The sequence below is a fragment of the Pedobacter heparinus genome, assembly GCF_032678725.1.
GTDB classification, from domain to species: Bacteria; Bacteroidota; Bacteroidia; order Sphingobacteriales; family Sphingobacteriaceae; genus Pedobacter; species Pedobacter heparinus_A.
Genome location: NZ_JAVTSC010000013.1, coordinates 57,672 through 173,014 on the forward strand (window position 1 = coordinate 57,672; position 115,343 = coordinate 173,014).

At 43.9% G+C, this 115,343-nt stretch carries 95 protein-coding genes and 1 tRNA gene (2 of these 96 cut by a window edge); 42 read left to right on the forward strand and 54 right to left on the reverse strand.

Annotation, left to right across the window (positions count from 1 at the left end):
* Positions 1-185, forward strand: the 3' portion of a protein-coding gene (locus tag R2Q85_RS18605) for a hypothetical protein (protein ID WP_316813294.1). The gene continues 229 nt to the left of window position 1, outside the view; the window shows 185 of its 414 coding nt (coding positions 230-414); the start codon falls outside the window, past its left edge; its stop codon occupies positions 183-185.
* A 19-nt stretch (positions 186-204) separates the two neighbouring features.
* Here the strand turns inward: R2Q85_RS18605 and R2Q85_RS18610 are convergent, their stop codons facing one another.
* On the reverse strand, positions 205-720 hold the full coding sequence (locus tag R2Q85_RS18610) for a DUF421 domain-containing protein (protein WP_316813295.1): 516 nt from the start codon (positions 718-720) through the stop codon (positions 205-207).
* A 120-nt stretch (positions 721-840) separates the two neighbouring features.
* On the opposite strand from R2Q85_RS18610, the gene R2Q85_RS18615 reads away from it, so the two are divergent.
* The 14 genes from R2Q85_RS18615 to R2Q85_RS18680 all read left to right on the forward strand — a co-directional run bounded on the left by R2Q85_RS18615 (position 841) and on the right by R2Q85_RS18680 (position 12,502).
* On the forward strand, positions 841-2,226 hold the full coding sequence (locus tag R2Q85_RS18615) for a polysaccharide lyase 6 family protein (protein WP_316813296.1): 1,386 nt from the start codon (positions 841-843) through the stop codon (positions 2,224-2,226).
* Between the two features lie 80 nt (positions 2,227-2,306).
* Positions 2,307-2,966 (forward strand): heme exporter protein CcmB, encoded by a 660-nt coding sequence (locus R2Q85_RS18620; RefSeq protein WP_316813297.1) that lies wholly within the window; start codon positions 2,307-2,309, stop codon positions 2,964-2,966.
* An 88-nt stretch (positions 2,967-3,054) separates the two neighbouring features.
* Positions 3,055-3,714 carry a cytochrome c biogenesis protein CcsA gene (ccsA, locus tag R2Q85_RS18625; protein ID WP_316813298.1) on the forward strand — a complete coding sequence of 220 codons (660 nt, stop codon included), beginning with the start codon at positions 3,055-3,057 and terminating at the stop codon, positions 3,712-3,714.
* Between the two features lies 1 nt (position 3,715).
* Positions 3,716-3,934: a CcmD family protein gene (locus R2Q85_RS18630; protein ID WP_316813299.1), complete on the forward strand. Its 219-nt coding sequence runs from the start codon at positions 3,716-3,718 to the stop codon at positions 3,932-3,934.
* A gap of 148 nt (positions 3,935-4,082) precedes the next feature.
* On the forward strand, positions 4,083-5,504 hold the full coding sequence (locus R2Q85_RS18635; RefSeq protein WP_316813300.1) for a Glu/Leu/Phe/Val dehydrogenase: 1,422 nt from the start codon (positions 4,083-4,085) through the stop codon (positions 5,502-5,504).
* A gap of 131 nt (positions 5,505-5,635) precedes the next feature.
* Positions 5,636-6,247, forward strand: coding sequence for a peptide-methionine (S)-S-oxide reductase (locus R2Q85_RS18640; RefSeq protein WP_316813301.1), 612 nt, complete (start codon positions 5,636-5,638; stop codon positions 6,245-6,247).
* Between the two features lie 233 nt (positions 6,248-6,480).
* Positions 6,481-6,891, forward strand: coding sequence for a cytochrome c maturation protein CcmE (locus tag R2Q85_RS18645; RefSeq protein ID WP_316813302.1), 411 nt, complete (start codon positions 6,481-6,483; stop codon positions 6,889-6,891).
* Between the two features lie 5 nt (positions 6,892-6,896).
* Positions 6,897-9,362, forward strand: a complete 2,466-nt coding sequence (locus R2Q85_RS18650; RefSeq protein ID WP_316813303.1) for a heme lyase CcmF/NrfE family subunit — start codon at positions 6,897-6,899, stop codon at positions 9,360-9,362.
* Between the two features lie 39 nt (positions 9,363-9,401).
* Complete coding sequence (locus tag R2Q85_RS18655; RefSeq protein ID WP_316813304.1) at positions 9,402-10,160, forward strand: Rossmann-like and DUF2520 domain-containing protein; 759 nt, start codon at positions 9,402-9,404, stop codon at positions 10,158-10,160.
* Positions 10,161-10,202: 42 nt separating this feature from the next.
* The gene (locus tag R2Q85_RS18660) at positions 10,203-10,535 is read left to right on the forward strand and encodes a 2Fe-2S iron-sulfur cluster-binding protein (protein WP_316813305.1); all 333 of its coding nucleotides are present in this window, start codon (positions 10,203-10,205) and stop codon (positions 10,533-10,535) included.
* Between the two features lie 26 nt (positions 10,536-10,561).
* A complete protein-coding gene (gene iscX, locus R2Q85_RS18665) occupies positions 10,562-10,804 on the forward strand; it encodes a Fe-S cluster assembly protein IscX (protein ID WP_015809018.1) in 243 nt (80 codons plus the stop codon).
* A gap of 2 nt (positions 10,805-10,806) precedes the next feature.
* The gene (locus R2Q85_RS18670) at positions 10,807-11,334 is read left to right on the forward strand and encodes an HAD-IIIA family hydrolase (RefSeq protein WP_316813306.1); all 528 of its coding nucleotides are present in this window, start codon (positions 10,807-10,809) and stop codon (positions 11,332-11,334) included.
* A gap of 110 nt (positions 11,335-11,444) precedes the next feature.
* Positions 11,445-11,852: a hypothetical protein gene (locus R2Q85_RS18675; RefSeq protein WP_316813307.1), complete on the forward strand. Its 408-nt coding sequence runs from the start codon at positions 11,445-11,447 to the stop codon at positions 11,850-11,852.
* 80 nt (positions 11,853-11,932) lie between these two features.
* On the forward strand, positions 11,933-12,502 hold the full coding sequence (locus R2Q85_RS18680) for a Maf family nucleotide pyrophosphatase (protein ID WP_316813308.1): 570 nt from the start codon (positions 11,933-11,935) through the stop codon (positions 12,500-12,502).
* Here the strand turns inward: R2Q85_RS18680 and R2Q85_RS18685 are convergent.
* The 8 genes from R2Q85_RS18685 to R2Q85_RS18720 all read right to left on the reverse strand — a co-directional run bounded on the left by R2Q85_RS18685 (position 12,488) and on the right by R2Q85_RS18720 (position 20,101).
* Complete coding sequence (locus tag R2Q85_RS18685) at positions 12,488-13,405, reverse strand: exopolyphosphatase (protein WP_316813309.1); 918 nt, start codon at positions 13,403-13,405, stop codon at positions 12,488-12,490. The genes R2Q85_RS18680 and R2Q85_RS18685 overlap by 15 nt on opposite strands.
* A 39-nt stretch (positions 13,406-13,444) precedes the next feature.
* Positions 13,445-14,182, reverse strand: a complete 738-nt coding sequence (locus R2Q85_RS18690; RefSeq protein WP_316813310.1) for a DUF72 domain-containing protein — start codon at positions 14,180-14,182, stop codon at positions 13,445-13,447.
* A 95-nt stretch (positions 14,183-14,277) separates the two neighbouring features.
* Entirely contained in the window at positions 14,278-15,438 is a 1,161-nt protein-coding gene (gene dnaJ / locus R2Q85_RS18695; protein ID WP_316813311.1) for a molecular chaperone DnaJ, read from the reverse strand.
* Between the two features lie 7 nt (positions 15,439-15,445).
* A complete protein-coding gene (locus R2Q85_RS18700) occupies positions 15,446-16,018 on the reverse strand; it encodes a nucleotide exchange factor GrpE (protein ID WP_410478900.1) in 573 nt (190 codons plus the stop codon).
* Between the two features lie 170 nt (positions 16,019-16,188).
* Positions 16,189-16,872, reverse strand: a complete 684-nt coding sequence (locus R2Q85_RS18705; RefSeq protein ID WP_316813313.1) for a cell division ATP-binding protein FtsE — start codon at positions 16,870-16,872, stop codon at positions 16,189-16,191.
* A 2-nt stretch (positions 16,873-16,874) separates the two neighbouring features.
* Positions 16,875-17,078 (reverse strand): fructose-6-phosphate aldolase, encoded by a 204-nt coding sequence (locus tag R2Q85_RS18710; RefSeq protein ID WP_316813314.1) that lies wholly within the window; start codon positions 17,076-17,078, stop codon positions 16,875-16,877.
* Between the two features lie 47 nt (positions 17,079-17,125).
* A complete protein-coding gene (locus tag R2Q85_RS18715) occupies positions 17,126-19,009 on the reverse strand; it encodes a gliding motility-associated C-terminal domain-containing protein (RefSeq protein ID WP_316813315.1) in 1,884 nt (627 codons plus the stop codon).
* Between the two features lie 72 nt (positions 19,010-19,081).
* Positions 19,082-20,101: an acyl-CoA reductase gene (locus R2Q85_RS18720; RefSeq protein ID WP_316813316.1), complete on the reverse strand. Its 1,020-nt coding sequence runs from the start codon at positions 20,099-20,101 to the stop codon at positions 19,082-19,084.
* A gap of 77 nt (positions 20,102-20,178) precedes the next feature.
* Here R2Q85_RS18720 and R2Q85_RS18725 point away from each other — a divergent pair, with 77 nt between their 5' ends.
* Positions 20,179-20,529, forward strand: coding sequence for a 4Fe-4S dicluster domain-containing protein (locus R2Q85_RS18725; RefSeq protein WP_316813317.1), 351 nt, complete (start codon positions 20,179-20,181; stop codon positions 20,527-20,529).
* 50 nt (positions 20,530-20,579) lie between these two features.
* Here the strand turns inward: R2Q85_RS18725 and R2Q85_RS18730 are convergent, their stop codons facing one another.
* Complete coding sequence (locus R2Q85_RS18730) at positions 20,580-21,035, reverse strand: universal stress protein (protein WP_316813318.1); 456 nt, start codon at positions 21,033-21,035, stop codon at positions 20,580-20,582.
* Positions 21,036-21,141: 106 nt separating this feature from the next.
* On the opposite strand from R2Q85_RS18730, the gene R2Q85_RS18735 reads away from it, so the two are divergent.
* Together R2Q85_RS18735 and R2Q85_RS18740 are read left to right on the forward strand one after the other, a co-directional pair.
* Positions 21,142-21,924, forward strand: a complete 783-nt coding sequence (locus tag R2Q85_RS18735) for a C40 family peptidase (RefSeq protein ID WP_316813319.1) — start codon at positions 21,142-21,144, stop codon at positions 21,922-21,924.
* Between the two features lie 60 nt (positions 21,925-21,984).
* Positions 21,985-27,891: a carboxypeptidase regulatory-like domain-containing protein gene (locus R2Q85_RS18740; protein WP_316813320.1), complete on the forward strand. Its 5,907-nt coding sequence runs from the start codon at positions 21,985-21,987 to the stop codon at positions 27,889-27,891.
* A gap of 73 nt (positions 27,892-27,964) precedes the next feature.
* Here the strand turns inward: R2Q85_RS18740 and R2Q85_RS18745 are convergent, their stop codons facing one another.
* From R2Q85_RS18745 to hisG, 11 genes are all read right to left on the reverse strand, one after another.
* Positions 27,965-29,959 (reverse strand): SusD/RagB family nutrient-binding outer membrane lipoprotein, encoded by a 1,995-nt coding sequence (locus R2Q85_RS18745; RefSeq protein ID WP_316813321.1) that lies wholly within the window; start codon positions 29,957-29,959, stop codon positions 27,965-27,967.
* Positions 29,960-29,969: 10 nt separating this feature from the next.
* Entirely contained in the window at positions 29,970-33,122 is a 3,153-nt protein-coding gene (locus R2Q85_RS18750) for a SusC/RagA family TonB-linked outer membrane protein (protein ID WP_316813322.1), read from the reverse strand.
* A 263-nt stretch (positions 33,123-33,385) separates the two neighbouring features.
* Positions 33,386-34,285 carry a WD40 repeat domain-containing protein gene (locus R2Q85_RS18755; RefSeq protein WP_316813323.1) on the reverse strand — a complete coding sequence of 300 codons (900 nt, stop codon included), beginning with the start codon at positions 34,283-34,285 and terminating at the stop codon, positions 33,386-33,388.
* A gap of 10 nt (positions 34,286-34,295) precedes the next feature.
* On the reverse strand, positions 34,296-34,886 hold the full coding sequence (gene hisIE / locus R2Q85_RS18760) for a bifunctional phosphoribosyl-AMP cyclohydrolase/phosphoribosyl-ATP diphosphatase HisIE (RefSeq protein WP_316813324.1): 591 nt from the start codon (positions 34,884-34,886) through the stop codon (positions 34,296-34,298).
* Complete coding sequence (gene hisF, locus R2Q85_RS18765) at positions 34,883-35,638, reverse strand: imidazole glycerol phosphate synthase subunit HisF (RefSeq protein ID WP_316813325.1); 756 nt, start codon at positions 35,636-35,638, stop codon at positions 34,883-34,885. Before hisF ends, hisIE begins: the two co-directional genes overlap by 4 nt.
* A gap of 4 nt (positions 35,639-35,642) precedes the next feature.
* Positions 35,643-36,392: a 1-(5-phosphoribosyl)-5-[(5-phosphoribosylamino)methylideneamino]imidazole-4-carboxamide isomerase gene (gene hisA / locus R2Q85_RS18770; protein ID WP_316813326.1), complete on the reverse strand. Its 750-nt coding sequence runs from the start codon at positions 36,390-36,392 to the stop codon at positions 35,643-35,645.
* Between the two features lies 1 nt (position 36,393).
* A complete protein-coding gene (gene hisH, locus R2Q85_RS18775; RefSeq protein WP_316813327.1) occupies positions 36,394-36,987 on the reverse strand; it encodes an imidazole glycerol phosphate synthase subunit HisH in 594 nt (197 codons plus the stop codon).
* A complete protein-coding gene (hisB, locus tag R2Q85_RS18780; protein ID WP_316813328.1) occupies positions 36,987-38,120 on the reverse strand; it encodes a bifunctional histidinol-phosphatase/imidazoleglycerol-phosphate dehydratase HisB in 1,134 nt (377 codons plus the stop codon). The genes hisH and hisB overlap by 1 nt, the downstream gene beginning before the upstream one ends.
* 46 nt (positions 38,121-38,166) lie before the next feature.
* Positions 38,167-39,225, reverse strand: a complete 1,059-nt coding sequence (gene hisC / locus R2Q85_RS18785) for a histidinol-phosphate transaminase (RefSeq protein ID WP_316813329.1) — start codon at positions 39,223-39,225, stop codon at positions 38,167-38,169.
* A 128-nt stretch (positions 39,226-39,353) separates the two neighbouring features.
* Complete coding sequence (hisD, locus tag R2Q85_RS18790; protein WP_316813330.1) at positions 39,354-40,646, reverse strand: histidinol dehydrogenase; 1,293 nt, start codon at positions 40,644-40,646, stop codon at positions 39,354-39,356.
* Between the two features lie 68 nt (positions 40,647-40,714).
* Complete coding sequence (gene hisG, locus R2Q85_RS18795; protein WP_316813331.1) at positions 40,715-41,566, reverse strand: ATP phosphoribosyltransferase; 852 nt, start codon at positions 41,564-41,566, stop codon at positions 40,715-40,717.
* A gap of 496 nt (positions 41,567-42,062) precedes the next feature.
* Between hisG and R2Q85_RS18800 the strand changes: the two genes are divergently transcribed.
* Positions 42,063-43,418 (forward strand): polysaccharide lyase 6 family protein, encoded by a 1,356-nt coding sequence (locus tag R2Q85_RS18800; RefSeq protein WP_316813332.1) that lies wholly within the window; start codon positions 42,063-42,065, stop codon positions 43,416-43,418.
* A gap of 15 nt (positions 43,419-43,433) precedes the next feature.
* On the opposite strand, the gene R2Q85_RS18805 is transcribed toward R2Q85_RS18800, so the two are convergent.
* The 10 genes from R2Q85_RS18805 to R2Q85_RS18850 all read right to left on the reverse strand — a co-directional run bounded on the left by R2Q85_RS18805 (position 43,434) and on the right by R2Q85_RS18850 (position 58,171).
* The gene (locus R2Q85_RS18805) at positions 43,434-45,749 is read right to left on the reverse strand and encodes a polysaccharide lyase 6 family protein (RefSeq protein ID WP_316813333.1); all 2,316 of its coding nucleotides are present in this window, start codon (positions 45,747-45,749) and stop codon (positions 43,434-43,436) included.
* A gap of 6 nt (positions 45,750-45,755) precedes the next feature.
* Positions 45,756-47,036: a hypothetical protein gene (locus R2Q85_RS18810; RefSeq protein ID WP_316813334.1), complete on the reverse strand. Its 1,281-nt coding sequence runs from the start codon at positions 47,034-47,036 to the stop codon at positions 45,756-45,758.
* Positions 47,037-47,054: 18 nt separating this feature from the next.
* Entirely contained in the window at positions 47,055-48,656 is a 1,602-nt protein-coding gene (locus R2Q85_RS18815) for a RagB/SusD family nutrient uptake outer membrane protein (RefSeq protein ID WP_316813335.1), read from the reverse strand.
* A gap of 3 nt (positions 48,657-48,659) precedes the next feature.
* Entirely contained in the window at positions 48,660-51,863 is a 3,204-nt protein-coding gene (locus tag R2Q85_RS18820; RefSeq protein ID WP_316813336.1) for a TonB-dependent receptor, read from the reverse strand.
* Positions 51,864-51,947: 84 nt separating this feature from the next.
* Positions 51,948-52,700: a 3-oxoacyl-ACP reductase family protein gene (locus R2Q85_RS18825; RefSeq protein WP_316813337.1), complete on the reverse strand. Its 753-nt coding sequence runs from the start codon at positions 52,698-52,700 to the stop codon at positions 51,948-51,950.
* A 10-nt stretch (positions 52,701-52,710) separates the two neighbouring features.
* Positions 52,711-53,997, reverse strand: coding sequence for an MFS transporter (locus R2Q85_RS18830; protein WP_316813338.1), 1,287 nt, complete (start codon positions 53,995-53,997; stop codon positions 52,711-52,713).
* A gap of 18 nt (positions 53,998-54,015) precedes the next feature.
* Complete coding sequence (locus R2Q85_RS18835) at positions 54,016-54,897, reverse strand: alpha/beta hydrolase (protein WP_316813339.1); 882 nt, start codon at positions 54,895-54,897, stop codon at positions 54,016-54,018.
* A gap of 23 nt (positions 54,898-54,920) precedes the next feature.
* A complete protein-coding gene (locus R2Q85_RS18840) occupies positions 54,921-55,256 on the reverse strand; it encodes a cupin domain-containing protein (protein WP_316813340.1) in 336 nt (111 codons plus the stop codon).
* A gap of 6 nt (positions 55,257-55,262) precedes the next feature.
* Entirely contained in the window at positions 55,263-57,398 is a 2,136-nt protein-coding gene (locus R2Q85_RS18845) for a heparinase II/III family protein (RefSeq protein ID WP_316813341.1), read from the reverse strand.
* Positions 57,399-57,430: 32 nt separating this feature from the next.
* Positions 57,431-58,171 carry a FadR/GntR family transcriptional regulator gene (locus tag R2Q85_RS18850; RefSeq protein WP_316813342.1) on the reverse strand — a complete coding sequence of 247 codons (741 nt, stop codon included), beginning with the start codon at positions 58,169-58,171 and terminating at the stop codon, positions 57,431-57,433.
* Between the two features lie 134 nt (positions 58,172-58,305).
* Here R2Q85_RS18850 and R2Q85_RS18855 point away from each other — a divergent pair, with 134 nt between their 5' ends.
* The 8 genes from R2Q85_RS18855 to R2Q85_RS18890 all read left to right on the forward strand — a co-directional run bounded on the left by R2Q85_RS18855 (position 58,306) and on the right by R2Q85_RS18890 (position 66,887).
* Positions 58,306-58,860 carry a hypothetical protein gene (locus R2Q85_RS18855; RefSeq protein WP_316813343.1) on the forward strand — a complete coding sequence of 185 codons (555 nt, stop codon included), beginning with the start codon at positions 58,306-58,308 and terminating at the stop codon, positions 58,858-58,860.
* Between the two features lie 410 nt (positions 58,861-59,270).
* On the forward strand, positions 59,271-59,915 hold the full coding sequence (locus R2Q85_RS18860) for a DUF6266 family protein (protein ID WP_316813344.1): 645 nt from the start codon (positions 59,271-59,273) through the stop codon (positions 59,913-59,915).
* 18 nt (positions 59,916-59,933) lie between these two features.
* On the forward strand, positions 59,934-60,572 hold the full coding sequence (locus R2Q85_RS18865; protein WP_316813345.1) for a DUF6266 family protein: 639 nt from the start codon (positions 59,934-59,936) through the stop codon (positions 60,570-60,572).
* Between the two features lie 183 nt (positions 60,573-60,755).
* Positions 60,756-62,333 (forward strand): L,D-transpeptidase family protein, encoded by a 1,578-nt coding sequence (locus tag R2Q85_RS18870; RefSeq protein ID WP_316813346.1) that lies wholly within the window; start codon positions 60,756-60,758, stop codon positions 62,331-62,333.
* A gap of 20 nt (positions 62,334-62,353) precedes the next feature.
* Positions 62,354-64,393: a BatA domain-containing protein gene (locus tag R2Q85_RS18875; RefSeq protein ID WP_316813347.1), complete on the forward strand. Its 2,040-nt coding sequence runs from the start codon at positions 62,354-62,356 to the stop codon at positions 64,391-64,393.
* 26 nt (positions 64,394-64,419) lie between these two features.
* Positions 64,420-65,679: a dihydroorotase gene (locus R2Q85_RS18880; protein WP_316813348.1), complete on the forward strand. Its 1,260-nt coding sequence runs from the start codon at positions 64,420-64,422 to the stop codon at positions 65,677-65,679.
* The gene (locus R2Q85_RS18885) at positions 65,672-66,343 is read left to right on the forward strand and encodes a hypothetical protein (protein ID WP_316813349.1); all 672 of its coding nucleotides are present in this window, start codon (positions 65,672-65,674) and stop codon (positions 66,341-66,343) included. Before R2Q85_RS18880 ends, R2Q85_RS18885 begins: the two co-directional genes overlap by 8 nt.
* A gap of 4 nt (positions 66,344-66,347) precedes the next feature.
* On the forward strand, positions 66,348-66,887 hold the full coding sequence (locus R2Q85_RS18890; RefSeq protein ID WP_316813350.1) for a DUF4199 domain-containing protein: 540 nt from the start codon (positions 66,348-66,350) through the stop codon (positions 66,885-66,887).
* Here R2Q85_RS18890 and R2Q85_RS18895 read toward each other — a convergent pair.
* Together R2Q85_RS18895 and R2Q85_RS18900 are read right to left on the reverse strand one after the other, a co-directional pair.
* Positions 66,884-69,007, reverse strand: a complete 2,124-nt coding sequence (locus R2Q85_RS18895) for an ATP-binding protein (RefSeq protein ID WP_316813351.1) — start codon at positions 69,005-69,007, stop codon at positions 66,884-66,886. The two genes, R2Q85_RS18890 and R2Q85_RS18895, sit on opposite strands and share 4 nt — an antisense overlap.
* 58 nt (positions 69,008-69,065) lie before the next feature.
* Complete coding sequence (locus R2Q85_RS18900; protein ID WP_316813352.1) at positions 69,066-69,302, reverse strand: hypothetical protein; 237 nt, start codon at positions 69,300-69,302, stop codon at positions 69,066-69,068.
* Positions 69,303-69,438: 136 nt separating this feature from the next.
* Between R2Q85_RS18900 and R2Q85_RS18905 the strand changes: the two genes are divergently transcribed.
* The 11 genes from R2Q85_RS18905 (at position 69,439) to R2Q85_RS18955 (ending at position 83,985) form a co-directional block, all read left to right on the forward strand.
* Complete coding sequence (locus R2Q85_RS18905; protein ID WP_316813353.1) at positions 69,439-70,392, forward strand: glycosyltransferase family 2 protein; 954 nt, start codon at positions 69,439-69,441, stop codon at positions 70,390-70,392.
* Between the two features lie 3 nt (positions 70,393-70,395).
* On the forward strand, positions 70,396-71,364 hold the full coding sequence (locus R2Q85_RS18910) for a glycosyltransferase (protein WP_316813354.1): 969 nt from the start codon (positions 70,396-70,398) through the stop codon (positions 71,362-71,364).
* Positions 71,361-72,146, forward strand: a complete 786-nt coding sequence (locus R2Q85_RS18915) for a hypothetical protein (RefSeq protein ID WP_316813355.1) — start codon at positions 71,361-71,363, stop codon at positions 72,144-72,146. The genes R2Q85_RS18910 and R2Q85_RS18915 overlap by 4 nt, the downstream gene beginning before the upstream one ends.
* An 8-nt stretch (positions 72,147-72,154) precedes the next feature.
* Positions 72,155-73,654 (forward strand): GH3 auxin-responsive promoter family protein, encoded by a 1,500-nt coding sequence (locus R2Q85_RS18920; RefSeq protein ID WP_316813356.1) that lies wholly within the window; start codon positions 72,155-72,157, stop codon positions 73,652-73,654.
* Complete coding sequence (locus R2Q85_RS18925; protein WP_316813357.1) at positions 73,651-74,802, forward strand: 1-deoxy-D-xylulose-5-phosphate reductoisomerase; 1,152 nt, start codon at positions 73,651-73,653, stop codon at positions 74,800-74,802. Before R2Q85_RS18920 ends, R2Q85_RS18925 begins: the two co-directional genes overlap by 4 nt.
* Before the next feature lie 36 nt (positions 74,803-74,838).
* On the forward strand, positions 74,839-76,173 hold the full coding sequence (rseP, locus tag R2Q85_RS18930) for an RIP metalloprotease RseP (RefSeq protein WP_316813358.1): 1,335 nt from the start codon (positions 74,839-74,841) through the stop codon (positions 76,171-76,173).
* Positions 76,174-76,177: 4 nt separating this feature from the next.
* The gene (hscB, locus tag R2Q85_RS18935) at positions 76,178-76,720 is read left to right on the forward strand and encodes a Fe-S protein assembly co-chaperone HscB (RefSeq protein WP_316813359.1); all 543 of its coding nucleotides are present in this window, start codon (positions 76,178-76,180) and stop codon (positions 76,718-76,720) included.
* A gap of 105 nt (positions 76,721-76,825) precedes the next feature.
* Positions 76,826-77,401, forward strand: coding sequence for an RNA polymerase sigma factor (locus R2Q85_RS18940; protein WP_316813360.1), 576 nt, complete (start codon positions 76,826-76,828; stop codon positions 77,399-77,401).
* A gap of 153 nt (positions 77,402-77,554) precedes the next feature.
* Complete coding sequence (locus R2Q85_RS18945; RefSeq protein WP_316813361.1) at positions 77,555-78,700, forward strand: FecR family protein; 1,146 nt, start codon at positions 77,555-77,557, stop codon at positions 78,698-78,700.
* Between the two features lie 177 nt (positions 78,701-78,877).
* Entirely contained in the window at positions 78,878-82,237 is a 3,360-nt protein-coding gene (locus tag R2Q85_RS18950; RefSeq protein ID WP_316813362.1) for a TonB-dependent receptor, read from the forward strand.
* Between the two features lie 11 nt (positions 82,238-82,248).
* A complete protein-coding gene (locus tag R2Q85_RS18955; RefSeq protein WP_316813363.1) occupies positions 82,249-83,985 on the forward strand; it encodes a RagB/SusD family nutrient uptake outer membrane protein in 1,737 nt (578 codons plus the stop codon).
* 47 nt (positions 83,986-84,032) lie between these two features.
* Here the strand turns inward: R2Q85_RS18955 and msrA are convergent, their stop codons facing one another.
* The 8 genes from msrA to R2Q85_RS18995 form a co-directional block, all read right to left on the reverse strand.
* Positions 84,033-84,521 (reverse strand): peptide-methionine (S)-S-oxide reductase MsrA, encoded by a 489-nt coding sequence (msrA, locus tag R2Q85_RS18960; protein ID WP_316813364.1) that lies wholly within the window; start codon positions 84,519-84,521, stop codon positions 84,033-84,035.
* Positions 84,522-84,545: 24 nt separating this feature from the next.
* Positions 84,546-86,756: an alpha-N-acetylglucosaminidase gene (locus R2Q85_RS18965; protein ID WP_316813365.1), complete on the reverse strand. Its 2,211-nt coding sequence runs from the start codon at positions 86,754-86,756 to the stop codon at positions 84,546-84,548.
* Position 86,757: 1 nt separating this feature from the next.
* A complete protein-coding gene (locus R2Q85_RS18970) occupies positions 86,758-87,564 on the reverse strand; it encodes an endonuclease/exonuclease/phosphatase family protein (RefSeq protein ID WP_316813366.1) in 807 nt (268 codons plus the stop codon).
* A 75-nt stretch (positions 87,565-87,639) separates the two neighbouring features.
* Positions 87,640-89,217: a DUF5689 domain-containing protein gene (locus tag R2Q85_RS18975; protein WP_316813367.1), complete on the reverse strand. Its 1,578-nt coding sequence runs from the start codon at positions 89,215-89,217 to the stop codon at positions 87,640-87,642.
* A 37-nt stretch (positions 89,218-89,254) separates the two neighbouring features.
* Positions 89,255-90,811: a SusD/RagB family nutrient-binding outer membrane lipoprotein gene (locus R2Q85_RS18980; protein WP_316813368.1), complete on the reverse strand. Its 1,557-nt coding sequence runs from the start codon at positions 90,809-90,811 to the stop codon at positions 89,255-89,257.
* A 7-nt stretch (positions 90,812-90,818) separates the two neighbouring features.
* Complete coding sequence (locus tag R2Q85_RS18985) at positions 90,819-94,328, reverse strand: SusC/RagA family TonB-linked outer membrane protein (protein ID WP_316813369.1); 3,510 nt, start codon at positions 94,326-94,328, stop codon at positions 90,819-90,821.
* A 217-nt stretch (positions 94,329-94,545) separates the two neighbouring features.
* The gene (locus R2Q85_RS18990) at positions 94,546-95,721 is read right to left on the reverse strand and encodes a FecR family protein (protein WP_316813370.1); all 1,176 of its coding nucleotides are present in this window, start codon (positions 95,719-95,721) and stop codon (positions 94,546-94,548) included.
* Positions 95,722-95,830: 109 nt separating this feature from the next.
* Positions 95,831-96,439, reverse strand: coding sequence for an RNA polymerase sigma-70 factor (locus tag R2Q85_RS18995; RefSeq protein ID WP_316813371.1), 609 nt, complete (start codon positions 96,437-96,439; stop codon positions 95,831-95,833).
* A 168-nt stretch (positions 96,440-96,607) separates the two neighbouring features.
* Between R2Q85_RS18995 and R2Q85_RS19000 the strand changes: the two genes are divergently transcribed.
* On the forward strand, positions 96,608-96,973 hold the full coding sequence (locus tag R2Q85_RS19000) for a VOC family protein (RefSeq protein WP_316813372.1): 366 nt from the start codon (positions 96,608-96,610) through the stop codon (positions 96,971-96,973).
* Positions 96,974-97,025: 52 nt separating this feature from the next.
* On the forward strand, positions 97,026-97,916 hold the full coding sequence (locus R2Q85_RS19005; RefSeq protein ID WP_316813373.1) for a dienelactone hydrolase family protein: 891 nt from the start codon (positions 97,026-97,028) through the stop codon (positions 97,914-97,916).
* On the opposite strand, the gene R2Q85_RS19010 is transcribed toward R2Q85_RS19005, so the two are convergent.
* The 5 genes from R2Q85_RS19010 to R2Q85_RS19030 all read right to left on the reverse strand — a co-directional run bounded on the left by R2Q85_RS19010 (position 97,897) and on the right by R2Q85_RS19030 (position 106,658).
* Complete coding sequence (locus tag R2Q85_RS19010; RefSeq protein WP_316813374.1) at positions 97,897-99,498, reverse strand: glycoside hydrolase family 28 protein; 1,602 nt, start codon at positions 99,496-99,498, stop codon at positions 97,897-97,899. The two genes, R2Q85_RS19005 and R2Q85_RS19010, sit on opposite strands and share 20 nt — an antisense overlap.
* Positions 99,499-99,600: 102 nt before the next feature.
* The gene (locus R2Q85_RS19015) at positions 99,601-100,755 is read right to left on the reverse strand and encodes a heparin lyase I family protein (RefSeq protein WP_316813375.1); all 1,155 of its coding nucleotides are present in this window, start codon (positions 100,753-100,755) and stop codon (positions 99,601-99,603) included.
* 123 nt (positions 100,756-100,878) lie between these two features.
* Positions 100,879-102,159: a HAMP domain-containing sensor histidine kinase gene (locus R2Q85_RS19020; RefSeq protein ID WP_316813376.1), complete on the reverse strand. Its 1,281-nt coding sequence runs from the start codon at positions 102,157-102,159 to the stop codon at positions 100,879-100,881.
* 88 nt (positions 102,160-102,247) lie between these two features.
* Entirely contained in the window at positions 102,248-103,852 is a 1,605-nt protein-coding gene (locus tag R2Q85_RS19025) for a PQQ-dependent sugar dehydrogenase (RefSeq protein WP_316813377.1), read from the reverse strand.
* The gene (locus R2Q85_RS19030; RefSeq protein ID WP_316813378.1) at positions 103,833-106,658 is read right to left on the reverse strand and encodes a hypothetical protein; all 2,826 of its coding nucleotides are present in this window, start codon (positions 106,656-106,658) and stop codon (positions 103,833-103,835) included. Before R2Q85_RS19030 ends, R2Q85_RS19025 begins: the two co-directional genes overlap by 20 nt.
* A 504-nt stretch (positions 106,659-107,162) precedes the next feature.
* On the opposite strand from R2Q85_RS19030, the gene metA reads away from it, so the two are divergent.
* Complete coding sequence (metA, locus tag R2Q85_RS19035; RefSeq protein WP_316813379.1) at positions 107,163-108,107, forward strand: homoserine O-acetyltransferase/O-succinyltransferase family protein; 945 nt, start codon at positions 107,163-107,165, stop codon at positions 108,105-108,107.
* A 52-nt stretch (positions 108,108-108,159) separates the two neighbouring features.
* On the opposite strand, the gene R2Q85_RS19040 is transcribed toward metA, so the two are convergent.
* Together R2Q85_RS19040 and R2Q85_RS19045 are read right to left on the reverse strand one after the other, a co-directional pair.
* A tRNA-Leu gene (locus tag R2Q85_RS19040) sits at positions 108,160-108,239 on the reverse strand.
* A gap of 60 nt (positions 108,240-108,299) precedes the next feature.
* Positions 108,300-108,584: a DUF3817 domain-containing protein gene (locus R2Q85_RS19045; RefSeq protein ID WP_316813380.1), complete on the reverse strand. Its 285-nt coding sequence runs from the start codon at positions 108,582-108,584 to the stop codon at positions 108,300-108,302.
* Positions 108,585-108,736: 152 nt separating this feature from the next.
* Between R2Q85_RS19045 and R2Q85_RS19050 the strand changes: the two genes are divergently transcribed.
* A complete protein-coding gene (locus R2Q85_RS19050; RefSeq protein WP_316813381.1) occupies positions 108,737-109,963 on the forward strand; it encodes a carboxypeptidase-like regulatory domain-containing protein in 1,227 nt (408 codons plus the stop codon).
* A 4-nt stretch (positions 109,964-109,967) separates the two neighbouring features.
* Here the strand turns inward: R2Q85_RS19050 and R2Q85_RS19055 are convergent, their stop codons facing one another.
* The 6 genes from R2Q85_RS19055 to R2Q85_RS19080 form a co-directional block, all read right to left on the reverse strand.
* Complete coding sequence (locus R2Q85_RS19055; protein ID WP_316813382.1) at positions 109,968-111,068, reverse strand: acyltransferase; 1,101 nt, start codon at positions 111,066-111,068, stop codon at positions 109,968-109,970.
* 110 nt (positions 111,069-111,178) lie between these two features.
* Complete coding sequence (locus R2Q85_RS19060) at positions 111,179-112,243, reverse strand: acyltransferase (protein WP_316813383.1); 1,065 nt, start codon at positions 112,241-112,243, stop codon at positions 111,179-111,181.
* Positions 112,244-112,252: 9 nt separating this feature from the next.
* Positions 112,253-112,516: a hypothetical protein gene (locus R2Q85_RS19065; RefSeq protein WP_316813384.1), complete on the reverse strand. Its 264-nt coding sequence runs from the start codon at positions 112,514-112,516 to the stop codon at positions 112,253-112,255.
* 20 nt (positions 112,517-112,536) lie between these two features.
* A complete protein-coding gene (locus R2Q85_RS19070) occupies positions 112,537-113,196 on the reverse strand; it encodes an HAD family phosphatase (protein WP_316813385.1) in 660 nt (219 codons plus the stop codon).
* 20 nt (positions 113,197-113,216) lie between these two features.
* The gene (locus R2Q85_RS19075; RefSeq protein WP_316813386.1) at positions 113,217-114,440 is read right to left on the reverse strand and encodes a sterol desaturase family protein; all 1,224 of its coding nucleotides are present in this window, start codon (positions 114,438-114,440) and stop codon (positions 113,217-113,219) included.
* Positions 114,441-114,802: 362 nt separating this feature from the next.
* A protein-coding gene (locus R2Q85_RS19080) for a phytanoyl-CoA dioxygenase family protein (RefSeq protein WP_316813387.1) crosses the window boundary here: on the reverse strand, positions 114,803-115,343 show its 3' portion. 266 nt of this gene lie beyond the right edge of the window; the window shows 541 of its 807 coding nt (coding positions 267-807); the start codon falls outside the window, past its right edge; the stop codon is at positions 114,803-114,805.

Below are 115,343 nucleotides of genomic sequence, written 5' to 3' on the forward strand. Positions count from 1 at the left end.
CAGGGGTGTATTTTAAAGCGCATGATTCCTTCGGCTTTTTACACTTTAAGAAGGCGGTGAACTTTGCTGCCGGCCTGGTTAAATACAAGTGGGGCTGGTTTGTGATCCTTGCCGGGGCATTTATCCTGATTACGGTTAGAAAGCCAAAAGCGGTAATTGTCCAGGAGGGAAATATGATTGCCTAAAAGGCTTAACGGATCTTTATCAGTTCAGGTCGCCCAGCGATTTGTGTTTCCTTTTGCGTTTGTACTGGCTTTGTTTAAGCTTGTCGTCCCCGCTTATAATGCTGATATTTCCATCTGCCTCCATAATGGCAAGCTTAACATCTTTATATTTTTCTATTCCGTGTTCGCGGATGGCCTCACGCAATTCTTCGTTCGTGATACCCAATTTGCTGAGCATGGCAAAGTCCAGGTTTCCGTTGTGTATCAGTATCTCAGGTTTTTCGCTGAGCAGGTTCCGGAACCAGGTGCTTTTGAACATGACTTTTTTAAGGATATAGTTCAGCGTAAATAACACCGCTGCGGCTACAAGCCCGCCCAATAAGCTGGTATTGCTGCCCACCATGGCATTTTGAACGGCATTGCTGATCAGCAAAATTAATACCACATCGGTCGTGTTTAATTGCGAAAGTTCTTTCTTTCCCGTTAAACGGATGGCGATCAGCATAAACGCATATACCGCCAGGCTTCTTAGAATAATGTCGAGATATGCATTCATGTTGACCCTGATAGTTTGGATTGTTGATCTGCCATTATCATACAATAATAGGAATATTTAGCTGACAATAATTAAATAAAGAACCACTAACTTCATCAAATATTATTAGCTTATTTTTAAATGATGAATCGAACCTTTACTTTTTTCTTATGTCTGCTCACAATTGCTGTTACAACAGGTTTCGCAGGTACCATTAAGGTCTCTTCCCTCCCGGAATTGCAGGCTGCAATAGATAAGGCGGTCGCCGGGGATGTAATTATTCTCAAAAACGGGCGGTATATCAGTACGGATGACATTATAATTAAAAAAAACGGCAGGGCTGCAAAACCCATTGTGATTGCGGCTGAGACCATTGGCGGGGCGGAAATTACCGGTACCGGGGGGATAAAAATCCTGGCACCTGCTACTTACATCATCATCCGTGGTTTTAAGTTTACCCATTTGTCCGGCAAAGCCGAAAGCAGCGAAGGTTCCAGTTTTTGCCAGTGGACCAGGAATCTTTTTGAAACTACAGGCGAAGGAAACTACCTGACTGTGTTTGGTAGTGACCATCAGATTGACCACAATACCTTCCAGAATAAGAAAGCTTTAGGCAAGTTTATCGGGGTAAGGGGTACAGGCAAGCAGATTGCCGAACGTTTATGGATACACCAGAATTACTTTCATAATTTTTCAAAACAGAGTGGCAATGGTGCTGAGGCCGTACAATTTGGCTTGAGCGGGTTTAGCCTTTCGTCCAGCAACAGCATTTTTGAATACAACCTATTCGAAAACTGTGAAGGAGAGAACGAGCTTTTATCGGTTAAATCATCGGCTGTAACTGTGCGCTACAATACCATACGCGATTGTAAGGCCCAGCTTACCCTGCGCCATGGCAACTTCAATAAGGTATATGGCAACTATTTTATCAATACACCCGGCATCCGGATCTTTGGCGACGACCACATTATTTACAGCAATTATTTTGAAAACTGCAATTCGGCAATTAATATTGGCAATGGAGGGGCAGAGGTGGCTGATGGTGCGCCACTAACCTCACACGATCGTCCGGACAGGGTTATCATCGCATTCAATACCCTGGTGAACAACAAGAGTAACATTACCTTAAATCCCAGAACCCCGATAGGCCTGGGTGCAATAGACATCACCATTGCGAATAACCTGATACAGGGTGGTGAGGATGCTGCTTTAATCAGGGGGCCTTTTGTCCATCCCAAATGGGAGGGCAACGTAATTTATGAGGTTAAAGGGGCTGGAGACATCCCAGAAGGGGCTTATAAAAATATCAACCCTAAACTTCAGCGCAATGCATCAGGCACTTATCACCTTACTGCGGACAGTCCTGTATTAAATGCTACAGGCAGTTATCCGGCGGTTACTACAGATATGGATGGGCAGGAGGCCAGAAAACCGTTGCAGGTAGGGGCCGACCAACCTTCAAAAGCACTGGTTAAAGCCAGGATTTTAACACCAGCTATGGTTGGACATACCACAGACCTGAAATAGCAAAGAGGATTACCAAAAAACGGGAGCAGGAATAACAATTCCTGCTTTTTTGTTTTGATTTAAATTATCTTTGCACTTGCATGAATTTACTAAGCCAGGTAAAACATTTGATAAAAAAAGAACTGCTGTTGGAATGGCGTTCTAAATACGCATTGAACGGAGTGCTGTTGTATGTCGTATCTACGGTATTTGTCTGCTTTCTTTCTTTTGTAAGTATAGATAAAATCACCTGGAATGCACTCTTCTGGATCATCATGCTCTTTGCCTCTATCAATGCAGTGTCGAAAAGTTTTTTGCAGGAAAGCAGGGGCAGACAGTTGTATATCTATACCATTGCAAGCCCTATCGCCCTTATCATTTCCAAAACGATCTATAACGTTTTGCTCATGCTGCTGCTTACGGTAATTGCACTATGTTTTTATATGCTGGTGTTTACCTATGTGCCGGAAGATCTGCCGATGTATTTTCTGGCCGCCATTTTAGGTAGTTTAAGCTTCTCCACTATTTTTACCATGGTATCGGCTATAGCCTCCAAAGCCGGAAATGGGGGAATGCTGATGGCTATCCTTAGTTTTCCAGTGATTATTCCCGTACTGATAGTGCTGATCAGACTGACCAAAAATGCAATTGACGGCCTGGACAGGAGTGTAAGCTGGGATGAAGTTGGGATACTGCTGTGCATCAATGTCCTGGTGGCTGCTGTGAGCTTGTTACTGTTCCCTTATTTGTGGCGGGATTAATTGTGGGAACCTGCTTTTGTCCATTTACATGTTTATGATGAAAATATAGCTGTCAGTTATTACCTTTGTCGGAATTTAAACATACACGATGTACAAGAACTGGTGGAAAATTTTAGGCGCTTTGTTGGTGATTTACTCAACTGTAGCTGGATTTTTATCCAGTGTGCCTGAACTGCCCATTCTGCACGAAAGCATCAGGAACCTTTATTTTCACGTGCCCATGTGGTTTGGAATGATCGTTATGTTTAGTGTGTCTGTTTTTCATAGCATTAAATTTCTGGGCAATAACAAGTATGACCATGACCTTAAAGCCGTGGAAAGCATCAATGTTGGCGTGGTATATGGTGTTCTGGGTATCGTAACCGGCGCAATATGGGCCAGATTTACCTGGGGACAAGCCTGGAGTTTTGATGTAAAACAAAACTTTGCGGCAATTGCCTTACTGCTTTACTTTGCTTACCTGGTATTGCGCAATGCGATTGATGAGGAACAGAAAAGAGCAAAGATTTCGGCCATTTATAACATATTTGCCTTCCCGATCATGGTCGTGCTGCTTTTTGTGCTGCCACGTTTAGCAGATTCCCTGCATCCCGGAAACGGTGGTAATCCTGGTTTTAATGCTTATGACCTGGACAGCCGGATGCGTGCTGTTTTTTATCCTGCCTGCCTGGGCTGGATATTGATCGGTTACTGGATCTATACCATTTTGTACAGGGTACGTTCATTAGAAAAAAACAATACACTATAATATGAAGAAGATTTTTACTACTTTTTTAATGTTGATGCTTACACTTCAATTGTTTGCACAAAATGGCAGTTCTTCGCTTTCTGAAAGTGTATATGCTTCGGGCAAAATCTATGTGGTGGTCGCTTGTGTGTTGTTAATTTTGATCGGCCTGCTTTTATTTCTATTCTCCATAGAAAAAAGATTAAAAAAATTAGAGCGGAAATCTGCTGTCAAAAACTAATTTTAAATCATTTAATCCCTGTTTTTGCTGATAAAATGATGTAGTGTGCCGGATACACTAAGTCATTAGCCATTTGTATTAATCGTTTTTTTTAGTGCAATTTTGCAGTATAACTTAGAACTTATTTCAAATTCATAAAAAACAAATAATGGCTAATACAGCAAATGAGACAAATTTCTTTGCAGATGTCTGCAAGAATTTTGACAGTGCTGCGCAATTTACCGCGCATCCGGAAGGTTTACTCAGTCAGATTAAAGCTTGTAACAGTGTGTACCGTTTCCAGTTCCCTATCCGCAGGGGCAATGGATTCGAGGTTATTGATGCCTGGCGGGTAGAGCACTCCCAGCACATGAACCCGACAAAAGGGGGGATCCGTTACAGCGACATGGTAAATGAGGACGAGGTGATGGCGCTGGCTGCTTTGATGACTTACAAATGTGCGATTGTGAACGTTCCGTTTGGCGGTGCAAAAGGGGGGATATGCATCAACCCTAAAAACTATACGATAGGTGAGCTGGAGAACATTACCCGTCGTTATACCACAGAATTGATTAAAAAGAATTTTATTGGCCCTGGTATTGATGTCCCTGCCCCTGATTACGGATCTGGTGAACGGGAGATGAGCTGGATTGCCGATACGTATATGACCATGAATCCGGGTCAGCTGGATGCTTTGGGCTGCGTTACCGGTAAACCAATTGCTTTACACGGCATCCGCGGACGTAAAGAGGCTACCGGCCGTGGCGTTGCCTATGCGGTACGTGAATGTGTTAGTATAGCAGAAGATATGGCCAAAATTGGCCTTAAAGCCGGTTTAGGGGATAAAAGAGTAATTGTACAGGGTTTGGGTAATGTGGGCTACCATTCGGCCAAGTTCCTGGCCGAGTTTGGTGCTACCATAGTAGGCCTTTGCGAGTTTGAAGGAGCCATTTACAACGAAAATGGTTTAAATATTGATGAGGTATTTGCACACCGTAAATTAACCGGCTCTATTTTAGGCTTTCCTGCTGCGGTAGAGTTTAAAAATTCTATGGAAGGTTTAGAACAGGCCTGTGATATTTTGGTCCCGGCTGCCCTGGAAAACCAGATTACTGTAGAGAACATCAGAAATATCAAAGCGAAGATCATCGCTGAAGGTGCCAACGGACCATGTACGCCGGATGCAGAAGAAATCTTTACAGAAATGGGTGGCATTATCATTCCTGATATGTACTGCAATGCCGGCGGGGTTACCGTTTCTTATTTTGAATGGTTGAAAAACCTTTCACACGTAGCTTTTGGCCGTATGGAAAACCGCTATGCTGAAAATTCAAACCGGAACCTGATCAATACCCTGGAAAGCCTGACCGGTAAAAGCATCCCGGCTGAACATCGTTTAATGATTGTTAAAGGGGCATCTGAACTGGAGCTCGTAAATTCTGGACTGGAAGATACGATGATCCATTCTTACCACGAGATCAGGGAAACCTTATTGAGCAAGACAGGCATTAAAACCCTGAGGACTGCCGCTTTTGTAGGCTCAATTGATAAGATCGCAGTATCTTATATGAACCTGGGCGTTTGGCCATAGCATTATAAAACATGTATAAAACTGCCCGGGATTTATTTCCGGGCTTTTTTTTGTCAGGTTTTTGTGATGTTCAGGACGAATGGACATCGTTGGCTCCTGCTTTTCGTATATTGTTGTGATATCAACTGTGCATGAGAAGAAAATTGATGCTATTTTGGTTTGTCCTGCTGCTTATGGCTTGTAGTGAAGGACAAAAACTGCAATATAAAAATGGTTTGGCAGTAATCCCCGAAGCCCGGCCTGGAGAAAGGGTAGCTACTTATGCCGGGGGATGCTTTTGGTCTATGCAGGAATGTATGATAGAGCTGAAAGGTGTACGTCAGGCAATCAGTGGTTATGCCGAACATGCTGAAGCTGTACAGGTGTATTATGATCCGGAAGTGATCAGTTTTGAGCAGCTTACGTCCGCGTTTTTTCATGCCCATGATCCGACACAGGTAGACCGTCAGGGACCAGATATTGGTTCTAATTATCGTTCCATTGCTTTTTTCCGCTCTCCGGAAGAATACCGCAGCATCACAAAGCAGATGAAATCAATAGCGGCTTCGGGCAGGTATAGTAACCCGGTTGCTACAGAAGTCTTGCCTTATCAAAGCATTTCGGGGGCAGAGATGGAGCACCAGGATTATTATAAAAACAACTCCTGGGATACCTATATCCGGAAGGTTTCAAAGCCCAAAGTGATGAAATTAAGGAAGGAATTACCACTCCTGATTAAAAAAGAATATTTAAATCGAAAATAAATCTGCTTTTTGTCAGAGAACTATCAATAAACTGTCATCAAACCGTTTTGGATGTGCACAAAGGGTTTTAGGTACTTATATTTTTTATCTTTGTGGTGTTCTTTTAAAAAATTATTGAAGCCATGAGACCGTCATGATTTGACAGCCTCATCACCATTTAAGAAAATATAAAAGCGATGAGACCATCATGATTTGATAGCCTCATCACCACTGAAAGAAAAATATAAAAAGCGATGAGAAAAAGTGCAATTATTGGTTTAATAACTATTGCGTTATGTGTAGGTTTCTTAGTTAGCCTCAGCGCAGATACCAATACCTATTCTACCTTTACAGAAGCATCAAAAGATCCGAGGGAATTCCATGTAATGGGATACTGGGAAAAGGAAAAAGGAATGCATTACGATGCACTTAAAGATGCCAACCGCTTTGAATTTTTTATGAAAGACCAGAATGGTAAGGTCAATAAAGTGGTCTATGCCGGAACCAAGCCGCAGGACTTTGAACGTTCAGAAAAATTAGTATTGATCGGTAAAATGAACGAAAATACTTTTTATGCCTCCAAAATATTGATGAAATGCCCATCTAAGTATAATAATGACCTGGTTGAGGTTAAGCAGGACGGTACAGTAGAAAAATACAAATAATTTTAATGGATATACAATTTATTGGAGAGAACCTCCTTCCCGGTAAGATCGGTCAGTTTTTCATTGTGCTGGCATTTGCCGCTTCGCTGCTCTCCACCATATCGTATTTCTTTGCAACCCGAAACAAAGATATCGGGGACCGATCCTGGACAAAAATAGGCCGCATAGCTTTCTTGCTCAACTGGGGCAGTATAGTGGGTATTGGGGTCACTTTGTTTTTTCTGATATTAAATCATTATAACGAATATTATTACGTTTATTCCCATTCTTCCAAAGAACTTCCTGTTTATTATATTGTATCTGCTTTCTGGGAAGGACAGGAGGGTAGTTTCTGGCTTTGGGCATTCTGGCAATCGCTGCTGGGTGCGGTACTGATCTGGAAAGCAAAATCCTGGGAAAATGGGGTAATGACCGTAGTCGCTTTCTCACAGGTGTTTTTAACATCCATGTTGTTGGGTGTGGAAATTTTTGGTGAGCGTATCGGCAGTTCTCCTTTTATCCTGTTAAGGGATGCCCTGAACTTAAAGGAAATGGCGCCTATCTTTGCCGATCCGGAGAACTATAAAAACTACCTTAAATTTATTACTGATGGCAGGGGCTTAAACCCGCTGCTGCAAAATTACTGGATGGTGATCCATCCGCCAACCTTATTTCTGGGCTTTGCGAGTATGGTGGTTCCTTTTGCCTACGCCATTGCAGGCCTTTGGGAAAAACGCTATAAGGAATGGGTGAAACCTGCCATGCCATGGGCATTGTTTGCCGTCATGATATTAGGAACGGGGATCATTATGGGCTCTTTCTGGGCTTATGAAGCCTTGAACTTTGGTGGTTTCTGGGCATGGGACCCGGTAGAGAATGCCTCTATTATTCCATGGCTTACACTGATCGCCGGTGTGCATGTGATGATTGCCTTTAAGAATACAGGACATGCTTTTTTTACCGCTATTGTGCTCATCGTTATCAGTTTTGTACTGGTACTTTATGCTTCTTTCTTAACCAGGAGCGGGGTTTTGGGTGAAACTTCCGTGCACTCCTTTACCGACCTGGGAATGTTCTGGCACCTGATCTTATATAATGTGGTGTTCCTTAGTATTCCGGTTGCACTGCTGATATTGCGCTGGAAAGAACTTCCGATTACCAATAAGGACGAGGAGACTTATTCGAGGGAATTCTGGATGTTTATTGGGGCCCTGGTCATTACTGTCGCGTGTATCCAGGTGATCTTCTCTACTTCTGTGCCCGTATTTAACCAGGCCTTTGGAACTAAGTTTGCCCCGCCGATTGATGCCATTAAGTACTATAACCAATGGCAGGCTCCTTTTGCCATCCTGGTCACCATGATATCCGGTTTCTCACAGTTCATGAAATACAAAAGAACAGATACCAGAAAGTTCTACAGCAGCTTAATTGCTTCCCTGGTATTTTCTATTGTCATTACGGCTGCTTTTGTATACATCACCAATGTGTACCACAACCTGATGTACATCCTGCTTACCTTCAGCTGCATATTTGCCGTATTATCCAATTCCAGGATACTGGGCCAGGCTATTGGCGGTAAACGTAAGCTCGTTGGGGCTGCCGTAGCTCATATTGGTTTTGCCTTATTGCTGCTGGGCGCACTTGTTGCTGCGGCTACCAATAAACCGATGTCACTGAACGCAAGTAATTTTATCCCTGTTAAGGATTTTGAAAAGGTAGAAAAGCCAGGCGAAAACATCGTTTTGTATAAAAATGAACCTAAAAAGATGGGCCGGTACACCGTTACTTATACCAGCGATACCACAGTGGCACCAAATACTTTTTATCAGCTCAATTTTAAAGTAATTGATGAAAAAACCGGAAAGATTAAGGAAGATTTTGATTTGAACCCACACGTTCAGGTGAACGAAAAAATGGGTTTAATTGCTTCTCCCGATACCAAGCATTACTTCACATTTGACATTTATACCCACATCACCAGTGCCCCTGATAAAAAGGAAAGCCATGAAGATCACGAAGGGCATAGGGAGGAAGAAAATTATAAGGCGCCGAGAATTGTAAATGTTGCTGCCGGGGATACCCTGCACACCAGCAGTGGTATCATTACCGTCGGGGCTTTAAACAATCAGCCTAAGGCAAAAAGCCTGGTGCTTGCCCCTGGTGATTTAGCCGTTGGTTTACCCCTGGAGATCGATTTGAATGGTAAAATTTACAAAACAGAACCTATTTTCCTGATCAAAGGAAACAATACTTTCGATTTTGCACGTAACATAGACGAGCTGGGCTTAAGACTGCGGTTTACCAAAGTTTTGCCAGAGCAAAAGAAAGTGGAGCTGCAGGTTTATGAAAAACCACAGCAGGCTAAAGACTGGGTGGTATTTAAATCTATCGAATTCCCTTACATCAATCTGTACTGGGTAGGAACAATTGTAATGGTTATTGGATTCTTAATTTCTATATTTAGAAGACAAAAAGAAGTTGGAACAGTGTAGATTGTTCTGAAAATCCTAAACCATTAAATAGCTATTCTGATGAAGATTGTTTGTATAGGTTCTGGTAATGTAGCCACACATATGGCTAATGCCTTTAAAGAAAACGAAGCTGATGTGATCCAGGTATGGAGTAAGGATCCTGCAAATGCAGCGACCCTGGCCTTTGAAACGGGTGCCCAGGCCATTTCGGATCTGAAAGATATAGACCTGAACGCTGATTTGTACCTGATTGCCGTAAAGGATGATGCGATTGCAAAAATCGCCAGGTTTTTAAAGGAGGTGAACGGTCTGGTGGTACATACTTCAGGGGCTACTGAGATGGAGGTGCTTTCTGGAATTAAAAACTATGGGGTGTTTTATCCATTACAGACTTTTTCTAAGGCAGAACCTATAGATTTTATCCACGTACCCTTATGTCTGGAAGCCAATACAGAAGAAAATATGAGCCTGTTACAGCTGGCAGCGATGAAACTCAGCCCCTTGATTTATGAGGTAAACACCGGGAAACGCAAGGTATTACATTTGGCAGGTGTTTTTGCCTGTAATTTTGTAAACCACATGTACAGGCTGAGCCAGCAGATTGTAGAAAAGCAAGGGCTGGATTTTGAGATACTGAGACCGCTGATCATGGAAACTGCAGTAAAGGCACAAAACGCCTTACCGGAAGATGTACAGACGGGGCCGGCCATAAGGAACGATAAACAAACGATACTAAAACACGAAGGCTTGCTGCAAAAATCGCCCCATTTGCAGGAAATCTATAGAATTTTAAGCAATAGCATTAAAAAAACACGATAATCTTATAATTACGGTTTTTGGTGCTTATTTTTGAAGCAGATTATGAGTATTTTTAAATTAAAGATAAATTTTGAAGAGCAGGGAAAAGAAACAGTTGAATTGCCGATTGCCGGAGGGGAATCCGTTTTAGATGTTTGCCTGGATCATGGCATAGAACTGCAGCACAATTGTGGTGGTGTATGTGGTTGCAGCACCTGTCATGTATATGTAACTAAGGGAATGGACGATATTCAGGAAATTTCGGACAAAGAGGAAGATTTTATCGACCGTGCTGTCCGTCCGAGGATCAGTTCCCGTCTGGGCTGCCAGTGTGTGGTGATCAGCGGTGATATTGAAGTGACCATTCCTGATCAGTCTGAATTTTTAGGCCATTAATAGTAAAAGATTAAATAAGAGATAACATGCAAGATAAATTTGCCCTGCCAATTTACTGGAACGACCATGAGGATATTGCTCAGGAGTTATATGAGAAGTTTGGTGATGATTTTAACGAAGCCAAAATATACCGCATCAGGTTTACCGAATTGTTAGACTGGGTACTGTCGCTGCCTAACTTTAAAGGTACGCGTGAAGAAAGTAACGAAGGACACCTGGAGCAGATCCAGTCTGCCTGGGTTTACGAGTGGAGAGATAATCAGAAATAGCGATGTTTTTGGAACAGTTAAAGCTGATTACCACTTTTATCTTTGATGTTGATGGCGTGTTGACCAATGGTGACATCATCGCGTCTGATTCGGGCGAGTTTTTACGGACCTTTAACATCAAAGATGGTTATGCGCTTCAGCTGGCCGTTAAACGAGGATACCGGGTTTGTATCATCTCAGGAGGTACCGGTGCTGCCATGCAAAAACGCTTTGAGGGCCTGGGCATACCTGATATTTTTTTAGGGGTTACAGATAAGGTTGCAGTGTACCATAACCTGCTGGCCAGGCACAGCATCAAGGCTCCTGAAATCCTGTATATGGGAGATGACATCCCTGATCTTAAAATTATGCAGCTGGTAGGTTTGGCAACCTGCCCTTCGGACGCTGTTCCGGAAATTAAGGCCATATCCCAATATATTTCTCCTTATACGGGCGGTAAAACCGCTGTACGGGATATCATAGAAAAAGTACTTAGGGTACAATCCAGGTGGTTTGACGAAAATCCGTCCGCTGCCGATTCCGGCAAATAAATTAATTTTGATTTGCAACAATTATGTTACATCTCAAGGTTAAACCTATTGTATGGTAATGATCTCTAATCACAGAGTTTACCATAACTCATAACCATAAAAATATAAACATGAAAAAATTATTGATGATTTGCGGACTGTTATTTAGTGTAGTAACGTTTGCACAAGCCCAGCAAGGTGGCGGCGACCGTAAAATGCCATCACCGGAAGAAAGAGCACAGCGAAGTGCAGAACAGCTGACCAAGAAATTAAGTTTAACTGAGGATCAGAAAACAAAAGTTACAGCCATCTTTTTAGAGCAGGCAATTGCGATGAAAAAGGTGCGTGAAGAAAGCAAAGGTGACAGAGAGGGCATGATGGCCAAGATGAAAACAGCAAATGATGAAAATGATGTAAAAATCAATGCATTGTTAAACGATGATCAGAAAAAAGCTTTTGCAGAATGGAAAGCAGAGCGTGCTGAAAACATGAAGAAAAGAATGGGCGGTAAAGGCCCTGCTGCTGGTGGCGCCCAATAATTTAAAAAAATACCTAAATAATAAAAGCGGCCTTGTGTCGCTTTTGTTATTTTAGCAGCAGATTAAAGTACTGTCTAAATATGTATCAGCAAAAACACCCACTTATCCTTGCTTCGAAATCCCCGCGCAGGCAGGACCTGATGAACGCGATGAACCTTAATTTTAAAGTGATGCTAAAAGATGTTGACGAAAGTTACCCGGATCAACTTTTGCCTGCAGAAATTGCCGTTTATATCGCCGAAAAGAAAGCCGCTGCCTTTGCCGCAGACAGTCTGGACAGCCTTGTGATCACTGCTGATACCATTGTGGCCCTGAACAGCGAAATACTGGGGAAGCCCGAAGATGAGGCACATGCAGCAGCTATGCTGACTAAACTTTCAGGAGGCAGCCACCAGGTATATACCGGCGTAAGCTTAAGTTATGCCGGTAAGATCCTATCTTTTTGCGACAAGACCGAGGTGTTTTTTAATGTACTTACACCTGCACAGATCAGCTATTACATTGAGCACTATCAGCCTTTGGACAAAGCCGGGGCTTATGGGATACAGGATTGGATAGGTCTGGTCGCCGTAGAAAAACTGATCGGTTCTTATACCAATGTAATGGGACTGCCCACAGAAAAGCTATATAAGGCCTTAGCTGATTTCTGATGGGCTAAGGCTGTGCAATACACCCATTTTTAAATCGTAAGTAGACAGCGAGAGTCGCTGGATGCCGCTGGCCTCCAGTACATAATCCGTTAAGATTGCAGCAATGACGATCATGTCTACCCTTAATTTGATCAAACCTGGCATATTTGCTCTTTCCTGGTGCCTTGAAGCGATCAGGACCTTAGCCAGGTGCTGATAGGCCGGGATATTCATGGGGGCATAACTGGTCTCATTTAAGTTCAGCTGCTGGTCGATCATTCCCGCAAAGGTTTCAAATGCTCCTGCCGATCCGATCAGCTGCTTAGGCTGGTAAATACTGCAGGCTTTCTTTAAGCCGCTAAGCTCCTTGTCTAAATGGGCGATTATAGCCGACTTGTCCATTTCATTGATAGGATCTGAATGGAAATGGGCCTGCATTAAACGTGCAGCACCAATGTCATAGCTTTTTTTCCAGAGCAACTCATCAGGATTTCCGATAATAAACTCGGTACTTCCCCCGCCGATGTCCATGATCAGGGCATTTTCGTTAATTGCACCGCTTGCTTTTACACCGTTAAAGATGTAGGCTGCTTCTTCATCTCCTGTAATCACTTCAATATCAATACCCGCATAAGATTTAGCCGCCTTTACAAAATTGGCCCCATTGACTGCACTGCGGATGGCAGAAGTGGCTATGGCTTTTACCACATCCACATCATGTTTTTCTATTTCCTGATAAAAACTTTCCAGCGCTAAAAGTCCGCGTTCATAAGCTTCGGGAATGATGATGTTTTCGTTAATCCTGCCCTCGCCCAGTTTTACGGGGATATTGGTCTTGTAAATGATCTGGATTCCATTGGGCTTTATTTTAGCGATGATCAGATGGAAGGTATTGGTGCCAAGGTCGATAACAGCTGCAGTCATGGAGTTTTTTTCGTTTTAGATGGTCAAAACCAGAATTTGTTACGTGTTCCGGATGTTATTCAGGTAATTTTTAAGCTGGCCGGCATTTATTAATGCAGATGTACCCCAGGTATTGTTAAAATATACAAAAGAAGGCTTATTTATTTTTAATAATGCTGCTGCAAAAGATTTGATCTCTGCAAGACTATACAAAGACTTAAATAAAATGGGTTTACCATGAAAACGGTAATAAATAATGGAGTTATTGTCGGTAATTTCGTCGGGAAGCGCAGCAGGGTGGCTTACTCCGCTAAAAGTGATGTTATTTCTCTGCAGGGCTTCCATTACATCCGCCCGCCACCAGCTGATGTGCCTGAATTCTGCAACATTGTTAAAGCTAGGCTGCAGACCTTCTAAAATGCCCTGTAAGTTGGATTCAGTATACATAAAGCTGGGGGGCATCTGGAACAATATACAGCCTAGCTTTTCTTTCAGGCCTTCACTGGCTACCTGGTAAAAATCGTTAATAAGCTCACGTGCATTTTTAAATCTGCTGTAATGGGTGATGGTACGGGGTGCTTTAATGCTGAAAAGAAAATCAGCGCCACTGGTGTCGTACCAGGCAGCGAAACTTTTTAAAGTAGGCTGTCTGTAAAATGATGAATTGATCTCTATGGTGTTGAAATGCTGACAATAGAATTCAAACCATCGCCTTTGTGGCAGGCCTGGGGGATAAAAGATTTCCTTCCATTCCTTATAATAGAAACCTGAACAGCCGATTCTTAAACTATGATCCATCAGATGACTCTTTATGGGGATAAACAAGGATCTGCGCTTAAAGTTTGGCCCATAAAAAAAGCCGCTGTGTAGCGGCCTTTCATAAGTGTTATTTATTATTCAAAATATTCTTTCATTTTTTCAAAGAAGCTTTTATCGTTTTTGCCCGGCTGGGGCTTAAAGTTTGGAGATTCTCTCAATCGTTCCAACATGGCCCTTTCTTCAGCACTTAAAGCCTTGGGTGTCCAGATATTCACGTGAATGATCTCGTCCCCACGGTGGTAGGAGTTGATCTCAGGAATACCTTTTCCTTTTAAGCGCAGCAGTTTTCCACTTTGGGTACCTGGTTCAATTTTAATCTTTGCCTTGCCATCAATGGTAGGTACCTCGGCACTATAGCCCAATGCAGCATCTATGATAGATACATGCAGATCATAGACCACATTATTGCCTTCGCGTTTCAGGGTTTCATGAGGGATCTCCTCAATCAATATGATCAGATCGCCCGGAATACCACCATTAGGGGCTGCATTTCCTTTTCCGCTCATGCTCAGTTGCATGCCGTCGCTTACACCTGCAGGGATATTGATGGTAATGGTTTCTTCCCCTCTTACCACACCTTCACCATGGCAGGAACCACATTTTGCTGTGATCTGCGATCCGCTGCCGTTACAGGTAGGGCATGTAGAAGTGGTTTGCATTTGCCCCAGGATGGTATTGGTAACCCTGCGTACCGCACCACTTCCGCCACAGGTTTTACAGGTGCTTACCGATGAACGGTCTTTAGCGCCCGTACCGTCGCAGGTTTTACAAACGATCTGCTTGTTAACTTTTATTTTTTTCTCGGTGCCATTGGCAATTTCTTCAAGCGTAAGTTTTACTTTGATGCGCAGGTTACTGCCTTTAGCTACACGACGGCCGCCACGCGATTGCTGGCCACCGAAGAAACTTTCGAAGGGGCTGCCGCCACCGCCACCAAAAATATCTCCAAACTGGCTGAATATGTCTTCCATGTTCATTCCGCCACCACCATAGCCACCACCTGATGCACCACCTACACCTGCATGACCATAATGGTCGTAACGTTGTTTCTTTTCAGGGTTACTCAGTATTTCATAAGCCTCAGCGGCTTCTTTGAATTTATCTTCAGCAGCCTTATCATTCGGGTTTTTATCCGGGTGATACTTAATGGCCAGTTTACGGTAAGCCTTTTTAATCTCGTCAGCAGATGTGTTTCTGGATACGCCAAGCACATCATAATAATCTCTCTTGCTCATAAAAATATTAACTACCTACTACTACTTTGGCAAAGCGGATCACTTTGTCGTTTAAGGTATATCCTTTTTCTAATTCATCCATTACTTTTCCCTTCATGTCCTCGTCTGGCGCAGGTATTTTAGTAATTGCTTCGTGATAGTCTGTATCAAAAACGGCATTGATGCTTTCTATATCTTTCAGTCCTTTCTGACTCAGAATACTTTTCAACTTGCTGTGTACCAGTTTGAGCCCTTCTCTGATAGAATTGATATCTACAGCAGTTTCCATTGCTTTATCGGCACGGTCAAAATCGTCCAGTACAGGCAAAAGGGAAACGATGACATCTTTACCGGCTGTTTGCAGCAATTCTATGCGTTCTTTTTGTGTACGGCGTTTATAATTGTCAAATTCTGCAAATAAGCGCAGGTATTTGTCGTTTAAGGCTGCATTTTCCTGTTGCAGTTTTTCTTCTGCAGAAATTTCAGCTGTATTTTCGTCAGTAGCGTCGGCTGCTGTTTCAGTGCCTTCGTTTTGCGCCTCCTCTGTGTTGTTTATCAATAGATCTTCAGCGTTAGCAGCTGCAGGGTCTTGATTTTGCATAGTTGTATCTTGATTATCGTGTTTTTTCTTCTTGCTAAACATTGTATAGTAGAATTTTGGTTATAAACTCAAAAGCTTTGCCAATGAGAAATTATCAGTCATGCTGTCAGTTTTAAAAAGAAAAGAAGCACAGAATGGCTGATTAAGAAAAATTTTGTCAGCAAACGGACTTAAACGATCTGCGCATCTTCATGAACAATGCCACTTTCGCATTTGATGATACGGGAAGGAAAGGTCCGGATGATGTGGTAATCATGTGTGGCCATTAAAACCGCAGTTCCGCTCTGACTGATCTGTTTCAGCAGCATGACAATTTCTTCTGAAGTATCGGGGTCAAGGTTTCCTGTAGGTTCATCGGCCAGGATGATCTCCGGGTTGTTGAGCAAGGCCCGGGCAATCACCACCCGCTGCTGCTCCCCGCCGGAAAGTTCATGGGGCATTTTTTTGATCTTTGAGCGCAGGCCAACTTTTTCCAGTACATCTTTAATCCGCTCAATGATCAGGTTTTTGTCCGTCCATCCCGTTGCTTTAAGCACAAATTCCAGGTTCTTTTCTACAGTCCTGTCGGTCAGCAATTGAAAGTCCTGGAACACAATGCCCAGTTTTCTCCGTAAAAAGGGAACTTCTTTGTTGCCTAGTTTCTTTAAATCAAAACCTGCAATCTGTCCATCACCATTGCCAATGTGAAGATCGCCGTAAATGATCTTAAGCAGGCTGCTTTTTCCGGAACCAGTTTGCCCGATTAAAAAAACAAACTCCCCCTTGTCAATATTTAAATTAACGTTCGACAAAACGAGATGCTTTTGCTGAAATACATCTACATTCTTTAAATTTATAACTGTGCTTCCTGTCATGTTCAGATATCTAATTTAGCAATTTGTCCAAAAGGCAAATCATTTACAAAATTCATAATGTAAGGCAATCGATCAGTCAGACCCAGTTTCTCCAGGGATTTGTCTGGCCGGTCTACCCTGAAATATGCCAGTAAGGTAAATTTATCATCCCTCAATTGTACATAATCCGGAATCTTGGCAATGCCTTTTACTTTAATAACATACATCGCTCAAAAATAGTATTTCAAAATGAGATTTAAGACATCCGATCCATTTATCTGATCAGCATTACTGATCCGGTAAGGGGTTTTAGTTCCGGATTCAGCTGAATGATATAATAATAAACCCCTGCAGGCAGGTCCTCATTTCTGTATTTACCGTTCCAGGATTTCAACCCGCCCGAACTTTCAAAAAGGAGCCTTCCATAGCGGTTCATTATTTTTACATTGGAACCGGCATAGGTATCAATTGAGTTAAGGTTCCAGAGGTCGTTCCTGCCATCGCCGTTAGGGCTGAAGGCATTCGGAACAATTACCGTTTTGTACACTTTTACAAATACCTGATCAGAGGCACTGCTGCAGCCCAGTTTTGAAATTGCATTCAGGGTATAGGTGATGTCCCTGCTTGGCGAGGCTACCGGGTTGAGCAGGTAAGGATCATTCAGGCCTTCGGCTGGCGACCAGAAAAAATCAACATGATCACCAACCGCGCCATCTAAAACGATTTGCTGACCTTCCAGGATCTTTTTATCCCCGCCTGCAAATGCAGTAGCGTTTTCATTTACGATAACACTGACCGTGGCACTCGATTCGCAGCTTCCGTTAGACACCGTAACCGTATAGGTCGTACTCAGTTCAGGGCTGGCCATAGGATTGGCAACGTTTATAGCAGATAAGCCTGTAGCTGGCGACCATTTGTAAGTGCTCCCGCCAGCGGCGTTTAATTGTACCGTTGTACCCCTGCATATAGGGTTAACGGGCGCAACGGCAGCAATAGGACGCGGTATGACATGGATTATGGTATGGCCTTCCACCACACAATTTGCGGCAGAAGTTATGGTTACTGTATAAAGGCCCTGCATCTGGGCGCTGGCATTGTCGATGACTGGCGATTGTTCGGCAGAATGGTAATTGTCCGGTCCTGTCCATGCATAGGTTGCCCCGGGTATCCCGGATAAGTTTAACGCAATCTGATCGCCAACACAAAATGTAGCAGCAGCTGGTAAAACAGGTACTGGTAATGGATTTACAAGAACTGTAATGGGTAAAGATAAGGTCCGGCAGGCAGCCGTGCCGAAATTCGCTGGCTCAGCGGCAGCCAGGCGATATTGGTAGCTTCCGGCTACGGCCTGAACAAATTTAACGTTAAGCGTAGTACCGGTTTCATTTGGGATGTCATTCCATCCACTTGCCGTATTTATTTGCCATTGGTATTGAAGCGTAGTCGATCCGGTTACCTCCACCTTAAAATTGTAGTCTTTGCTTTCACCTGCACATAGGTTTTGTGTAGTCAGGTTCGTATTGTCCACCGATGGGGTTAGTTTAGGACCGCATGCCCTGAAAGTGATGTCATCCAAAGCGATGTCGTTGCCGGTTCCGCCCGGTCCGTTGTTGGTGATCCTGATTTTTACCCGGTTTACATTTCCGGTAGTATGAAATAAAAAACCATACTGCTTCCAGTCACTGGCACTCCCTTCCGGGATGTCACCGGTATTATATGGAGCTGCTAAAGGCAGATTGTTAAGCGTGAGGATGGAAAAGGTAAGGTTTGGCTTTTTACCACTGTAAGTAAGCAGGTTAATCACCCATGCTGCAAACTCATAGGTTGTGTTCGGGCAAAGGTCTACAGGAACTTCAGCTTCATAAAATACACCCGGAATATCATTTGCATTCACAATCATCAGGTAACCATCAGGATCATTCGGAGTATGGTTACTGATCTGGTGCCAGCTTCCCACGTGCATACCGGCCGTGGTTTTTGTAATGGTGTAGCTTCCGTCGCTGGGTGTGCCGGAACCGTTAAAATTGTAGGTGGTGCTGTTTGTCAGAGCGGGGCCAAAGTTTGGGGCTCCCCGGCCAAAATCGTTATTCACTACCGGATCCCCTAAGGAGCCGGTGCAGGTCTGGGAGCTGGCACTATCGATGATGAAAAATAACACCGGTAGCAGGTAAAGGAAAATTCTGGCCTTAGGTTTCAATATTGCTTAAAAAGCTCAAGTTAAGGTATTTAATCAGATTTTATTCAGGAAAGCTATAGTGTTCACATTATCGGCATAGTCCCAGAGCCTGGGCGTTTGGCTCTGTCCAAATTTTAATACCGGTATATCCAGCTCCAGGGGTACATTACTCACTATGCATTGAATCTCTTCCGCTTTGTCTTTTAACGTTTTTTCTACCTGTTCCACATTGGCATAGCTTTCATAATATAAAACCGACAGGGGCGAAGAGAGACTTTCTCCTTCTGTCAGCAACAAAAAGCCATTGTCGTAATGGTGTTTCAGGTTAACCAGGTAAATGGATTTATTGTAATCGTAATTGTTATTGTATTTGAAATGGTTGATGATGTCCTTAAAGGGCGCTATGGGTTCAAAAAAGTGTTTAATATCATATCCCTCAGGGATATAGAGTTTCGATACATTTCTGCAGCCCAAACCAAAATAATCAAAAATATCATGTCCCAGCTGCGCCAGTTCTTCCCTGCTTTCCTTTCCATTGATCACCGCTACACTGTTTCTGTTCTTCCTGATGATATTGGGGCCTTTGCCAAAATAGTATTCAAAATATCTTGAAGTATTGTTGCTGCCGGTTGCAATCACTGCATCAAATTCCTTTAGCCGTTCTACATAAACAATACGTGCTGCCAGCAGGGGTTCAATTTCCAGCAGGCGTTTCAACAACGCGGGCAATAGCTTGTCATCCGCAGAAGATAGTTTAATTAAAGCCGTATTACCTGTTGCCAGTACTGAAATTACATCATGAAAACCAACCAGAGGGATATTGCCGGCCAGAATCAGTCCTACTTTTTTAGGGCTGCTGCTCAGCTCGATGTCCTTGAACCAGGTTTCCAGATCCTCGGGGTTCAGCATTTTATGTAAGGCTGTTAATGCCCTTTCTACCTCAGCTGCGGTAAACCATGCATTGCTGTTTGAAGCTGATAAGACCAGGTTTTTGAAGTCCTGATCAGGATCAATCATAAAATCACTAAGTTTTTTTAATGCAATAATTAGTTTTTCGCTATTAAGGATTGGCATATTCCAGTAATTTTTAAAGTTTATGTGTTATATTTGCTGCTGCAAAGTTAAACTTAGCAATAGATATAGACGAAGACATGGCTATTAAAATAACAGACGAATGCATTAACTGCGGAGCATGTGAGCCTGAATGCCCAAATAATGCAATTTATGATGCAGGCACAGCCTGGAGATTTTCTGATGGTACCAATTTAAATGGTATTATTGATTTTGGAGGTAAGGAAATGGATGCAGAAGCTGCTCAGGAAGCAGTATCTGATGAAGTTTACTATATCGTTTCCGATAAATGTACAGAATGTAAAGGCTTTCATGATGAGCCTCAATGCGCAGCGGTATGTCCGGTAGATTGTTGTGTTGATGATGAAGATGTACGCGAAACAGAAGATCAGCTTCTGGCTAAGAAAGCCTGGTTACACCAGGAAGGATAGTCTGAATTAAATAAAACAACAAAAAAGGCGCTGTTAAGCGCCTTTTTTGTTTATACTTTTTCTTCATACTTATTAGGCACAATCAAAACCGGGCAGGCCGATTTCCTGGCTACATGTTCTGCCACACTGCCCATCAGGAAATGGTAAATGCCAGTGCGGCCATAGGTTCCGATCACGATCAGGTCCGAACCCCATTCGTCAGACTGTTTGATGATGCCATGCGCGGCACTGTCTACCACACTGAGGTAAGTAGTTGGAATGCCATGGCTGAATTTAGACTCTATTTCCTTCAATAATATATGGCTGTTTTCTTCACTATTGTCATAGGCCTCCAAAAAAACGGGCGCAAGTGTCAGGTCCGGGTTGATATTGGCAGGTATGGGTTCTATAATATTGACCAATGCAACTTCTGCCCCAAAGGTTTTTGCCACTTCATAACCTGTCTTGGCAGCCTTTTCAGAACAGGTACTGTTGTCGACAGCAATTAAAATCTTTTTGAGGTTCATGATATTTAGATTAAAGGTTAAATTACAGTAGACAAACAAAATCTCTACGCTAAAAATAACAAAATTACCCGGTAAAAGTTTAATTTTATGGCATTGATTTTTAAGTATGGAACAACAATACGGGATTTGCAAGGTAGCTGTGGCACCTATAAGAACGGAACAATCTGATCAGTCTGAGATTTCCTCACAGTTGTTATTTGGTGATCATGTAGAAATACTGGAGCAAACTGACCGCTGGCTCTTTGTCAGAAATGCCTATGACGGCTATGAAGGCTGGATGGATTTTAAACAGCTGAGCAGTTTAAGCTCGGAGCAATACGCCGCACATCATCACTACCATACGATGGCTCCGGCACAAGCTTTAAACGTTATCACTGCAGCAGATGGCAGTAATTACTACCTCTCGCCAGGCAGTAAACTTCCGGCTTATGCAGCTGGTTTCTGTTACCTCGGAACAGATCAGTTCCAGGTTTCCTTTACGCCTCATCAGCCGGACCCTGTACCTTCAGCAGCCAATATCACTGCCACAGCACTGTTTTTTAAAAATGTGCCTTACCAATGGGGGGGGCGGACGCTGTTCGGGATAGACTGCTCTGGTTTTGTGCAGACGGTATTTAAATTAAATGGGATTCCCTTAAAAAGGGATGCCTGGCAGCAGGCAGAGGAGGGTACTACGGTTGATTTTTTACCGGAAGTACAGGCTGGTGATCTTGCTTTTTTTGACAACGATAAAGGACGGATCATACATGTAGGCCTCATGCTGAATGCAAATGAAATCATACATGCATCGGGCAGGGTAAAAATAGATACCATGGATGGGGAAGGCATATTCAGTACCGAACTGGGCAGGTATTCGCACAAGCTCAGGATTATTAAGCGATTTATTTAAAATTGTATAGATTTATGGAATCGACAAATTGTTGCATCCATATAAGATAAATACAATTTTATGAAGCATCTTTTACGCTCAATCCTGGCTGTTGCACTGGCTTTAAACTTTGGTTATGCACAGAAAAAGCTCAGCAGCAGCCAACAATCTGGTTCTTATACCTTTATTTACAAGCTGACAGATCAGGAAGCCTTTAATGTGGCTTACAGAACAAAAAGCGTCATCAATGACAGCTTTTTCCATACCCTAGTCGATTCGTTTTACAATGCAGGCAATAAACCCTATGCCAGGAAGCTGCCCTTTGGCAATTATTTATATGTAAGGGCGGTAAAAAATGAACTTCAGTACCGGCTTAACCCCGAAAATAATGTAAACCTTCAGTTCATCAACAACAGGAAAGACTTTCAGTTTACTGTTACCGATCTGAAAGGAAAGCCCGTAACCGATGCTGTGGTAAAAGCAGGCAAGCATAAAACCATAAGATACGATAAGCAGGCTGGTCTGTACAGTGCAGGATCGGCTGCAAAACACCCGATAATTACGGTTAAATATCAGGGGCTAAGCAATTATTTTACTTATGAAGAAGAAGAAAAGCACCGGCCCTACCGCACAGGTTTTTTTAAAAAGTTATTTAAGCCAAAGCGTTATGGCAGCAGTTACAGCAAAGCCAAAAAACCGAAATATACAGGATATATGGTATTTAACAAGCCCATGTACAAACCATTGGATACCGTTAAATTTAAGGCGTACCTGCTGGACAATAAAGGCGGGGCCATCCATAACAAAGCGTTAAGGGTAGCCCTCTATAAAGATTACAAAGGGGAGGGAACCTTGCTGACTACCCTGAACCCTTACCGGGATGGCGGATATGTATACAGTTTTGTACTGGCCGACAGTTTGCAGCTTACTCTAGATAAAAATTACCGCATCGTTTTAAAAGAACAGCATGGAAAGGAATGGAAAGAAATTTACCAGGGCAATTTCCGCTATGAAGATTATGAACTGAAGTCAGTTAATTTTACGGTTCGGAGCGATAAAGAAATCCACAGTCCGGGAAGCCCGGTCAGCCTGTTCCTAAAAGCCAGTGATGAAAATGAACTGGCCGTTCCCGATGGCAGGGTAGAAGTGGTCCTGAACACCAGTAATGCTTCAGATTTTTACGGCCAAAAGGTTTTTGTAAAAGATACCCTATGGAAAACCAATCTTGTGCTCGATCCCATGGGGGAGACTAAACTGGTCATACCCGACAGTATTTTCCCAAAAGCAGACCTGAACTTTACTGCTTATTTTACCTTTTTAAACAGCAACAATGAACGCCGGACGGCCAGTAAATCCCTAAAATACCAGGTTAAGGACCGTAGCATCAGACACGTATTCAAAAAAGACAGCCTGTACCTCGACTACGTGGTAAAAGGGAAATCTACCCCGCGAAAGGCCCTGATTACGATGGATTATCCTTATGGCGGGGATACAGATACCCTACAGGTGATGTTTCCTGCAGCCATTAAAATGAATTACCGGGGCAGTGATTATGAGATCAGCATGGCTGACGGATACCGGGAAACGATATACCTGGAAGATTTAAAGCCTGCAATCAGTGTGACGGCCGTACAAAGTAAAGATTCTTTACGGGTACAGGTAAGCAATGAACATAAAGTGCCCTTCTGGTACAGCATCTTTTCTGACCATCGTGTATCTTTAAAAGGCTATGCCACCCGCTTAGATACCATTATCAAACACAGCTCGGCAAAGGCTGTCCACGTTAAACTGAACTATATCTGGGACGAAGAAGAACAAAGCACAGAAACCAGTGCTTTTTACCGGCCCAATATTTTAAATGTCCGGCTTTTGGCGCCGGAAGTGGTTTATCCGGGCCAGACGGTAAATATGCAGGTTAAGGTAACCGATGTGAACAATATACCTGTTGCGGCCACAGATGTTACGGCCTATGCCTATACTTCCAGGTTTAAGAACGGTTACGGTGCTAACCTGCCTTACTTTGGAAAACGCTTTTTTGCCCGCAAGCTAAACCGGGAATTTGAAGCTGAAGACCTGAGTACATCCGGGGCGCTGCGGCTGAACTGGGAAAAATGGAGCCGCGAACTGAAACTGGATACCATAGCATATTATAAATTTAGCCAGACCAGGGATCTATATGTGATCAAAGAACAAGGAAAGGATACCAGCAGTGCTGTTTTCGCACCCTTTGTGGTTAAAGATGGGGCCATCGAACCAGTGCATATCCTGTACATTGACGATCAGCCCGTCTATTTTAGCCAGGCAGATCAGTTGCAGCGCTATGCTTTCGCTGTCAGGCCGGGCAGACACGACATTCGCATGCGCACAACCGGATACACCGTTCATCTGGACGATTTTGAACTGCCAAAAGGTAAAAAGACCATCTTAAGCGTGGCCGCCGATGTGCACAATTCGAAAGCCGATGTAAGCATTTCGCCTCATGTAATGACCAATGATGAAGCTATGTTGTTGAACAAATATATGCTCCGCATAACGGATAATTTTAAGGGCGAGAAAACCACGCTAACTGCCGGAAGTACCGAACACTTGTTAAATTTCCAGGATACCACGGCTGCTGTTGCTGCACAGCAACGCTTGATGGAGTACTATGCAAAACCGGCAAATAATAGCAGTGGCTTACTGGCCGGCCCTTTTTCAGAAAACCTGCTCGAGTTTAAATCGGGTGCCCTGCGCCAAAATTTTATTAAAGAACCGGGGTACACCTATACCTTTTTGCCGGGCCTGCTGAAACAAAAGTCCTATCCAGGATACTACGCTTTTAAGACCAGTTTAAATGCCGCTGCAGGAGCAACGGATTACAAACAATATCCTTTAAAAAAGGGAGAAACAGACAGCATCTGGAATGCTTATCTCGATCTCCGGAGCAGGACAACCGCATTGTTTAATAACGGCTATGGTGGTCGTAAAAACTTTGGCCGGCTGGTGATGAAGCTGGATACCAGTATGTCCAATCAATTGCCCTATTTAAAAAACATCATCATCTATAAATACGATGAACCCGATTTTTTACAAGTTTATCCTGGCAATACAAGCCAGTTTAATGCATTGGAGCAAGGCCGGTACCGGATCATTTATTTATTTAAGGATAACCGGTACTTTGTTGCGGAACAGGTAGAGATTAAAACCGGAGGGATCAATTCCTTTGAATGGAAAGGGATGAAGATCCTTGGCTCCGATCAGCTGAGTAAAAAATTAGACCAGCAGGTGAAATCGGTAAATATAGGCCGGAACAGCAGCAATCCTGCAAATGTGCAGCAGGAGATTCTGGAAGGTCTTAATGAGCGGTATTTTGACAAAGCTATACTGACGGGTAAAATGAGCGGAAGGGTGATTGATGCCGGCTCTAAACAGGCTATACCAGCTGCCGTGGTAAAAATAAAAGGAGCCAGTTACAGCACCCTTACTGATGCCGAAGGCCGTTTTAGCATTAAGGTTCCGAAAAGGGGGAAATTGCTGGTCTCCAGTATAGGTTATGAAACCCGGGAGATTTCTGCTGCTGATGCTTATATCGGTGACATTCCGCTTGATGCAGCCAGCTCTGCGCTGGAAGAAGTGGTGGTAGTAGGCTATGGGACACAGAAAAAACAGAATTTAACCGGAGCAATTTATGCCCTTCGTGAAGATATTACGGGCAGCCTGGCTGGCAGGGTTGCGGGTGTTGCTGTTTCCGGTGGGCAAAGGGAACTGATGATCAGGGGTACAAACTCTATGTCAGCAGCCCAGAAGCCGCTCATTCTGGTAGATGGCTTGCCATTTGACGGGGATGTGAGCAGTCTTGATCCCGCTGACATCGAGGCTATGAATGTATTAAAGGATGCTTCTGCCACCGCTATTTATGGGGCCAGGGCAGCAAATGGCGTGATCATCATCAAAACCAAAGCTGGTCTTGCCCGGGCAAATCCTGCCGGAGCGCTGGTACAGCAGGAGCAAACCATGCGCCGTAACTTTTCTGATTATGCCATCTGGCAGCCCCAGTTGTTCACCGGTGCAGACGGCACCGCTGCATTTAGTGTTAAATTTCCGGACGACATCACCAGCTGGACCACCAAATTACTGGCTATAAATGGCCGTAAACAGGGAGGCGTTGCTGAAACCAGCATCAGGTCTTTTAAAGTGTTGAGTGCCAATTTTGTATCGCCAGCTTTTGCCTTGCAGGGCGACAGTATAAGGGTAATCGGTAAATTGATGAATTATAGCAACACAGCAGAAACTGTAAACAGGAAGCTCAGCTATAACGGAAATGAACTGCTAAACAGCAAAGTCAATTTTAAAAACGCAAAAATTGATACCGTCGCCATAGTAGCCATGGGTGCCGGCTTGAAAGTACATCCAGACCAGCTGAATGTGCTGGATAGCCTTAATTTTGAATATACCATGAAACAGGACAATGGATATTTTGATGGGGAAATCAGAAAAATACCTTTGTTCCAGACCGGTGTTACCGAAACCAAAGGTTTCTTCCATGCGCTAAGCCGGGATACTTCCATCACCTATACATTTGATCCTGCCCTGGGCAAGGTTACCCTAAGGGCAGAAGCCTCCCTGTTCCCGACCCTGCTCGATGAGCTGGAAAAACTGCGTAAATATGAATACCTGTGTAACGAACAGCTGGCCTCTAAATTGAAAGCCCTCCTGCTCGAAAAATCCGTGAGAAAATACCTTGGCGAAGAATTCAAAGAAGAAAAGAACATCAGGTACCTGCTTAAAAAGCTCCAAGACAATAAACGCCCCGAAGGAACCTGGGGCTGGTGGCAAAACAGCAGTGAAGAACTCTGGATCAGTCTGCATGTTGTAGAAAGCCTGTTGGATGCACAGCAGCAAGGATATGCAGTGGTACTGGATAAAAACAAACTTTACCGCTACCTGCTGGATAAAATGGCCGGTTCAGCAGATTTTGACCAGATCTACGGCATAAAGCTGCTCCACCTGTTGAACGAAAAACACTACCTGAACGATTGGATCACCGCCATAGAAAAAAACCGCGCCCTGGAGGAAGCCAGAAACGCAAGAGAAAGAAAAGCCAACTCCAGCATTCCGGCACTACCTGAACAGCCGCTGTTCGAAAAACTGCAGTTGATGCAATTGAAACAGCAGGCAGGCATGGCAGTGGATGTGAAATGGCTCCTCAGCAAAAAAAATGAGACCATGTTTGGCAACAGCTATTGGGGAACGGAGGGCCGGCACTTTTGGGACAACAGCATCCAGAATACCCTGCTGGCCTACCAGATCCTGAAAACCAATGGCCAGTACAAAGATGAGCTGGACCGCATTCAGCGTTACTTTCTGGAGCAGAGAAGGGATGGGCAATGGCGCAATACCTACGAGTCTTCCCTGATCCTGGAAACCATTTTGCCTGGTTTAATGGTTGCTCCGGGTAAAAAACCGGCCCCGGCATCGCTTAGCCTTAACCAGGCCGAATCCATCACTGTTTTTCCATTTAACCGGACACTGGCGCCCGAAAAATTAACCATCAGCAAGAAAGGTGATGCACCGGTTTATTTCACGGCCTTCCAGCAGTTCAACAATCCAAAGCCTGAAAAAGTAAGTAAAGACTTTACCGTAAAATCCTGGTTTGATCAGCAGGGAACCGAAGTTAAACAGCTGAAAGCGGGAACCCTGGCCAATCTGCAGGTAGAAGTAGAGGTACGTGCCGATGCAGATTATGTGATGATCGAGATCCCCATCCCGGCAGGCTGTTCTTATGAGCAAAAGCTGCAAAGCTTCTGGGGTGTAGAAACACACCGGGAATATTTTAAACACAAAACCGCCATCTTTTGTACCAAACTTAAAAAAGGAAAATATCGTTTTTCCGTACAGCTGATGCCGAGGTATTCTGGTAACTACAGTTTAAACCCGGCTAAGGCCGAGATGATGTATTTCCCGGTATTTTTTGGCAGGGAAGGCATGAAAGGGATAAAAGTTTTGTAAATAGGAAAAGCAAGCATGGCTTGTTTTGTTTCGAATCCGAAACAAAACAAGCCATGCTTAACCAGAACTGATGTTACTTCAAATAATTTTGATACTCTGCATCTGTGGCACAATCCCACCAGATAGGCATAGACCAGATATTTGGATCACCGGCATGAGGATTTAAAGCAAGTGTATTTATAGAATTGTACTGTATTTCATATACCGGAGGTAATGCCCAACGGCGCATCCAATATCTTGGATCAGTTTTACCAGCACCGGTTAATTGAGCGTTACCCGTAAATAAGGGCCCCCTGTCATAACCAGGATAAACAACCCCAAAAGATCCTACATTCCCTGCGCTAAAATTAAAACGACGCATATCGTTCCAGTTTTCAATGCTGCATCCCATTGCGACATATTTTTGTAGCATAATGTCCTGCATGGTTAAAGCACCTCCGCTCTGAGCAACTGCATTACTTGAAAGATAGGTAGAAATGTCATTTGTGTTCATTGGTTTCATGTCCGGATTGGTTGTACCATAGGTACTTTGCCAGTCGCTCAATTTTGCCTGCATCATATTCAGATGCGCCTCTATTCCTTTTTTATAGGCTGTATAGGCATTGCCGGTTTCGCCTTTTCGCATATATACCTCAGCTTGTATAAAGCACATTTCATGGTAGGTTAAAATCTCAAAATCAGAAACCGGATGAATTTGGTATGAACCGGTAGAGCCAACTACACCAGCATCAAATGCGTCCTTATTAACATACCAGTTCACATCTGTTTGAGATTGTGCTACTATACCTGATGTGGCAATGGAGTTACTGCGTAAGCTTACATAAACCGTATCGCCGGCATATACATAATTAGTACTGTTGACAAACATCGAACCAATCGGATAAGTAACGGTTACATCATTTCCGCTAACAGTATAAGTTTTTCCTTTAGCAGCTAAAGAAGCAATAAAATTGGCCCTGTCAGCTGCGATTGAAATGGTATACTTTATCGGTGTATTTGCTGTAGCGTAAGTTGGCGTTACAATAGAAGTAGGGCTACCTGCTTTCAGCAGTCTTGCTGCAGAGCCATAAGAATCTACACCTATAGAACGGCTCCAGGTATAAGAGGCTACTTTTTTATTGGCATCCAGTTTAACATTAGACATGGAAGCAGGTACGATTTTAGTCATCCGGGGATCTATTGCATTTGAACCACGCATATTTGTTAACAAATTGTAATAGAACTGAGAAATACGCTGATTGTTACCATAACCTGCATAATTAAAGTTTCCGTTTGTTACTATAGGATCGCCAATTAAATAATCAGTTACCGTGCTGTTATTAAGACCCTGTTCTACTACATTATCAGCAATGGATTGTGGCCCTTTTGATAAACAGTAGAGAATGGAATCCGCATTATATAAATCCGATTTTTTTGACAGCTTAAGCATGTAACGGGCTTTCAATCCCCAGCATAATTTTATCCATTTGGCCGCATCACCTTTGTTAATCATGTCACCGGCTGCAAGCGCAGTTGCCCCTGTTTCCTGTGCTTTACCGAACAGGCCGATGGCTTCGTTCAATTTTGCCATACATCCATAATAAATGGTTTTGCCGTCATCAGGTTTAGGGCTTGGATTTCCTGTTGCTGCCTCGGTATACGGCATTTCGCCATATAGGTCGAGCATTTGCATATAACCCATTGCATGGAAAACATTGGCCGCAGCCATATAATGATAAGCGCCCTGTTTTTTAGCGGTATTGTACATATCCTCTACGTTCGAAGATGTGGCCACAAACCATGTTTGATAGGGAGTGGTGGAATTAGCATTGGAACATTGCCATGTAGTAGAAAACGTATTTTGAGTAGCTGCAATGGCATAATAAACACCAGCCTGGCAGGCTGTACGGAAATTAGTAACCCCTGCCGAGTACATATAAAAGTGCTGAATCCAGGGTAACCTGTTTTCAACCTTTACGGTAAGGTTGTTTGGGTTATCAGGATCTACGTTAACATCCAGCCATTTTTTACAGGAAGTTACCCCGGTCACGAGTATGCACGCGAGTATAATATATTTTAATTTTTTCATGATTTTTTAATTAAAGACTAACATTTAATCCGAAGGTAAAGGTTCTGACTGCAGGTACGCCAAGGTAATCTATTCCTGTAGAGCCTGAACCACCCGTTCCTCCAGCTGCGCTTACTTCAGGATCCATTCCTTTATAGTTAGTCAGGGTAAGAAGATTGGTACCCACTATTGTAGCCGACAGACCCTTAATGAATTTTGCCTTTTGGACGATATCCTTAAAGTCGTATGTTAAGGATAAGGAGCGTAATTTTAACCAGTTCACCGAGGTAATAAAGTTATAGGAATTGGCTGCGTAATTATCCCAATATCGCTGAATCATAGCTGTACCTGCAACAGTAGTAGTGCCGAAGGTATAATTTTTACCAGCTTCATAGGTTTGTTCAAAATCAGCTCCGGTAACGCTGTTCACACCGGTTACGGTAACCGATTGCCTGTCGTTTAATAAAGTTCTTTTGCTTAACCCATTTGCAACCAATGCATATTCGGTACCATTATACACATCACCGCCTTTACGAATATCGATCAGGAAGGAAAGCGAAAGCTTTTTGTATCGTAACGTGTTATTAAAACCACCAATAAAGTCTGGCTCACGGTTCCCTACAACCGGGTTGGTCGTATTTAATTTATAAACTCCGGTTGTTGGGTCAACCTGGTAACGTCCATTTGGAATTTCTGCTTTATTTGCGTCCAGTTCACGCAGATATGGCTGACCAGTCATTCCAAGGAAGAAACCGCCATTAGGAACAGATGCCGCTTTTACTGTTCCAAACTGGGCATCTGTTGGATAAAAGTAGGCTATTCCTGGAATAAAGTCGCCTAATCTGCCTTTATTGTAGGAAAAGTTAAGCATTACATCCCATGAGAAATCCTTTTGTGCTATAGGTTTGCCGGTAAGTGCTATTTCCATACCCTTGTTAATTACAGTACCGCTGTTGAGCGTGCTGAAAATAAATCCGCCGGATTGGGCCAGACGTGGTGCCCCAATTTGATTTTTTGTCTGGCTATGATAGTAGGTGTAATCTAAGCCAATACGCCCTTTCAGAAATTTGAACTCTCCACCAATTTCCCAGGAATCTTGAAGCTCAGGCTTTAAAGATGGGTTACCTGCAGCCCATTGATTGCCAACACCGATATAAGAACCAATGGTGATGGGCGGATTTGTATAGGTAGCGGTGGCATAGGGACTGGTATCTTTACCCACTGCTGCCCAGCTTGCCCTGATTTTTCCAAAAGAAAGGATATCGCTTTCCGGTAACAGCTCACTAAAGATAAATGACCCGCTCACTGAAGGATAATAATAAGAATAGTTATCTATAGACAATGTAGATGCCCAGTCATTGCGTCCGGTTACCGTTAAATAAGCAATGCTCTTATAAGAGATCCCTGCTTCTCCATAAAGGCCTACTAAACGCTTTCTGCCGGTGGCATCTGTAAAAAATTTATTGGTAGTAGCAATGTTGTTTAAACTGATGGTACCAGGGGTTGCAAAATTATATCCCCAATGGTTCTGACCTAATGTTTCCGTACTTTCGGTAGTACCACCGAACATGACGTGGGCCTCAAAGTCACCGAATGTTTTATGAAAATTGGTCATCAGGGTAGTGGTCAAGAAAGTATAGTTAACCATATTCTTGCTTAAACGGCCATTCTGATATAATTCAGCAACAGCCGAACCCGGAGCAATGTAGGTATAATCATCGGTGGTATATTGATCATAACCTAAACGGGCGGTAACATCCCACCAGCTGGCTACTTTATAATTACCACTAACACCCCCGGTAAAACGTTTGGTTTTGGATGTTAACTTATCTTGATTAATGATCCAGTAAGGATTATCCCTATCATCTTTCAAACTAAGCGTTTTCTGATAAGGACGATTTTGAGTTCCGTCTGGATTCAGATAATTTTTTATATCAAATACGGTTGGCCAACCGTATAGGGCCTGCATACTTCCTACCCCACTTCCGTATAAACCAGCAGTTGTTAAGGTCCTGTCCATATCAGCGATAGAATAAGCAACATTCGCACTTACGGTTAACTTGCCATATTTCTGCTCGCCATTAAAACGGAAAGTTGTTTTATCGTAATCTGTATTAGGAACGATACCTGACTGATTAAAATTAGATGCTGATAAATAGAATGAACCGTTTTTTGAACCGCCGGAAACATTAATATTGTTATCATATATCGCACCATTTTTAAAGAATGTCCCGATATTATCGTATGTTGGGGTAGCTGAGGTAATCGGTAGTCCCCATGATGAATAAGCGTTCAGGTCATTGAAAACACCATTAATTGCATAAGAACCCGGGCCAAACTGGGTTTGAACCTCAGGTAACTTGTTCGCTTGTGAAGTACTGAATCTGCTGCTGAAATTTACCTGGGTAACGCCTTCAACTCCCTTTTTCGTTGTGATGATCACCGCCCCATCAGCAGCCCTGGAACCATACAAAGCAGCAGCAGCAGCACCCTTTAAAACTGATAGACTTTCAATATCTTCCGGGTTAATATCCATAACTCGGTTAGAGTAGGTAGTATTGCTACGTGTTAAACCATCTGTTCCTGAATTACCGGTTACCGTAGTTGAGTTGTCATAAATAATACCATCCACAACAAATAGTGGTTGATTCGGACGACCCTCTGAAGTAGAAGTACCTCCACGGATGGTGATAGATGCTCCTGCACCTGCCGAACCGCTAAATTGGGTAACATTTACGCCCGGAACCTTACCGGCCAGGGAATTTATAACGTTGGTATTTTTATTTTTCATCAGTTCCTCTGCATTTAGCTCGGTAACCGAATAGCCTAAGGCTTTTCGTTCTTTTTTAATACCCAGCGCTGTTACCACCACTTCGCCCAGTGATTCTGCGCTTTCTTTAAGCAATACCGTCAAATTGATGTTGTCGCCCGGAGTAACATCCTGCGTGACATACCCGATATAGGTAAAACGCAGCTGATCACCTGGGGCAACCGAAATGCTGAATTTTCCAGTGGCATCAGTTTGCGTGTGGAGGTCTTTCCCCTTAACACTGACAGATACTCCAGGGAGCGGAGATTTGTCCGTGTCTAGCAATACCCTGCCGGAAATGGTCTTTTGCTGTGCCTTAACTAAGCTGGTTAGCGAAAACATGCAAATGACGAAAAAAAGTAGTGTTTTTTTCATTTGATTGGGATTTAGTTTAGAAAATATATATAAAAGAGCAAATAATTATCCACTGGAACCTTTTTTATTCCTATAACAGCTGCGTGATCAGTATTTTGTAAAAAACACCCGGTTCAGCAGGCTGATTATCAGTTTTTATGCGATGTTGGTTATAAGATTGAAATTACCACATCCAATCCGTTATTGCAAGTATTTGCAGGTATTTATTTGAACCTGCATAAATACGCAATTGGTATGTGGTTGTTGTTTAGTAAGTTACTGTATCATGCGTTAAATTCCCAAACCATTACCTGCCGGTCATCGCCGGTTGAGATCAGGTAACGGCCATCGCCGCTCCATATAAGCTTGTTGATCGAATGAAAATGACCAGGTGTGTTCTTCTCCAGGCTTAAGATCTTATACAGTTTAAAGTTCCGGCTATCCCAGAGCTTGATGCTCTTGTCCTGGCTACAGGTAGCGAAAAATGGTTCGGTAGGATGGAAGGCTATGGAGTAAATGCCAAACATATGTGCAGGAATGCTATTGCTGATGGTGTAATCCGGTAAAGTCCATACCTTTAACTGTGCGTCCCTGCTGCCCGAGATCAGGTAGCTGGAACCGGGATCATATTGCAGGGAAGTGACTGGTAAACTATGATCTTTCAATTCCGTGATCAGCGTGTAATCTTCTGAATTGTATATTCTGATGATTCCATCTTTACACCCTAGTGCCACCTCTTTTTCATCATTGCTAACTGCAATCACGCGCACCGTATTTTGTATCACCGGAAAGTGATACAGTAAAGAGAAGTCCTTTAATGACCATACGGCAACCATTCCGTCCTCTCCGGTGCTGATCAGTTCATTTTTATACGCAATTATTTTTACGTCAAATACAGCCTTCTGGTGGTAGCTCAAGGTGCTCAGTATTTTCTCCTGCATGACGTCAAATACCAGGATCAGGCCACTTCTTTGTGCTACAAACAAAAGATTATCGTGGCGCTGCATGGCGTATACCGAACTTTGTACCGGCAGTAATACTTTTACGAAGGCCATCGTGGCCAGCGACCATTCTACCACGCCCTTATCATTCCCCGCACTATAAAATGTAGCCGCTTTGGCCGCATTGGCTAATGCATAAATTGGGTTTTGATGCCCGCTAAGGGTGTGCAGATGCGTGATCATAAATTTTATACTATTTCTTATGCCTGCCTTCCAGGTTTAAACCGATATCCGCAAGGGTCTTTCCTTTTTCCCTCAACAATACCAGCAAGTGGAAGATCAGGTCAGAACTTTCATTCACAAAATCAACATCTGTCTCATTTAATGCCGCAATTACGGTTTCCACACCCTCTTCGCCCACTTTTTGCGCTATTTTATTTAATCCTTTTGCACGCAGCTTGTTTACATATGATTCCTCAGCAGGATTATCGTAGCGATCCGCAATGATCTGCTCCAGTTCAAAAATAAAGTTCTGATTGTAGCCGGTTTTAAAGCAGCTGCGCGAACCCGTATGGCAGGTAGGGCCAACAGGGCTGGCTTTGATCAATATCGTATCGTTGTCGCAATCGATATGCGTTTCCTTTACAAAAAGGAAGTTGCCACTTTCCTCGCCCTTGGTCCAGAGCCTGTTTTTACTGCGCGAAAAGAACGTTACTTTTCCTTCTGCCTGTGTTTTGTCCCAGGCTTCCTGGTTCATATAACCCAGCATCAACACTTCCAGGGTCTGTACATCCTGTATAATAACAGGAACCAAACCCTGTGTTTTTTCGAAATCTATAGTCATAACCTTACCGGTATGTTTTGTTTTTTTAATTCTTCTTTTAAAACCGGAATAGGGATCTCCCCGAAGTGAAAAACCGAAGCCGCCAATGCTGCATCTACACCCGTTTGTAAAAATACTTCCGTAAAATGTTCCATTTTGCCTGCACCACCCGAGGCAATTACAGGAATGTTGATGGAACGGGCAACTTTATCCAGCAACAGGCAATCAAAGCCGTTCTTGGTGCCATCATGGTCCATGGAGGTCAGTAAGATCTCACCGGCGCCTAAACCCTCCGCACTAAGGATCCAGTCTTCGGTTTCCAGTTCTGTAATTAACCTGCCGCCGTTTAAATGTACCATATTGCGGCCATTTACCAGTTTGGTATCTACTGCAACCACTACAAACTGCACCCCAAAAGCCTTAGCCAGTTCTTCAATCAGCTGGGGGTTCCGCACTGCTGCCGAGTTGATGCTGATCTTGTCTGCACCCGCATTCAGTAAAGCTTCCGCATCAGCAACCGTAGTAATGCCGCCGCCAATGGTAAAAGGAATATTTAGCTGCCGGGCAACGGCCTTCACCATATCTATGGTAGTACCCCTGCGCTCATGTGTTGCGGTGATGTCTAAGAAAACCAGTTCATCGGCACCTTGCCGGGCATATTGCCAGGCCAGTTCTACCGGATCGCCGGCATCCTTTAAATCTACAAAATTTACGCCTTTAACTGTCCGCCCATCCTTTACGTCCAGGCAGGGAATGATCCGTTTACTTAACATCAGCTTACAGGGAAGTCATTTGCTTTAAATTCCACTCCTTGATCTGGTCTATCGTGATCCTGTTTTCGTAAATGGCCTTTCCAACCACAACCGAACGGATGTCATATTTATCCAGCTCCTCAATGTCTTTCATAGAACTTACCCCGCCAGAAGCGATCAGCTTAATAAAAGGGGAATGCTCCAGCAGTTTTTTATACAGCTCTACAGCCGCTCCGCCCAGTTTGCCATCCTTGTTGATGTCCGTACACAGGAACCTGAAAAAGCCCAGTTGCAGGCATTTGTCCACGTAATCCATCAATTTAATCGGCGAGCTTTCCATCCAGCCTGAATATTTGATCACCTCGTCCAGTACATCGATGGCAATCACAATGCGGTTGGCATAATCGTATTTCTTGCCTACTTCGGTACTCAGTTCCTGTAAAAAGTCAGGATTGGTAATGGCCTGCGTGCCTACAATTACCCGGTGGATACCCGCGTCCAGCAGGTCGGTAACCTGTTTAATGGTACGGATCCCGCCGCCATACTGCACCCGCATGTCTGTCTTTTTGATCACTTCAAACAAAGCTTTCTGGTTGCTGAAATCTCCTTTAGCCCCATTTAAGTCAATGATATGTATAAATTCTGTACCATTAGAGCGGTAGGTCTCTATCATTTCAGCGATGGAAACGTCGTATACGGTTTTCTGGTTGTAATCGCCTTCTGTTAAGCGGACTACCTTTCCATCTAAAATATCAATTGCAGGAATAATATACATTTTACTGTTTTAAGTTTGAAAAATTCTTTAATAAACGCTCTCCGGCGGCACCAGATTTCTCCGGGTGAAATTGTACGCCGTAGAAATTGTCTTTTTGCACCGCTGCAGAAAAGGGCATCCCGTAATTTGCAGTTGCGATGTCAAAAGTAGCGTTATATTCAATAAAGTACGAATGCACAAAATAAAATTGTGTACCCTCTTCAACACCTTCAAAGAGCAAATTGTTTTTCGGGCTGATGTTATTCCATCCCATATGCGGGATCTTAATCCCTTGATCCTTATTGAATAACCTCGTTTTTACAGGTACGATGTCCATTAAAACGGCATCACCTTCTTCAGAATGTTCGGTTAACAACTGCATGCCCACACAAATGCCCAGTACCGGCTTTTTTAAAGCCTTAATAGGCCTTACCAGGCCGGTCTGCTCCAGCTTTTTCATCGCAGCACCGGCATGCCCAACCCCGGGGATGATGATGTGGGTATATTTATCCAGATCGGCCTCCGTGTTCACCATGCCATAAGGCAGGGCCAGCCTGTCCAATGCCGATGTCAGCGAAAAGATATTACCAGCCCCATAATTTACAATTCCAATCATTACAATACCCCTTTAGTACTCGGTAAGACTAACTTATCCGGATCCCGTTTAATCGCTACTTTAATCGCTTTGGCAAAAGCCTTAAATATAGCTTCAATTTTATGATGTTCGTTGTCCCCTTCCGCTTTTATATTTAAATTGCACCTGGCGGCATCGCTAAAAGATTTAAAGAAGTGGTAGAACATTTCCGTTGGCATATCACCCACTTTTTCGCGTTTAAATTCCGCATCCCACACGATCCATGCCCGGCCACCAAAATCAATAGCTGCCTGTGCCAGGCAATCGTCCATAGGCAAACAAAAGCCATAGCGTTCCAGGCCAAGCTTATTGCCAATGGCCTTTGCGAAAGCCTCCCCTAAGGCAATACCTGTATCCTCAATGGTATGGTGCTCGTCAATATGCAGGTCGCCATCGGTTTTAATGCGCAGGTCAATACTGCCGTGGCGGGCAATCTGGTCCAGCATATGGTCAAAAAAGTTCAGGCCCGTATGGATCTCAGCCTTTCCGGTGCCATCCAGGTCAATGTCAATACTGATCTTGGTTTCATTCGTATTGCGCTCATGGTGTACCATCCGGCTGCCTGCCCTTAAAAAGGTGTAGATATCCACCCAGTCCTGGGTCTGCAGGGCAATCACCTCAGCCAGCGTATCCGCTTTCTCCAATACCTCATTCGCCCCAAGCAGGTCATTGTTGCGCAGCCAGATGGCTTTTGCACCCAGGTTTTTAGCCAGGATCACATCATTGATGCGGTCTCCGATCACAAATGAATTTGCGAGGTCATAGCCCTCCGCTAAAAAATGCTGCAATAAACCTGTATTTGGTTTCCGGGTAGGCGCATTTTCATGGGCAAAGGTTTTGTCAATGATCACTTCATTAAAAACAACACCTTCATTTTCAAAAGTTTTCATAATGAAGTTGTGCACCGGCCAGAAGTTTTCCTCAGGATGCGAAGCTGTGCCCAATCCGTCCTGGTTGGTCACCATGACCAAATCATAATCCAGCTCCTTAGCTATCTTCGATAAATAATAAAGCGATCTGGGATAAAACTCCAGCTTGGCAAAGGAATCGATCTGTTCATCCTCCGGTTCGGTGATCAGGGTGCCGTCCCTGTCTATAAATAATACTTTCTTCATTATTTTGTGATTGTCCCCATCATTCCAAAATTACGGGTGTTCAAATTTAAAGCGTTTTAAGCGTTTCTAACAATGTTTTATTTTCGTCGGGCGTTCCTATCGTGATCCGGAGACAGCCTTCGCAGAGTGTAACCTTAGAGCGGTCCCTGATGATGATCCCGTTTTCTACCAATGCGTTATAGGTGTTCAACGCATCATCTACTTCGATTAGTATGAAATTTGCGTCCGAAGGATGTACTTTTTTAACCATGGGCAGGGCAGCCAGTGCATTGCCCAGGCTTTCCCTTTCAGCAACAGTTGCTTTGATCCATTCGTTTACCTGCTCAATGTTCTTCAGTGCATCCAGGGCAATGTCCTGTGTGGCCTGGTTAATGTTGTAAGGTGGCTTTACTTTATTCAGCACATCAATTACCGGGCGGGTAGCAAAAGCCATTCCCAAACGCAGCGCAGCCAATCCCCAGGCTTTAGAGAAAGTTTGCAGTACCACCAGGTTCGGGTATTCGGTTAGCTCTTTGATAAAAGTACGCTGTTTGGCATAATTGATATAAGCTTCGTCAATCACCACCAATCCGTTAAAATTGGCCAGTACGGTCTCGATATCGGTACGAACGATCGAGTTTCCGGTAGGGTTATTTGGCGAGCAGATGAAAATCAGTTTGGTGTATTCATCAATGGCTTCGGCAATGCCTTCCAGGTCCAGCTGAAAGCTGGGCAGCAGGTTCACTTTGCGTACTTCAACATTATTGATGCCCGCTGAAACCTCGTACATACCATAAGTTGGCGGAAGGATGACCACATTGTCCTGTCCCGGCTCGCAAAAAGCCCTGAACAAGAGGTCTATGGCTTCATCGCTGCCATTCCCTAAAAATGTGTTTTCAATAGGCACCCCTTTAATTTTGCTGATGGCATCTTTCAGGTCCAGCTGCAATGGATCAGGATACCGGTTATAATTCTTTGCCGGGGCTGTATCTGTACTGCGCGGAGAGCCATAACTGTTCTCATTGGCATCCAGAAATATACTGGCCTGGCCTTTATATTCGTCCCTGGCGGTAGAGTAGGGGCGAAGGTTTCTGATGTTTTCTCTTTGTAATTTATTAATATCCATTTTATTCAGATTTGCCGTCATCTCGAACGAAGAGAGAGATCTTTAGAACTAAGCTAAACAAGAGATCTCTCTCTTCGTTCGAGATGACGGGTGTATTAAACTTATTTCAATCTAATACCAATACAATTTCAATTTAATGATTTTAAACGAATGCTTACTGCATTTTTGTGGGCGTCCAGCCCTTCAGCAGCGGCAAGCACTTCAACCGTATTTCCTATATGCTGCAAACCCTGCGGCGTGATGTGCTGAAAGGTGATCTTCTTCATAAACGAATCCATCGATACGCCCGAATACGCCCTGGCGTAACCGCTGGTAGGCAGGGTATGGTTGGTTCCGGAAGCATAATCGCCGGCACTTTCCGGTGTTAAATTTCCTAAAAATACCGATCCTGCATTGCTGATCAGCGGGATCAGCCGCTCAAAGCTATCCGTAGCAAGGATGAGGTGTTCCGGTGCATACACATTGCTGAATTTCATCCCTTCTTCCAGGTCTTCCACCAGCACGGCATAAGAGTTTTCAATGGCCTTTGCTGCAAATGCTGCCCTGGGAAGTACCTGCAGCTGCAGCGCCAGTTGCTCCATGACCTCATCTATAGTTTTACTTGAGGTGGCAACCAAAATGGTCTGAGAATCAATTCCATGCTCTGCCTGAGCTAAAAGATCTGAAGCGATGTATGACGGAATGGCAGTCTCATCAGCAAGCACCAGCACCTCAGATGGGCCTGCCGGCATGTCTATTGCCGTCATGGTATTTCCCTGTATCAGTTGCTTGGCCTGGGTTACATACCTGTTGCCTGGTCCAAACACCTTGTCTACCTTCGGTACACTTGCTGTTCCGTAAGCCATGGCTGCTACAGCCTGGGCACCACCCACCAGGTAAATCCTTTCTATACCCAGCAATGTGGCCACATAGGCCAGGTAACAATTGGCTTTGCCATCTTTTTGCGGCGGAGAGCAAACCACAATCTCTTTACAGCCCGCCAGTACGGCCGGAATACCAAGCATCAGGAAGGTGCTGGGTAAAACTGCAGTTCCACCAGGGATATACAGACCAACCCGTTCAATAGCCCTGGTTTCGCGCCAGCAGGTCACTCCCGGCATGGTTTCTACCTTGTCCTCCCGCTGCAGTTGCGAAGCGTGGAAGGTTTTGATGTTCCGGTAAGCGGTATCAATGGCAGCTTTCGCCTCAGCAGGAATGGTAGCCGCAATGGTGTTGATCTCCTGCTGATCCATAAAAAGCTGCTCCAGCCGGATCTGATCAAAAGAAAGCGCATAATCAAACAAGGCCTTATCACCCTCCGTCTTTACCCTTGCCACGATGGATTTTACGCTTTCCTGTATGCTTACATCGTCTTCCAGCTGTCGCAAACAGATTTCTTCAACTTCTTGTTTAGTTAAATCTTTATAACTGTAGGTTTTCAATGTTTTATGATTTAGTATTAACTAATAGTTAATGGTAAAACAGACGTTTTTTTGTTAAAAATCAGGACTTAAGCAATGATCTTCTCAATGGGCATCACTACAATCCCTTCGGCCCCGGCGGCTTTCAGACTGTTGATCTTTTCCCAGAAATCATATTCCGCAATTACCGAATGCACCGCTACCCAGTCTTCATCAAACAGTGGCACAACCGTCGGGCTCTTTACACCCGGCAGCAGGTCTACTATTTTTTGGAGGTTACTTTTTGCCACGTTCAATACCACGTATTTGGTTTCTTTCGCACGCAATACTGACTTAATTCTTTGCAGCAGTTCCTGAACTTCAGGCAGCAGTTCTGATCCGGCTTTACCGATCAGTACCGCTTCAGATTTCATCACTTCCGAGAAAGGTTTCAGCCCATTGCTTTTCAATGTTCCGCCGGTAGAAACGATATCGCAGATCGCATCGCTCAGCCCCAGGCCCGGACCAATCTCCACCGAACCGGAAATGGTGCGCACTTCCGCATCAACATGATTGTCTTTCAGGTATTTTTCCAGGATCACCGGATAGGAGGTGGCAATCGCTTTGCCAGCCAGCTGGGCAATTTCTGTGATCGGGCTTTCATTGGGAATGGCAATTTTAAGGGTACATTTACCAAAGCCCAGTTTTTGCAGGTAAGTCACCTGTGCCCCGGCCTCAACGATTACGTTTTCACCAACAATGCCCAGGTCGGCAATTCCATCCTGTACATATTCAGGAATGTCATCATCTCTCAAAAAAAGGATCTCTAAAGGGAAATTGGTAACTGTTGAAATTAAGGAGCTTTTGTAGTTCTCGAAAGATAAACCACAATTTTTAAGGATCTCTACTGATTTTTCGTTTAATCTACCCGATTTCTGGATAGCTATTTTAAGTGTTTTCACGCTTTGCTTTTAGAATTATTGAATTGAACAGGAAAATAAGGTCGGAAACAAGTTTTGAAGTACAAAACATTACATATACATCGCCAATTGGCGATGGTGCAAATGTAAGTGATGGTTCAAAATTAAGTTCATAATCTTATTAAAGTCCTTTTATCAATAACGGCTAGCATCTTGATGGTGCTGCAAAGATAAGTATTGAGTTGGCAATTACAAAATTAAAAAATAACCGTTCTCTTCTGCGGCTGCATAATTTTAGTTTTTTCTTAGGAAAAAACTAAAAAGACGCTATGCCGCTTCAGAGAAGGTAATTTTTAAGTTAACTTACAATACACCCTGCTTGACAGAAAAATTACCTTCTCTGAAGCGGCATAGCACCTTTTGGCTCCCTTCAGAGCCAAATTGTGCAGCCGCAGAAGAGAACGGTTATTTTTGATTTGGTTAACCAATTTATTGGTGCTATATTTGGTTAACCAATTTAAACCTTATTGTCTGCGTCATGATGATCCTATTCCCTTCTTCAAAAAAGTTAACACTTTGCAGCATGCTTTTCCTGCTGTTTCTGGGCAATGCCTGTTCTGCCAAAAAAACTTTGGAATATCCGGTACCGGATGTGCGTACAAGCATTTATAAAATTAAAAATGCAGATGAACTGAATGCGCTGAAACTGCTGCCAGGCGATACCGTAATGTTGCGTACCGGCGAATGGAAAAGCCAGCTGCTACACTTTAAAGGCCGGGGAAGCGCCGGAAAACCCATTGTATTAATGGCCGAACAAGCCGGAAAGGTCATTCTTAAGGGCAACAGTAACCTTAAAATAGATGGCGACTGGCTATTGGTAGATGGTCTTTCTTTTAAAGACGGTTATTCTTTAAAGGATGATGTGATCCTGTTTACCAAAACCGCAACCAACTGCCGCTTAACCAATACCAGCATTGAAAACTATAACCCGGTAAATAAAGACACGGATTATAAATGGATCTCTTTGTACGGGACGCGTAACCGGGTTGATCATTGTGCACTAACCGGTAAAACCCATTCCGGCACTACGCTGGTGGTCTGGCTTAGTGATCAGCCCAACCATCATGAAATAGACCACAACTATTTTGGCCCCCGTCCGCCACTGGGCGTAAATGGGGGAGAGACCATCAGGATCGGAACCAGTACCTGGTCTATGTCCGATTCGTATACCACAGTCAGCCACAATATTTTCGACAAATGTGACGGGGAGGTAGAAATCATCTCCATCAAATCCGGCCACAATACCATTAACCATAACCTGTTTTATGAATGCGAAGGCACAGTTACCTTCAGACATGGCAACAACAATGAAGTAAGTTATAATTATTTCATGGGCAACGATAAAAACAATACCGGCGGGATCAGGATAATCGGGGAAAACCAGAAAGTGCAGCACAACCATTTGCAGTCATTGGCGGGCCGGACCTTAAGGGCGGCAATTACCGTAATGAACGGCGTTGAAAAACCCGAACTGCACGAATATTTCCAGGTAAAAAATGCATTGATCAGCGGTAATATCATTACGCAATGCCGCGAGGCTTTTGTATTCGGGGCCGGGAAAGATGAAAAGAATACCGTAGTGCCGGATGGAGTTACCCTGGCCAGCAACTATGTGACCAACCCGGGGAGCCTGCTGATCCTAAAAGACCAGCCCCTCCACCTTAAGCTGGAAAATAACCAGGTGGCCGGAGCAGCGCCTTTACCAGGCTTTGTTAAAATGGATGCTGAACTGGTAAAAGCATATGGGATATGGCAGCTCAAAACGGAGCAGAAAAAACCTTTCTGGCTGGAAACAGCGATAGGGCCAGCCTGGCAGCCAGCCCCGGTCTTTTAAAGCACTGGTCTATCCTTATTGGCTTATACCAACAGGCAATTGATCATTTGCAAGCGGGGCATTGCCCAGCCATTTGAAATTCAGCCTTTCCGGGCTCGCATAAACTGGTTTTACCTGGTAAATATGTGCGCCTGCAGCTTTATTGTAAAAAGATTCGATCTTACCCGATGCATAAAAATTACAATAATCCACCAGGATATCATCCCATCTGTATTCCTGGAAAAGAATGGCCCTTCCACCTTGTCCGCTATAAGAAAAACTGCTGTTGGTTACCGAGGCCTGCTGTGCGCCAATCAGCCTGACCACCGTTCCCTGCTCCCGGTTTTCCACTTCATTAAAAGTGCAGTGGTCAATGCTTACAAATGGGCCCAATGTGCTCTCGTCATTCCCTCCGCGATAAATGTTGATGGCGGTACTCAGCAGGTTGGTAAAGGTACAGTTCCTAACTACCGTATATTCTGCATTGTACATCCCTTTATCGTCTTTTTCTGCGGCCAGGTCCAGTCCCGAACCCGACATGTGGTGAAAGATGGAATTGGTCACCACCAGGCTATCCGCAAAGCTGCCTTTTGAAGCCTTAAACCCGCTGTTGCTGCTTTCATTAAAGTCATAAAATTCACAATTGTCTATGTTTAAACGATAAGGCCGGTTCATCGCCTGGTCCGTCGAGCGGATGCCCGCATCAACAGCCGCAAAACTTTCATAAGAACCTTTAAAAGCGATACCGCTGATGAATAAGTCTCCGCCATTTGCTATCGTAATAAAAGCAGGTAATGACTGATCAGCGGCATTGACCAATACCGGCCTGCGCTTCAGGTTCCTGGCCGCCATCAGCACCAGTGGTTTGCTGATCCTGAGCTCTTCCTTTAGCTTATAATAACCGCTTTCCGAGAAAACCAAGGTGTCTAAAGGAAGTGCAGCAGCAATAATGCCGGCAATTTCCCCGCTCTGGGCTATCCCTACACTAAACCGTTTAGGCAGGCGCAGCGGCAATACAGGGCCTGGTCTGTACCATGCCGCACCTGCAGATTCTTTCCCGATCAGGGGCAGCTTTTTCAGGTCCGCGCCATAGCACACATCGTAAGGAAGCTCAAACCCTTTAATTTTAAGGGTTTTTACCTTCGTCTTTTGAAAACCCTCAGGTACCCTTCCGCTAAAACTTTCTCCCAGTCCGTTAGCGGCAAACACAATTCCCTTGTCGTTATTGGCATCCGTATACACCTGGTCATTCCGGGTTAAGACCAGGTTGTTTTTAAAGGAAACATTTTCGGGGGCCAGGGTACGTTCTGCATCTTTGCCCGCACCAAACAAAATACTTTCACTATAGCAGAAAGTGTTGTGGCTGATCTCAGCGTCCTTTACCTGGTAATACCTGTTGATCAGCGAATTCGGTACCCCATTTAAAACCGAAAGCGCAGACCTGAAATTGTTGCCCCGCAACTGCCAGAAAACATTGTTGATGACTTTCTGCCTGGGATTGATCACGCGTACCCCCCCGGTGAAGGGTTTGTTGTTGCCGATAAAAAAGTTGCCCTCCACGACATTTCCAGATCCATGCCTCAGTACCAGGCCACCCTCACATTCAAAAAAAGTATTGAAACTGACCTGGTTTTCTCCTGATTTAATGGAAACGATCTCCACTTCGCCATTACAGCGCTCAAAATAATTGTACCTGATCTTTGTGCCTGATGCGGTCAGTGAATACCTGGAAACCCCGATCCGGATGGTTTCACCGCCATTGGAACCGAAACGCTGACGGCCTTTGAAATAATTGCTGTCTATGCTGTGGTTGTTCTGTCGGCTCCGCTCATCATCAAGTTCTGCAATGATGACCGGCCCGGAATTCAGTTTGTTCACAAATGTGGAGTGATCAATCCTGTTGTTTTTTCCATACAAGGTGATCCAGGTATCGCTCCTGAACCTTTCCGGATGACTGTAATCTTCAATCACAATGCCGCTCAGCCTGCAATGATTGGCCAGCTTGTCCTTACTGATCCGGAAAGAGAGTACCTCGCGCTTAGGGCTATAGCCATTTTTAAAATGAAAGCCTTTCAGCAGCAGATATTCGCCGGCCAGCTGAAGGTAAGACTGCCCGCTGAAAACCACACCCCCGGGCGTTTGCGGCATAATGGTAACCGGTGCCAGGGCTGTTCCTTTTCCCTCCAGCTGTATGGCCGCATTGTTCCATTCCCTGTCTTTTAAATAGACCACATCGCCCGGCTTTGCTTTGGCTACTGCTGCTTTCAAAGCTTCAGGACTATCCACAATTACCTGCCTGGCCATGCCCTGCAGACTGAACAAGAACAACAAAGAGAAAAAGAGTTTTTTCATGACCAGTTATTTAGCTACAAGGATGTCAAATTTCATGGTGGATACTGCGGCAGAACTGCCAATGCTAACCGCTTTAGCCCTTAACAGCTGGTTGGTAAATGTGCCGTCAGCTTCAGGCACCCTGATCCATACCAGGTAAGCATTGGTTAAATTAAAAGCATTCGCAGCAGGCGCGGCAGCATCATATTTCACTGTACTGCTGGCTGGGGCCAGGATGCTTCCAAAGAAAGCATCTTCCAGGTCGGTAATGCTGTTGTTGTTAAAAGCGGTATAGATCCGGTCAGCATCGGCAGTGCCAGGAATCAGTGTCCTGAATTTTGTGGCCTTAAGGTCTGCCGCATCCGGTTCCCATATCAAAGTATTGCATTTGTAGTTTTTCGCAATGGAAGCAGTATTGGCAGGGCTATAAATGGTAAATACAAAAGTGCTGGAGCAATAAGTCACAAAATCCAGGCTTTTCTCTTGTCCGCTGATGCTGCAGGTCCCGGTTATTCCCCCTGTTTCCCCAAAGAAGAAGCTGCTGGCAGAAGGTGCTGCTGCGGTTCCGTTGGCCATCATCAGCAGGTCTTTGTACAGCGTGAATTTTTTTAAGGGGATATTGATCGTAGCCGCTGCTTTCAAATCAAATTTATCCGTAACCACCACCTTTAAATTGCCGGCGTTTTTACGGTAGGTATACACATAGTTCAGGTTATAGGTCTTGTCATTATTGGGCAGGTCTATCTTGTTCACCAAAACAAAGCTGCCCTGGTAATCGTCAAAAATTTCAATCAACTTCAGGCCATTCTCCGAGCTGGCCTTTCCTGTAATGGTAATTTTATCGGTTGCATCAGGCAGCAGGCTCACCGGAACATCTTCCAGTTTGGGCAGTGGCGGGGTAAAGGCCGTCAGTTTGATAAAGCCTTCAAATGAAGTATTGTCTAAATGCTTTACCATTACCCTGATGCCGCTAACCTGGGTTAACTTTGCCGATGCATAACTGGCCGGAGGGATACTGAATTTGTAATTGCTGCTGCTGCCCTCAGCCGGTTTGCCGATATAGATCAGCGAATCTGTCGTATTGCTCCTTACCAGATAGCAATAAATGAGTTTTATACCCGCGGGGGAATTCAGTTCTCCATTCAGTTCAGCTTCCGGGCTGAGCTGTTTTGTGGCCGTATTGTAACTGAACTCCTTAGTGCTGAAGCTGTCAGGACTGGAGGTAGCAACTTTGTCCTTTTTACAGCTTTGCAGAAAAACTGCCGCAAGCATCAGGACAAGTATACCAAGGTTGTTTATAGCTTTCATATCCAATTTTTTTGAGGGTTAATAACCCGGATTTTGAACAATTTTAATCTGGTCGTTTGCATCCAGCTCACGCTGCGGAATGGGCAGCAGCAGTTTTTCAGGGGTTAAATTGGCCTGCAGCTCTGCCAAAGTAAAAGCTGGCCTGTAAGCTTTGTAATGCGAATCAAACTCCAGTGCGAAATGGTTTTTAATCACCGCAACCGCTTGTCCGGTCCGTACCAGGTCAAAAAAGCGCTGGTTTTCAAAAGCAAATTCAAGCCTTCTTTCATTCAGTAAAGCCGTTAAAAACTGGGCCGGTGTATGGATGGCATTGGCACTCCCATCTGTGAGGTATTTGTAAAAGCCAGCATTGAAGTCGCCACTTGTATCATCTGTAGCTCCGGCCCTGGCCCTTACCTCATTGATCAGGTTCACACTTGCAGGTCCAAATCCCAGGGCTTCAGCTTTCATCAGCAGCACATCAGAGAAGCGGAGTACCGGAAAGTCATTTTCCGCATCGAATTTAACCAGTACCGGTGAAATGAATTTTTTAACATAGAGTTTAGCCGAATATTTGGCCATGGTCACTGCTTTTCTGGCATCAACCGGCCCTGTAGCAGGTGTTTTATAAGTTACATCCAGCTCATTGGTAGGGAAATTGTAGCCGCTGCCATCCCCGTTTACAATGGCGCTGCCACTAGAAGTAGGGGCAAAGTTGTTGGCCATTAAATTGCCAAGGCCAAGGCCGCCGGCTTTAAATCTTACCGCAAACAGGATTTCCTTATTCATCTCATTGTTGATGGAAAACACATCAGCGAATGCACTCAGCATGCCATGACCACTGTTGCTGATCACATCCTCCAGTAAAGGCAAAGCACTTGCTGCGCGGTTGGTGCTCAGGTAAACTTTGGCCAGTAAGGCTTTGGCAGCCCATGAGCTGGCACGGCCGGCATCAGGATTGGTTGCGGCAGCATAAGGAGCCTGCGAAAGCAGGTCTTTCGCCGCCAGCAGATCTGCAGTGATCAGCTGATAACATTCCGCTACCGGTGTCCTGGTAATTTTCTTGGATTGCTCCGGATCAACCGGTTCTGTGATCAGGAACACATCGCCATATAACCTGACCAGGTTAAAGTAGTGATAAGCACGCAGGAACAAGGCTTCTCCGGCCAGCTGGTTTTTCTGCTGTACACTCATCTGTGCAGTTCCTTCGCCAACAGTAGTTTGTCCGCCGGCATAGCTCACCCCAAGGCTTTTCAATACATAATTGATCGAACGCAGGTTTTTGTAAGTAACCAGCCAGTACTGATATACCTTGTCATGAGCCGAGTTTAAAGTGAACATATCCAGTTCATTGAACTCAAAATTAATGGCTGCCGAGCTGTTGGCTACACCTTGCTTGGAATTGTCCGTACGCAGGTCGGTCAGCATCCACTCAAATTCCAGGGGCTTTTGCAAACCGTTGTAACTCCCGGTAAGCGCAGCTTTGGTCTCTTCGTAATTTCTGTAAAAAGCATTTACCCCGATATTGGAAATGGGATCAATGTCAATAATTTTATTACAGGCACTTGCACCTATAAGAAGCATGATCCCTGCAGTGAGGTATTTAAAGCTTTTCATCTGATCATTTTTTAAGTATCTCATGATTTAAAAATTAAGATCTATACCAAACGTATAGGTACGGGCGATTGGAAATGCCCCCCGCTGATAGCCATCAATAAGCGGAGAGGAATACTGCGATGAGGTGGTCCTGGCCTCCGGATTGATGCCGCGGTAAGAGCCGCCCATCAGGTACACCACATTATCTGCTGAGGTATAAACCCTGAGCCCTTTTACCCCAATCTTTTTGGTGAATTTTGCTGGCAGCGTATAACCCAGGATCACGTTCCTGATGGCGGCGTAAGAACCGTCTTCAATTACATAGTCCGTCAGCAGCCAGTTTTCCCCATTGGTATAATAAGGCGTTTTTCCGTCACCGGGATGAGCAGCACTGATCCACCTGTTCTGGTTAAAATTCTCATTGTACCTTCTGGATTCATTGTAATTGGCATCGCCATTGATCACTTTTACCCCCTGCACCCCCTGTATCAGGATGTTCAGGTCAAAGCCCCTGTATTTAAAGGCATTGTTGATGCCCCAGGTAAAATCCGGAAAAGGCGTGCCCAGTGTGGTACGGTCATTCACATCAATTTTATTGTCCCCGTTTACATCCACAAACTTCAAACCGCCTGGTGCAAAGTATTTGGCAAGGGTAGAGGTCTGTCCATTGGCTTTTGCCTCGTCAATCTGCGCCTGAGAAGTCCATACCCCATTGGTTTTATAGCCAAAGAACTGTATGGCAGGCTGGCCTACAATGGCCGCGTAAATTTCATTGCGTTCCCCGTAATTGTACTGGAAAGGTTCCCCGCCCAGTTCCAGCAAACGGTTCCTGTTGGCCGAAAAGTTTAAGGCAGTGGTCCACTGGAACTTGTCATTTTTTAGGTTATTGGAGGTGAATTCTATTTCTATGCCCTGGTTTTTAACCCGGCCGGAGTTGTCAAAATATTCGAACGAACCACTAAAGGACTGGGTTGATCTTTTGTACAACAGCTTTTCCGTATTTGAATTGTAGTATTCTAAGGTTAAGCCAAACCTGTCCTTCATAAAGCCCAGGTCAATGCCGGTATTGAATTCAAAGGTGCGTTCCCAGGTGATGTTGGGGTTGGCCAGTACATCGCCATTTGGGGCAAGCCCCAGGTTCACATCGCCCGTTCCGCTTCCAAAAGCATAATTTCCCGGGTACAGTAAATTTTGAAAAGCAAAACTTTCGATCTTATTGTTTCCGGTAGCGCCATAACTGGCCCTTATTTTCATATTGCTCAGCCAGCTCAGGTTTTTCATGAACTCTTCTTTTGTAACTCCCCAGCCGGCAGAAACCGCAGGGAAAGACCCGTATTTTTGTCCTTTTGCGAAATAAGAACTTCCGTCCATCCTGTAGCTCAGGGCCAGGAGGTACTTGTTCTTGTAATCATAGGTCAAACGGCCCAGGTAAGAGATGAGGCCGATACGGTCCTTTAAGGTCCTGGTCAGCGCCTGGTCAATCTGGCTGGCCTGGTTCAGGGTTTCAAATTCATCAGTCGGGAAATTCCTGCCCACGATATTCGATTCTTTGATCATCGTTTGCTGCGTTGTAAAACCCAGTAAACCTGTAAAATTGTGGTTGCCCTTGGTCAGGTTGTAGTTTAATGTATTTTCGAACAGCAGATCCAGGTAGTTTTTGGTGTATATGGTCGCTTCGTTCACATCTCCGTCCTTCCTTGCACTGGATTTGGTGAACGTATTGTTTTCCTGCTGGGAAAAATAGCCCCCAACAGAACTCTTGAAGATCAGGTTTGGTAAAAACTTAATGCTAATGTCCCCACTGCCGAGCATTCTGTAAGTCTGCTGGTCACGGGTTTCCCTCGCCGCAATAGAAAGCGGGGTATTGTTGCTGGTGGCAAATGGTTCCACCGGCCCGGTGCTGCTCCAGAAAGTGCCATCGGGCATGGTACCCGAATATTGCAGGCCGTTAAAATGACGGGCCTGCACAAAATCTCCGGGAAGGATACCTGACCATTGCGCATTCTGGTGAACATAAGCGGCAGTAAAGTCATTGTGATAAACCGGCAGGAAAGAGCCAAATCTGAAATAATCGGTAAAATTAACCGCCGGCCGTTGTGTTTTAATGTAAGAAGGATTAAAGTTGATGCTGAAATCAACCTTTTTACCCAATGCCCCGTCTACCTTTGCTTTCACATTCAGGCGCTCGTTGTCACTGTATTTTAAGATGGCCTGATCTTTCTGCCCACTTGCAGAAATGTAATATTTTAACTCCTTTTTACCGCCCGAAATACCCAGCTGGATATTGGCAATGGAGGCCTCCTGCAAAGCTTCCTGCTGCCAGTCCGTAGGCAGCCCGCTGATCTGGTCCTCGATGATGTAAGCCGCCCTTTCGGGGCCGGTGATCAGGTTTTTGCCATTGGCCGGTACGGTTGGGTCATTTTCCCTTAAGGCCGCCTCGGCAAACAGCATTTTGGTATAATCGGTAATGCTCATGATCGGGTTCAGCGCATAGGGTTTTTTAAAGCCATAGTAAGATTTAACCGAATATTTTGGTTTGTCCGAGATGCCACTTTTTGTGGTGATCAGGATAACACCGTTGGCAGCCCTTGAACCATATATCGCACCCGATGCGGCATCTTTTAATACCTCTATGGATTCGACATCCTGGGGATTAACAAAAGACAGCCCGTCAGGTACCGGATAACCATCAACCACCACCAATGGCTGGGAGTTGGCACTGATGGAACTGAATCCACGGATCCGGACTATAGGATCTGCGCCAACCTCAGAACTTACGTTCTGAATGGTAACCCCGGCAATTTTCCCGATGAGGGCATTGTCCAGCCTCGAGGTTGGGATCTCATCCAGGTTGTCATTCTTTAACTTGCTTACAGCGCCGGTTACTGATGATTTTTTCTGCGTTCCGTAACCAATTACAATCAGTTCGTTCATCGTGTTCGGACTTTCCTGTAAGGTGATGGTGATCGTTGCAGCGCCTTTTACGGCGTAAGCCTGGGCCTGGTAACCCAGGTAATTGAATAAAAGCAGCTTGCCGATCTCGGCATTGATGCTAAATTCCCCTTTGTTATTGGTTACGGTTCCCTGTTTGGAATCTTTAATGGTAACAGAAGCACCTGGCAATGTTTCCCCGGCCGGGGATTTCACCAGGCCCTGTATTTTTACCCTGCTTTGTGAGAAGCCCGGGCTGGAAAATAGAAAACAGGAAAATACAAGGAGGAATATACCCCGTAAGTAAACTTTCGAATTCATATTTATGTTGATTTATATTTGGTTTAGGTTTAGCGGGTGCTTATTTATGCGGTCAGCAGTGTTTAAGCACCCGCTGGATAGGGGTTATGAAAAGTTTAAACCACCATTGATGTCTATATTGGTACCGGTAATGTAACTGGCCTGATCTGAGGCCAGGTATACCACCAGGTCTGCAACTTCCGATGCGGTACCTTCCCGTTTTAACAAAGTCGCATTGGCTACATTAACCCTTACTTCGGGTTTGCTGAAAGTGTCATGGAAAGTAGTCGCAATCATGCCCGGTAATACGGCATTTACACGGATATTTTTAGGCCCCAGTTCTTTGGCCAGTGACCTGGTATAGGTCATGATCCCGCCTTTAGCCGTTGCATAAGCGCTTGCACCCGGACCGCCGCCATCCCTGCCTGCCAGTGAAGACAGGTTAACAATCGCAGCACCAGATTTCATATAGGGGATGCTTGCCTTGCTCACCAGGTATACACTCTTCAGGTTCAGGTCCATTACCGCATCCCAGAATTCTTCGTCCAGTTCTAAGGTTGGTTTTCTGGCTACCATACCGCCCGCAACATTCACAAGGATGTTGATCTCTTCGCCAAAGGCCGCCCTGGTCTGGTCGATCAGCTGCAGCACTTCAGCTGATTTGGTCACATCCGCTTTAACGATGATCGCTTCGCCGCCCTGATCTGTAATCAGTTTCAGGGTTTCTTCTGCATTCGCGATATTGCCATGATAATTGATCACAACTTTAGCACCTTCCTGTGCAAGCTGACAAGAAACAGCTCTACCGATATCCCTGGACCCGCCAGTTACAATTGCGACTTTATTTTTTAAACGCATATTCTATTTTTTATTGATGAATTAATTTTTTAGAGGTGATGTATCTGATGCATACCCAGGTGATCGGAACCAGTACTGCGGCCAGCACGAAAAAGGATACGTAACTTGTTTGCGTAATGATGGGGACTGCCCAGGTAGTCAACAGCGTCCCGGCTACAGCAGCAGTACCGCCCATTCCGGCAACTGTGCCCACATTTTTGCCATTAAAATAATCGCTGGGCAGTGTCTGGATGTTCCCGATTAAAAACTGAAACCCAAATAAAGTACAGCCAATCAGTACCATGGCCAGGCCCGGGTTGTCTTTAAGGCTATCCAGCCGGTAAACTATGGCCAGCAGTGAAACCAGCATCAGCACACAGCCCAGGGCAATGGCATTTTTACGGGCTTTAACTGCAGTTATTCCGCGTTTAACCTGCCGGGATGAATAATAGCCCCCGGCCAGGCTCCCTATAGCAGCAAACAGATATGGCAGCCAGGTAAAGGCACCGATCTGTTTGATGTCGAACAGGAACTGCTCTTTTAAAAATGTGGGTAGCCAGGTCACAAATAACCACCATACCGGGTCAATAAAGAACCTGCCCATGATAATGCCCCAGGTGTTCCTGAATTTCAGCAGCTCCCTCCAGCTCAGTACCGGTGCTGTTTCCACAGTGCTGCTGCCCTCCGGATCAGTATCCAGGATGTAGTTGCGTTCTTTCTCTGTCAGCCAGGGGTGTTTTTCAGGGGCCGCCTTATTGATGATCAGCCATGGGATCACCCAGATCAGGCCAAGTACAGCAATCAGGACAAAGGTCAGTTTCCAGCCAAAAGCAATATACAGCAAGGCAATTACGGGCGCAGAAATTACCGATCCTAAAGATGCCCCGGCCCCAAAAATACCCTGTGCTATGGCCCTTTCCTTTGCAGGGAACCATTCCGCATTACTCTTGGTAGCACCAGGCCAGTTGCCTGCCTCGGAAAATCCCAGCATAAACCTGAAAATATTAAAGGACATCAGCGAACGGGCAAAAGCATGCAGGGCAATAGATACACTCCATCCGATGATGGAAAGGGTCATGCCCAGTCTGGTGCCCACCGCATCCATCAGTTTTCCGGTAAAAGTCTGGCCCAGGGCATAGGCAATCATAAAAAAGGTGGTAATCAGTGCCAGCGCATTTTTATTGTCCGCATCTGCAATTCCGAATTCCTTATAAATGTAGGGCCACATGATGTTAATGGCACTCCGGTCAATGTAATTGATCACTGTTGCAAAAGCAATCAATGCAATAATGTACCATCTTAATCCTTTTACTTTCATCTCTTCTTTATGATCCGTTTATAGCCCCAGGCTTTTTAAAAATTCCATGATCTTTGCATTTACCCTGCTGTTCTCTTCAGCGGGAAACTTTCCGTGCAAACCTCCTTTAACCGTAATGAATTCATTTTTTACGCCCAGTTCATCCAGCTTTGCTTTCAGGGCTACAGATTGCTCATAAGGCACAATTGGGTCGGCATCCCCGTGTACAATGAATACAGGCGGGCTGCTTTTCTTAACCTGGTACAAGGGCGATACAGACCTGGCAAAATCCTGGTCCTTTGCTTTAGCTCCCAGCCAGCTGGTGGCAGATTTGCTCGTTTTTAGTTTACCGTATCCCCAGTCCCATACATCGGTAATCCCATATTTGTCAATAATGGCGGCAACTTTAATGTTTGCTGTACCCTTACAATTGGTATCAAAAACAGGGTTGTTTTCCAGCAAGCCGCCCATTAAGGCCAGGTGCCCGCCTGCAGAGCCACCCATGATGACAATTTTGTTGACGTCGATATTTAGCTTTTTGGCATTGCTGATCAGGTAGATCAGCGCACAGCGCGTATCTTCAACCGCTGCAGGTGCAGTGGCAACACCGGTTAAGCGGTAAGCAATGTTGGCCACCGCATAGCCTCTTTTAAAGAATCCGCTGAAACCCGTCTGCGATTCCTTATTTCCTTTGTTCCATCCTCCGCCGTGAATGTTGATCACCACCGGAGCAGGAGCGCTTTTAACAGGTGGGAGGTAAAGGTCCATCTTTCCTTCCCAGTCGTTCACTTTGGTATAAACTACATTCAGCTGTTCCGTAAAACCCGCCGGGTAGGTCACTTTTTTTACTGCAGCACTGTCCTGGGCATGCAAGGCATGAAAAGCGAAAAACAGTGCACAAAATAAGATCATTTTCTTCATCTGATATCGGTTTAAGGTTAATGCTATAAGAAATCTTCCCGGTGCGGAGCGAATACATCAATAAGAACCCCAGGTTCTATGCATACACAGCCATGCCATACATGCGGAGGGGCGTAAAAGCCATCGCCTTTTTTGATGATTTTTTTTTCCTCCCCGATGCTCATCTCAAATACCCCGCTTTCCACATAGGTAACCTGCGAATGGCGATGTTCATGCAGCACACCTATGGCCTCGGCCTCAAACTTTGCTTTGACCAGCATAATGTGATCATCATATCCATATATCTTCCGTTTAATCCCATTTCCCAGGTCTTGCCATTGTATTTCTGTATCTATTTGAAATAAGTTGTGCTGTAACATCACGTATTAATTAAGTTTTATAAAATTTTCTTTCTGCTGATAATTGATCTGCCAGGTGTACAGTTTGCCCTTAACTTTAAAGGAAACCCTAACCTGGTCTTTGCTGCTGCCGAGGATCTTCAGGTCGCTCACTTTACTGCTGGCCCCGGTTGTGGTTTCGCTCACCGGATTGGTACGGCCATGGGTTTCGGTCACATTAAAGAAAACCTGGTTGGCAGATCTGGCCGATGAAAGCATAAAGGCCTTGCTCTCTACCAGGCTCATATCAGGATCATTGGCCCCGAGCAGCAGCATTTTTAAATTAACAGCAGTATCGGTAGCAAAATGAACTGTGTAAAAACGCTTGTTGTTTAAAATACTCAGGTAGCCTGATTTTTCTTTTACCGGCTGATCTGCGTTTAACCAGATGTGCTCATATCCGTATTTTTCACCCAATGGTTTTAACTCATTCCTAAAGGCATTTATCTTTGGCGAGGCATCCACAATATGTCCTTTGTACCAGAAAGGCAGGTCATATTGGTGTGGCTTTGCGGCCAGTACCTGGAACACATCTATCAGCAGGGGCTTAGCCAGTTCTGCTACTTTAAGCAAAGCCGATGTCCGGATCATCTGTACCTCCGGATAAGCATTTTTTTCTATGGCGCTAACTACCTGCAGGTTTTTATCGCTTTTAAAGTATAGTATTTCCGGATGACTTTGCTGGGCCAGTTCGGCATTTGCCTTATAATTGGAAGTCTGGTCTACCACCAGGGTATTGTGGGCGATGGTTTGTTTGGCCCAGGTTTTATTTTCAGGGAGGTAGTCACCACCTTTTTTTGATTCAATATTGATGAACCTAGCCGATCCGTAATCAGGAAAAATCTCCACCCCGTTGTCGTAATACAGTAAGTTCAGGCGGTCAAAATGCCCGTGTCCCATTCCTTGGGAAGCCGCTTTCAACAGCAGTACCTGCTGGTCATCATTGTTCCCATACCTCAATATGCCCAGGCCCCCTTCTGTACCCGAAGCGCCGTCTTTGATCAACTGCGACTGGTAGGAAAATGGTTTGGCTTTACCCGCCTGAAGATCTGCTGCCACCTTTAGCCCGGCATCGGAAACGATCACTTCTGCCTGTCTTTGGGCTACATCCAGCAATTCTGCTGCAGGTTTAATGTCCGCATAGGCAATGTCAACCCCGTACACCAGTTCCGGTGTTTCGTAGGTTTTTCCTTTTACGGCATCATTGACCGGGAAAAATGTGCCATCTGTATAGGTCAGTTGTAAAGTTGTATTTATGGCTTTGGCCAGTAACTGGTTGCGGTATTCAAAAATCTTAAGTTCCGGCTGGAAGTTATGGATGGCTTTGGCAAAGAGGATAAAGGGAAGTAAGGCATACCTTTGATAATAAGGACCTTCGGTATAATAGCCATCGGGCGAGAACAACTGGTCAACCTGGGCGAGGTAGCCGGTCTTGCCATCTTTGGCAGAACCCTTTATCGCCATTTCTACATATTCCGGCTTGTTCAGTACATAACCGGTCATCCCCACGGCTGCAATATCCCAGGTGCCGTGATTGTGGATCTTATCAAAGGTCTCTTTACAGTCCACAGTAAAGAATTTGAGCATGGGCTCAAATAAACCTGAATTTATAGTGGCGCGGTTCTTCGCAGAAATGGCCTCATAAACCATATCATAGCCCTGTATGGTATACACCTGCCATACAAAATCATTTAAGCTTTGCCAGAAAATCCTGCCAGCCTGGTGGTTTTCTTTTCTTTTGGGATGCAGGGGCCATTTGCCGTAATCCGCTGCATACTTTAAGAGTATGTTTTCTACATAAGCCGCGTATTTTTTATCGGCGGAGAGCTGATAGGCAATGCCGCAGTTCAGTATATTGCTGTAATTTTTTTTATGCTGCTCGTGTGTAGCCCCCCCGCCTGCATCTTTCGGTTCAGGCACAAGGATGGGCTCTGCCAATGCTTTATCGGCATCTGCTTTTACCTTCTTGTAAGACGCCTTTAATAAAGGATAAGTCTGCACTCCCTTTCTTACTGCCCCGATATTTTTTTTCGTGAGCATGATGCCGGGATGTTCCTGAGCCGAAGCGGACAGGTAAAACATCAGGCAATATATGGCCATTACCAACTTTTTTAAGTAGTTCATATGCATTTAAAAAGAAATGGGAATTTTAGTCCTTAGTTTTTGTCATTAATGATGTGTTGTGCGGAAAATCCGGCTTTGCTAATTTGAAACATGTCATTCAGGTGGGTGGCTACCGCATTTTCTGCTGCATCTATATCCTGGTTCTCTATAGCTGTAAGTATATTTCTATGCTCAGCTATGGCCAGCTTTCCGCGGTTATCCCCACATATCTTGTTTTCTACAATGCTTTTGATCAGATCGGGGATGAGAATAAGGATCATCGACTCGATCACAGAGTTTTTGGATGCCCTGGCAATAGCAATGTGAAACAGCATGTCTTCCTCAACGGCATCCTGGTTGTTATTGGTCTTGTTTTCATAATCGATCAGCGCCTCTTTTAAGTTAACCAGGTCCTGCGCCGTTCTTCTTTCTGCAGCCAGTTTTACAGCATCCAGTTCCAGGTAGTACCTCGCTTCTAAAAGGGCATTGAAATCCTCTTTGTTGAATTTGATGATATCGGTGATGATGTTGTCCAGTACCTTAATGCTCAAACCTGAAACATAGGTTCCGCTTTGCGGATTGGTTCTGAGTAAACCGTAGAATTCTAATTTTAAAATGGCTTCCCGCACATAACTGCGCCCAACCCCAAATTTCTCTGCCAGTATCCTTTCAGCGGGCAGCCTGTCGCCGGGCTGCAATTGTCCGCTTGTAATGAGTTGTTTGAGTTGCCCGATGATCTTGTCAACCGGAGATTCCACTTCAATAGATTTAATGGTTTCTATAAATGATTTCATAACGTATATTTGGTCTACCAATTATTGGTTAACCAAATATAGGTAATAAAATAAGCATTCCAAATTTTTACTCATTTTTTGATGTTGCCTGTTGGCGAAATGTATTATACAAAGTATTTGTTAGTTTTGCAGTCATGAAAAAAAACCTACTATTATCCCTGACCCTCATCTTGTTAATGGCAGCAACATCCTGCAACAAGATTAAAGAAGCAACAGAGCGTGACATCAATATTACGCCGGATGCTGTGGAATTTACCATGCCAAAAATTATTTCTACCACAGAACTTAAGGTAGTTGATGTAGCTGCACCTATTGATATAGATGCAATGATTAAAGCTAAGGCCGACCAGTTTGGTGTTAAAAACCTTAGAAATGTAAGGATAACTTCATTAAAACTGGACATCATCAGCGGCATGGATGATGCAAATAACTTTGCAAATATTGAATCCCTGAGTGCAAAGATTGAGGCTACAGGACAAGCCGCACTGACCATTGCTTCGGTTGCCAATAATCCTGATGTAAAGGCAGGCACATTGGTGATCCCGGTTACGGCGGGTTCAACTGAGCTGAAAAGCTATTTAACTGCTGGAAATTTTAAATATACACTTTCATTTAAGGCCAGAAGAGTAACGGATAAAGAATTGCGCATTCGTGCTACAGCCACCTATCAGCTTACAGTAGGTTTGTAAAGAAAACTTTTTTATTTAAGCTTTAAAACGGGCATCCAATCATTTGGCTGCCCTTTTCTTTTGCGCTGACCTTTGCTGGCCTACATGGGCAAGGCCTTTTTACATCATTATTAATGAATATATAATAAATACATAGTGAATACATAATGAAAACATAATGAAAACATAATTATAATACCGTTAAGTTACCTTTATAATACCCTTGGAATACCGTTGGAATACCATATGTGGTATTCCAACGGTATTCCAAGGGTAGTTCAATGGTATTTTAATTATGTTTTCATATCATCTTCATTTAATTATCATATTATTGTCATTAATAAATTTTATAATCTGATGCATCATTTATGATGCTATCTTTGCATCGCTTATTATTAAGACAATTAAAGAAGCTAACCAGATTTTAAATTATGGCCATTACAGAAAACGGTCCCGGGGGTAACCATAGGGGCAGAATAGGAAATGTGGTGTACTACATGCTGAACGGTAAAAACGTATCCCGTGGCATTGGACGCAACATTAAACCGCCTACTGAATTGCAGCTGCAATACAGGATGGGAACCAAAATGTCCAGCATCCTGCTCAAGCGTTTAAAGGAATTTCTCGACATCGGCTTTGGCCTGTTGGCCATCAAAGCAAAGGACAACGCTTACAATGAAGCCGTCAAGGCAAATAAAAAGAACATCATTACCGGCACTTATCCCAATCTGGAATTTGCTTACGATCAGTTGCTGCTCAGCAAAGGGGAGCTAAAACCTGCCCAAAACTGTATCGTGCTGCCAACAGCGGATGGGTTGCAGTACAGCTGGGACACTGATCCGGAAATGGCCTGGCCGGAAGCTACTGACCAGGTGATGATGCTGGCCTACTTTCCAGAGAAGGACAAAGTTTTTACCAACCTTTTTGGCAACAGCAGGTTATCGGGGCTTGATGTGCTGGAAATTCCGCCAAGCCTGCAGGGCGAATACATGGAAACTTACGTCTCTTTTATTGCCGCCAACAGAAAACAAGTGGCGGACAGCACTTATACCGGGCATTTCAACCTGGAACCTTAACCATTAAATTTTTAAGTCATGGGTATACAACAATCGGGGATATTCGGTCCTTTCCGCAATAAAGTAGGACCAGCAGTTGGCCGCCACCACATGGGGCAGGACCTGCTGACTGCGCTCCCGCATCCCGTTAAACGGAAAGCTACAGCGAAGCAGGCGGAAGCGCGGTTGAAATTTGGCCTGCTCAATAATTTTTTAAAAAAGATAGCGCCACTGGTAAATGTTGGGTTTAAAACCTTTGTTAAACAAAATACGCCTGTAAATGAAGCTTTTTCCTACAATTATGACCGTGCTTTTGTAAAGCAGGGCGAGGAATGGCTGATCAACTATCCGGAAATAATCTACAGCAGGGGCGATGTGCTTAGCCCTGAAGGGGTGCAGGTAACATCTGCTGAGGGGAAAATTACCTTTAGCTGGCTGCCCCAGAAACAATCGGCTTATTGCCAGTTCACAGATCAGGCCAGTTTCCTGGTCTATAATCCGGCAAAGAAAATGAGGATGATTTTGAAGGTTGCTGTAAAGCGGAACGCACTGAGCTTTGTAATGGAAATGCCTGTTGATTTTCCAGGTGATGCGGTGCATTGTTACATGAGCTTTGCCTCGGCGAATGGAAAAATGCAGGGTGATAGTTTGTATGTTGGAGCGGTAGAGGTGGTGTAAAAAAAAGGTTTTGCACCCAGTTGAGGGAAAAAATTACCTTCTCAGAGAAGACATAGCACCTTTCCCGATTCTTCATCGGGAATTGTGCCGTCTTCGAAGAGAACGGTTATTTTTTATGGCACTTCTTTTGTTCAACCCTTCTTATACATTTAAATTAAGCTATTTTTGTACAATACTGCCATTTTGAAGAAACTCTTATTCCTGATTGTTCCCTTTTGTTTGATGCTGCATGCCTGCAGCTGGTTTAAAGATACCCCCGAAATTGGGGTTAAACTGGCCGAACATTTCGACAATAAGCTGTATAAGAAATTTGATACTGCCGAGTACAATGTCATTTTTAAAAGACACCTGGATTCGCTGCAGGGAAGTTTCTCCAATCCAAATACAGTTAAAGCCTTTTACAAAAGTAATAACGATGAGCCCAGGCTGGTCACTAAATATTTTGTCAGCGGTGCGCTGGATACCCTTAAAAATTACATCAGCAGGAGTGAGTTACACGGTTTGAACCCTGAGGTTTTCCGGTATAAAAAGCTGAAAATGCTGCTGGATGAATTGTCGGCTAATAAATTTAAGTCTATTGCTGAAGTTTACCCGGTAGTGGCTGATCTTGAACTGAACACAGCAGAAAGCCTGATCAGGTATAACAACACCATTTATTATGGGGCCTTAAATCCGCGGAAACTGCTGTCCAGGTATTATGTGCCGGTAAAGCGGCCAGATAGCAGCAGTATGATTGCGGTACTGGCTACCGATAACCTGGAGAAATTGCTGCTGGATATACAGCCGGCATCAGAAAGTTACAAAGCCCTGCAGCGTGCCATGCTCAGTTATGAGCAACAGGGAAAAAAAGAGGAACCGGCTTTAAAAACCCTGCTGGTAAATATGGAAAGACTGAGGTGGAAATTGCCCGATCTTGGAGCAGAATATGTGGAAGTAAACATTCCTGATTTTACCTTAACCTGGTTTAACGGACAGGATACGTTAAGCCATATGAAGGTTTGTGTAGGCGGCGCGCGCGAAAAGGATTATGCAGAAAAAATAAAACTGTACCTGAAATCGGGAAACCTGGATGATAAGCCTAAAAACCATGAAACCCCTATTTTATATAGCAAACTGAATTCTATACAGGTAAACCCGATATGGAACATCCCGGTGAGCATTGCCAGGAGCGAAATTTACTGGCAGGCAGTACGGGATCCTTATTATCTATCCAATAACAACATCCGGGTATATTATAAAGGAAAGCTGGTTGGCGATCCGGATACGATACAATGGAACAAATACCCGCGTGAAAAACTGCCTTTTCAGTTTAAACAAGGCTCGGGAGATGGGAATGCCCTGGGTAAATTCAAATTCATTTTTGACAACGGATCGAGCATTTACCTGCACGATACCAATAATAAAAGTGCTTTTGCCCGGAGCAACCGGGCCATCAGCCATGGCTGTGTAAGGGTAGAGCGGCCTTTGGAATTTGCCGAAAAGCTGGTTAAAGATAAATACCAGTATGACCAGCTGAGGATGGAAGTGAACCTGCCGCCAATTGATCCCACCAAAATGGAAGTGTACCGGAAAAAACTGGCAAAAAAAGCAGATACGCTGAACATTTTTCAGTTGAAACCGAAATGGTTTGGCACCAAAAAACAGGTGCCACTGATCATCAATTACGTAACAGCATGGCCGCAAAGTGGCAGCATCCAATTCAGACCGGATGTTTATGGCCTGGATGAAACTTTGTATATTGCTATGAAGAAATTCATGTAAATTGCTAACTTTGTTTTTTAATGAATTTCCTATATCCAGGTTTTCTTTTTGCCCTGCTGGCAGTAGCGATTCCTATTGTCATTCACTTATTCAATTTCAGGAAATTTAAAAAGGTTTATTTCAGTAATGTTGCTTTTCTTACTGCGATACAGGAGCAAAATTCTTCCAGGGAAAAGCTGAAGCATTTGCTGATACTGGGCAGCAGGATTTTAGCGGTCGTTTTTTTGGTACTAGCCTTTGCCAGACCTTTTATCCCGGTTTCGGGAGCAAATAAGCAAATTTCCGGACCTAATCTGGTTCATATTTATATCGACAATTCTTACAGCATGGAAAGCCTGAACAAGGAAGGAAGCCTGCTGGACGAAGCCAAACGAAAAGCGAAAGAAATTGCCGGTGCTTATGGGATGACCGACCAGTTTAAACTGCTGACCAATGATTTTGAGGGTAAGCACCAGCGGGCGGTAAACCGGGAAGAACTGATCAGCATGCTGGATGACATCAAAATATCGGCAAGGAACAGGTCTTTGCAGCAGGTGATCAACCGGCTGGAAACACCTGTTTCTGCCAATAAAAATGAAGTGGCTTATCTGCTGTCTGATTTTCAAAAAGGCTTTGCAGGTACCCGGCAGCTGCAAACAAATCCTGCACTGGGTTTCTCTTTTATAAAATTAAATGCCAACAGTCTGCCCAATATTGGGGTAGATAGTGTTTGGAGCTTATTGCCTGTACATTTACCCAATCAGACTGAGCAGTTTGTGGTACAGCTGCACAATTATGGGGATGAGGATGCGGAGGATGTACCTGTAAAACTAAGGATCAATAATCAGCAAAAGGCCATCAGTACGGTTAAAATTGCGGCTGGCAAGACACTTAATGATACGCTTTCTTTTAGTGGAATGGCGGCAGGATGGCAAAAAGGGATATTGAGCATCAAAGATTTTCCACTTACTTTTGATGATGAACTGAGTTTTACCTTTAAGGTGGCGCCCGACCTGAAGGTGTTGAGCATCAGCGGCAACCCCGCAGAAAAGGCCATAAAATCAGTTTTTGCTACAGATGCGTATTTCAAGCTGACCGAAATGCCGGAGTCTAACATCAGGTATGCTGATTTTCCGGAATACGGTCTGATTGTCCTGGACGGTTTAAAGGAGCCATCTTCGGGATTGGCACAACAGCTGAAAGGGTATGTAGCGCATGGCGGATCGGTAGTGATATTTCCAGACCTGGAAACCAGCGCTGCGGTTTACAACCCCTTTTTAACGGGCTTATCGCTTCCTGCTATTGCTGCCTTGAATGTCGGGCCTGCCATTGCAGGTACCATAGCGCCTGGAAATTCCTTATTTAAGGAGGTGTTTGATGAGCTTGCGCCCAATATAGACCTGCCGGTGGTAAACCGCTACCTGAGTTATGCCGGGCAAAATTCCGGCAATAAAGAAGACATCCTGAAATTGCCTTTAAATAAATTCCTGATGGCAAAATTCCAGCTGGGGCCAGGTAAAGTGTATTTAGCGGCGTCTTCATTAAACAGTAAGGACGGCAATCTGGCCAGGCACCCGGTATTTGTACCGATGATGTTTAAAATGGCTTTTTCGGGCAGCAGGGAGCAACCGTTTTATTATACCCTGGGGAAAAGCGAAGTGCTGGAAAATGACAGGATAAACCTTGCGGCCAACCAGTCCTTAATTTTGGTTTCAGATGGCTTTGAAGTAATCCCGGAGCTCAGGCAGACAGCTGGAAAAACACTGTTGTATGTGGCCGACCAAATAAAAAAACCGGGTTTTTATAACCTGAAACTGGCTGATTCTACTTTATCGGTAATGGCTTTTAACGATGACAGATCAGAATCGGACATGCATTATGCTACAGAAAATGATTTAAAAGCTTTGTTTAACCGGAAGGACATGGCATTCTATAATGCTAAAAAAGATGCGTTGTCTATGCACATCGCGCTAAAAAATAACCCTATTGAGTTATGGAAACTTTGCCTAATTTTGGCTGTTGTTTTCTTAGCTATTGAAATATTACTGATCAGATTTTTTAATCCTACAAAACCATCATGAGTTTACCATCAAAAACAGCAAACAACATGAATTTTCTACTAACCGGCGTAACCGTTGCCGATCCCAACAGTAAATTTAACCGGCAGACAGTTGATGTGCGTGTAGAACAGGGTAAGATTATTGCAATTGGCCAGAAACTAGCGAACAAAGGAGAGGAAGCAATTGATGGAAAGGGATGCTTGCTTTCGCCAGGTTTTTTTGACCTGAACTGTGCCATCGGCGATCCGGGTTTTGAAACCAAAGAAGACATTGGCACGGCCACAGCAGCGGCTATGGCCGGAGGCTTTACCGGTCTGGCGGTTTTGCCGCACAGCAGTCCGGTAGTGCAGTCTAAAGCAGAGGTGGCCTATATTGTAAATAAAGCAAAAAACAACCTGGTAGATGTACTGCCGGTAGGGGCAATCAGTCAGAACCTGGAAGGAAAAGAGCTTGCGGAGCTTTACGATATGAAAAGGGCAGGTGCAGTGGCATTTTCTGATGGCACTAAACCGATCACGGACGATGGTTTCATGAGCCGGGCCTTACAATATGCCAAAGGTTTTGAAGGCTTGCTGATGGTGTATCCTGAAAATAAATCGATAGCGGGCAAATCGCAGATCAATGAGAGCAGGAACAGTGTGCTGCTGGGCATGAAGGGTGTACCTGGTTTGGCCGAAGAGCTGCACATCAGCAGGGATATATTTCTGGCAGCTTACCACGATGCGCCGGTACACATCAGCAATATTTCTACTGCCGGATCGGTGGCGCTGATCAAAAAGGCTAAAAAGGACGGACTGAAGATTAGCTGTGATGTAGCGGCACACCAGCTGGTATTTACGGAAGAGTTACTGGCTGATTTTGACAGCAATTATAAGGTAAAACCTCCCTTGCGCGGCAAAGCGGATGTAAAAGCTTTGCTGACGGGTTTAAAGGAGGGGACCATAGACGCGGTAAGCTCACAGCACCGTCCGCATGAAATTGAGTTTAAGGATGTGGAATTTGAAATTGCTGCTTATGGCATTATTGCGCTGCAAACGGTATTGCCACTCCTGCTGAAAGCCGGGCTGGATGCAGAACAGATTGCTGTTAAATTGTCGGTAAACCCGCGCAAGTTGCTGGGCCTTGCTGTTCCGGTGATCGAGGAAGGGGCGGATGCTAATTTTACGGTATACAACCCTGCTGAGGAATGGCTGTACAATGCAGACAGCAATTTTTCCAAATCGGCCAACTCTCCATTAATGAATCAGAAATTAACCGGTAAAGTAAAACTGGTATATAATAACAAACAATTACAAGTGTATGGATAATCATGTAAAAACAGCGCTGATCGCGTCGCTGGATAAGTTTGGCGCCGCTTCAGGAAAAGATTCGATACAGCTGGAAGATCGCCTGATCGAGGTGTTTAGCAAAGACCTGGGGTTTTTGGAAAAGGTGGAAGAGTTTGATGAGGCTTTCGATGAGCATCCTGCTTTTGAAGAGTTGAGGGAAGTATTCTTTGACCTGCTGATGATCAATTTCTTTGCCAGTGATGTGAAAAAACTGGAAGAGGATTACCTGGATTCGGAAGAATGGGCGGATATTGAAGAGGATACGATTGACAGGGGTACGGAACTGCTGAACCTGCTCTTGTATATTAACGAATGTCATGACGAAAAGATCAACCCGGAACTGGATGATTTTCTGAAAGAGTTTTTACTGGTAGAGGAGGATGAGTTCCAGGATGAATTCCACATTTATGAAGACCTGATCAGCAACCAGCAACTGGTAGAGAGCAGTGTGGAAGACATTTGCAGCCATGTGGGTATGATGGAGCTGTCGGAGGAAATGGAAGATTTATTTGTACCTTTTATGGTGTTCTTCCATCAGCCAAGGGCGAACGACAAGATCATCAAAGATCTGGAAACGTACAGTGCCAACAAGGAATTTGATGTAGCAGTATATACTTTGATTGCTGCGTTTAATGTAAACTAAGGGGATGGAAATAGAGGAACAAAAACAAGAAGCTTTAAAAACACCCAATGCACTGGCTTTTAAAAGTGCATTGGCCTATGCCATTTATTTTCTGATACTGATCTATATTTTTAAAGCGGCGGGCATTGACCAGAACAACCCGGACAGCTCTGCGATAGATAAGCTGGTTTATTCTGTAGCTTCTTATCTGCCGTTTATCCTGGCGGTTGTATATGTGCAAACCAATTATAAAAAGGAACTGGGTGGGTATATTTCTTTTAAAGCTGCATTTTCTGCAGGTTTTAAGGTTGCTGCTTATGCAGGTTTGTTTATCGCGCTGGTGCTGATGCTGTATTATAAGGTATTAGATCCTGCTGCTTATGAGCGGCTGATAGACAGTGCCCGCGCGGCGGCTGAAGGTGATCCGCAAAAATTAAAAGGGGTGGAAATGATGCAATCGTACATGATATTTTTTATTGGGTTCGGGGCAGCGATCACTTATACGATAATGGGACTAATCACCAGTTTGATTGGTGCGGCGATCCTTAAAAAAGAGGCAGTTTAATCCGGCTTTTTGCCGAGTACTTTAACCAGGGCTGCAATCAATTCCGATTCTATAAATGGTTTGCCTACCCATCCGGAAAAACCTTGTTTTAAAAGGGTCTTTTCTTCCGGAGGTTCGGAGTTTCCGCTGATGATGATGACCGGTATCTGGTTTAGGGGCTTTTTTAAGGCGCGTATGGCCGATAAAAGCTGATGACCGTCCATTTCCGGCATTTGCAGGTCTGTCAGTACAAGCCTGATCTGCTCCCGGCTGATGATTTCCAGGGCTTCCCTGCCATTGGCGGCCTGATGAAACCGGACATTCCATTTGGCTGTCATTACTTTAAGGAACATTAAATTGAGCTCATTGTCGTCAACAGCGAGGATGCTGGCCCCGTTGAGGAGGGATGCTGCGTCCTGCTTTTCCTGAGCAGCCTCCTGATCTTTTTTATAGGGGATAAAGAAGCTGAATGTTGTTCCGCTACCCGGAATGCTTTTTACGCTGATTTTTCCGGCCTGCATTTCTACCAGCTGTTTACAGATAAATAAACCCAGACCGGTACCTACCTGTCCTTTAGCAGAACTGGTCTGATAATATTTGGAAAACAGGTTTACCTGCTGTTCTGCAGAGATGCCTTCTCCCGTATCGGTTACATCAACCTGCAGCATCGTGGTTTCTCCGGTAAGGAGTTCGGCATTTAAGGTAATTCCGCCCTTAACGGTGTACTTGATGGCGTTACTGAGCAGGTTGACCAGTATTTGTTTCAGCCTGAAGTTATCCCCCAGGACCAGGGCGTCTTTGCTGCCTTTAAAATGATATTGGAAGCTGAGCTGTTTTTTGGCTGCACTGTAACTCATGCCCTCCATGACCTGGTTGATGGTATGATCAGGATTGAAGGGCTCGGTTTCTATCTTCAGTTCGCTGTTTTCCATTTTGCCGGCATCGAGTGTGTCATTCAGGGTACGCAGGAGCATATCAGAAGAACTTTTTATGGATTCCAGCATTTCCGTCTGCCGCTCGGACAGGTTGGTTTTTCCAAAAATGTACAGGAAACCTTTTATGGCGGTAAGCGGATTGCGGATCTCGTGGCTCATGTTGAGCAGCAGGTCCATTTTTTGCCGTGCTATTTTTACTGCCCTTTCGTTTTCTCCGCGCAGCAGGCTTTCCGCTTTGTTGAGCTGTATGATGAATACAATGAGAAGTATGGCAAAGAGGATGACCAGGCATAAAGCCGTAAAATAGAATTTGTTGAGCAGGGAGGTGGTTTCCTGGTAATTTTTAAGGGCCATCGCCTTCAGCTCATTGGTAAAATTATAATTGATCGCTTTCAGGTCGTTTACAATGCGCTCCAGTTCATTGCTGATCTGGGTGTTTACGATGATCAGTTCGCGCTGCATGTTGAGCAGGTTGAGGTAATGGTCGTGAAGCTGTCTCAGCTTTTTTCCGTTTTCTGTTTGCTGTACGGTGATGACTTTATGTAGTGTGTTTTCAGAGACATTGACCTGGTTGTTGTGTATGATTTCCAGTGTTTTCCCGTTACCCGCGTTTTTATTGGCAATGGCATCTCTGATCCGGCTAAACAAACCCTTTTTTTCTGCTGGGATGACCTTTCTTATCGTATCGGTGTTAGCATTTACCTTTTTTTCCAGGGTTTTAAGCGGCTTGCCCGCAACAGCTGTTTCTTTACTTACCTGGGTGTTGAATTCGGCATAGACGGTAAGCAGGGAATCGAAATTGCTTTTGGTCAGGAGCAGGCGGTCAGATAATTTTACTTTGTTCCGGTACCATTCTTTTACCCGTGCGGATTGGATCCTATTGAGGCCGTTAGTATCTGTCTTTGCTTTAAGCAGGGTATCTATCTTAAGAAACACCAGATTTAATTTTAACTTGTAACCGGAGCTGCGGGAGCCATTGGTATCGGCCAGGGATTCCTGAAAATCATCTTCGGCCTGACGGAGCAGTACCAGTACCTGGTCGGGGTTTACTGTAGAATGGACCTGGCTGGCCAGTTTTGTGGTGGCAGCAAGTTCAGTGGTAATTTTATGGCGTACAAAAAGTGCGGCTACAGCAAGAACTATGCATATGGTAAGTAGTGCCAGGAGGATTTTCCTGGCCAGGAGTCTGGTATAGGTAGGCTTCATTTACAGGCCAAAAGTACGAAAAATAAGCAGATGTGGCAATTAAGGTATAACAGAACAGCTAGGCCAGCTGTTCATGAAGCATAATGCGGTCTTTAATGGCGTCCAGTAATGGAAGTTCAAGTTTACAATCCAGGCTTTGCCGGTAATGGTGCTGGTCTTCTAGGTCTATTTCAATGGTCGCCATGCGTTCCTGCTGCTCATTAAAGATCTGGTAATGCGCATCATCTAACACTGTGATGTTGAAAAAATGTCCGGAACCATGGTTGTCGGCCACTTCTATGCTGAACTGTTCCATAATAACTGAATATGATATTATTTTTTAACAAACTGAATAACAGATTGTTCGGTTTTCCTGTAAATTTTTTTGGCCGTTATATAAAAGGCATGAACAATTTCGATAAGTTTGCAAATTGTTTTAGCGTTATAAGCACATGGATATTTCTATAGTAATCCCATTGTATAATGAAGATGAATCTCTTCCTGAATTAACGACCTGGATAGCTAAGGTAATGCGGGAGCATGGCTTCTCTTATGAAATTCTTTTTGTAGATGATGGGAGTACGGATGGTTCATGGGCGGTGATTGAGGAGCTGAAAAAAGAATTCGATGCGGTTAAAGCAATAAAATTTAGACGGAACTATGGCAAATCGGCTGCTTTAAATGTGGCTTTTGCTGCTGCGGAAGGCGAGGTCATCATTACCATGGACGCCGATCTGCAGGATAGCCCGGATGAAATACCGGAACTTTTCCGCAGGATAAAAGAAGAAAAATTTGACCTGATATCGGGCTGGAAAAAGAAACGCTACGATCCGGTTACGAAAACCATCCCTACTAAATTGTTCAATGCGGCTACACGCAGGATGTCGGGCATACAGCTCAACGATTTTAACTGTGGTTTAAAGGCTTACCGCAAAGATGTCGTCAAGACCATCGAAGTTTATGGAGAGATGCACCGTTATATCCCGGTGATCGCCAAATGGGCCGGATTTAAAAATATTGGCGAGCAGGTAGTGGAACACAGGGCGAGGAAATACGGGGTGACCAAATTTGGATTGAGCCGTTTTATCAATGGCTTTCTGGATCTGCTGTCTATCTTTTTTGTAGGTAAGTTTGGCAAACGTCCGATGCACTTTTTTGGTTCGCTGGGGGTATTGAGCTTTTTGATCGGAACGTTTATGGCCATCTGGCTGATTGCGGTAAAGTTATACCACATTTCGATGAATACGCCTTATAAGCGGGATGTGACCGACCAGCCTTTGTTCTATATTGCTTTGGTGGCCATCATCGTAGGTTCGCAGTTGTTCCTGACCGGATTTGTTGCAGAACTGGTTACACGTGCTGCACCGGAACGCAACCATTACCTGATTGAAAAGGAGATTTTGTAAGCCATGTTTTTTTCCATCATTATTCCCCTTTATAACCGTCCGCAGGAAATTGACGAATTGTTGCTTACGCTGACCCGTCAAACTTATACCCAGTTTGAGGTTTTGGTGATTGAAGATGGTTCTGTACTGGATGCAAAGGCCATTGTGGCCAAATATGCCGATAGACTGGACGTAAAATATTTTTTTAAGCCCAACGAAGGGCAGGGCTTTAGCCGTAATTATGGGTTTGAAAGGGCAAAGGGTGATTTTTTTGTGGTTTTTGATTCGGATTGCCTGATCCCTGAAGATTACCTGGAGGTGGTGCGGGATTATTTATACGAGCATCAGCTGGATGCTTATGGCGGGCCTGATGCTGCCCATGAAAGTTTTACACCTGTTCAAAAAGCAATCAGCTATGCCATGACTTCGCCTTTTACCACAGGGGGGATCCGCGGAAATAAAAAGCATATTGGCCGGTTCCATCCCCGCAGTTTCAATATGGGCGTATCACGTGAGGTGTGGGAAAGGGTAGGTGGCTTTATTTTGACCCGTTTGGGAGAGGACATTGAATACAGCATCCGGATTCATGAAAATGGCTTTAAAACGGGGTTGATACCCGGCGCTAAGGTTTACCATAAAAGACGGACCAGTTTTGCGCAGTTTTATAAGCAGCTCCATTTTTTTGGCCGCGCCAGGATAAATATTTATAAACATTTTCCGTCCGAGCTTAAGCTGGTGCATTTTTTTCCGGCTGTTTTTACCTGTGGGGTGGGATTTACCCTGCTGATGAATATATTTTATTGGCCTTTGGCGTATTTGTGTAACTTTATACTGTTAATTTATCTGATGTTGATATTTTTTCATTCCTGGCAGGTCAATCAGTCGTTAAAGGTGGCATTTTTGAGTATTATTGCTGCGTTTATACAACTGACAGCCTATGGCTTAGGGTTTATACAGGATTTTATTAAAAGAGTAGTATTCAGACAACAATGATTGAGTTTTTAAAGGAAAGTACATTTACTGTAAATGAAACGATAGGCAAAGCATGGGCAGTAACCAAAAGGAATTACTTTTCTATTGCAACGCTTTGCTTTTTGATGTTCATTACCTCCAATGCATCGGGTTTAATGGCATTTTTTCTGAAGGATGTGAACAAGGGCTTAAGTGTGCTCATGGCTTTCTTTTTTGTGATGTTCTATTTCACCATCAATCTTTCTCTTTTTAAATATATATTTCATCTGCTGGATGATGAGTTCAATGTGAGTATTGTCAATACGATTCCGACAAGGAGACAGATCATTCGTTTCCTGGTGGCCATGTTGTACTTTATGCTGTGTATCATCGGTGTTTATTCGATCGTGATCCTGATTGCCTTTCCTTTTATATATACCGGGATCAAAATGGAGATCATCACCAATATTGCGATATCCGTTGGGATCATTGCCATATTCATCACCTGGATCAGGATATCTTTTTTTCCCTTTTTTATCATTGATAAGAACCTGCCGCCTTTTCTTTCTATTAAATTTAGCCTGGCAACGACCAAAGGAAACTTTACCAAAATTCTGCTGCTCTTATTGGTGCTGGGTGGTTTTCATGTGCTGTACTTGTTTTTCAGTTACCTGAAATGGCCGGTTATTGCTTTTTTTATTAATGTGCTGAGCTCCTTTATTATTGTTCCTTTGTCCAGTGTGGCCCTCACCATAGCCTACCGGAAAATGATGAGCGAGTATAAGGGTGAAGGTGAACCGGATATCATTCATAATATAGTTTAATACGTATTATGGGATTAAAAGCGGCATTAAGCAAACCATTTGCTGCCTTTGTAGTAAAGGGTATCGAGAAATGGAAAAAAAATGCAGTGAAGGCGCAGCAGGATACGCTCCTTAATATTGTTGCTGCTGCAAAGAACACTGCTTTTGGAAAAGACCATAAATTTGCCGGGATAAAGAATTATGCGGACTTTAAAAAACAGGTTCCTATACGGGATTATGAAGAACTGAGGCCGTATATTGACCGGGTTGTTGCCGGAGAAAAAGATGTCATGTGGAGGGGTAAACCCCAATATTTTGCCAAAACATCCGGTACCACATCGGGTATTAAATACATTCCCATTTCGAAGGAGTCTATGCCGGAGCACATCAAAGCAGCGCGCAATGCCCTGTTAACCTATGTGCATGAAACGGGGAAGGTACGGTTCATTGACGGCAAGATGATCTTTTTACAGGGCAGCCCGGTGATGACAAAAAAGAACGGGATCAATGTAGGACGTTTGTCTGGCATTGTGGCGAACCTGGTTCCTGCTTATCTACAAAAAAACCGTTTGCCCGCTTACCAGACCAATTGCATCGAAGACTGGGAAGAAAAAGTGGATGCGATCGTAGCGGAAACGATCAGCGAGGATATGACCTTGATTTCGGGTATTCCGCCCTGGGTGCAGATGTATTTTGACCGGCTTCAGCAGCGTTCCGGCGGTAAAAAGATCAAAGACATTTTCCCGAATTTTGAACTGTTTGTTTACGGGGGGGTAAATTTTGAACCTTACCGGGCCAGGATTGAAACGAGTATAGGCCGTAAGATTGATTCGATTGAGACTTATCCTGCATCGGAAGGCTTTATTGCTTACCAGGACAGGCAGGGGGATAAGGGTTTGCTGCTGCTGGCAGATGCGGGCATGTTTTATGAGTTTATTCCTGCTGATGAGTTTTATAATGATCACCCCAGCCGTTTGAGTTTGGCTGAGGTAGTACTGGATACCAATTATGTGCTGGTTTTGAATACCAATGCGGGGCTTTGGGGCTATGTGATTGGGGATACCATTAAGTTTGTTTCTAAAGATCCTTACAAAATTGTGGTAACGGGACGGATCAAACATTTTATATCGGCCTTTGGGGAACATGTGATCGGGGAGGAAGTAGAGCATGCCTTGCTTTCTGTTGCCAATGAAGAGGGGGTTGGCATTACTGAATTTACGGTTGCCCCGCAGGTAAGTCCGCCTGCCGGCGAACTGCCCTATCACGAATGGTTTGTAGAATTTGCTAACTTGCCCGAAGACATGGCAGCCTTTAGTAAAAAGGTGGATGAAGCATTACAAAAGAAGAATATTTACTATTTTGACTTGATTGAAGGGAAAATATTGCAACCTTTGGTCATCCGTTCTTTACAAAAAGATGCGTTTGTAAGCTATATGAGGACACAAGGGAAGTTGGGTGGACAAAATAAGGTTCCCCGCCTGGCCAATGACAGGAAGATTGCGGATGATTTAACTAGTTTTATAAATTGAAAAATATATCCATTTTAGGGGCTACAGGTTCTGTTGGTACCCAGGCTTTAGCGGTAGTAGCGAGTAATCCGGACCTGTACCGGGTGCTGGCACTAACGGCGCAGTCTAATGCTGAACTGCTGATTGAACAGGCCTTGATGTTCAAGCCTGTACTGGTGGTCATTACCGATGAGCGTAAATATCGGGAAGTGCAAACTGCGCTCCTGGGCACGGGTATAAAAGTTTTGGCCGGAGCAGCTGCTTTGTGTGAAGCTGCGGTTTTGGAAGGCGTGGACATGGTGCTTACTGCGCTTGTTGGCTCGGTTGGCTTAAGGCCAACTATTGAGGCCATAAGAGCCGGTAAAGACATCGGTTTAGCCAATAAGGAAACACTGGTGGTTGCCGGCGACCTGATTACACGGCTGGCCACAGAAAAAGGGGTAAAGATTGTTCCGGTTGATTCGGAGCATTCTGCCATTTTTCAATGCCTGGTAGGTGAAAGTGGGAATGCAATTGAAAAAATATACCTTACCGCTTCTGGCGGACCATTCAGGGGCAAGGACCCTGCTTTTTTGAAAGGAGTGACTAAAGTGGAGGCGCTGAAACATCCCAATTGGGTAATGGGGGCCAAGATTACGATTGATTCGGCTTCTTTGATGAATAAGGGCCTGGAAGTGATAGAGGCCAAATGGTTGTTTGGGCTGGAGGCAGACCAGATTGACGTGATCGTACATCCGCAATCTATTGTACATTCATTGGTTCAGTTTAATGATGGCTCGATGAAAGCACAGATGGGTTTACCCGATATGAAACTGCCCATTCACTATGCTTTGGCTTATCCGGACAGAATAAGCAGTGATTTTAAGCGTTTCAACTTTGTGGATTATCCGGAACTGAACTTTTACCAGGCAGATGCCAAGACTTTCAGAAACCTTGGCCTGGCTTATGCTGCCCTGCGCAAAGGAGGCAATATGCCGTGTATTATCAATGCAGCCAATGAAGTGGTGGTAGACGCGTTTTTACAGGACAGGATTGGATTTTTGCAAATGAGCGATGTGATAGAGGAATGTATGGGCAGTATTGACTTTATTGAAAGCCCGAGCCTGAATAATTATTTAGAAACGGATGAGTATACGCGTATATTAGCAGACCAATTGGTAACAAAATAGAATTTTTACATCTAAATAGAACATTAAAATAAAAATATGAGTGGATTGATTATGGCGGCCCAGTTACTTCTGGGATTATCAATATTGGTAATTTTACATGAGTTGGGACATTTTTTGGCGGCACGTGCCTTTGGGATTAAAGTAGAGAAATTTTACCTGTTCTTTGATGCCTGGGGCGTGAAGCTGTTTAGCTTTAAAAAAGGCGATTGTGAATATGGCATAGGCTGGCTGCCCCTGGGTGGTTATGTGAAGATAGCAGGGATGATTGACGAATCTATGGATACCGAGCAGATGAAACAGCCTGCCCAGCCCTGGGAATTCAGGTCTAAACCAGCCTGGCAGCGTTTGATTGTGATGCTTGGTGGTGTTTTTGTAAATATTGTGGTGGGTATTTTCATTTTCTGGATGCTGACCTTTAAATATGGAGAAACTTATATTGCCAATAGTTCTGTGCTGAGCGGGATAAATCCTGGCAGCATTGGCAGGGAGATTGGCCTGCAAAAAGGGGATAGGGTAATTGCAGTGAACGGGAATAAGGTGATCCGCTTTGAGGAGCTGATGAGCTCTAAAGTTTTACTGGGCAATACCAACCTGACAGTGGTGCGTGGTGATAAAACAATTGACATTAAAGTGCCCGATAATATATTAAACAAAGTTTCTGATCTGGGAATTGAGGAATTTATCAGCCGTAAGCCTTTGCTTAGCCCAACTATTGATAGTGTGCCCCCGGGCCTGCCTGCAGCTAAAGCTGGTTTAAAGGTTGGTGACCGGATTGTTTCGGTACATAGTAAACCGGTAAAATATGATGAGGATGTTAAAGCTGAACTGACCAGGTTTAAAGGCAAAACTGTTGATTTTAAAGTGAACAGGGCCGGACAATTACTGGATATCAATGTAGCCCTGGATACTGCAGGAAAGATGGGTGTTTTATTTAACGCCAATGAAATCAAGGAAGAAACCATCAAATATGGTTTTTTTGCGGCATTGCCTGTTGGGGCAAACCAGGCCTGGAAAACATTTAGTGACAATGCCAAGGGCATATGGAAAGTGCTTACGGGCAAGATTAAGGCCAATAAGGCCTTTTCCGGCCCGGTTGAAATTGCCCGTAAGGTTTATGGCGGAGAATGGATCTGGGCAAGGTTTTGGGCTTCTACAGGATTTATTTCCATTGCGCTTGCATTTATGAACTTATTGCCTATTCCCGCACTGGATGGTGGCCATGTGGTATTCCTGATCATTGAAATGATCAAAGGAAAACCACTGGGAGACAAATTTATGGAACGTGCACAGATTGTGGGTTTTGTAATGCTGTTGTCGCTGATGGTATTTGTACTCGGGAATGACATCTTTAAGGCATTCTTCAGGCATTAAAGGAATGATTGATTATTTCGGCTTTTATGGCTTGCCGCTCAGTTTTAACCCTGACCCGGCGCTGATCAAACAGCAGTTCTATGCCTGGAGTAAAAAATACCATCCGGATTTTTATATCAATGAAAGCGCGGAGAAACAGGCGGAGGTGCTGGAACTAAGTACCCTGAACAACAAGGCCTACCAGGTATTGAGTGATCCGCAAAAGCGGTTGCATTATATCCTGGAACTAAAAGGGCTTTTGAAAGAAGGAGAGCACTATGTATTGCCGCAAAGCTTTTTAATGGAGATGATGGACGTAAATGAGCGGCTGATGGACCTGCAGTTTGATCCCGACCCGGTACAGCTCAGGGCTTTAAAAGAAGAAGTTGCGGGGATTGAAAAGAAAATAGCTGATGATATTTTAAAGCAGACCGGTAGTTTTGAAGTACTGGATACTGCTGCACAGGAACAGGTTCTTCTGGTTATCAAAGACTTGTATTACCGCAATAAATATTTAATCCGCATCAGGGAAAGCATCCATAAAGCAGGGCGCGATAAGCAGGCTTAAATTTCAAATGCTATTTTTTTTGTAAAAATTCTGATAGATTAAAAACTTAATGTTATATTTATTCCTACGATACGGTAACGTACCCAAGTTACCAAAAGGAATGATATGACCAGCCTTGACGATAAAAAAATACTGGAAGATTTAAATGCCGGAAACTACCAGGCCTTTACGTTGCTGTATGAAAAATATTGGGAAACGCTTTTCCTTTATGTTCAGCGCATTATCCATAATGAAAGTGAAGCCAAGGACATTATCCAGGATACTTTTTTAACGATCTGGAACCTTAAAGGGAAGTTGGGGCATGTCCATTCCTTTAAAGCTTATGCATTAACCATTGCAGGTCGTAAGGCCCTTCGTTATATCCGGGCCCATGTTCAGGAAACAGCATTGACAGAAAGTTTTATCGCTTTTCTAAAAGATGCTGAACCAAATGCCTTAGACCAGCTGATCAAAAATGAGCTGGCCCGGTTTGTGGAACAGGAAATTGATAAACTGCCGGAAAGAATGCGGGAAACCTATAAGAAAAGCAGGGATGAAGGCTTGTCTAACCGGGAAATTGCGGCTATAATGGAGGTGAGCGATCAGACCGTTAAAAAACAGCTCAACTATTCTTTGCGGCATTTGCGGCTGAGCCTTTCTAAGTTCCATGCTTTGCTGGCCATTTATTTCTTATTACACTAAGCAATTGATATGCTTTTTCGTGCTGGATTCCTATTCTGAAGCCTTTTTTATATTTTTTTAAAAAAGCTATACCCCCAAACTCCATTAAATGACTCTTTAGTAAAGAGATCGGTGATGTGACGGATCTGAAAGATTTTGCATTAAAAACAGGATATGAATAAAGAGAGCATAAATGCGCTCGTAGAGAAGTATTTGAACGGCACAAGCAGCGAAGAAGAAACTGTTTGGGTGGAAAAATGGCTTGATGAACGCTCCAAAAAAAGTGGATGGGACTGGAGGGATGAAAGACATCAAAAAGAAGTACAAAAAGAGATCTTTAAAAGGATAGATGATGAGCTCAGTGGTTTTCGGCCCCTTAAGCGAAACCGCTTCCTACCGGTTTACTTGCTGACTGCCGCAGCTGTATTGCTGATTGGCCTGGTGGTGGGTCTTTGGTTTTTACCGGGGCAGAAAGCAAATCAGGAACTGTCGTATGCGACTGGTAAACCCGTAAAACCGGGAACGAAGGCGGCTACTTTACAACTGGGAAACGGGGAGGTCATTTACCTGGATGATAAAGCAACTGGTGTATTGAATCATTCGGACGATGTACGCATTAGTAAAATGGCGGGTGGCATCATTCAATACAATGCGCTGAAAAGCATTTCTTCGGATAAGATAGTTGAAAATACATTGTCTATTCCAAGGGGCGGACAATACCAGATTACACTTTCGGATGGGACCAATGTTTGGTTAAACTCAGAAACAAAGCTAATTTATCCAAACCGGTTTACAGGTAAGGAAAGAAGGGTGAAGGTTGTTGGTGAAGCGTATTTTGATGTTGCAAAAAATGTGGACCATCCATTTATTGTAGGAATTGAGGGGATGGATATCCGGGTTACGGGTACAGAATTTAATGTTTCTGCTTATAAAGTATTTGAAACTGCAACTACTTTAATTGAGGGTAGCGTAGAGATCCATAGCCAGCGTAAATTGAAGATGAAACTCAGCCCTGGCCAGCAGGCGTACCAGATGGCGGGCAAACCGGAAATTGGAAAACGGTTGGTGGATGTAAACACGGTTATCTCCTGGAAAAAAGGTTATTTCTCTTTCGATTATCTAAGTCTGGAGGAAGTGATGAATGAAATTTCCCGTTGGTATGATATCGATTATAAGATTGTCGGGAAAGCTACGAAGCAGGAAAAACTGGGTGGTACCTTTTCCAGGGAAAAGAGCATAGATGAGTTGTTGACTTATATAGAACAATTGGTTGATGTGAAAATTGTAAGAAAAGAAAGGAGCGTTACGATTATGTATTAGAAGCTTACTAAAAAACAAAAGCCTTTTGTGTTGCAGCACAGCAGGCTTCTGAAAATGTTCAGAGAACATTTTTCGGCTTAATAAACGTCGTTATTCATTTTTTTAAACCATATACAAATGTATGAAAATTTTAGGGTAAGCGCCCCAGCTTTTTGGAAGCGCTATTTAAAACAGCTTATGATGTTAAAGCTAATGTTATTGATGAGTTTGGTTTTTGCGTTTTCCGCAAATGCGAGCCCCGCATTGGCCCAGCGGGCAAGCATCCATGTAGTGCAGAAGCCACTCAAAGAAGTGTTCAGATTGCTGAAGGAGCAAACGGATGTAGACTTTTTGTTTACGGAAAGCCAGCTGAGAAATACCAGACCTGTAAGTATAAATGTGAAACAAGAGCAGCTGAAAGCTATTCTGGAACTCTGCTTTGAAGGGCAGGGCTTAAGTTATTCGCTGAATGGCAATACGGTGATCGTAAAAAAGGAGAACAAGGTTCCTGTCCTGGTCAATGTGCAGCAGCGTACGGTTACAGGTATCGTGACAGATGAGAAGGGAACATCGATACCAGGTGTAAACATTGAAGTAAAGGGTACCAACAAACGTGCAGTAACCGGCAGTGACGGAAAGTATTCCATAACTATAGATCAGGACAACGCAGTGCTTGTTTTCAGCTTTATGGGTATGACCAGCCAGGAAGTAAAAGTGGCTGGCGGTAACGTGATCAATGTGGAGCTGAAGGCAGCGGCTTCGGATTTGAGCGAAGTGGTTGTGGTAGGTTATGGTACGCAAAAGAAAGTAAACCTGACCGGTGCGGTAGCTTCCATTGATATTTCTAAAGTTGCAGAGACCAGGCCAATTACCAATGTCTCGTCTATGCTGACCGGCCTTGCACCTGGCTTATATGTAAAATCGGGAAATGCCGATCCGGGCGGCAATGCTTCATTACTCATCAGGGGCCAGGGAACTTTGAACAATTCTGCTCCTTTGGTGATCATTGATGGCGTGGAAGGGGACATTTCTAGAGTTTCCCCTCAGGACATTTCTTCTGTTTCGGTATTGAAAGATGCTTCTTCGGCAGCAATTTATGGATCGCGGGCAGCAAATGGGGTACTGTTGATTACTACCAAGCAAGGCGTAAAAGGCAAGTTCTCCATCAGTTACGATGGCTATGCCACCAGGCAGTCGGTAGGGCACCTGATGCCGCTGGTTGACAACAGCGTGGAATACATGGAACTGTTAAATGAAGCTGCAAAAAATTCGGCAGTAGCACCGGTGTTTACCGAGGCGAACATCCAGAAATGGCGGGACAATGCAGGGGGCGATCCGCTGCTCTGGCCAAATACCAACTGGGCTGACGGACTGTTCAGGGATGTTACGGCTATAAACCATAACGTTTCTGTATCGGGAGGTACGGATAAATTGACCTCTTTTATGTCGTTCAACTATGCCAATAATCCTGGAATGATAGAAAACACCGGTTTTCAGCGGTACAGTCTGCGGTCTAATACGCAATTACAGGCTACAACCTGGTTAAAAGTGGGCATGAATTTAAACGGAACTTATTCTACAAAAGACAGGGGAAGTCAGAACCTGGACGGTATGTTCATCAATTCTATCCTGGCAGTTCCTACAGTGGTTCCCCGACATCCGGACGGCAGGTTTGGCGGGACAAATAACGCCGAGGAAAACTCGGTTGCCCTTTCTCCCATTTTTTATGTGAATATGCTGGACGGCTCCAATAAGACGAATACCCTGGTCAGCAGGTTTTATGTAAACGTGAACCCGCTGGAGGGCCTTAACATCAATGCTTCTTATAACTACAACCTGTTTGATAATAAGATCACCACTGTTCCGACTCAAAATGACCGCTGGAATTTCCAGACCAATACCATCCTTGTGCCTGGCGCTGTGCCCCTTTATGTGCAGAAACAGAACATCAACAATGTCAGGAACTTTATGGATTTCGACGCATCCTATGAAAAAACGGTGCTGGATAAGCTGAACATAAAGCTGATGGTTGGCGGAAGCCAGGAAAGGTATGTTGCTGAGAATTTGTCGGTTATCAAGCAAGGGTTGATTGATGAGAACCTTACGCAACTTGACGGCGCCACCGGTGTGGCTACGGCCACGGGTACATTGGCCGGAGACTGGGCCATGCACTCTTATTTCGGAAGATTAAACATGGCCTGGGATTCCAGGTACTTATTGGAACTGAATATGAGAAGAGACGGATCATCGAGGTTTACACCGGCCAACCGCTGGGGTAATTTCCCTTCGGCCTCCGTTGGCTGGAGGATCTCTGAAGAGGAATTCATGAAATCCCTGAAAGCATCCTGGTTAAATGATTTAAAACTCAGGGCTTCTTATGGTGCTTTAGGTAATAATGCTGTAGGTGATTATGAGTCTATTTCTGTGTTAAGTTCATTGTTATATAGTTTTAACAATGCGCCTGTGAACGGTTTTTATCAAACCAGGTTTCCGAATCTGGCTTTGGCATGGGAATCAACCTATGTGACCAATTTAGGTCTTGATTTTAGCCTTTTCAGCAACCGTTTGTCGGGTAATGTAGATGCATACAATAAACTGACCAAGAACATATTGATCAGCTTGCCTGCTCCATTGGTGAACGGTACCATTTCTATACCGCCGCAAAATAGTGCCGAAGTGCAAAACAGAGGGATAGAGCTGGGTTTAAACTGGAAAGATAAAATTGGGGAGCTTGGTTATTTTATTGGTACCAATTTCACTTTTAATACCAATAAAGTGCTGAAATTTAAAGGCAATGAATATTCGCTTTCGGGAACTTCAATGATTAAGGAAGGCTTACCCATCAATACCCAGTATGTGCTACTGGTGGATAGAATTGTGCAAACGGATGCTGATGTACAATTGATAGCGGATAGAATAGCCAATGCACCTTTTGATCCTGCAGATCCGGAAACTGACCCCGCAAAAAAAAGAAGGCTTAATGCTTTTCCTTATGGAAAACCGGAACTGGGCGATTTCCTGTTTAAAGATGTGAACGGCGATGGAATTGTGGATGATAACGATAGGGCGAATGTAGGAAAGGGTTCCAATCCGCAGTTTTTCTATAGTTTCACTATAGGCGCGAATTATAAAGGTTTTGATTTTTCAGCTATGCTTGATGGCGTAGGGGGAATAAAGAGCTATTTCCAGAACGATTATTACAATCCTGTGCTGAGATGGTCCCGGATCATCAATCAGGAAATAGCCGATGGAAGATGGTATCCCGGACGTCCTACAACCGCTACATACCCACGGGTACTTTTGAATGACAACAGAAATATCCGTTCCAGCGACTTCTGGGTACAGGACATGTCATTTTTAAAGATCAGGAACATCCAGCTGGGCTATTCACTGCAATCTAATGTATTGTCAAAGCTCAAAGCCTCCAAGATCCGGTTTTACGCTACACTGGAAAATTATTTCACATTTACCAAGTATAAAGGTTTAGATCCGGAAGTATCCGGTATGGCTTATCCGAATGTAAAACAGGCTGTGTTTGGAATGAATTTAACTTTTTAAAGAACCATCAGATGAAAAAGAATATATATATACTGGCCGTTTTGTTTGTGCTGTCTTCAGCGGTATTGCCTGGCTGTTATAAGCTGGATGTAGCCCCACAGGATAAACTGAATACAGACCTGTTCTGGAAAACCCCGGCACAGGCCAGGCAGGCAATTGCTGCAGTTTATGCCGCGCTGAACCTGGGCGAAACCTACAATAAGTTTTTTGGCATGGATTGCCTTTCTGACATTGGCATTGGTTATGATGGAGCAGGTTATACGGAAATCAGTAACGGTTCCTGGACCTCACGTACCGGTTATGTAACGGACAGGTGGTCGCACAGCTACGAAGGTGTGTCAAGGGCCAATAAAGTAATGAGAAATATTGCCGCATCCAGCCTTGATGATGCGCTGAAGTCGCAGATCACAGCAGAGGCAAAATTTCTGCGTGCGCTGTTCTATAATTTTTTACTCACGCATTTTGGTGGTGTGCCTTTATACGATGAAACCACGGATTACGATAAAGATTATATGAACCTTAAAAAACCGAGAGCAACTGCCCAGGAGACGCGGGACTTTATTTTAAAGGATTTAACAGATGCCATCAGTATCCTGCCGGCTAAACAAGCCCCGGCCGAGAACGGCAGGGCAACCAAAGGTGCAGCCTATGCGCTTAGGGGAAAGGTTTACCTGTACAATAAACAATATGACCTGGCTGCTAAGGATTTCGAAGAAATTGTACTTGATCCGACTGGAAAAGGCTATGGATACCAGTTGTATCCGGACTATGCGGGTCTGTTCTTACCTGGGGGAGACGAAAGCAGTGAGATGATCTTTGCAATTCAGACGTATTCGGAAGTAGGTTTTCTTGCCGGTATGCCTTATGCCCATTATATGGGTTCTAATGCAACTTTAGGTACCAGCTGGAATAACGTAATGCCTTCTGTTGAGCTGGTGGACAGCTATGAGACCAAGGATGGCCACCCTTTTAACTGGGACAATTACATTCCAGGTTATAACGGCAGCAAAACGGTAAGAGAAGAAACTTTGAAAGCTACTTTATCAGCCGATTTTAAAACGGTAGCGGCTTATCCTAAAAACAAGAGCCAGTTGCTGGCCATGTATGAGGACAGAGATCCGAGGATGAAACAGACCATCATTTTGCCGTATACCAATTACCTGGGATTTATAGGAAACGTGAATAAAATGACAGAGTTTGTTTACAATCCGAATGTGGCAACTGTAAATGGCTTTATTGTCATCAACCGATATAAGAGCAATTACCTGTACCTGTTCAGGAAATTTGTTCCTGAAGGGGATATGGGTGGTAAATTGCCGCCAAACAACAGGGACCATGTGCCCATTAATTTCCCGGTCATCAGGTATGCAGATGTCTTGCTGATGCTTGCCGAATGCTACAATGAGGCTGGAAATGTGAATGATGCAGTGAAGTATATCAATATGGTCCGTAAAAGGCCTTCTACCAATATGCCTGGCATCAACAGCGGCCCGGCCTGGCTGGAAGCGAGAGATCATGATGCCGTATTTAAGCGGATCATGCACGAACGTGCGGTTGAGTTTCCTGCAGAAGGTTTAAGGTATTATGACCTGATCAGGTGGAAGTTGGCGAAAGGTTTGATGAACAAGGATGTCAAAGATGCTTTAGATAATAAAATTTATACCGCTAAATTTGAGGATAAACATTATTTATGGCCAATTCCAGGAGTGGAAACAGACAGAAACCCCAGTCTGACCCCAAACTGGTAAACCCTTTAATTATGCGGGTGTCTGACAGATCAGACACCCGTTTTTTTTTACAATTTCCAATCCGGCCTTTCAAAATGGCAGGTATAACCATAAGGTTGCTTCTGCAGGTAATTTTGGTGTTCTTCTTCGGCCTCCCAGAAATCAGTTGCAGGTACCACCTCTGTTACAATTGGTCCTGGCCATATGCCGGAAGCTTCCATTTCTGCAATTAAAGTTTTAGCAGTTTCCTGCTGTGTTTCGTCCAAATAGAAAATAGCCGAACGATAAGATGTACCGATATCATTTCCCTGCCTGTTCCTTGTGCTTGGGTCATGGATCTGGAAAAAATATTCCAGCAGTTTACGATAGGACAATTGTGCCGGATCAAAAACAATGGATATGCCTTCTGCATGTGTCCCGTGGTTCCGGTAGGTTGCATTGGGAACATCACCGCCGGTGTAGCCAACTACGGTTGAAATCACACCAGGATAGTGCCTGATCAATTCTTCTACTCCCCAAAAACAACCGCCTGCCAGTATAGCTTTTTCTGTATTCATATCGTTGCATTTAATGGAACAAAATTACGGCTTATTGGGATACATTTTTTTAAATTGCCCTATATATTTTTGATAAAGGGTGTTTGCCACCTTAATTTCATCACCAGTGGGTTTTTCGGTAAACAGGTCATTTTTATTTACCCATTCCCATTCCCAGCGTTTCATTTTTTCTTCAAAGGCTTTCTGGTCCAGCTTTGCACCTGCGCTAAGCTGCTGGTTTGCATAGCTGAAGAACTGCTGCCAGCGCGGTTTGTAAAAAGAAGAGATCAGGCCAGACCATTGCCTGCAGGAATACTCATTCAAACTGCTGTTCTGATCGCCCCAAAGGGTAATCAGGTTACGGGCATTTCTTTCATACAGTTTTTTTTCTGCTGCAGTACTGCCCATTCTTTTGGCATCATTGAGCCATTTGCCCAGCAAAAAGTCCTGACGGGTAGCTAAAAGGTAATCCACATCATCCATTACGGCCAGAAAATCCCTGCTCAGCTGCTTAAATTTTTTGCTGTCTTTTTCCTGGTAGGCCTGCGCAAACTGTCGCTGCAGGGTGTCGGCATAGTTGACCAGCACCTGCCGGGTCACGTCAACCAGATCATATTTAAATCCTTCTGTATTCAAAGTTTGGGCCGCTTTGATCAGGGCTTCCCATGCCGGGATCAGTGATGCCGGTTTATAATTCTTTTTTGGGCGTGTGCCACGGGTGCTTTCGGCGAGGGTAGGTCTTCCGGTAAGGATAGATTCCGGGCCTCCGGGCAGCAGGCCGCCGGTGTAAACCGTTTGATGCAAAATAGCCCAGGCTTGTTCTGCCCATACATTTTTCTGGCCATAACGCTGTTGGCTGTAGTCTTTTAGCCAGCTGGTTACGTTAATGGGCTGATCTGTCCAGATGTTGTCCAGCATTAGCTGGTACATCACCGGGTTCTGTTCAATGGCCTCGGGTGTAAGGCCAATACCCAGCATGTTGCCTGCATTTACAGCTTGCTTTGCTTTAACCGGGGCTGTGGCAACTTCATCCATGCGGCCATATAAACTGATGTTGCCTCCGAAATTGTGCAGCATATTCCAGATCCAGGGTTTTCCGTAGTAGGCAGCGGTGCGTTGCCATACCGGATAGTTTTCGCTCCAGAGGTCGAGCACAATCATTTTGTCATTGGGGATGGCATTGAGCAAAGCTTTGATCTGCGTTGGCTTCCAGAATTTTTCGCCATGGTGAAACAGCCATCCCTGCATCACCCAGGTAGCTTCGGGATCGGCAAGGGCCATAGACTGGTAAACTTTTTTGCTCACATTGCTCAAGTACAGGGAATCGTCAGTTGGTGGCGTGTTTTCATTAAACGTATCGGCAGTATATAAGTGATTAGTGCCGAATGTTTTCACTTCTTCTTCAATAAAGCGCCTGCCGATCCTGGTAAACAGCTCGTCATCAGGATCTAAAATGTAAACGGAAGGAAAGGTGGTCCAATTGGTCTTTTTGAGCTTTGCTTTCGGGAACTTGTCTTTAAAAGCAGGAGGGACATGACCGGTAAAAGCCGGCAGGATAGGGCTCATACCAAAGGAACGCTCGCGTTCCAGTATCTTTTTTTGCAATGCTTCATGGGCCTGCATCTGGCTTTGCGGAAGGGGGCCTCCCCAGCCATCAATATTGCCCATGTAAAACCAGTTGAAATAAGCCGGCCCGGTAAAAAAACTTTCCAGCTCTTTATCGGTAAAGCCCAGTTCTTTATACACCCGGCTCCATACGGCATTCTGACCGGTAATGGCCAGGGGCATATTGATGCCATTTAGCGCCATAAAATCAATTTCCCATTGCCAGCGCTCCCAGTCCCACCAGCTCATGGAGTAATTGAAGGTACAGTAGTTCAGGTAATACCGGTACTTGTAGGGCGATGTTTTACTGGTTTTGGTATTTACCGGGGGCAATTTTGCAGGCAAATTGAGGTTGGATCCATTCCATGAAACCAGGCAGTTGGCATAATGCCGTAAGTAATGGTTTAATGCACTGGCTATGGAAATGTTGTTATTGCCACGCAGTGCAATTTTCCCATTTTTGCTTTCCAGCTCAAAAATATCGTTGCCATTAGCCGCTGCAGGAATATAACTGATCTCAAAATCAGCAGCATGGCTTTTAACGATCCGTTTAAGGAAGGCCTGGGCTGCTTCGGGATCGGGGTTTGCATAGGCAGCAGGCGCCAGCAAAAAAAAGGACAGAAAACTTAAAATCAGATAGCTGAAGCGCATATTATTTGGCTAAGTTAAAAATTGCAACTACCGGGCGATGATCTGATGCATAAGTTTCAGCAATCACCTGATAGTCCAGCATAGGCCATTTTAAATTTTTGGTGGCAATAAAATCTATGGTGCGGCGCGGATTGATCTGGGGTGAGGTAGCCGGGCAGTTTTCTATACAGGTACGTTTAAACTGTGCATCCAGTAAATTAATCACTTCCGAACCTGCAACGCTGTTTAAATCGCCACAAAGGATTACAGGGAGTGCCATGTTTTCAAATTCTTTCAGGATGCCCTGCATCTGAACGATGCGGTTCTCGTGTGTTTTGGTAGCATCCAGATGGGTGTTTGCAACTATAACTTTCTGTTTACCTATTTTTAGGCTTGCATAACCGAGTATGCGTTTTTCAGCAAGGATTTGCTGCGGAAGCGGAACCAGTTTTACCTCCTGCAGCTTGTACCTGCTCAATATAGCAATGCCATAATCGCCGCCATCGTAGTCAATGGCTTTAAAAAAATGATAATGAAGCCCTGTTTTTTCAGCAAGTGCTTTGGCCTCATTGACCTTTCCGCTACGGTTAACCCCTGTTTCTACTTCCTGCAATGCCACCACATCTGCTTTGGATTCGGTGATTACCCGGGCAATGGCGTCCAGATCAATCAGATCGGGCTTAGATGGCGGGTTGGCATGGTGGATGTTATAACTCATGATGCGCAATACCTTTGCATTTTTATCAGCAGGTTTTGTTTGCGCATTTCCCTCGGTCAGGAAGTTCAGTTGCAGAAAAAGGGCAATCAGGAAAAATGTAGTTCTGGTCATTTTATGTTTTATTGAAAGGTGCTCCCCTTTTTTTGGGGAAGCACCGGGTTATAATACTGTTGTTAAATATACGGCTTACTCTACAACTTTAGTTGGGGCCAGACCTGGGATAGTGCCGCTTGATACAGGGAATTCTTTTTCCAGCTCATCAAGTACTGAGGTGATTTCTAAATCTACCCTGTTTTGTGATCTTGCTGTTACCCAGCGTCCGAGACGGATGTTGTACACGCCGCCCAGCTTATAGAAGAAACCTGCATTTGTTGGTGCCGGACGGCTTAAACAAATGGTGTTTGAGCCTTGCTTATACAAAGGCTGCGGCACTAAGGTAACAGGGTTTATGATATCATACCAATCGGTGTTGGCAATACGTAAACCAGCTTCTTGCGCCAGGTTGTAAATTGCACCGTTTGGACCCGTAATGATCACGTCTATCGGGACTGTATTTTTGGTAACCGTAAGGCCTTCGAATACCGCAATGCCATCTGCAAATGCGCTGGTTCCGTTTAACAACAAATCAGCATTGATGTCGCCAAGACCATCACCTGCCGAGCTTCCGGTATTTTTAGCTACGATCCATTTGCCATTTGCAATGCTGGTAGAGCCAACTCCGTTAATTAATTTGTTGGAATTTCCACCTACATAAAAGTATTGCCCCTTGGCTACCGTTCCTGTTTTTAGATCAAATTTGTAGGAACGTCTGCCACCTGTAGCCCAGCCATTAACAGGTACACCAGTTGGCTGATAAGCAGAATTGGTATTGTGGGTGACCACACAATATGGTGTCACAGCGAAATTAATATCCTGTGTGGCCAAAAATTGGATGTATTCGCCATTGGTAGATGGTGTGCCTTCTGGCATGGCCAGAAATCCGGAAATAACAATGGCCGCTTTTGTAACTGTAGAACTCAATAAAATGATGTCCTGGGGTCTGCGTATGCGTAAATGAGGGGCATAGTTATCATCTGTACCTTTTGTATATTCTACTACACCAAAGAAATTGGCCATACCGGGTAAAGATGTGCCGGCAAAAGTTGCTGCTGCTTCGGTATGTAAGGTGAAATTACCGAAACCGTCATTTACCAATTTATCGCCACTATAAGTATCGGTTGGTGCTGGTATAGGATCAAAACCACCTTTTACAAGAACCACTTCAGTACTTTCGTATTTATCGGGATTAGCCAGAATGTAACTGCTGGGAACCCGGTTAACCGGAATGGTTTTACCTGAAGCAACTTTAACCACAGCTGAAGCATTTACCCCTGTAACCTGCAGTAATCCGTCGATACGTTTCATAACACCACCAACCAGGTTTACAGTCACCGAATCGCCGGGAACATAATTTGAGGCGTCAGCGCCAATATTAATGGCGATACCTCTAAGCTCGTTTAACCTCCACTTGTTTTGCACCATTAGCAAGCCGGCGGTCATATTTTTACCACTATGGTCTGAAACAACCACACCAGTAACGCCTGTTGAGCCAAGCATAGATTCTTTTGTAAGGGGATAATCAGCTCCTTTATAAAAGCTCCTTAAATCGTAAATGGCTATATGCGGATTCACTTCTGCACCAGGAAAATTTCCTGTTTTATCGCAGCCAGCTAAAAAAAACAAAGCTGAAAACAGCAATGAAATATTGAGTATTAACCTTTTCATCGTCATAAATATTTTAAAATAGATTAAATCTTATTGATTAAGGTTTTTGCCACCAGACCAAAGTATTCATATCATCACCTCCCATATTGGCCACTGCTTTACTATAGTTGGTTGGATTGGCTGATTGTATGTAAACCGGATAGTTCATTCTGGCCGGCATTTTCCCGCCGTTTTTCAGGCCTTCACCTTTAGGCAAGATCGGATGCCCTGTACGACGGTGCTCAAACCATTGCTGAAAATCGGTAAGGAAAAGGCTGTAATATTTTTGGATATGGATCCGCTCCATTTTACTGTCTCCTGTGCTGGCATCCAGTGGCAAGCTGTTGTTCCATGCAATACCTGCATTGGTGATATAGCTGGTGAACTGTGCCCCCGAGATATTTGTACTGAAGTTTGGCACCCAATAATTAATTGCATTTGCAATGCCTGTATGATAGAATGTTTCAGCAGAGCCCGAAATCCAGCCTTTGGCGGCAGCTTCTGCATATATAAACTGTAATTCTGCATAAGTCATAATGATGCCCGTCAGGGGGCTTTTCTGTAAAGAAAATTCAGAGTTGCCGAAAGAATAAAAATAGGCCTGCTTAAGTTCTCCGCTGCCTGGCTCGTAACCGCTGTCGATGCCAATAAAACCACCGGAACCTGGTGCTATGCCCAGCCTGTTACGCGCATTAGCCCCGTATGTTGCGCCGATGTCTATCCGTGGATCTTTCCAGTGATCCAGCTTCAGGATAAAGAAATTACACATAGAAGGGATGGTAAAATCATTTTCACGTAAGCTGATCGCATAAGGATTGGTATAAGGATCTGTAGTGGTAGTTGTTCCATTCCATTTTAACACAGCTGATTCAGCATTTGAGGCAAATACCGGATATTTTGAGGGGTTGGTATCTACCATTTCTTTGATCTTGGCGATCATGGTGGCGGCTACTTCCTGTTTTCCGGATAAACGCAACAACAGGCGCAGGTGTAAACTGTTGCAGAACTTACGCCAAAGTGCAATATCACCTTTGTAAACCGGATCACTTGCGGCTTCAATAGCAACATTCCCTGTCAGCAAAGCATTCGCTTCTTCTAATTTGCCCAGTAAAGCTGTGTAAATTTCCTGCTGAGGGTCAAAAACAGGTGCTACCAAACCTGATTTTCCCTGATTGGCCTCTTTAAAGGGCACATCGCCATAGGTATCGGTAAGTAAAGAAAAAACCCAGGCTTCGCATACCAGTGAAATGCCTTTATAGGAATTGTTCTGAGATTCGGGCCTGGAAGCGATCTCATAGATATCCCTGAAGTTAGTGAGTTCCGGATACCAGATATTCCAGGTATAATCTGCAATGTTTGGCCTGAAATTATATCTGAATACCGTAAAATCGTCTTCACTAAGGGTTACTGTTACCTGCATCAGTTCGTTATTAAAATTACGGTTACGCGTCAGGTTACCTGTTAAAACGTTTACCAATGCCGGCGCCAGCAGCTGATCAGCTGAAGCGCTGATGATGTTGATCGGGTCAGTATTTTCGCGGTCAAATCCTTTATCGCAGGCAACAAGGCCCGATATAAATGAAAAAAGGATAAGGATGTATATTGTTGTTTTCATTGCTATGTTAATTAATACCTATCACTAAATTAAAACCATAAGTACGGGTAGATGGGAACTGTCCGATCTCAAATCCCTGTACAATATCGGTACCGCTCAAAGTACCAAACTCCGGATCGAACATTGGCCAGTTAGACCAGATCACCAGGTTACGTCCATAGACACCTATAGTTGCCCTGGATATTTTTATTGATTTTAGAATTGACTTAGGCAGTGTATAATCAAACCTCGCTTCCCTGAATTTGATGAAATCTGTTTTATAGGTTGCACCTTCGCCGTTAAGGGTTCCCATAGCCGTATTGTAGAACGAGGTAATGTCTGTAGCTATGGTCGTATTTGGGCTATACGTTCCGTTACCATTGTCCACGACACCCTTTCCGGTTATACCACTGTAACGACCAGGCAAGGTTGCCGAAAGTTTACCGAAATCGGCCAGGCGACCATGGGTATAGGAATGTGCTACACCTCCTTTTTGTGCATCAAACAGCACATTTAACCTGAACTGTTTATAGCTGAACTCGATGCCTATACTTGCTTTATATTTAGGAATGGTATTGCCCAGATAAACCGGGGTGCCTGACAATAGCGGGATCCCGGTAGTGGCGTTATAGATGATCTGCCCGTCCGGAGCACGTAAAAATCCTGTGCCATACATATCGCCCATGCTGCCACCAACCTTTGCGATGATTTGAGCCCCGCCCACTGCACTTGAACGCAACAATACAGTGGTATCGTTATTGGCTAAGGCAATGATCTTATTTTTATTGGTCGCAAAAGTCATAAAGGTTGTCCATTTAAAACTTTTGGTTTGTATAGGAGTGCCGTTAATGGCCACTTCTAAGCCAGAGTTATTGATCTGCCCGGCATTGATAATCTGACGGGAATAACCTGAAGAACGGTCAACAATACGTTCTAAAATCTGGTTTTTGGTATTTCCGGCGTAGGCTGCAATGTCAATACCCAGACGATTTTTAAACAGCTTAATGTCTGTGCCTATTTCATAGGCAGTAGTTTTTAGTGGTTGTAAATCGGGATTTGGTATGGTGGCCGGATTTTGCAGGGAACCATTTGGATAGGTTCCGTTAGCTGCCAAACCATATAAATAGGCGGTACGGTAAGGTACTGTACCGCCACTGCCCACCTGGGAAACAGAAAGTCTCAGCTTTGCAAAGCTGATGGCTTCAGGCAGTTTGAAATAATCGGAAGCAATAAAACTCAGGTTGGCGGATGGATAGAAGAAACCTGTGCTTTTCTCTCTGAATGGATTAGCCAGGGTACTGTTCCAATCCATACGGCTGGTTAAATCTAAATAAAGATAGTTTTTATAGGAAGCAGAGAATAGGCCATATACACTGTTCAGGGAGAAACGTGCAGTATCAGGAACATATATCAGGGGGTTTTCCGCATTGTCAAAGCTATAAACGTTTGGCTCCAGCAATCCATCGGCCCTGGTTTCGTTTTTGAAATAGCGGTTCTTCAGCATACTGCCACCAACGGTTGCCATGATATTAAAATCTTTGTTCAGTTGTTTATTGTATTTCAATAAAAAATCACCACTATATTCTTTAGAGATAATATCCTGTGTCCGGTATGAACCGGTAGCTAAGCGTGATGCTGTCCAGGGGCGTTTTTGCACCCGATCATCGCTGCTGCGGTCTAAAGTTGCCCGTACCTGCAAACTCAGTTCTTTGGTAAAGGCATAATTTAATTGTGCATTACCAGTGATGCCATTACGTTTTGAACCATTGATAAACTCATAAGAAATGGCATAAGGGTTTTCCGGTGATGCTGTAAAAACATCTTTAAGTTCTCTGTATTCTTTGCCATTTGTCCAGTAGTTACGCAGCCAGTTGATATCCGCATTTGGCACCCAAAACACATACCAGTACATGACAGATTGATTACCGTATCCCATGCCTGGTAAATTTTCGCTCTCCCTGTTGGTATAACCAGCTTTTACAGATAAGCTTAATTTTGAGGTTATTTTGCTGTTGGCCGAAAAAGAAACATTGGTACGTTTGTAACCTGTATTCGGGATGATCCACTCGTTGTCAGCATGTGTTGCAGAAATGCGGAAGCTTGTGTTTTTCTGCAGGTTTCCACTAAGACTGATGGAATTTGTAAAGGTTTTACCGGTTTCAAAAAACTCCCTGACCTGGTTGGTATAAGGAACCCAGGGCGTAGCTTGCGTAGCCGCAGTTTGAGTTACCGGATCGTACTGTACAAAAGACTGACCGTTAAACCTTGGGCCAAAAGCCAGACTGCTTGCGCTATTCACACCATATCCATAGGTGTCGGCCCCACTTTGGCCCTGCCCATATTCATATTGCAGATCCGGCCAGCGGTTGGGGGTTTCAAATGCCGCATTAGAACTTAGGGTTATGCTGATCGCGTTGCGTTTTGCGTTGCCCGATTTGGTAGTGATGATCACCGCACCATTGGCGCCACGCTGTCCGTATAATGCAGCGGCACCAGGGCCTTTAAGTACGGTAATGCTTTCAATATCTTCAGGATTAAGGTCGTTGATCCCACTTCCAAAATCGGTTGGCTGTATGCCATCTGTTGGTGCGGCGGCAGATCCTCCTGTGGCTGTTCTCCTGCCACTGCCATTATTGACGACCACTCCATCTATTACAATCAGGGCTTCGTTGTCGGCCCCTCCTGTGAGGTTGCTCTCGCCACGCAAAATAATCTTGTTTGAACCGGCGGGGCCTCCGTTTGACCTGACCATGTTTAAACCGGCAACTTTTCCCGAAAGGGCATCAATCCAGTTTCCAGCCGGTGCATTGGTGATCTGATTGCTGTCTATTTTAGTAATGGCATAGCCTAATGCTCTTTCTTCTCTCTTGATACCCAGTGCAGTAACTACTACTTCATTCAGTTTGCTGTCGGCAAGCGCCAATCTGATCGTAAGCTCACGGCTCTCTTTAGTCACTTTTAACGCTGTTACCTGGTAGCCCAAATAGGAAACCTCAAGTATTGCATTTTCTTCTACTCCCTTGAGCGTAAATTCGCCTTCGCTGTTTGTTGTGACTACACGGGTGCTGCCCTTAACCCTTACTGTGGCCCCATACATCGGCTGTCCGTTTTCATCCAGGACCTTGCCGCGGATATCAACTGCCTGAAATCGCGCAGCTAATTGCTCCAACAGGCTTTTTTCTTTTTGCCTGATGATGACTGTTTTGCTGTCAATAGAAAAGCGCAGCGGCTGGTTCCTGAAAACCTGTTCCAGTACTTCATCGAAGTTAAGTTCTTTAACGTTGATCGTTACAGGTACTGCTTCTTTTAAAACGCTTTCGGTGTAAATGAATTCATAACCGCTTTGTGCCCTGATTTCTTTAATTACTGCTTTTAAAGAAGCATTTGTTTTAGAAAGACTGATTTTTTGGGCCAGTGTTGAGGCACTGACCTGCATAAAGGATGCTATTAATATCACGGTGGTTAATCGCATAATCAGCAAAATTTTAAGGGCATACCATTCGGGCATGACCAGTTTCTTCGTATAAATTCTATACATTAGTACTTGTTTGGTTGAGCAGTATGCCTGTTGCCTCGAAAACAAAGGGCAGCTGCGGTTAATGGTTAATTTTTATTGACGTATACCGAACATTAACCAGAGGTGCTAGTAACACTTCTGGTTTTCTGGTTTTTACGGCTACCTGGGGCTTTGTCGTAAATCTTTTTTCATATGTTTAATTTTAAGTTTAACAATTTGTCCATTATTTATAGCTTATTTATTTTGATACCAGAATTTTCCGGCCCTCAATTTTAAAATGTGCCCCTCCCGTAGACTCCAATATCTTCAGCACCTGAGAAGCGTGATCAAAACGGGATACACCACCACCAAATTTCTCGGTTGGCATTTCTCCGGTATAAACCACATCTACGTCATACCAGCGGGCGATCATGCGCATGATGTACTGTATGTCATCGTTTTCAAAAAGAAACTTATTGTTCTTCCAGGCTATTGCCCGTTCGGTATCTACCCTGGCAACTGAGATGGAACGTTGATCAAGGGACGACTGATCACCCGGTTTTAACATTTTGGATCCCGGTTTGCCAGAGACTTTTACACTTCCCTGCAAAAGAGTAGTAGTGACCGTCTCCTCATCCGTATAGGCATTAACATTAAAATGTGTGCCCAATACTTCTATCTTTTGGCCTTCGGTTTCCACGATGAAAGGATGGGCCTTATCTTCGGCCACCTCAAAATAAGCTTCCCCCTCAAGTTTTACCCTGCGCTGAGGTTCATGTAAGCTGGTGGCATAAGTTAAACTTGAAGCCGCATTCATCCATACCCTGGATTTATCAGGTAAGGTAACCATATAGGTTTCGCCTTTAGCGGTACTCAGCTTATTGAGCTTACCGGGATCTCCTGAACCTTCTCCGATCTCATAAACCAACTGCCCCTCGGCAGTTTTGCTTACCCTGATGCCCGCTTCCCTGGCGATCTCGCCCTTTGCCGCATCAGCTAACCTGATCTTTTTTCCATTGGCCAGTGTTAATGTGGCACCGGTTTTCCCCGGAGCAACATCTTGCGACATTGTAAAGCCATTATTTGGTTCTGCATTTTTGGCATTAAAGAAATAAATGCCAAGTGCTGTTAAGGCCAATACAGCAGCTATGCCTGCAGCCATACGTGGCCATAACCGCATCGGGCTTCTCTTTGGTTTGGCATCGATTGTATCTGATATCCTGGCAAAGGATTGGTTTAAGATGCCCAGCAGTTCTGGTTTGTTGAGCAGCTGATCTGCGAGGGGGCTGTCTAAGCTATTTTCAATCAGCAGTAAAAAAGCCGCGCTGTCTGTTCCAGATTGCAGGTGTTCCAGAAATTGGCGTGCATCCGCTTCGCCCAACTCATTGTTAAGGTATTTATAAAAAGAGGTTTTTAGTTTTTCTAAATTTTCCAAGTCTTATCTGTTTCTTGCTAATACACCTGGAAAGTGGCGGACATCTGCTCCAAAAAAAAATAATTGCAAATATTTTTTTAATGTGCCTTAAACTGACGACGGGGGGGGGTCAGAGATTTTTTAAGAACAGTGAAATTACAGTTGCCGTGACTGCGGCCCCAAAAGAAGAATGCCGGTCTTTCAGGAACTTTGTCGCTTTAACAATATGATCGTTAATGGTAGAGGAAGAAATGCCCAGCAGTTTGCTTACCTCTATATAACTTTTGCCTTCAATCTTGCACAACTTGTAGATCTGTTTGCGCTGCGGGGGCAGCTCTTCAATGGCATTCAAAATAAACTGGTCGTTTTCCCGGCAGGCAATGGTCTCTTCAATATGGGTGTACAGCTCAGAATTTTCATGGGCCAGGTAAGCCTTCAGCTTTTTGTCCAGGTTTACCTTACGGATGAAATTGTATACAGTGAACTTGGAAATCTGGAACAAATAAGCTTTAAAAGCCTGGTCGGGATCAATCAGTTCCCGTTTTTCCCAAACTTTGATGAACACATCCTGCAGGATCTCCTGTGCATCGTCAACAGATTTGACCATTTTCAGGATATTCAGGTAAATCCTGGGACTATAAGTCTGGTAAATTTTTTCAAATGCGGGGCGGTCTCCCGATTTTAGTGCAATCAGTAGCTGAATTTCTGTTGAATGATTTACCCTTTCCTGATGCATCATGGATTCCCCTGTTTTTTTGCAAAAGAACTGATTCAATATTAACTAAATTTTCTCAAATTATTAACAAAGCATACTTAGGCTTTTAATGATGGACTGAGGCCGGGTAAAAAAACCATGAATTGTTTTTATATTTAATCTTTTAATGAAGTACTCAAAAAAGAACGAAAAATGGAACATCACGTCACATCAATCCGGCCCTTTATCGGCGCTAAAGATTTTGAACTTTCCAGGAATTTTTATCGTGACCTCGGTTTTGAGGAAACGGTGCTGACGGCTGATATGTCTGTTTTCAAAACGGCGGGCATTGCATTTTATCTGCAGGATGCTTATGTTAAGGATTGGATAGACAACACCATGATATTTTTGGAAGTGGATGATGTTGACCGCTATTGGAAGGAGCTTTCGGAACTAAACCTGCCTGGGAAATACGAAGCGGCCAGACTTGTTCCGGTCCGTGTGGAAGACTGGGGTAAAGAATGTTTCCTGCATGATCCATCGGGAGTTCTCTGGCACTTCGGTCAGTTTTTTAATTGAGATAGCTATCATTTGCTGTGCTGAAAATGATTATATTTGAGTAAAACCTAGGATGATGAGCCAGATCAACAAAGCAGATATTAAGCAGGAAGTGTTTGACCTTTATGATGACTATGCACACAACCGGCTTAACCGCCGTTCGTTTATGGAAAAGCTTTCGCTTTATGCCGTTGGCGGTTTGACCGTACCTGCGCTGATGAGTTTCCTGATGCCGGATTATAAGGGAAACATGCAAACCAGTCCGGATGATCCCCGCCTGCAATCGGGCTATGTCAATTATTCTTCGCCAAAAGGTGGAGGAACGATCAAGGGCTTGTTGTCTAAGCCTTTGGATGCCAAAAAGAAACTTGGAGGTATCGTGGTTGTTCATGAAAACCGCGGTTTAAACCCTTATATAGAAGATGTGGGCAGAAGGGCCGCCCTGGCGGGATTTATTTCCCTTGCCCCTGATGCGCTGACGCCCCTGGGGGGATATCCTGGCAATGACGACGAGGGCCGTGCGCTGCAAAGTAAAAGGAATAAAGGGGAAATGGAAGAAGATTTTATAGCGGCCTATAATTACCTTAAGAACCATAAAGACTGTAATGGTAAGGTGGGTGTTGTGGGTTTCTGTTTTGGTGGTGGGATTGCCAATATGATGGCCGTTCGTTTACCGGAACTGGCAGCAGCTGTACCTTTTTATGGCAGCCAGCCAGCCCTTTCAGATGTGCCTGAAATAAAAGCACCGCTGATGATGCACAATGCATCCCTGGATACCAGGATTATGGAAGGCTTGCCGCCCTATGAAGCTGCTTTGAAAGCGAATGGCAAAAAATACCAGTCCTTTGTTTATGAAAATGTAAACCATGGCTTTCATAATGATACTACACCACGTTATGACAAGGCGGCTGCAGAACTTGCCTGGAAACGTACCATTGATTTTTTTACTGAAGCGTTGAAATAGCCCCGGCTGGTGTACACCTGATGAATTTCGGTGCTTCAGCATCCCTGGCAGATACTTCTAAAATATTGCCGGGAACAAAAAATTGCACATTTTCGAAAGTCAGTTCGCGTGAACCGATTAAGCTGATCTTTGGATCTTTGGTTTCAATTCTGGTATTCCTTACGGTGAAGCCGTTAATGTCAGCAGCGGTAAACAGCTGATCTGATTTGATGTCTGCGTTTTCTATCAGCACATTGCTTAAGGGTGTTTCGGGAATGCCGGTAACTTTCACAAACTGGTTAGCGCGCTCTACCACAATATTTTTTGCGACAATATTTTTGAATACTGGTGTAAGTGCATTGATTTTCCTGGCCGGAAGTCTTTTTGCCAAATCACCTACGTGTTGCGAACTGCCCAGCATGTCCCAGTTAAAAGCATTGCCTTTCAGGGACATCCTGATCCTTTCATAATAGATGTTCTCGCCGCCACCGCCCCGGGGTCTGCGGGTTTTAAAGCGGATGCCACTGCCGGTTTCGTCAAAAACACAGTCATGAACATATAAATTCCGGATCATTCCGGCGGTTTCGCTACCTACAGTAATGGCACCATGGCCTTCTCTGGCCAGACAATAACGGATTACAATATTTTCTGAAGCCTTATTGACGCGGATCCCATCCTCGCCACGGCCAGCTTTTATCGTAAAGCAGTCGTCTCCGCTGCTCAAAGTACTGTATTCGATCAGTACATTTTTTGAAGATTCAATATCTATACCGTCGCCACGTGGAATTCCTACAGAGTTTACTGTAATTCCACGAATGATCACTCCTTCGCAATAAATAGGAACGATGTTCCAGAAGGCGGTGTTCTCGAGTGATATCCCTTCGATCAAAACATTTTTGCAGTTGATGGGTGAAATAAACATTGGAGGGAGTATAGGGCTGTTATTTTGCCCTACATAAACCCGTTCTGCTACAGGTTTGTCCAACGCCACAAATTCCTCGATCACCTGGGTTGTCATGGTGCGTTTGCGTACCGATCCACCTTTTGCAGGCCCTATTAAGCGGCCTTTTCCGGTAAGTGCAATGTTTTCCTGGCCATTGGCATAGATGCATGCGCCAAGCGACATGACTTCAATCCCTTCATTTCTGGTAAATACTGCAGGCAGGTAATCTTCGATCTCCCCGCTGAAGTAGAGTTCTGCCCCGGCTTCCAGGTGCAGGTTCACATTGCTTTTTAAACTGATCCGGCCGGTAAGCCATTTCCCTTTCGGAATGATGGCTGTTCCGCCTCCGCGAACGCTTAAGTCGTCGATCGTTTGCTGAATCTGTTTCGTTGCCATTATGCCGGCTTTCGCTCCTTTAGCTATGATATTTATGCTTAAGGCAGGAAAGGACGGTTTCTTTAACTGAGGCATCGGAAAGGGGGCCTTTATTGCTGCGATCTGCACCGGAAGATTTATTGCGCCTACTTGTTCTTTAAAGGGGACAAGGTTGAGCTGCTGCTGAGCGGTTCTTTCTTTTCTCGAAGCGCAGGAAATGAAAAAGGCTGACAGCAATAAAATTCCTAAATAGCGGTTTAAACGTCCTGAGGCAAAATTATTCATTTGGTAAAGATCGTTTTCCTTCCTTAAGATTCCTAGTTCAATCGGCCTCCTTGATTCATTTACTCCTCTTTTGCCAGGCAGACAGCCGTTTGGCTGCGTTGGTTATCGGGCTGTTTCGCTGTAGCCGGCAAGGTTGTAGGCAACGGGTACAGTGCTGTTACCTACCCTGTAAATGCCGAACTTGAAATAATACCCATCTTTATCGTTCCGGCCAATGAGGATTTCCTGTTGGTTAACGATGTGCGCTTTTTGCTGTTTTTTATTTTTCAGGTAGCTCATCGTTACATCCAGTTTGCCTGGTTTTAGAATGGTGCCGGCTTCGTTTCCATATCTGGTCCAGTCAATGGCTACATCAAATGTAATCCAGCAATTTTTTGGAAATTCGGCAAAGGACATTTTATAGGCGATGGTAGAGGTTTTGTACTCCGAAGAAAGGGGTTTCATCACCTGCGCCTTTTCTACATCAATATTGCTGCGGTCGGTCTTGTCGCTCAGCCACTGCCGGTCCGAATTGGCTTTGATATAAAAGTATCCCTTAGAGAAGCCAAATGCCAGTGGGGGATAACCGCCCTGTTCTACCAGCCAGCCATTGGGTTTCCCGGCTACATAGGTGATTTTGCCATCCTTTCCTTTCTTTTCCACTTTGTCATGAGCAATGTTTTTTTTAAATATCATGCGCTCGTAAAGTGATAAGAATTCTTCAGTGCTCAAGAGCTTCACTGCTCCTTCTGGTGTAGCTACCAGCGTTCTGGTTGGTGTGCCATGCCATTGGGCAAAAATGGTGGATACATCATCCGCTAAGGTCGAAGGGATGTAGACAGAAAAAGTATAGCTGCGGGAACTTCCCTGGGCACAAATGCCCTTGCCATAATGATAAACAGTTTTTAGCTTCTGTGCATTTTGATAGGCACTTGCCGGCAGTTTTTTGAAATCATCGGCGGTTGCATAACTATAGGACAGCTCTACACGTCCCTTTGTTTCTCCTGCTGAATAGCCTTCCAGTGAATTGTCATCGGCTTTAAGCTCAAACCGATAGGATGGTTTCCCATTAAAAGGGAGGCTGGGGTCATGTTGTAAGGTATAAGGTTTGTTAATGCCCACGGCTACCCATTCCTTATCAATAATTTCCTGCTTTCGGGCAGTATCAGCCTGAACATTTACCCTGTAGGGGATGGAGGTCAGTTGTTTGGTTTGTGCATATGCTGAACAAAAAAGCAATGGCTGCAGGGCAAATAGATATAGGATTCGTTTTTTCATGTTGAAATTTCTGGTTTAGGGTTTTGTTGGTTTAGCATCAATCAAAAACAAACATAGCACAGCAAGCGCTGTTGTCATTTCACTATTGTTCTAAATGCTTTAACTTTCGTTGAGTTGATCCCGCTATTCTTTCTCTGATGGCGAGATTGCCGGCTTTAAGGGGATAAAAATGAAAAAGCTGGAGCCAAGTCCGGGATTGCTTTCAAAGCCTATCCTGCCGCCCTGCCGCCCGGTAAATTCTTTGCATAAAACCAGCCCTAGGCCAACACCTCTTTCGTTGGCGGTCCCATATCCTGGTTCAGAATTGATGAGGAAAATCTTATGCTGCTGATCTTTCGGAATGCCTTTTCCATTGTCACCAACCGTTATTTTACATTCATTCCGTACCGTTTGTGCATCAACATGGATCAGCCCTCCAGCTGGGGTGAATTTAACCGCGTTGCTGATCAGGTTGCGTACCACCAGCTGAAGCATATCTGTATCTGCAATTACAGTCAATTCATCCGGGATATGGTAGGTTAAAGTAATCTCTTTTTTTAAGGCATGTATGTTCTCCATTTCCAAAGTACCCAGCAATACTTCACGAAGGTTTACCGCTTTCAGCTGTACGTGGTGACCTTCCATTTGCGATTTTGACCAGTACAGCAGGTTAGAAAGCATATCCATGGCATTATTGGTGGAGGTCAGTAAAGTTTTTTCCAATACCTGGCGCTCCCGACTGTCCAGCTCGTGTTCGTTTAGTAACTCCAGGTAATTTTGGACGTTCATCAGCGGAGTGCGTAAATCGTGCGATAGGATGGACATCAGCGTTTGTACTGCTACTGTTTTTTCTTCAGCCGCTTTACGCTCTTTATCGTAACTCTGCCTGATGAACCTGATGATGATATAAATTGAAATTACAGGAAGGGGAAATGCGGTGATGCGGTCAATAAATTGTCCTTTGCCTGCATCAAAGGGATGTTTTACCAGAAAAGGATAATAATACTCCATAGTGTGCAATGCTAAAAAACACAATAAATACACGATGAGCCAGGTGAAGTGTTGCCGGTAAGGAGAAATTGCAAACACCAGCAACAGGTAAACAGGCCATATCAGATCGGTAGAGCCATTGATGCCTGAATTAGAAAAGTAATTGACACCAAAAATTAAGATTCCTGCTAAGCCGAATGCAGCACTGCTATGTGGTTTGTCCTGAAACCTGGAGCCATAATACTGGTAAAAAAAGAACAAGCCAATGATCAGTGCAGAAATAGAACCAATATACAACCCGGCATATAAATTATAGGGAGCATAGCATGCGAGCAGCAGCATCAAAGCAATGCTGATGGAATGAAATATCCTTCTTTCTAAGGGGAACATGGAGGGGCTCCCGATCAGCTCAAACCAAAAAGTATTTTTTAACATCCTTAGCCATCATCGTTGTGTGCAGTAAGGTAACAATAGCTATTAAATTTATCACAATAGTTTTAAAATTAACAAAATAAGATTTGTATTATTGGTTAGCTTTACGTTCAGATTTTACTTCATTCGCAGTTATTGGGGTCGCCTGATTATCAAACGCTGACCTGACATAAGTAAGTACCTCGGCTATCTCGGTATCGCTTAGAAAGTGAAAGGCTGGCATTTGCTGGTTATATTTTTGTCCGTTTACCTTGATCGGCCCCGATAATCCATTGAGTAAGATATGTATCAGTTCCTGTTTGTTACCGACTGCCTGTTTTGCAGCACGAAGAGGCGGAAAGGTACCTGCTATACCGTTGCCATCTTGTTTATGACAGGAGGAGCAGTACTGATTATATATTAACTGACCGCCTGAAGCAATTTCTTCCCCTGGTGTACTCAAGCTGTCCGTATGCTGCTGTAAATTAACATAGGCAGGACTTAACTTGTCGCCTGGCTTTATGCTGAAGACCCTGACAATACGATCGTCAGAGGCTTTTGGAAAATCTTTTGGAGGGTTCCAATCCCGGTTACTTGTAGCTATATATACATCTCCATCAGGCGACACGCATACAGATCGCAGCCGTCCTAAAACTTTATTAAAAAAAACACGTTCAGATAGTATAGTTTTACCCGCCTTGTCAAGCTGTAGTACCCTGAGGCTTTGTGCTTTTAAAGTGGTCAGCAAAAGAGAATTATGCCATTCGGGTATTGCATCTGAGCCGTAATAAGCGATACCGGCCGGAGCAATGGTAGGTGTCCAGGCTTTTAAAGGTTCTGCAATTGTTTTTTTCCTGTTATATGCTTGTTCGGCGGGTGTATCATAAAAACCTGTAACATCAGGCCAGCCATAATTACCTCCTTTCCTGATCAGGTTTACTTCATCATCTGTTGCGTCACCATGTTCGGAAGTATATAAAATACCATTCGCTGCATACACTAATCCTTGTATATTTCTGTATCCAAAAGCCCATACTGCACTCTTCTCTATGGGGTTGTCCTTTGGAATGCTGCCATCAATATTCAAACGCAGTATTTTGCCGTTCAAAGACTTGGTGTCCTGGGCTCTTTCTGAATGTACGGCATCACCGGTAGCCCAAAAAATCTTACCATCGGGACCAATAGTAACCCGGGATCCATTGTGGGCTGTATTGCCAGGAATCTCTAACAAGAGTACGGGATTGATTAGTGTATCGTTTATGGACGTGTAACGTACCAGTCTGGAAAGGATGGTGGTATCTTGCCGGTACGTATAATCTACTACTACATAAGGAAACTTCTTCATATCGGGATGCAAGGCCATTCCTAATAATCCCGCAGTTCTTTCGTGCCACACATCAGCTATGTTTAACAATATCTTTCTTTCCCCGGTAGCCGGGTTTACCTTGCTGATCCGGCCCCTTTGCTCTGTAAACCAAATCCAGTTATCCTGCCCCCAGGCAATTTCCCATGGGACCTCCAGATTTGAGATAATGGTACTCAGACCGATTTCCGTAGAATCAACCAATAGCTTGTTTTCAATTATTGTTTGAACAACAATCCGCTTTTTATTGCTTTGACCTGATGAATTATCCCTTGTATTGCAGCATGAAGCCAACAGCAGGCATAGCAGCAAGCCAATTGAGCTATTTCTTGTACTATTTAATTTTCCCATCATAAAGTAGTGGCATATAGTTTTCATCAACAGGCAGCAAAACTGCTCCTGACTGACTGCCAGGGGTAATCACAAATTCACCTCCGCCTGCGCGGAAGAATATCGTATTCTTGCCCGTCAAAACACTGGCATTATAATTCACATTTCCGTTACGACTTTTAATATTCCATTTACCAGGTTTCATCCCGGCTAAAACTACCTGATATTTTTTATCATTTGGAACTTTTAAGCTAAACCCCTTGTCAATAAGAGCAGAGGTATTGCTCATGCTTACCATCCGGTCAGAGAGCGTAACCACATAACTTTCCGCAGTTTCATAATATTTTACCGGCAGAGGCGCGGTATTGCCCGAAGTCATCTGGAAAACCGTCAGAAACCGGTCGCGGTTACCTGCATTTTTTGGTGAAATCATTACCCGGTGCCCCTTCGCCTCCGGCTGCTGAATAGCGGACGGAACTTCATATCTGAAGTTAAAAACGCCAGTGGCGTCCGGCCCGCTCAAAATCTCGACAGAACGATCAGCAGCTGAAGGGATCAGCATTTCCATATGCGTTTTCCCGACCAAATTGCCACGATTGTTATGTAGAACAACCCCTGTGGGGGTTTTTTCCGGTAAATTATGTGTGTTAATCTGCCAGTACTTTTTGAATTCCGGTTTGGCTGTGGTCATGTCATCGGTTAAAATAATGGCTGCAGGAATATCTTCACGATCCAGGTTCAGAAAACAAAATCCCCGGCTATAATCTTTCATTTTGAGTGAATAAGCTCCGGTAAGATCAACATTAAAGTAACTGAAAAATGGACGCAGTTTAGAAGGACCGAAATCAGCAGAAACTACTTTCCCATTATTGAACAACGGATCAGTTTGTGTTTCGTCCGGCGTTTCAGGAAATTTGAGATTGAAGCGGGTTCCTCCATCATTGGCTTCTGACCTGGGATATTTTTCATCTGGGTCAACAGCGAGCATCATGCTGTGTGAAATTGAACGCTTATTGAAATTAAAATCGTAAGGCGTACCGTAAAAATGGTATACCCCGATATCACCGAACTGAAATCCACGATAATAGAGTTGAATTGATCCCGCATCTGCATGCTGATGATTGGTAAAATGATAACCTCCGCCCTTAATTTCAGCGACCACATCATTGCTGTTCATTCCAATTTGCCAACCGGTCCGGGCAATCATCGATCCAAGCACCGGGCCAAAATCCATGGTTAAGGGCAGGGACTTCATACTGGGCTCAGTTTTCAGGTCAGGATCGTTAAGGAGCAGAAATAATACCGGGTTATCGGGCAATCCTCCCTGACGCTCGAATTCTCCTTTAAGAACGGGATCAGCAGCATAAGTGTAGTTCATAAACATAGTTTGTGCTGCCTTCCAGTAGTAGAATTCTCCTGGAGCGCCTGCCGTAAATCCATCTCCATCACGTAGCATTTGTCCGTCAGGAACACGCATATATTGCCAGTACTTGCGAACATTCTTAATATTATCGTCAAAAACAGGATGTCCGGTCATGCGATAAAACAACCATGCTGCCTGCATTTCCCAGCCAAAACGGTAAGCACCATAATTAACACCCTGATTATGACGGGGTGACTGATACTCAAACTTCCTCATGGGTACCAGTTTCTCCAACACCAGGTATGAGGTATATTGGTATGGCAGCGGATTTTCATCATAAACGGCTATACTCATAGACAGCAGGTCACGATTAATCTGGGCTTCATTTCCATGGCCGTTAATGATACTTTGATTGAAAGGAGGCCAGCCGCACTCCATATCGTCAGCCAGGCGCATCAGGTTGTCGTATAAAACCTGCTTCTCCTTTGGAGTCATGATGTCATAACACCAATCATATACTTCAGCAGCTGAATAAATAGCGCGGCCCAATTGCCTCGTGACGTCCAGAATGTTTCCGAATTCGACATGTGATAAATAATCGGCCATTAATTTAACAGCTTCCCTGCCAACCTGTTTGTTGCCGGTCATCAGGTAATAAAAAGCCTTTGTTTCTGCAGCTCCTTCAAGAGCTCCATTATATGGCAGCTCTTCTTCCGGGTTAAATTTGAATATAAATGGCGTTAATGCGGACTTTTTTACTTTTTCCCATGCCAGCAGGTTCTCTCCGGATTGTATTTTTGCTTTTATAATTGGCAATGATTGCTGATTTACCCAAAGTCGGGGGTGACTTGCAGGAGGTACAATCCCTGGCTTGTAATTTTGGGCGTTTGCCGGAACCACCGGTGGAATATATGGGGCAAGTTCAACATATTCCAGCCGTACTCCGCGTGGCAGCCATATTTTTAATTGTTGGTCGCCATTAAACTGAAACTTGCCTGATTCTTGTCTTTTCACATCCCAGGGCACGTAAACAACACGTTTGGTGGTACGGAGGCTGCCAATCTGTATTTTTATATACAAGGATTGGAATTTGGTTTTAGCTTCTTTCATGAGTTTAGCACCTTCAGTATCAGTTACGGCATAGGTACTCATTACATAACGCCCGCCTGGAACCTTCACATTAAAAACGAGGTCCGGTGCTGTTCGTTCACCATTAATCGCCGCGTCAATACCTGGCTTTAATGTGATGCCTTTTTTATTACCTAGGCGGTAGTCAGCGACTATCTCTGTTGATCCGATATTGATCTTAGCTGTTTCGGCCCCATAACGGTAAACTTTAGGTTTGTCTTGCCTGTAATTATCCTTTGCATCAACAGGTGCATCTGAAACAGTTTTATTATTTTTGCTATAAAACGAGCAAAAAACAACTGATAAAATCATTAGTGAATAAATAGAATATCTCTTCATGTGTGTGAGGAATTAGCCTTCTGCTATCAATCTTCCATGCCCAAACAAATATATTAAAAAAAATGGATTTGCGTTTTTTTGGCGGCGAGTTTGATTGTTAAAAACGCATAATAACCGCAATTTAAGTTCAAAGAATATTAAAAAATCAACATTGATAGTATATTAAAGTCAAATACAGTCCTTTTAGCATATCTTCTTAATACTTTCGCATGCAGGCAAAATATAAATCTGAAAAATGCAAATCTGCAAAATGGCGTATGTTTTAGTTTTATGGGATTTCAGAAACAGCTTTTAAATGCAAAAAGCGTCCTCTTTCTGCCATTTGGCAGGTAGCTGGCTTAAGATTTAAAGATTCTGTAAAAATGTAAGGTTCTTTTTCGAGTATCTCCAATAGTGATGGCGCTCTCAGAATTGCCATATGATAGTCACAGATGCCGCTTAGTTTAGAGTTCAATGGTATTATTCTTATTTTTGGCGTTTAAATAAGAATAAGGGAGATGATAAATGCCAGTTAAGATTCCGAATAATCTGCCAGCGATTGAGCTTTTAAAGCAGGAAAATATATTTGTTATGAGTGATCTGAGAGCGGATACTCAAGATATTCGCCCAATGCGTGTGCTTATCCTTAACCTGATGCCTCTTAAAATATCTGCTGAAACGGATTTTGTTCGTTTATTATCCAACAATCCTTTACAGGTTGAAGTTGAATTTTTAAGACTCGATTCCCACACTTCTAAAAATATATCTGAAGAACATCTGGAAATGTTCTATAAAGGTTTTGGCGAAATAAAGGGAAACTTCTATGACGGTTTGATCATTACCGGCGCTCCTGTAGAAATGCTGAAGTTCGAGGAAGTAAGCTATTGGAATGAGATCACTCAAATCTTCGACTGGGCCAGAAAACACGTTACCTCAACGCTCTATATTTGCTGGGCGGCTCAGGCTGCGCTCTATCATTTTTATGGGGTTGAAAAAAAGCCATTAAACGAAAAATTATCCGGGGTTTTCAAGCATACTGCCACTGAAAAGGGGCACTCCTTGTTAAGAGGCTTTGACGACGAGTTCTTTATTCCTCATAGCAGACATACCACAATATTGAAATCGGATTTGGCTGATAAGGAAGATCTTCGTATCCTGTCAGAATCTTCGGATGCAGGAATAGCCATTGTATTTTCCCGGGGCGGGCGTGAATTTTATCTTACCGGTCACTCAGAATACGCTCCGCTAACCCTTCACGAGGAATATGTAAGAGACCGGAAGAAAGGTCTTGACGTACCTGTACCGAAAAACTATTACCGGGACAATAATCCAGAGAATGCACCATTGGTTTGTTGGACAAGTCATGCGAATTTACTCTTCAATAATTGGCTCAACTACTTTGTTTACCAGGAAACACCTTATAATCTAGAGGATGTGGGTAAATTGGGAGAGATTGTTCAAAATGGTTAGATAGAATAAAAAAGCCGTGCTACAACGATTATACGTCATGTGCACGGCTTAGTACCCAGCGCCGGAGTCGAACCGGCACGGTTTCCCACAGGTGTTTGAGACCAGCGCGTCTACCAATTCCGCCAGCTGGGCATTTGCTTTATCAGCGGGTTGCAAATGTATAAATTGAATCACTAATTCGCAAGATTTATTTCAATTATCTTCCTTCAGTCGTTTATCTACATAAAAAGGGGCAAAAGGCAGAAGGGAAGCAACGCCAATCAGTGCCGATTTTTTAAAGCTCCATTTGTATTCCATCCAGGCCATAATCAAAAGGGCTATATACAGCACAAACAATAAACCATGGGCCCAGCCAGTATATTTAACTGCCAGTGGCATCTCAGCCCAGTATTTTAAAGGCATGGCAATGAAAATCAGCAAAACATAAGAAATCCCTTCCGCTACGGCTACTTTTCTAAAAATGGATAATGTATTCATACAAATAAGTTTGAGGCCGAAATTACCCTTAAAAAGTAAGGGAAAAAAGTGCAGAACGGCTTTTTTACAATGCTTTAACTTTCAAAAATATACAAATCAAATATTTCTGTTCATCTTTCCATTAAAACTGAATGATTCCTTACTTTCGCCTAATGACAAAAGCCTTGCTGATATTTCTTCTTTTCATTTATACAGGCTTTCATGTATCCGCTCAAAATTCATTTTCGATAACAGGTACAGTTAAAGATCAGAAAGAAAGTTTACCGGGGGCGGGCGTGTATTTAAGTGGTTACAAGGTTTCAACAGTAGCTGACAGTGAAGGCAAATTTAAAATTAGTAACCTCAGACCTGGCAATTATGATTTGCTGGTACAAATGGTAGGTTACCTTCCTTACTCAAAAAGTGTCGTTATCTCGGATAAATCCGTTCAGGTTGAACTGGTTTTGAAGGAAAGCACAACCACCTTAAATGAAGTAGTGATCCGTGCCGATCCAAACAGGGCAAAATATATCAAGCAGTTTAAAGAATTCTTTATTGGTACTACACCCAATGCCGCACAATGTAAAATATTAAACCCTCAGGTTTTAAATATTGATTATGATGTAACCAAAAGCACTTTGACCATAACAACATCAGAGTTTTTAATTGTTGAGAATAGAGCCTTGGGTTACAGGTTAAAATATATGCTGGATAATTTTGAATACAATTCCAGAACGCGTATCATTTATTATTCCGGTCATCCTTTTTTTGAAGAATTAAAAGCTTCAGGGAAAAAACTGAAAAAATATATTGATAAGCGGGAGACTGCATATTATGGTTCTTCACGACACTTTTTCAGATCTCTGTATGCTGGAAATGCCGGTCAGGAAGGGTTTATCATGAACAGGATGAAAAAAATACCTAATCCTTACCGCTATCCCGACAGTATTATTCATAAAAACCTGGTTAAACTAAAAGCAGCTCCCAAATCGACCATTATCAGTAAGGGAATAGTACTTAGAGACAGTACACTGATCTCTTTTTGGTTAAAACAACAGGATATGGCCAAATATATAGATTGTCTGGATCCTGAAGTAATTTCGCCAGATAAGCTGGTATCTGCTTTTAATCAGAATTTAAAGTTGCTGGACTATAGTGGTGCACTGGCGATCAGTTATACCAAAGAAAAAGAAACGCTGGCTTATTCCAGATCCGGTTTCTGGATATTTCGGCCGCTTGACATACCTGACTACGAAATATCCGTAGCCAAACTTACGCAGGATACCCTGCGTTTTTACGAGAATGGCAGTGTATACGATTCCAGAGCTATGCTTTATGAAGGATTCTGGGCTTATGAAAAAGTTGGCGATATGGTGCCTATGGATTATGTTCCAAAATGATGGTTTAATTTTGGTTGGCCTGCTTTCTTCCTGTTTTCCTTTTATTGCTGAAATACCTGCGTACCGGAGTGTCGTAAAATACCATGGTCAGGTAAGCGATCCCGATCAGCAATAAGGTTCCAATGCCGATAATTAAAGCGAGTTCGAAAGTAGCTGGCTGGAATTTGGTATAGTAGTTTAAGAACAACCAGATCACTGCATAATGTGTCATATACAGGGGGTAGGAGATCTTTCCGGAGAATACACAGAATTTCTTTACATTATCTGTCAATTTGGCCCCGGCACCTAAAGCAACAATCAAGGGGAAGTATAACAGCACTACTAAAAGTTCAGTAAGCCAGTTCCAGGAAGAGTATGGCATTAGAAAAGCCAGTGACAACAAAATAGAAATGCCTGTGAAACCCAGTTTTGAGCTGATGATCCAGTTGAAGCGAAAGATCAGCATGCCTGCTAAAAAGGAATACGCAATGCGGGCACCGCCATCCCAGAAATTGGAACCGCTCCAGCCCCCCAATAAGCCTTCAGCACGGTAAGATACATAACACAAGGCAATGGCGGAAAGTATAGCTAAAATCAGCAGGTAGTTACGTTTAAGTTTGGATAAGATAAAAGCATACAGGATGTTGGCTACATATTCCCAGAATAAGGACCATGCGGGTGCATTGAGGCCGAAAAGATTGAATGAGCGCTCTGTGATTACAGGAAAGGGAATCATCAACAGGGAACAGATGAAAATCAATACCACTTTACCGGCACTATAAACCTCCGGGCTGCCACCAAATGGATCGAATAGAAATGCCAGTAAACCCAATATGGAGCCCAAAACAACCAGGGGTTGAAGTCTGATCAATCTCGATGTGAAGAATTCTTTGATGCCCATTTTTTCGATGCGGTCGTCGTAGGCATAGGCGATAACAAAGCCGGATAAGCAGAAGAAGAAATCAACGGCGAGAAAGCCATGGCCAATAAAGTTTTTTGGAAAGGCGTACACCATTTCCATAAAATGAAACAATACAATAGCTACTGCAGCAATGCCCCTTAATCCATCAAGTATTTCGAAATGCTGTTTGGTTTTTAAAATTTCGGGGCTGAGTTCTTTTGTCATTAAGTAATCAGATAATCTTTAAATGTTCATTAATTGTGTGCGTTCCCAAGAATACCTAATATTAATGGTTCTGACAAATTTTGCATACGGATGCGTTAAAAAAAATAGGTTTAACTGAGCCAGCTGTCAGTTATTTTGGTAATAAATGATTTAAGTAGTGGTTGAAACTTCTGCTCTATATAGCGGTAAACAATATAGGAAACAAAGATCATAAATGTACTGACTACTGTTAACATGACGTATTTATTTAACTGGTTGCCCCACGTTATAAAGGCCGCTATCCCAAATCCATGCAACAGGTAAAGCGGATAGGTAAGTACCCCCGATTTTGCGGGATATTTTAGTTTAGGAGTGTACAGTTTCCCATGTGCCGATAGCAGAAAAAATATATATAGGCAAGTAACAATTGCAATCATGACATAACTGCGATAGGCACCCGCATCGTGGTAATAATCGTTCATGTTCTGTAGGATTGCGATATCGTGTTTGATATTCAGAGGGTAGCATATGGCCAGAAGTAGATAGATTTTCCAGGGCGGAGCATATTTAATCCGTAATAAATAGCATAACATGCCGGCGATAAAGCAGCAACTGTATTTAGGTATCAATAGAAAATAAAGTGCGTTGCTGGCTGTATTTGGTCCTGCAATAAAAGTGTAGCAGAGCCATAAAAATAAGAGTAGCAGGAGGTTCTTCCAAAGTTTAAGGGCGGCTATGAGCAGGATGATAAAGTAAAATCCGATCTCGTAAGTAAGTGTCCAGAATACCCCGTTAAGGTCTGGCTTACCAAAGAAACCCTGCAACATAGTTAAATTGTAGGCCAGCAGCTTAAAATTTACAACAGGAATTCCGGGCGGGGTTATTTTTCCAAAATATAAAATGACAAAGGTAAGCAGACAGGAAATCCAAAACGCAGGATACAACCTGACTACTCTGGAAATAAAAAAATATTTCGGAGATTTATGCATGGCAGAAAGGAGCACGACATATCCACTGATCATAAAAAAAGCATCTACACCAAGATACCCATACCGTAGTAACTTATCTAAACTGAATTCGGGGGTAGCGAAAATTCTTGTAGCGCCAAAGGTATAATGATAAAGTAATACGGAGAGTGCGGCCAGAAAACGCAGCAGATCTAATTCATAAAAGCGCGAATTTGCTTTAGATTGCATTTTCATGAGTTATTCTTCTTCCAGATAAATCTCGTGCACCAGGAACTTTACGCCTTTTATGGGCTCCAGTAGTTCTGCGATGTCTTCGGAATCAATATGGTAAATGGTTTCCCCGGCATCGGGAATTTCAGAATTAGGGATCAGTTCAAAAAACTTAACCGGAAGATCTGTGTCCAGTTCAACGAGTTTGATATAGCCCACACCATTGTTTTTCCAATCTTTTAGAATTTGTTCATTAAATTGAACATAAGGATTTCTGTTTTCACTTTCCATAAGGTAAAGCTAAGGTATAACTATTTAAACAAGTGATTGATCTTGTCATAAGATAGCTCTGTATAATCCTGTATATATAAATTGCATGGAGGAAGTTCTGCTTCGGTATGGGAACTGAGTACACCTACTACCCGCATGCCCGCATTTAACGCTGCGGAAACACCGGAAAAGGAGTCTTCAAAAACGAGGCAGTTTTCGGGTAGGACACCCAGATTTTTAGCTGAACTCAGGTATACTTCCGGATCGGGTTTGTGTTTTTTAACGTCTTCACTAGCCATAACAGAACCCAGTTTTTGGCGAATGTCTATTTTTCCTAAAATTAATTCCAGGTTGGCATGGGGGGCTGAGGTGGCGACGCCCAGTTTTACACCATTTTGATATAGATCTGAAATGAATGCTAAAATGCCTGCAATGGGTTCAATATGAGGTTCGTAGATTTTACGGAATAACCCTTCTTTTTGCTGCTCCATTTGCTGGAGTTCGTTGCCGGCTACAGGTCTTTTAAAAAAATGGCTCAGAATATAACTGTTGCTTTTGCCGTACATGTGCGCTGCAAATTCCTCATCAGTAGGATTGAGGTTATGGCCTGAAAAAAACTCACGGAAAGCCAGGGAATGATAGGGGTTGGTATGGCAGATGACACCATCCATGTCAAAAATGACAGCAACGTTTGTATTCATGCTGCAAAGGTAACATGAATTTATCTCTTTTCATATTTGAGCACATAACTGCGGTACAAATGGCTTAAACTGTGTGTCATTTCTAATACTATTAATGCAATAGCAGGTAAAAGGATCAGTTCAAATCTGTCCAGCTTCCAGAGAATGAACGCTAAAAATACAATCAGCCTGATGCATTCCAGATAATAGATCCATTTCCTTTGTTCCATTAGTGCGCCACAATTGATTAAAGTAAGGAAAATGAAACAAACGATAAACAGTTTGTCGTCCGGGCCCAGGCTGGCATAGGCTGCGGTGATGAAAGTTAGCAGGGCGATACAGAGGGTAAGCTGAAGATCCAGGTAGGTCCTGAACTTAAAGCGATAAGCAACAGGTGTTTTGTGTTGCAGGAATCTTTTTTCGAGTGCCGGTCGGATGTCCTGATCAAGATGCGCAGGATTACCGAAAATAATGCGCAGTTTAGCTTTGATGCCATTACTGCGGCGGCAGGCTTCTGCTATTTCCAGGTAATAGTGAAAGTGCTGCCATAAAAAACTATAACTTTTTATGGGATGGGTTAATCCGTATCTAGGTGCTTCTTCTTCTTTTTGAAAGGTGCCGAAAAGCTTGTCCCAAAAAACAAATACGTCGCCATAATTTTTGTCCAGGTACTTTTCATTACTGGCATGATGCACGCCATGTAAAGAGGGGGTAATCAGGATATGCTCCAGCCAACCCAATTTTCGAATCAACTGGGTATGGGTAAAAAAAGAATAGGCACCATGAATAATCAGAATGCTGATTACCATGGCCGGCTGAAAACCCAGCAGTGGGATGATGCACCAGAAAACATTCCTGATCAATGCCTGAAAAACAGTGATTCTGGCAGATACGGTCAGGTTAAATTCTTCACTCTGGTGGTGAACAATATGTGCTGCCCACAAGAAATTGACGGTATGGCCCAGGCGGTGATACCAGTACCAGACCAGATCGGTAACGAGGATCAGCAATAGCCATACCCACCAGGTATTTGGTATAGCAAACAAAGCATAATTGGTATATAACCAGTAGAACAAACCGTAGAAACTACCGGATATGAATAGGTTGAGTAATCTTTCGGCAATACCAATGCTGAGGTTAGCGATAGAACCTTCATACTTAAATATATTTACCTTGTTTAGCCTGATGGCCAGCTGGTATTCTAAAAAAAGAAAAATAAAAAATGCAGGAATGGCAAAGGCCAAATAGTTAAATTGGTTCATCATTTACATTTATAGGGGTCATTTTAAATTGGACTTTGGGCTTTGTAATAAAGCCAGACCATCCAGCCTGGCTTAATGAACAAAACTCAGATATACCAAACGATCTAAAGTTTTAACGAAGATATAAATATAATCTACTATTTTAGTAGTATTTATAAAAAAAAAGTATACTGTTTTTGTAGTCTATTAAAAAAAGCCAGACCTGGTGATGGCCTGGCTTAACACACACATAGATCTAACCAAACATCTAAAATCTTTTGGCATTCAATTTTACGAATACCCTTAACTGCTGGGTGCTTTTTTGCAGGAACCCCAGCTTACCTGAACGGATCAGGTAACTGACAACAAGTGCGATCAACATGGCCTTATTTAACTAAACCTGCAAAACGTTGATAGAAAGCAGTAGGGCTGTTTTCATTTTTCGGTTCGAACTTACCGGCTATGATGGGCAGGTAGATCACTCTTCGGCGGCTTTCTTCGCCTGTCACCGAGGACTGGGCTACGCGGTGCCATAAACGGCCGTCGTGTATCGTCAAATCTCCAGCCTGAGGTATGATGGCTACTTCTTTTGCATCAGCTTTGTTGTCTAAAAAATATTTTTTGCGGAATAGCATCTGGTATAAACTCTGTTTATGTGTGCCAGGCAGTACCTTTAAGCCACCATTTTCAGGTTTTAAAGTGCTGAGGTGTATGCCTACATTCAGCATTGGGTTTAATTTCTGACCATGAAAAATATCGCGCAGGCCATCAGTATGCCAGCCCATCTGGGTAAACTTACTTTCATGTCCGTTTACATAGTGGTTCAATACCATGCCATCTTTTTCTTCAGTACCTAACCTGGCGCCCGGACCAATAAGATCCAGCAAGACCTCAAAGTGGGGGTCTCTCGCCAGTTCTGCAAACAGC

Bases quoted from the DNA above. Each gene is read 5' to 3' on its own strand.
- R2Q85_RS18610 (WP_316813295.1), bottom strand. From the start codon at position 720: ATGAATGCATATCTCGACATTATTCTAAGAAGCCTGGCGGTATATGCG.
- R2Q85_RS19045 (WP_316813380.1), bottom strand. From the start codon at position 108,584: ATGAATACATTATCCATTTTTAGAAAAGTAGCCGTAGCGGAAGGGATT.
- R2Q85_RS18640 (WP_316813301.1), top strand. From the start codon at position 5,636: ATGAGAAGAAAATTGATGCTATTTTGGTTTGTCCTGCTGCTTATGGCT.
- R2Q85_RS18680 (WP_316813308.1), top strand. From the start codon at position 11,933: ATGTATCAGCAAAAACACCCACTTATCCTTGCTTCGAAATCCCCGCGC.
- R2Q85_RS18655 (WP_316813304.1), top strand. From the start codon at position 9,402: ATGAAGATTGTTTGTATAGGTTCTGGTAATGTAGCCACACATATGGCT.
- R2Q85_RS18945 (WP_316813361.1), top strand. From the start codon at position 77,555: ATGAATAAAGAGAGCATAAATGCGCTCGTAGAGAAGTATTTGAACGGC.
- iscX (WP_015809018.1), top strand. From the start codon at position 10,562: ATGCAAGATAAATTTGCCCTGCCAATTTACTGGAACGACCATGAGGAT.
- R2Q85_RS19025 (WP_316813377.1), bottom strand. From the start codon at position 103,852: ATGATGGGAAAATTAAATAGTACAAGAAATAGCTCAATTGGCTTGCTG.
- R2Q85_RS18900 (WP_316813352.1), bottom strand. From the start codon at position 69,302: ATGGAACAGTTCAGCATAGAAGTGGCCGACAACCATGGTTCCGGACAT.
- R2Q85_RS19060 (WP_316813383.1), bottom strand. From the start codon at position 112,243: ATGCAATCTAAAGCAAATTCGCGCTTTTATGAATTAGATCTGCTGCGT.
- R2Q85_RS18700 (WP_410478900.1), bottom strand. From the start codon at position 16,018: ATGCAAAATCAAGACCCTGCAGCTGCTAACGCTGAAGATCTATTGATA.
- R2Q85_RS18705 (WP_316813313.1), bottom strand. From the start codon at position 16,872: ATGACAGGAAGCACAGTTATAAATTTAAAGAATGTAGATGTATTTCAG.
- R2Q85_RS18920 (WP_316813356.1), top strand. From the start codon at position 72,155: ATGGGATTAAAAGCGGCATTAAGCAAACCATTTGCTGCCTTTGTAGTA.
- R2Q85_RS18685 (WP_316813309.1), bottom strand. From the start codon at position 13,405: ATGACTGCAGCTGTTATCGACCTTGGCACCAATACCTTCCATCTGATC.
- R2Q85_RS18860 (WP_316813344.1), top strand. From the start codon at position 59,271: ATGGCCATTACAGAAAACGGTCCCGGGGGTAACCATAGGGGCAGAATA.
- metA (WP_316813379.1), top strand. From the start codon at position 107,163: ATGCCAGTTAAGATTCCGAATAATCTGCCAGCGATTGAGCTTTTAAAG.
- R2Q85_RS18980 (WP_316813368.1), bottom strand. From the start codon at position 90,811: ATGAAAACAACAATATACATCCTTATCCTTTTTTCATTTATATCGGGC.
- R2Q85_RS19005 (WP_316813373.1), top strand. From the start codon at position 97,026: ATGATGAGCCAGATCAACAAAGCAGATATTAAGCAGGAAGTGTTTGAC.
- R2Q85_RS18645 (WP_316813302.1), top strand. From the start codon at position 6,481: ATGAGAAAAAGTGCAATTATTGGTTTAATAACTATTGCGTTATGTGTA.
- R2Q85_RS18910 (WP_316813354.1), top strand. From the start codon at position 70,396: ATGTTTTTTTCCATCATTATTCCCCTTTATAACCGTCCGCAGGAAATT.
- R2Q85_RS18975 (WP_316813367.1), bottom strand. From the start codon at position 89,217: ATGAAAAGGTTAATACTCAATATTTCATTGCTGTTTTCAGCTTTGTTT.
- R2Q85_RS18835 (WP_316813339.1), bottom strand. From the start codon at position 54,897: ATGAAGAAAATGATCTTATTTTGTGCACTGTTTTTCGCTTTTCATGCC.
- R2Q85_RS19050 (WP_316813381.1), top strand. From the start codon at position 108,737: ATGACAAAAGCCTTGCTGATATTTCTTCTTTTCATTTATACAGGCTTT.
- hisC (WP_316813329.1), bottom strand. From the start codon at position 39,225: ATGGATATTAATAAATTACAAAGAGAAAACATCAGAAACCTTCGCCCC.
- R2Q85_RS18650 (WP_316813303.1), top strand. From the start codon at position 6,897: ATGGATATACAATTTATTGGAGAGAACCTCCTTCCCGGTAAGATCGGT.
- R2Q85_RS18905 (WP_316813353.1), top strand. From the start codon at position 69,439: ATGGATATTTCTATAGTAATCCCATTGTATAATGAAGATGAATCTCTT.
- R2Q85_RS18820 (WP_316813336.1), bottom strand. From the start codon at position 51,863: ATGAATTCGAAAGTTTACTTACGGGGTATATTCCTCCTTGTATTTTCC.
- R2Q85_RS18635 (WP_316813300.1), top strand. From the start codon at position 4,083: ATGGCTAATACAGCAAATGAGACAAATTTCTTTGCAGATGTCTGCAAG.
- R2Q85_RS18955 (WP_316813363.1), top strand. From the start codon at position 82,249: ATGAAAAAGAATATATATATACTGGCCGTTTTGTTTGTGCTGTCTTCA.
- R2Q85_RS18855 (WP_316813343.1), top strand. From the start codon at position 58,306: ATGAAAAAAAACCTACTATTATCCCTGACCCTCATCTTGTTAATGGCA.
- R2Q85_RS18895 (WP_316813351.1), bottom strand. From the start codon at position 69,007: ATGAAGCCTACCTATACCAGACTCCTGGCCAGGAAAATCCTCCTGGCA.
- R2Q85_RS18615 (WP_316813296.1), top strand. From the start codon at position 841: ATGATGAATCGAACCTTTACTTTTTTCTTATGTCTGCTCACAATTGCT.
- R2Q85_RS19070 (WP_316813385.1), bottom strand. From the start codon at position 113,196: ATGAATACAAACGTTGCTGTCATTTTTGACATGGATGGTGTCATCTGC.
- hisF (WP_316813325.1), bottom strand. From the start codon at position 35,638: ATGTTAAGTAAACGGATCATTCCCTGCCTGGACGTAAAGGATGGGCGG.
- R2Q85_RS18730 (WP_316813318.1), bottom strand. From the start codon at position 21,035: ATGAACCTCAAAAAGATTTTAATTGCTGTCGACAACAGTACCTGTTCT.
- hisA (WP_316813326.1), bottom strand. From the start codon at position 36,392: ATGTATATTATTCCTGCAATTGATATTTTAGATGGAAAGGTAGTCCGC.
- R2Q85_RS18995 (WP_316813371.1), bottom strand. From the start codon at position 96,439: ATGATGCATCAGGAAAGGGTAAATCATTCAACAGAAATTCAGCTACTG.
- R2Q85_RS18915 (WP_316813355.1), top strand. From the start codon at position 71,361: ATGATTGAGTTTTTAAAGGAAAGTACATTTACTGTAAATGAAACGATA.
- R2Q85_RS18875 (WP_316813347.1), top strand. From the start codon at position 62,354: ATGAATTTCCTATATCCAGGTTTTCTTTTTGCCCTGCTGGCAGTAGCG.
- R2Q85_RS18670 (WP_316813306.1), top strand. From the start codon at position 10,807: ATGTTTTTGGAACAGTTAAAGCTGATTACCACTTTTATCTTTGATGTT.
- R2Q85_RS18885 (WP_316813349.1), top strand. From the start codon at position 65,672: ATGGATAATCATGTAAAAACAGCGCTGATCGCGTCGCTGGATAAGTTT.
- R2Q85_RS18630 (WP_316813299.1), top strand. From the start codon at position 3,716: ATGAAGAAGATTTTTACTACTTTTTTAATGTTGATGCTTACACTTCAA.
- R2Q85_RS18710 (WP_316813314.1), bottom strand. From the start codon at position 17,078: ATGTATGTTATTAAAGTAAAAGGCATTGCCAAGATTCCGGATTATGTA.
- R2Q85_RS18735 (WP_316813319.1), top strand. From the start codon at position 21,142: ATGGAACAACAATACGGGATTTGCAAGGTAGCTGTGGCACCTATAAGA.
- R2Q85_RS18845 (WP_316813341.1), bottom strand. From the start codon at position 57,398: ATGAACTACTTAAAAAAGTTGGTAATGGCCATATATTGCCTGATGTTT.
- R2Q85_RS18620 (WP_316813297.1), top strand. From the start codon at position 2,307: ATGAATTTACTAAGCCAGGTAAAACATTTGATAAAAAAAGAACTGCTG.
- hisH (WP_316813327.1), bottom strand. From the start codon at position 36,987: ATGATTGGAATTGTAAATTATGGGGCTGGTAATATCTTTTCGCTGACA.
- R2Q85_RS19055 (WP_316813382.1), bottom strand. From the start codon at position 111,068: ATGACAAAAGAACTCAGCCCCGAAATTTTAAAAACCAAACAGCATTTC.
- R2Q85_RS18970 (WP_316813366.1), bottom strand. From the start codon at position 87,564: ATGACCAGAACTACATTTTTCCTGATTGCCCTTTTTCTGCAACTGAAC.
- hisIE (WP_316813324.1), bottom strand. From the start codon at position 34,886: ATGACTATAGATTTCGAAAAAACACAGGGTTTGGTTCCTGTTATTATA.
- R2Q85_RS18805 (WP_316813333.1), bottom strand. From the start codon at position 45,749: ATGAAAAAACTCTTTTTCTCTTTGTTGTTCTTGTTCAGTCTGCAGGGC.
- R2Q85_RS18940 (WP_316813360.1), top strand. From the start codon at position 76,826: ATGACCAGCCTTGACGATAAAAAAATACTGGAAGATTTAAATGCCGGA.
- R2Q85_RS19010 (WP_316813374.1), bottom strand. From the start codon at position 99,498: ATGAATAATTTTGCCTCAGGACGTTTAAACCGCTATTTAGGAATTTTA.
- R2Q85_RS18850 (WP_316813342.1), bottom strand. From the start codon at position 58,171: ATGAAATCATTTATAGAAACCATTAAATCTATTGAAGTGGAATCTCCG.
- R2Q85_RS18880 (WP_316813348.1), top strand. From the start codon at position 64,420: ATGAATTTTCTACTAACCGGCGTAACCGTTGCCGATCCCAACAGTAAA.
- R2Q85_RS18830 (WP_316813338.1), bottom strand. From the start codon at position 53,997: ATGAAAGTAAAAGGATTAAGATGGTACATTATTGCATTGATTGCTTTT.
- R2Q85_RS19030 (WP_316813378.1), bottom strand. From the start codon at position 106,658: ATGAAGAGATATTCTATTTATTCACTAATGATTTTATCAGTTGTTTTT.
- R2Q85_RS18950 (WP_316813362.1), top strand. From the start codon at position 78,878: ATGATGTTAAAGCTAATGTTATTGATGAGTTTGGTTTTTGCGTTTTCC.
- R2Q85_RS18810 (WP_316813334.1), bottom strand. From the start codon at position 47,036: ATGAAAGCTATAAACAACCTTGGTATACTTGTCCTGATGCTTGCGGCA.
- R2Q85_RS18755 (WP_316813323.1), bottom strand. From the start codon at position 34,285: ATGATCACGCATCTGCACACCCTTAGCGGGCATCAAAACCCAATTTAT.
- R2Q85_RS18840 (WP_316813340.1), bottom strand. From the start codon at position 55,256: ATGTTACAGCACAACTTATTTCAAATAGATACAGAAATACAATGGCAA.
- R2Q85_RS19065 (WP_316813384.1), bottom strand. From the start codon at position 112,516: ATGGAAAGTGAAAACAGAAATCCTTATGTTCAATTTAATGAACAAATT.
- R2Q85_RS18660 (WP_316813305.1), top strand. From the start codon at position 10,203: ATGAGTATTTTTAAATTAAAGATAAATTTTGAAGAGCAGGGAAAAGAA.
- R2Q85_RS19020 (WP_316813376.1), bottom strand. From the start codon at position 102,159: ATGTTAAAAAATACTTTTTGGTTTGAGCTGATCGGGAGCCCCTCCATG.
- R2Q85_RS18815 (WP_316813335.1), bottom strand. From the start codon at position 48,656: ATGAGATACTTAAAAAATGATCAGATGAAAAGCTTTAAATACCTCACT.
- R2Q85_RS18800 (WP_316813332.1), top strand. From the start codon at position 42,063: ATGATGATCCTATTCCCTTCTTCAAAAAAGTTAACACTTTGCAGCATG.
- dnaJ (WP_316813311.1), bottom strand. From the start codon at position 15,438: ATGAGCAAGAGAGATTATTATGATGTGCTTGGCGTATCCAGAAACACA.
- R2Q85_RS18750 (WP_316813322.1), bottom strand. From the start codon at position 33,122: ATGAAAAAAACACTACTTTTTTTCGTCATTTGCATGTTTTCGCTAACC.
- R2Q85_RS18690 (WP_316813310.1), bottom strand. From the start codon at position 14,182: ATGGATCATAGTTTAAGAATCGGCTGTTCAGGTTTCTATTATAAGGAA.
- R2Q85_RS19015 (WP_316813375.1), bottom strand. From the start codon at position 100,755: ATGAAAAAACGAATCCTATATCTATTTGCCCTGCAGCCATTGCTTTTT.
- hscB (WP_316813359.1), top strand. From the start codon at position 76,178: ATGATTGATTATTTCGGCTTTTATGGCTTGCCGCTCAGTTTTAACCCT.
- R2Q85_RS18725 (WP_316813317.1), top strand. From the start codon at position 20,179: ATGGCTATTAAAATAACAGACGAATGCATTAACTGCGGAGCATGTGAG.
- hisB (WP_316813328.1), bottom strand. From the start codon at position 38,120: ATGAAGAAAGTATTATTTATAGACAGGGACGGCACCCTGATCACCGAA.
- R2Q85_RS18890 (WP_316813350.1), top strand. From the start codon at position 66,348: ATGGAAATAGAGGAACAAAAACAAGAAGCTTTAAAAACACCCAATGCA.
- R2Q85_RS18745 (WP_316813321.1), bottom strand. From the start codon at position 29,959: ATGAAAAAATTAAAATATATTATACTCGCGTGCATACTCGTGACCGGG.
- R2Q85_RS18675 (WP_316813307.1), top strand. From the start codon at position 11,445: ATGAAAAAATTATTGATGATTTGCGGACTGTTATTTAGTGTAGTAACG.
- R2Q85_RS18965 (WP_316813365.1), bottom strand. From the start codon at position 86,756: ATGCGCTTCAGCTATCTGATTTTAAGTTTTCTGTCCTTTTTTTTGCTG.
- R2Q85_RS18720 (WP_316813316.1), bottom strand. From the start codon at position 20,101: ATGCCAATCCTTAATAGCGAAAAACTAATTATTGCATTAAAAAAACTT.
- R2Q85_RS19000 (WP_316813372.1), top strand. From the start codon at position 96,608: ATGGAACATCACGTCACATCAATCCGGCCCTTTATCGGCGCTAAAGAT.
- R2Q85_RS18740 (WP_316813320.1), top strand. From the start codon at position 21,985: ATGAAGCATCTTTTACGCTCAATCCTGGCTGTTGCACTGGCTTTAAAC.
- R2Q85_RS18865 (WP_316813345.1), top strand. From the start codon at position 59,934: ATGGGTATACAACAATCGGGGATATTCGGTCCTTTCCGCAATAAAGTA.
- ccsA (WP_316813298.1), top strand. From the start codon at position 3,055: ATGTACAAGAACTGGTGGAAAATTTTAGGCGCTTTGTTGGTGATTTAC.
- msrA (WP_316813364.1), bottom strand. From the start codon at position 84,521: ATGAATACAGAAAAAGCTATACTGGCAGGCGGTTGTTTTTGGGGAGTA.
- R2Q85_RS18825 (WP_316813337.1), bottom strand. From the start codon at position 52,700: ATGCGTTTAAAAAATAAAGTCGCAATTGTAACTGGCGGGTCCAGGGAT.
- R2Q85_RS19075 (WP_316813386.1), bottom strand. From the start codon at position 114,440: ATGATGAACCAATTTAACTATTTGGCCTTTGCCATTCCTGCATTTTTT.
- R2Q85_RS18985 (WP_316813369.1), bottom strand. From the start codon at position 94,328: ATGTATAGAATTTATACGAAGAAACTGGTCATGCCCGAATGGTATGCC.
- rseP (WP_316813358.1), top strand. From the start codon at position 74,839: ATGAGTGGATTGATTATGGCGGCCCAGTTACTTCTGGGATTATCAATA.